A 115,343-nucleotide genomic window follows, 5' to 3' on the forward strand; every position below is an offset into this window, starting at 1 on the left:
AAAGCCAATCAAACTACTTTTATTGGAGAGTTTGATCCTGGCTCAGGACGAACGCTGGCGGCGTGCCTAATACATGCAAGTCGAGCGCGTGAAGCAAGCAGATCTCCTTCGGGAGTGACGCTTGTGGAACGAGCGGCGGACGGGTGAGTAACACGTGGGTAACCTGCCTGTAAGACTGGGATAACCCCGGGAAACCGGGGCTAATACCGGATAACATTTCGGATCGCATGATCCGAAAGTGAAAGATGGCTTCTTGCTATCACTTACAGATGGACCCGCGGCGCATTAGCTAGTTGGTAAGGTAGTGGCTTACCAAGGCAACGATGCGTAGCCGACCTGAGAGGGTGATCGGCCACACTGGGACTGAGACACGGCCCAGACTCCTACGGGAGGCAGCAGTAGGGAATCTTCCGCAATGGACGAAAGTCTGACGGAGCAACGCCGCGTGAGTGAGGAAGGTCTTCGGATCGTAAAGCTCTGTTGTGAGGGAAGAACAAGTGCCGTGCGAATAGAGCGGCACCTTGACGGTACCTCACCAGAAAGCCACGGCTAACTACGTGCCAGCAGCCGCGGTAATACGTAGGTGGCAAGCGTTGTCCGGAATTATTGGGCGTAAAGCGCGCGCAGGCGGTTCCTTAAGTCTGATGTGAAATCTTGCGGCTCAACCGCAAGCGGTCATTGGAAACTGGGGAACTTGAGGACAGAAGAGGAGAGTGGAATTCCACGTGTAGCGGTGAAATGCGTAGATATGTGGAGGAACACCAGTGGCGAAGGCGACTCTCTGGTCTGTTACTGACGCTGAGGCGCGAAAGCGTGGGGAGCGAACAGGATTAGATACCCTGGTAGTCCACGCCGTAAACGATGAGTGCTAGGTGTTAGGGGGTCCAACCCTTAGTGCTGCAGTTAACGCAATAAGCACTCCGCCTGGGGAGTACGGCCGCAAGGCTGAAACTCAAAGGAATTGACGGGGGCCCGCACAAGCGGTGGAGCATGTGGTTTAATTCGAAGCAACGCGAAGAACCTTACCAGGTCTTGACATCTTTGGACCACCCTAGAGATAGGGTTTTCCCTTCGGGGACCAAATGACAGGTGGTGCATGGTTGTCGTCAGCTCGTGTCGTGAGATGTTGGGTTAAGTCCCGCAACGAGCGCAACCCTTGACCTTAGTTGCCAGCATTCAGTTGGGCACTCTAAGGTGACTGCCGGTGACAAACCGGAGGAAGGTGGGGATGACGTCAAATCATCATGCCCCTTATGACCTGGGCTACACACGTGCTACAATGGATGGTACAAAGGGAAGCGAGACCGCGAGGTTGAGCCAATCCCATAAAGCCATTCTCAGTTCGGACTGCAGGCTGCAACTCGCCTGCATGAAGCCGGAATCGCTAGTAATCGCGGATCAGCATGCCGCGGTGAATACGTTCCCGGGCCTTGTACACACCGCCCGTCACACCACGAGAGTTGGCAACACCCGAAGTCGGTGGAGTAACCTTTTTGGAGCTAGCCGCCGAAGGTGGGGCCAATGATTGGGGTGAAGTCGTAACAAGGTAGCCGTATCGGAAGGTGCGGCTGGATCACCTCCTTTCTAAGGAATTTTTAAGGAGGCGTCAGCGCTATTTTGTTTAGTTTTGAAGGTTTTCGAACCTTCATTATATATATCTAGATGAAGTTTTTTTAAATTAGAGACTTCTGACTAGATATGCACCTTGAAAACTGGATAAGAAGATAAAGCAAGAGCATCGAAACGAAACAAAGCATCTTTATTGCATAGAAGTTAAGTGAAGAAGAGCGCACGGTGGATGCCTTGGCACTAGGAGCCGAAGAAGGACGGGACTAACACCGATATGCCTCGGTCAGCTGTAAGTAAGCGACGACCCGGGGATGTCCGAATGGGGAAACCCGCCATCCGTAATGGGATGGCATCGATCACTGAATTCATAGGTGATTCGAAGGCAACTCGGGGAACTGAAACATCTCAGTACCCGAAGGAAGAGAAAGCAAACGCGATTTCCTGAGTAGCGGCGAGCGAAACGGAATTAGCCCAAACCAAGGGGCATGTCCCCTTGGGGTTGTAGGACACTCCACATGGAGTTACCAAGAGAGAGCGTAGATGAATCGACCTGGAATGGTCAGCCGAAGAAGGTAAGAGCCCTGTAGTTGAAACGCCCTCTCCTCCGGAGTGGATCCTGAGTACGGCGGAACACGAGAAATTCCGTCGGAATCTGGGAGGACCATCTCCCAAGGCTAAATACTCCCTAGTGACCGATAGTGAACCAGTACCGTGAGGGAAAGGTGAAAAGAACCCCGGAAGGGGAGTGAAAGAGAACTTGAAACCGTGTGCTTACAAGTAGTCGGAGCCCATTAACGGGTGACGGCGTGCCTTTTGTAGAATGAACCGGCGAGTTACGATCTTCGGCAAGGTTAAAGGGATGACCTGGAGCCGCAGCGAAAGCGAGTCTGAATAGGGCGAATGAGTCGAGGGTCGCAGACCCGAAACTGTGTGATCTACCCATGTCCAGGGTGAAGGTCAGGTAACACTGACTGGAGGCCCGAACCCACGTATGTTGAAAAATGCGGGGATGAGGTGTGGGTAGGGGTGAAATGCCAATCGAACACAGAGATAGCTGGTTCTCTCCGAAATAGCTTTAGGGCTAGCCTCAACGTGAGAGTCTTGGAGGTAGAGCACTGATTGGACGAGGGGCCCCTATCGGGTTACCGAATTCAGTCAAACTCCGAATGCCAATGACTTATCGTTGGGAGTCAGACGGTGGGTGATAAGGTTCATCGTCGAAAGGGAAACAGCCCAGACCGCCAGCTAAGGTCCCAAAGTATGTGTTAAGTGGAAAAGGATGTGGCGTTGCTTAGACAACCAGGATGTTGGCTTAGAAGCAGCCATCATTTAAAGAGTGCGTAATAGCTCACTGGTCGAGTGACGCTGCGCCGAAAATGTACCGGGGCTAAACACATCACCGAAGCTGCGGATAATCCGCATGGATTATGGTAGGAGAGCGTTCTAAGGGCTTTGAAGCCTGACCGTGAGGACAGGTGGAGCGCTTAGAAGTGAGAATGCCGGTATGAGTAGCGAAAAAGAAGTGAGAATCTTCTTCACCGTATGCCTAAGGTTTCCTGAGGAAGGCTCGTCCGCTCAGGGTTAGTCGGGACCTAAGCCGAGGCCGAAAGGCGTAGGCGATGGCCAACAGGTTGATATTCCTGTACCACCTCCCATCCGTTCGAGCAACGGGGGGACGCAGGAGGATAAGGAAAGCGCGTCATTGGATGAACGCGCCCAAGCAGCGAGTGTGATGGATAGGTAAATCCGTCCATCTTTAACATGAGCTGTGATGGGGAGGGAAATATAGTACCGAAGTTCCTGATTTCACACTGCCAAGAAAAACCTCTAGCGAGGATGGAGGTGCCCGTACCGCAAACCGACACAGGTAGGCGAGGAGAGTATCCTAAGGTGATCGGGAGAACTCTCGTTAAGGAACTCGGCAAAATGACCCCGTAACTTCGGGAGAAGGGGTGCTCACCCAGACCACGTGTCTGGGGAGCCGCAGTGAAGAGGCCCAAGCGACTGTTTATCAAAAACACAGGTCTCTGCGAAGCCGTAAGGCGAAGTATAGGGGCTGACACCTGCCCGGTGCTGGAAGGTTAAGGGGATGCGTTAGCCGCAAGGCGAAGCGTTGAACCGAAGCCCCAGTAAACGGCGGCCGTAACTATAACGGTCCTAAGGTAGCGAAATTCCTTGTCGGGTAAGTTCCGACCCGCACGAAAGGTGCAACGACTTGGGCACTGTCTCAACGAGAGACCCGGTGAAATTATACTATGCGTGAAGATGCGCATTACCCGCGACAGGACGGAAAGACCCCGTGGAGCTTTACTGTAGCCTGATATTGAATGTTGGTACAGCTTGTACAGGATAGGTAGGAGCCTTGGAAGCCGGAGCGCTAGCTTCGGTGGAGGCATTGGTGGGATACTACCCTGGCTGTACGGACATTCTAACCCAGAGCCGTAATCCGGCTCGGAGACAGTGTCAGGTGGGCAGTTTGACTGGGGCGGTCGCCTCCCAAAAGGTAACGGAGGCGCCCAAAGGTTCCCTCAGAATGGTTGGAAATCATTCGAAGAGTGTAAAGGCAGAAGGGAGCTTGACTGCGAGACCTACAAGTCGAGCAGGGACGAAAGTCGGGCTTAGTGATCCGGTGGTTCCGCATGGAAGGGCCATCGCTCAACGGATAAAAGCTACCCCGGGGATAACAGGCTTATCTCCCCCAAGAGTCCACATCGACGGGGAGGTTTGGCACCTCGATGTCGGCTCATCGCATCCTGGGGCTGTAGTCGGTCCCAAGGGTTGGGCTGTTCGCCCATTAAAGCGGTACGCGAGCTGGGTTCAGAACGTCGTGAGACAGTTCGGTCCCTATCCGTCGTGGGCGCAGGAAATTTGAGAGGAGCTGTCCTTAGTACGAGAGGACCGGGATGGACACACCGCTGGTGTACCAGTTGTTCCACCAGGAGCATCGCTGGGTAGCTACGTGTGGTCGGGATAAGTGCTGAAAGCATCTAAGCATGAAGCCCCCCTCGAGATGAGATTTCCCATTGCTTCGAGCAAGTAAGATCCCTCAGAGACGATGAGGTTGATAGGTCCGAGGTGGACGTGTGGTGACACATGGAGCTGACGGATACTAATCGATCGAGGACTTAACTTCAATATTTGTGGTAATGACGCTTTGATTCGTGCTTGCGCTTTGATTCTTATCTAGTTTTGAAGGTGTATAAAACAACTTCATACTTGTCCGGTCGCTATAGCAGAGAGGTCACACCTGTTCCCATGCCGAACACAGCCGTTAAGCTCTCTAGCGCCGATGGTAGTTGGGGTTCTTCCCCTGTGAGAGTAGGACGCTGCCGGGCAAACAATCATTTTCTCTACTACTGATTGCAAGATTAAAATATAGTTTTTCGTATATTTTAATTTTTTTATAACTAGTCAATACTAAGATGTGTTGATGAACATTCCAGCGTAGCTCAGTGGTAGAGCAATCGGCTGTTAACCGATCGGTCGCAGGTTCGAATCCTGCCGCTGGAGCCATTCGCTTCCTTAGCTCAGTCGGTAGAGCGCATCCATGGTAAGGATGAGGTCACCGGTTCAAGTCCGGTAGGAAGCTCTGTTGAATAAGTTGTCAATTATACATAATTGGCCCGTTGGTCAAGTGGTTAAGACACCGCCCTTTCACGGCGGTAACACGGGTTCGAATCCCGTACGGGTCATCCAATTAAATATTTGCCGGCCTAGCTCAACTGGTAGAGCAACTGACTTGTAATCAGTAGGTTGGGGGTTCAAGTCCTCTGGCCGGCACCATTTTCAAATGGAGGGATAGCGAAGTTGGCCAAACGCGGCGGACTGTAAATCCGCTCCCATCGGGTTCGTAGGTTCGAGTCCTACTCCCTCCACCATATTGGGCCATAGCCAAGCGGTAAGGCAACGGTTTTTGGTACCGTCATGCGCTGGTTCGAATCCAGCTGGCCCAGCCATCTTCATAAATAAATTAAATTACATAAAAAAACATGTGGGGCCTTAGCTCAGCTGGGAGAGCGCCTGCTTTGCACGCAGGAGGTCAGCGGTTCGATCCCGCTAGGCTCCACCATATAATATGTTTACAAAGTTAGAGTTGTTTTCCGATTAGGAAAGCAGCTTTTTTATTTGTATATTGTTATATCTACTTTGAACATACTACCATCAGTTAGGAGAAAGCCAATAAACGTAGATAACAACCATCTAATCTATAAGATCTTGCGATAAATCAGTCATGAGTTGACTCATAGTATGACTTTAAGGTTTTTCTCCTGCATATTTATTCAATTTCATGTCCAGTTGAACCAAAGGGTGTATGCGGTTACAATTATTCTGGAATGAAGGGGGTTTTCAGCTTGAATAAAAAGATAAGTATATTGGGTGCTCCAATTACGATCGCTCAACCGAATGGTGGAGTTGATTTAGGTCCAGATGCGATCCGACATACTGGGCTAGTGAAACGTCTGGAGTCTTTAAACTTAACAATTAGAGATTATGGAAACATTCCTGTCCCAAACAATGGTACAGATAAAATTAATCCAGAAACAAATTTAAAAAACCTTGAAAAAGTGGCGCTAGGAAATGAAATGATTGCCGAAAAAGTCAAAGAAGTAAGCGAAAGCGGAGATTTCCCATTGATTTTAGGTGGCGATCACAGTATTGCTATTGGGTCTATAGCAGGTCTCCATGATCAATTTAAAGACTTAGGTGTTATTTGGTATGACGCACATGCAGATTTAAATAGCGGGGACACTTCCCCTTCAGGAAATATTCATGGAATGTCTTTAGGTGTAAACATCGGTTTTGGAAATGAAAGGTTAACTAGTATTCGTGGAAAACAACCGAAGTTGAAACCAGAAAACATTGTCATAATGGGAGCTCGCTCGATAGATGATGGTGAAAAAGAACTGATCGGGGAACGAGGTATAAAAGTTTTCACAGTTCATGATATTCAACAAAAAGGCATTGAAAAAGTTATGGTCGAAGCGATCAATTATTTGAAAGATCGTGTAGATGGAATACATTTGAGTTTGGATGTAGATGGCATTGACCCTGCACATACTCCTGGTACAGGGACACCAGTTGAAGGTGGACCTAGTTACCGTGAAACGCATTATGCAATGAGTCTTCTTCACGATTCAAACCTTTTAACCTCGGCTGATGTGGTGGAAGTTAACCCGTTACTCGATGAAGGTAATAAAACAGCTGAAGTTGCTCGTGATATGATCGCGGCATTTTTGGGTGAAAAATATAAATAAACATTTACGAAAAATCAAACTGTTATTCAACAGTTTGATTTTTTTATATTTACAAAAAATATTTAAAATTGAATTTAATTATTTGGAAAAAACAGTTATAATACATTGGTAATTATTTTTCTAAAAAAATTAGTTTTAATTTGAAACTTTTTCTGTGGTCTATTCGTATTTATTGTTAGACCGCGTTTCAGGCGGGGGATATTCATGGATTTTTGGCTGAGTCAACAAATCAAGCAAATTAAAAAAGGGAATAATGAAGCATTCGGTGAATTGATTGATTTGTATCAGCAAAAAATCTATCAGCACTGTTACCGCATGTTGGGGAACCATCACGATGCACAAGAGATAGCACAAGAAACCTTTTTTAAAGCATATAAAAACATTCATACTTTCAAAAAGCAGAAGAAATTTTCACCTTGGCTGTACCGTATCGCTACGAACTTAGCCATTGATTACATGCGCAAAAAGAAACCAATCAGTATCTTAGATAATGAAATTAAAGGTTCTGAACAATTGACGATGCTCGACCAAATAGAATCGAATGAGCCTTCTCCTGACCAAGCATTTGAGAAGAAAGCAACGAATGAGGAGTTACAATATCATTTGCTTCAGTTACCTGAAAAATACCGAGCTGTGATTGTTTTGCGTTACATACAAGAACTATCCCTACAAGAGATTGCAGACATTCTTGACCTACCGCTAGGGACTGTGAAAACACAAATACACAGAGGTAGAGATGTCTTGAAAAAAATTCTCCATGAATCAGTAAGGAGCTGAAACCATGGCATGTACGAATGAACAACATTCACGTATTCATCGATATTTTGATAGAGAAATGACTCACAGCGAAGAAATTGAACTTAAGCACCATTTGATGGAATGTGAAGAATGCCAGAGAGACTTCCAAGAACTGAAAAAAGTACATGATGATTTATCAGCAATGGAATCCATCGAGGCTCCTGATGATCTGAAGAGCAATATCATGCAGCAACTACCTGAACAAACTAAAGTGAAACGCTATTCTAAATCATTAAAAGAGCACCCATTCATAACGGCAGCGGCGGTATTTCTCCTAATGATGTTCGCTACCTGTATTGTTCAGTATCAGGCGGATCAGCAAATCTCTTTATCCAAGCATGAAAATGTGAAGATAGAGGGTGACACAGTGATCGTCCCAGAAGGTGAAGTGATTGAGGGAGATTTTGTCGTGAAAAATGCTAATGTCGTTCTTAAAGGAAGGGTTAATGGTAACTTGACTTTAGTAAATAGCACGCTTATTGATGAAGAAAGTCATCATTTTGAAGGCACTTTCAGTTCAGTCAACCATCATGTCACAGGCGATGTTATCGAAGTGAATGAGTTCTTTGGATGGGTCAACCATAGGGTTCAATCCAATGTGAAAGATTTAATTACATTAGTTACCCCTTAACAGTACTTGGTGATCAAGTACTGTTTTTTAAATGAAATTACCAGCGAAAATCCTTATTGTTATAAGAAAATATGCTATAATTGAAATATCGTGTGTCACGAACGGGTAGTAATAATAGTATACGTTATTGAATTTTTTGCATGGAGGAAGTGTGGGCATGTCCTGGGAAGAACTGGATTTATTGAATTTACTACGGAACATGGTCGATATTGCGATCGTATGGTTCGTTATATATAAACTTTTTACATTAATACAAGGTACAAAAGCCGTTCAATTACTGAAGGGTATTTTTGTTGTGCTTGGTATATGGTTTTTTAGTTCTATCTTAGGATTATCAACAGTCCAGTGGTTGGTATATCAAGCGATTAACTGGGGTTTTCTAGCAGTTATCATTCTATTCCAACCAGAGCTTAGAAGAGCTCTCGAACAATTAGGACGAGGTAGTTTCTTCGGTAGAAGTTCTACTTCAGAGGAGAAAGATATAAGCGAGACAATTGAAGCAATTTTAAGATCTTGTAATTACATGGGAAAGAGAAGGATTGGAGCTTTGATTTCAATCGAACGCGAAACTGGTATGGGGGATTACATAGAGACAGGAGTACCTGTCAATGGTCGCCTAACCAGTGAATTACTCACCAATATTTTCATCCCGAATGCTCCTTTACATGATGGTGCGGTAGTGATTCGAGGAAACGAGATCGTAGCAGCTGCATGTTATTTGCCTCTAAGTGAAAGTCCTTTCATCTCAAAAGAATTAGGAACCCGTCACCGCGCTGCAATGGGGGTCAGTGAAGTCACAGACGCTCTAACCATCATAGTATCTGAAGAAACGGGAAGTATTTCTTGTACGAAAAATGGGGAGCTTCATAGGAAGTTAGATGAGGATGCTTTAAGAAACATCTTACAAAAAGAACTGAACCCTAACCTAGACTCGGCTTCATCTAAGTCATGGAACTGGAGGGGGAAGCGAGATGGATAAGTGGATTAAAAGCCCTTGGTTTACGAGAGTCGTTTCGTTATTTTTAGCATTGTTGTTGTACATGACTGTTTATTTGGATGAGGCTAATACTCAACGATCGGCAGATACATTCTTACCCTCTGGGTCTGAGGATTCGGAAATTGTTGAAAATGTGCCACTTCAGGTGCTTTTGGACGGTGAGGAATATGTTGTACGAGGAGTCCCTGATACTGTAAACGTTACCTTAGAGGGTCCGCGAAGTGTAATTACTCAGGCTAAAAGGCAACAGAACTTTGATATACAAATCGACCTGAATGATTTGGGTCCTGGAACTCATGAAGTAGAAGTACAGCATTCTGGCGTACCGAACCAATTATCTATATTCATCGATCCTCGCACAATAGAAGTTACTCTTGAGGAACGCGAAACTATGACCTTACCTGTTGAACTGGATTATGTAGGTCGTAATGGTGTGGATGATTCTGAAGTTTTCGCCTCAGAGCCTATAATAACTCCATCTGAAGTGGAGGTAACAGGTCCTAAGTCAATCATCGAGAGGGTGGCGATGGTTAAGGCTATTGTCGGGTTTGCTGACTTAGCTCAAGATGGACTAGCACAAAACATCCCGGTGAAAGTATATGATACAGAAGGAAATGAATTGAATGTATTTGTGGAGCCATCAAATGTCAACGTTGAGGCAGACGTTTCGATCAGTGATAAAAGGTACCCAATAACATTTGAAAAAACTGGCCAATTGAGCGAAGATCTAGTTCTTCAGTCAATAAACGTCAACCCAGTTTCTGCGACTCTATTTGGTACAGATGAGCGCATAGATGAGATTACTAGATTAGAACCAATAAACGTTGATTTATCAGAGATAACAGAGACCACGACTAGGGAAGTGGAATTACCTCTCCCTTCAGGAACAACTAAAATAGAGCCTGAAAAAGTCGAAGTTGAAGTGGTTGTTGAAGAAGCTATAGAAGAAGTATATGAACAGGTTGAAATTGACATTGAAAATTTAGAAGATAGAGAGATTACTTTTATCGACCCAAATGAACCAGAAGTTGATTTAACAGTAATTGGCACTGAAGATGTGTTAGAGAATCTCGACATAAACGACATAAAAGTATGGATCAATGTCGAAGATTTTGTTGAAGGTGAAGGTTATGCAGACATCGAAGTAGAAGGACCTGAAGACATCAGAGTGAGAACAAGTGAAGAACGAGTAAGAATCAGGATCGAATAAAACGGGGAACACGATAAAGGTAATGTGAAGGAGAGAAACGTCATGGGAAAATATTTCGGGACAGACGGCGTCCGAGGGGTTGCCAATACTGAATTAACACCAGAACTAGCATTTAAGTTAGGAAGATACGGAGCTTACGCTTTAACAAAAAATTCTACTGAAAAATCAAAATTGATGGTAGGAAGAGATACGAGAGTTTCTGGCGAAATGTTAGAAGGGGCTTTGATTGCAGGTGTTATGTCTGTAGGAGTGGAAGTGATGCGTTTAGGTGTCATCTCCACACCAGGAGTTGCTTACTTGACTAAAGTTTCCGGAGCTGAAGGAGGCGTCATGATTTCAGCTTCCCATAACCCTGTAGAGGACAACGGAATCAAGTTCTTCGGATCAGATGGTTTTAAACTTTCAGAAGCTCAAGAAAATGAAATTGAAGGTCTACTAGATGCTGAACTTGATGAGCTTCCTCGTCCGGTAGGAGCTGAAGTTGGACGGATTGAAGATTATTTCGAAGGCGGACAAAAATACCTTCAACACCTGAAGCAGACAGTAGATCACGATTTTGATGGAGTGAAAATCGTACTCGACTGTGCCCATGGTGCGACTTCATCCCTTGCTTCTCATCTATTTGCGGATTTAGAAGCGGATACGTTAGCAATTGGTGCATCTCCAGATGGGTACAATATTAACGATGGATACGGTTCAACTAACCCTGAGAAACTTCGTGAAACGGTGATCGAACAAAAGGCAGATATTGGTCTAGCTTTTGATGGTGATGGAGATCGCCTAATCGCGGTGGATGAGAAAGGCAATGTCATCGATGGCGATAAAATCATGTATATTTGTGCTAAATATTTTAAAGAACAAGGTCGCTTGAAACAGGATACACTTGTGACGACCGTTATGAGTAATATAGGACTATATAGAGCGCTTGATGAATTAGAGATTGCTAACCTTAAAACATCTGTCGGAGATAAATATGTGATGGAAGAAATGCGAAAGCACGATTACAACCTTGGGGGCGAACAGTCCGGCCATATCATTTTCTTAGAACATAACACTACAGGAGACGGTATGCTTTCAGCTCTCCAACTTGTGAATGTTATGCAGGATAAAGAAAAGTCATTATCTGAGTTAGCTGGAGAAATGACGAAATTCCCGCAAGTATTGAAAAATGTCCGTGTAACGAATAAGCAAGAGGTACAGATGAGTCAGGTTGTTAACGATGAGATTGATCGTGTAGAAAACGAGCTAGGCGATAAAGGTCGCGTACTTGTACGCCCTTCAGGTACGGAACCAGTTGTTCGTATCATGGTGGAAGCACCAACTAAAGATGAATGTGAAAAATATGTAGAACAAGTGGTAAAAGTAGTAGAACAATCATATGGTTTAGAACAATAGATGACTCAAGAGCATAGAGGATATGTCTCTATGCTCTTTTTTTCATACTTTTTGAATGTTCAACTTTGTTAAAGGATTAAAGTATGTGAAACTAAGGCTTTCACCTTTAAGACTTGGCGAGAAGCCAAGTTTTTCTCAAAAAGGATTGACCAAATAAATAAAAGTAATTAAAATATGCATTAGCTTGTTTATGCAAGCCTTGATTTGGGAATGGAAAGGAGCATAGTGGTTAAATAGTTTTATAAGCGCCTGAACTATTTCAATGGACGGAAAAATTGAAGTAGTTGACGAGGAGGAGGTTCATCGATTCATCGGCGGATGCCTCCCGGTTGAGATCACAACTGTTAAGTTGTCAGTGAAAACGTAGAGGCGACTCTATGCACAACCACTGATGACATGATCATCCAAAATAAATTATTAGCGAGAAAGGGGCAAATGTCTTGCCCCGAGCAACACGTTTGCCTCTTTCGACGTAGGAGGTAACACATAATATGTGCGGAATTGTAGGTTATATTGGAAATCAAGATTCAAAAGAAATTTTATTGAACGGCCTTGAAAAGCTTGAGTACCGTGGTTACGACTCAGCTGGGATTGCTGTTCGTTCATCTAATGATGTGAATGTTTTCAAGGTAAAAGGTCGTATTGCGACACTTCGTGAAGCGGTTGACAATAGTGTGGAGACTACAACTGGTATCGGTCACACTCGTTGGGCGACACACGGGGAGCCGAGCGCAACGAATGCTCACCCTCACCAAAGTACAAGCGAACGATTCACATTGGTTCACAACGGCGTAATCGAAAATTACCTAGAATTGAAAAAAGAATACCTAGGTGATATTCAATTCGCAAGTGAAACTGATACAGAAATCATTGTTCAGTTAATCGAGCATTTTGCTAAAGAGACTGGTGACACGCTTGAAGCTTTCCGCAAAACGGTAAGCAAGCTGCACGGTTCTTATGCATTAGCTGTTATGGACAATGAAAATCCAGACGTTTTATATGTAGCAAAAAATAAAAGTCCATTACTTGTCGGCCTTGGCGACGAATACAATGTCGTAGCAAGTGATTCAATGGCTATGCTTCAAGTAACAGATCAGTTTGTCGAGTTGATGGATGAAGAAATCGTTATCGTTAAGAAAGACAATGTGACGATTCAACAACTAGACGGGACGGTAATGTCTCGTGAACCATTCACAGCAGAACTTGATGCAAGTGACATCGAAAAAGGAACTTATCCTCATTTCATGTTAAAAGAAATCGACGAGCAACCATTCGTTATGCGTCGTATCATCCAAGAATACCAAGATGATCAAGATAACATTAAACTAGATGAAGATGTACGCCAAGCAGTAGCTGATTGTGACCGCATCTATATCATAGCAGCAGGTACCAGCTACCACGCAGGATTAATCGGAAAAGAATTTTTAGAGAAAATCGCGCAAGTACCAACAGAAGTACACATTGCGAGTGAATTCTCATACAATATGCCACTACTGTCTGAAAAGCCACTATTCGTGTTCATTTCACAAAGTGGTGAAACAGCAGATTTACGTTCTGTACTAGTAGAAGTGAATAAGTTAGGACACAAAGCACTTACGATCACAAATGTGCAAGGTTCTACCCTTTCTCGCGAATCGCATTACACACTACTACTACACGCAGGACCAGAAATCGCTGTAGCATCTACAAAAGCATATACAGCTCAAATGGCTGTCTTAGCAATCTTAGCGGTCGACACAGCACAAGCAAAAGGTCTGACATTAGACTTCGATCCGATGAAAGAGCTAGGAATAGTAGCGAATGCCATTGAAGCTCTATGTGACCAAAATGAAAAGCTAGAACAAGTAGCAAAAGATTATCTATCAACGACACGTAATTGCTTCTTTATCGGACGTGGATTAGATTACCACGTTGGGTTAGAAGGTGCGTTGAAATTGAAAGAAATCTCTTATATTCAAGCTGAAGGCTTTGCTGGAGGAGAACTCAAGCACGGTACGATTGCATTGATAGAAGAAGGTACTCCAGTAATTGCACTAGCGACACAAGAGCATGTGAACAGCTCGATTCGAAGCAACGTATCAGAAGTTGTTACTCGCGGAGCTAATGCGTGTATCATCAGTCTTGAAGGATTAGAGCGTGAAGGAGACGAAATCATCCTTCCAAGCGTTCATACGTTACTAGCACCGTTAGTATCAGTTGTACCAATGCAATTAATCTCTTATTACGCTGCACTTCACCGCGATTGCGACGTTGATAAGCCGAGGAATCTGGCAAAATCAGTTACGGTTGAGTAATAGGATTAGGTCATAAAACAATTGTGGCTTAATAATTAAGTTGTATACTTAACAATTAAGTTATATACTATACAATTAAATTATATACCAAGTGGCACTAAATTACCTCCCACCTTATGTATAGAGCTTATAGTATTAAAAATGCACACTAATTTTAGTAACGGGTTCCGTTGTGAGGTGCAAAACGTTAAATCGCAATTAAAATCACAGTGCAATTAAGAATAGAATTCGCACTAAATTCACAATTAATAATTTCAAAAAAGGGACTTAGAATTTTTCTAAGTCCCTTTAACATCGGTTTCCCATCTTCAACTAACACCTATATTTAGCTTAAGATTGTATAAAAAATTAAACAACAAAAGGAATTAAAAGAGCTAAGTCTAGTCAAATTTTAGCGGATCTTCTATCCCCATTATGTAAGTTTTCTATAAATTAAGGGTATAGAAAAACATACAATGATTAGTATAATTGGAATTAAACCTAACCAAACAAAATCATTATCGCCCACTTACTTTTATTCTATCCTGCTCTGTAATCGCTCAACTAATGGGGTAAATGTTTTGATCAATTTGACTTGCATTTTGATTATTTATAACCATTAAGTACATTTTGTCAGCTTTAAACTTAAAGCTTTTAATTTCTTTTATTAACTCCTTTATAAAAGGTTTAGAAGAATGGTCATAGACCTCAAAGTAATCAAAAGTATCAACTGCAAATAATAATGAAATTCCGCTATAATCCTTTAAGCTCTTTTTTTTAATATTTTTAAGAACATCTTTTAAATAATCGTTTCCTCTGGCATTTAAATTTTTGTAATCACCAAAACGAATATCCCCATAACCTCGTGAATTTAATCTCTTAGCGTCTTGGTATTCCCATTTCCCATCTATGTATGAAGTCAATTCAATGAAACTCTCAGTATCATCTTTTTGAACAATTGAAGCGTCATAGCCTTGGTTGCCCAAAATAATTTTACACTTGGCATAGTTATCAACAAATCTTGATTGACTAAACAAATACAATGGATAAAACTCTTCAATGAATTTTTTAACCTTTCCAGTTTTGAGCCTCGCTATGCTGATATACTTTTCATTGTTATTTATTATTTGTTTCTTTTTTTCAAAGTACAACTTCATTTCTTGTGGTGTTCTATACTCTTCAAGATCAGTAAATAAATCATCTAGATTATTCACCTTATCCCCCCTACAAATTCCAGAATGGAACATTAATTGAGCTAGTCTCAGTTGAACGGTCTCCTTTAGAGGTGTTACAGCTATCACATAATAATTGCATATTTGAAGCGTCGTTTGTACCATTAACATTTAAAGGAATGATATGGTCAATATGAATTTGGTTCTGACTTCTTATCAAATTAGAAAGGTCACAACGACAAATTACACAAGTTCCTTTATCTCTATAAAAAACAGCTTGCTTTAACCATACTGGGAAGTTTTGTCGTCTTAGCTTTTTCTTTTGAGTTAAACATTCTGGATATTTCCTCATTATGTAGTTCATTTCTTTTTCAATAAGCTCAGAAAGTTTAAAATGAAAATCATGGAGAAAGTTTCTGTCTTGGAAAATAAACTGAAAAGCTGAGTGAACGATTAAATCATTTATCTTTGTACTATTATCACTCGCATAATCTATCCATTTTTCAATAACTTCAGTACATCCACAGTCAAAATGTCCATGTTGGTCACTACACTTATCAAAGTCTGGCTCTGGTAGGTCTGAAGATAAATTAACCTCATTAAGTGTTCTTACAATAAACTCATATACTTGTCTTATATCATCACCATTTTTACTCATGGTATCAATCTCTTCATATATATCTTGAAAAAAAGACAAGTAATGATGAATAGCTGTTACTTTAGTTGGCTTAATTACACTATCAATAATCTCTTCTTTAAAACAGTCAATAGCTTCCCAGCCATAATCCCAAAAGTTCGTTACTGCAAATCCAGCTAGACCAACTCCAGAGCTAAGAGCTAAATGTTGTTCTTTTGGAGCCATTGCACTACTTCCTTCCTTAAATTACTCTTCCTCTTTGTTTAAATCATTTTCTTGATTACTATACGGGAAGTTAAAATTGTTAGATTTTATAATTAAAGCGAGCTTTGCCAACTCTGGTTTTCTTTCATCTGATATTAAGTGACCTTGTTTATTTGTAATATGCTGCAACAGTCTTATGAAAGTAAGAGAGTACATTGTAATTGCAAGGTTCAACAACTTCTCCTCAAGTAGTGGATCAGTTCTTGACATGTCCAAAATAAAAGCACCAGTGTTAGGAAGCTCTTTGATAGGTTTTCTATAAATTACTAATGAAGAAATGTCTGAGTGCTCGTACTTGCTCCCCTCTCTATAAAACATCATGTAATGAGCAAATAAAAGCTCGTCAGTTAAAGCCATTTCTTTTATATTCAAAAGTCTTCTATCAACAACTTCTCTATGTTTACCTTTTATTTTCTTTTTAGTTGTAAAGCCCTCGCTCTTAAGAAGGTTCTCATATTCCTTTATTTTTTTATCTAACTCTTGAGGTGTTTCTTTTAACCAGTCATTTTTTAAAGCCTTCTTAATATCATAAAGGAATGAAAGCTCAGCTTTAGTTGGCTGTATCTTATAATTTCGATATCTTTCTCCATTATGGTCATTACATAGATAATCAATTAACATTGTATTGTTTAGCATCGATCTTACTAAAACATAAGCTTCCTCAGCGTGACTATTTTCAATAAGTAGTAAAGCGCTTTCCAATAAATTCGATTGTTTAGCGTAAAGTGTAACCACTTCACGAAAATACTCATAGCCTTCCATAATTATATATGGTTTATCTTTATGAAGAAATTTTGTAGTAATCTCTTCTATTAAATAATTAGCGTATTGGATTTTTTCTTCTTTATTCATTTTGTCACCTCTATACCATATTATAACAGTTATTCTTTTTAATAAAATGAAATTAAAAGGAGAGAACTAAAGATTACAACCTACTCCGTTATTTATGTCAACCCATGTGATTTATAGTGTGATTTTAATAGTGAAAACCTTGTATAACACCAAAATAAAACAAGTGAATTCTAACTGAGAATTCACTTGTGAAATAATATATGTTTAACCTGTGCACACCTCTGAACGAAACCTATTGCTAATTTTATCCTCGATTTTTATTTGTTAAGATCATTCTTTATCAAAGCTCGCTCTTCATCTGTTAAGTTATACAAATTAAAAACAATATCATCTATTTGTTTTTTAAGTTTATTATACTCTGTACTTTCTTTATTGCAGTACATTATTTTCCCAACTAATGTTATTAACTCAGAATCATTAGAATTTGCTAGTGGAGCCTTTCTTAGATAAATTGGTTTTATTTCATAGTCAAGATATCGTTTTGAGAATAACCAATTGAATAAGCTTGAATTTAAAATACCTAAAAGTCCATAAATGTTAAACCCTTCCTTGGCTATTATATTGCTTAGCCTATTTAAATTGTATTTTTTCTCAGTATCAATAGTTGCAATAATCCTATCATTTAATGAAAGGTTTCTTGTTCTCACTATTAGAATCTTTGGCTCGTAAAAAAACTTTTCTGATGGAAGAGCTCTACCTAATTTTCCTTGAGATTTCACAAATTCTTTATCATACATTATATATCCATCAGTTCTTACTTCGCCGTATTTTGAGATTCCACTGCCTGGTACCATAGGATGATACCTATTATCAACCTTACTTACATCAGTGAGCTCATTCTTAATATACCCAGTATTAATACCAACACCAAAATCAAAGCCATGTTCGATTGGAGGGAATTCATTAAATAATCTATGAACCAAGTTGTGTCCTTTTTCATTAAGTAAACAATCAAAAGCATAATTCTCATTATGGAAAAATCTTCTTTGATCGATATAGTAAGAATCTTTATTTATACTAGTACTTTTTGTTTTATTCATTGGAATAACTTTAACTTGTTTTAGAGCCTTTTCTTTAGGATTATTATTAATTAGATATATAACAGTGTCCACTGTAGCTTCTTTAAATATGTTAGGACCTAATGGAGCAATTAGTTCTAGAGTAGAATTATATAAAATATACTCTCTAGTTTTCTTAAAAGATTGCTGTAGCAAAAATGAAGAATTAGTTATTAGACAATTATAACCATTAGGAGCTAAAAGTTGAACCGAGCGCTCTACAAAGTATTTATATAAATCAAAATTACCATCAACATTAAAATAATTAGTTTTATAATAATCTTTTAATGATTTAGTTAAATCAGCCTTTCTGTAAACATATGGTGGATTACCAATTATAATATCAAACCCAATAAACTTTCCTTTATTATCAAGAACTTCTGGGAATTCGAATCTCCATTCAAATGATTCTTCATACATCTTATTACTTTTAATATCATCAATTTTTTTCTTATGGCTATTAATTTGATTCTTTAAGCTTTTTATGTTTTTGTTTCTCTCTATCTTTTCTTTCCTTGATAATTCGAATAAAGAGGTTTGGTTTTCAATTAAAAATAGCTTTTTTTCAAGGTCCGATAATTTTAATTGATCAGGAAAAGTAACATTACTCTCAAAATTGTTTTTGATTTCAGATATAAGGATCTCTAAGCTCCTCTTTTCTTCTTTGTTTGTTGCGTTACGATAATCATCTACAGCTTTTAGATATTCTGATACATTTAGTTTGCTTTTTTTTGTTATTTTTCCCAAAGGCGCATCTAAGGGATATCTACTAACTAACGAATTCCCCCATTTAATATTGATATCTATATTAGGCAATGTTTCTAGCTCAGTTGAATTACCATTATCTTTATAATAGGCATTCTTCAACAATTCAATCCATAACCTAAGTCTACAGATGTTTACGGAGTTTGGGTTAATATCAACCCCAAAAAGGCAATTTTCTATAATGGATTTCTTTTCTCTAAATATCGTCTCTTGGATTCTTTGACTTTCTCTATTAGTAGGGTGGTATTCAAATAATATTCCATCTTCATTAGTTATTATTAATTCATCGTTAATTACTTCAAGGTGATAATCACGAAGCGTTCTACCACTTTTGTCAATAAGAATCTTAAGATCACTCTTTATAGCAATTAATTCATTCAAGGCAGAAACTAAAAAGTGACCTGACCCTACTGCAGGATCACATATTTTAATACTATTTATAATGTCATTAGCTTCTTTTTTATCAGTAATTTTATTAAATAATTCATTAAAGTTGTTACAATTCCAATCTTTAGTTTCGTTAAATTTTTGAACAACTTTTCTTCTAATAGTCTCCCTAGAAATAAACATAGTTATATAACCAGGGGTAAAAAATGAACCATCTTTATATCCATTTATTTTTTCAAAGATTAACCCTAGAACTGAAGCATTAATTATTGTTTTACTCTGTTCTTGTATTTTTTCATTACCTTCAGAACTAAAATCGTAGGCATTTAAGAATTCAAATAAATATTGTAATGTATCAAGTTCGCCTGTTCTTTTTTTTCCTTTATGATCGAGTAATATAGTTTGCTGATAGATAGGAAGCGTTTGATCACGTAATTGACTAATGGTAAAACATGAGTGTTCAAGCTCTGTAGGTTCAAATAAAGAACTATTTAAGTATGGTACTGTCTTAAACTTTTTGGTAACTTCATCATTTCTTTTGTGGGTACCTTTAGCTAATACGTTAAAAAATAAGTTATTCAGCTCATCAAAGTTCCTAACCTTTTTTGAGTTTAGGAATAAATAGCTTTGATCGCCTTTATGGAAATTTACTAATTGTCCTTCAAGTAATTTCATAAAAAGCACCCTATTTATCCAATTTAAAACGAGTTCAAGAGAAACGTTAAACAACCTATCTTCATTAGTTTTGCCGAATCTATGCGGCTTTTCAAGCCTAGAAAGTTTATCTAGGCTTTCGATTTGCATTATGGTATTTTCCATAAGGGAGCCATTGTTTCTTTTTTGGGTGGGCATTCTTTGTATTATCTTTTTTCCGTTATCAGCTTTTTCAGATAGACCAATTATGTATAATAATTCGGTATAAAATTTCTTGTTTAAATTATTGCTATCATTTGAAAACGGTAACTTGAGTAAATGTGTCGGTGAGAATAGTTTATAAAGCGTAATTAGTTTTTTCTCATTGTTTTCATTGTTAACTAGTTTTAAACCATCTGTGATATTGACGTAAGTGAACTCTAGATTATCAATTACAGATTTTATTGCTGGTTTGGCTATATTTTGATAAAAGAATTGAGTAGTGCTACCGCTTAATCTCTGATTTTCAAAGTCCATGAACTGGTTTATTAATTCTTTGTTATTAGCAAATGCATTCTCAAAAATGTTTGCATCAAATATGAACCATTCATTAAGATTGGTAGCGATAATTTGTTTGATTTCATAATTACGATTTACTACTCTTTCTCTCAAATAATAAAGCAAAAGCTCATGCATTGCTTTAACATTAATATTGTCTTTACTTAACATTTCTGCATTATTTGATGGGTTTTTAACTTCTAAGATTACACCTACTGTATGACTAGTATCTTTTCCGTTATAAATTACTAAATCACTTCTGCCTTTAGTATTTATGAAGTATTGATTTTTATAATATGTGTCTTTTAAAAACTGTGTTATTAAATTCTTATGGTACTCTTCTGTTTCCCCGACACTAACACTTTCTAATAAGGTTCTAAAATTTCTTTTAAAGCTATCAAATTCATCACGACCTGGTTTCTCTTTTAAAAAAGCTTTGTTCAACGATTGCCTAGGTGTATAAATATTGTTTTCCATTGTGTGCCCTTCCCCCAATTACATTTTTTAATTTAAAAACTTATATAAAATTTTAACATTATCTCGGCTCAATAGAGAATCCACCGCCACAAAAGTTATTAGTTGTCTTATCAATTATCCCGCTTAAACCTCACTAACTCTTTTGCCTAGTTAGTTCTTAAGACTAATATTTAATTGACTAGTCTACACTTCCATTTTTCACTTCATTGGCCTGTCATTATCGTAAAAAACTATGGACATATCCTTGATTTAAAATATGTTTTATATTCGCATCATAATTAAAGTCGATTATTTCTGAAGGCAATAATATTCTAGGGGTTTCATGATTCAGCCATAGGTGATCTGAATAGTTCCATATATATTCTGTAAACGGTGATATGACTAATGGAACTATATAATCGATTTCACTCGGAACCTCATAATTAGTTCCAACTTTTGATTTTGAAAGCCAAGTAGCTTTAACATCAACCTGTTTTAATGCTTTTAGCATCTTCATTTTACGATGATCTAACGATTTCTTATCACCAATAGTTCCATACATTAAAGACATTTTATTGGATTTACATTCACATATAAATAATACATTTTTATATATAAAACTCACATCAATTTCTTTTTTTGATCCATCTTTTTGTTTAAGTTCTTTTTGAGATACCCAAATATTAAAACTATTTTCACTAATTTTATTTCTAACATATTCCTCAAACAGATGTCCCTTTTTAGTTTCATCTGCTCCAATAATATCAGTTATAGATAACAATATTGGTAAAAGAGCGGAGTAATCAACTATGTAATTAGAGCCTTTCATTTGATTAGGAATTAGTAAAGGTCTTGGACTCATCGTCTTAAGATTTATTTGACTTAAGTTACTTCTATTTAAAGTTAGTTCTTTCAGGACACTTTTAATCTCATTTCGACTTATATCATTTTGTGCAGGAATGAATTTTTTAAAGTTTTCATTCTTGGACATAACTAAAAGCTCATCTGTATAATTGTCAATTGAAGATATATATTTATACGATCTTTTAATCATTTCTAATGTGTAATGAACTTTCAATGAATCTTCTTCTTGAATGATACATTTGAAAATTGCTTCTGATACAACTAAATAACAAATATAAACAAACGATTTAAGTGTAAAATTATATGTATTTTCGAATTCATTTTCTAAAAACTCATGTGAGGTATAATAATATAAGAAATCAAATGGTAACCAAATGAAATTTGGGATAGGACTTTGAGTAAGACTATCTTCTATTTCAAGAGGTAAGCCAAACAGAACGTGAGACGGAAATATTTTGGTGGAAATTCTTTGTGTATTATATTTCGGTAAGAAGGATACTGTTTCTGATGTAGCTTTGAAATTCGATAGAGCAGAACCTGTTCTTGATACAAGGTCATCTATAGTTCCGCCTCTTTCATCGTAAATTTTCATAAGCTTTTCTGTTTCTTCATCATTCCCTACCCATAAATAATCAGACTGAACATGTAGTGTTCCCCCTTTATTTAACCTTCTTTCACATACAGTTGTATACCAGTATTCAAATGCTAAAGCTTCTAATGAATATATTTCATTAAGTTCATTTATTCCAAATTCACCTAAGAAAATACCATATAAGTTTTTTGGGAGGAAGTCACCTATGTTAGCCTGCCTGATTGCTTCTAAATAATTTCCAGATGCTACCTTACTTATATCGATAGGCTTTTTTGCTGTACCATATACAAGTTCTGAATTTGTATATGATTTGCCATACTTAAAAAAAGCTGTTTCTAATATATTTCTATAAAGCCAAACTGTTACACTTGATTCATTTCTGAACGATGCTATAGGTCCAATTCTTCTATATAAATGAAGCCAATAGTAAGTGCTTTTTTCCGATATTACTGATTTCATTTTATCCTCAAGAAGTGTTTGGAGCTCGTGAATAATCTCTAAAGCATCATCCGAATTAGCGAATGGACTTTTTTCAAAATACTTAAATGTTATGAATTTAACAGTTTTTCTACTTAATTTCAGTCTTTCTTTTCGGTTGAAACGTCTTCTCAAATACATGAATAATATATTGTGATAATCAATATGAAAGTTATTGTCATTCAAAAATATTTCCTCCCTCCTAATAAAAACGAGAAACCAACCATTCGTATTTAAATAATTTTTAGGGAATGTCTGTTCACAAAAAAGAAGCAAACAACTTAATGTAAGTTTAAATATAATTTCCAGAAAATACAATACCATGACTTAAATGTTTATAACTATGGAATAATATAAATCACCTTAACTGATACTATATATAGTGTGTTTATGGAAAAAGTAGCACAATATATTGCGCTAATATTCAGAATTTTGTTATAATTAATAATAAGATCTTGTTGAAAGTAGGTGATTTATTTGTCAAAAAGAAAGATGGGTTGGTCAGAAAAGAAAATTGAACGTTATATAAGTGAAGGTAGAGGTCAGGGTGAATTAAAAGATTATAAACCGTGGCTAACAACACAAAGCTTTTCCACTAAAGGAAATAGCCCTCGATTGCATGGTTGGAAGACAGACAGGATGCATGAATACTTTTCAGACTTAGAAAAGTTTTATTTTTTCATCCTAGAATGGTCAGAAAAGGTAATAGATATAAGAGAACAATATCCAATCCTAGATAGAGCAATGACTGCTGATATTGCAGCAGAGTTAGGAGCAAAGCATCCATGTGATCATAGTACGGATTGTTTTATACCATTTACTACTGATTTTATGATAACTGTTGTTTCTAGAGGTAAGAAAACCTTTTTGGCTAGACAAGTAAAACCTAGTTCACAACTTGAAGACCCTAGGGTAATTGAGAAGTTTGAGATTGAGGCGGAGTATTGGTATCAGAAAGGTATAAATTGGGCAATTGTTACTGAAAAAGATATTTCAACCCCTTTAGCTAAGAACATTATGAATGTGCATAAATATTTTCATTTAGAAAACCAGGAGCACGAAGAGGATGCACAAAGACTTGTAAAATATTTAGTTGAAAAGAAAAACACTAATGGGTATTGGAATTTAATAGATTTAGCGGATCAATTTGATGAATTGAACAATTCTTCAATGGGAACATCACTTAATTACATACGACACTTGATCGCAACAAAGAAAATATCTATTGACATGTATAAGAACTTCGTTCCTAGAAACGTCCTGTTGGAGGAAGTTGAAATACCTGATCAAGTTTTATATAAGGGTGAAATAAATAATGGATTTATTAGTTAATGAAATTATAAGGGATAAAACAAATGAGATAAACTATAGAGTTCTTTGGATAGATAGCAATAATACTATTGGTTATGTAATTGATATAGATGCAAAAAATGCTCTACCTAGAAAGATTATAGTGGCTGAAATAATTCAAGGTATAATAACGGGTGATAATAGTAAGATTAGAGAAGATGAACATGCTAAAAAGCACATTTATAGAAACCCTTCTCAGAAAGATATAGAGAAGAAGGACAAAGCTTGGGAGGTTATTTCAGACATTATCTCTTTGGAACCAGACATATATTCAAGGAATAAAAGAGGTAAATATATAGATAGGGTTATTCAAAAACACGGAACAACCAAGGTAACTGTCTATAAATATTTAAGGAAATATTGGCAAAGGGGCAAAACCAAGGAGTGTTTACTACCTGACTATGACAATGTAGGTAGAAATACGCCTAAAGAGAATAGAAAAGGTGGTCGTCCTAATTCCAAAGGTTACAGAACCCGTAATATTGATGAACAAACCCAAGAGATATTCAAGAGAGCGTATAAAAAGTATTATTTGAACCACAAAAAGAATAGTTTATCGTACGCATATAAAATGATGATTAGAGAGTTTTATGCAATAGATATATATTTTAAAGATGGTCGTGAACATGTCATTTTAAACGACGAAGAAGAGCTGCCATCAATAAATCAGTTTCGTTATTGGTACCGTAATTTGATCTCACCAGATGAAGGTATTAAAAAGCGTGAAGGGTTCAAAGCATTTGAAAGAGATTCAAGAGCTTTGTTGGGATCTTCTACTTACGAAGTGTTTGGTCCTGGGTCTAAGTACCAAATAGATGCAACACCCTGTAATGTTTACCTAGTTTCTAGATACAATCAGGAATGGATTATTGGTCGGCCAGTTTTATATTTAGTAATAGATGTTTATAGTCGAATGATAGTAGGCATGTACGTTGGATTAGAGGGGCCATCCTGGATTGGTATGATGATGGCATTATATAATACAGCTTCAAATAAACAAGAATTTTGCGGAAAGTATGGAATCACTATAACCAAAGAGGACTGGCCCTCTCAAGGGTTACCAGAAACAATTGTGGGCGATAGAGGAGAGTTAGAAGGTCTAAATATAAATCAAGCAATTAATGGATTAAACATTAGTATTGAACTAAATCCAGCATATAGACCAGATTGGAAAGGGATTGTAGAAAAGCTACTTGATAAATCTCAATCGAATTTAAAGCCATTTTTACCGGGGTATGTTGATACGACTTATAGGGAAAGAGGCATGAGAGATTATAGAGTTGACGCAGCATTAACCATTGAAAAATACACAGAAATCATTATTCATTTTATTCTGCATCACAACAAGAATTTATATATGGCTAATTATACTAGAGATAATGAGATGATTCGTGATGAAGTTAAGCCTACACCACTAAATGTTTGGAGTTGGGGAATAAAGAATCGAACCGGTAAGTTAAAAGAAGTAGATGAAGATATATTAAAATTTTATTTGTTACCAACTCATACAGCTTCTGTGACAGCAAAAGGTATAAAATTTAAAAAGCTGTTATATAATTGTGCTTCAGCATTAAAACACTCTTGGTTTTCAAAGGCAAGACAAGATGGGACCTGGAAAGTTAAAATCTCTTATGATCCAAGAAACTTAGATCAAATTTTTATTCATAAAGATGACCCCAAATATCCATTTGAAGTTTGTAGCTTATTGGAGCATCAAGAAAGTTATAAAAGTAGAACATATGAAGAGATCCTTCAGCTTTTTGATAATGAAAAAGTCAATTACTCAAATTCAAAATTTGATATTTTACAAAACGAGGTAAATTTTATGGAGACTATAGAATCCATTGTACGAGAAGCAGAACAAAAGAAGAACGAATCAGAAAAGTATGCGCCTGTAAAATCGAATTCAGAAAAAACAAAAGGGATTCGAAGAAATAGAAAAATGGACAAATTGATGACTAGACAAGATGAATATTTTAAATTAAGTCAAGAAAATGAATTAAGTTCTGAACCTCCAAAACAGAATGAAAGTAAAAGCAATGTTGTTAAGTTGAATAATAAGCAACCTTCAGTAAAAGATCTGTATATGAAAAAAAGGATGAAACGAAAAAATGAGGAATAACGAAGATAATTTTATAAGGTTTAATAATGGGAAAATGGGGATAAAAGCTACGTATTTAAAACAGAACTTAACTGAATATCAAGGAAACCCCTTTATTGAGGCCCTCCCCCCTATTCTGTCTATTGAAGAAGCTTATGAGTTATTAAGTTATTATCCCCCTTATGATAATGAAGAGCGGAATTTACCCGTTCATCAGAGACTTCATGCGATCTTGCGCTTAAAAAGAGTATTTGAACCGCTTGAAAGAACTTTAGAATTGGAAAAGACATTCTCCAAGATAATTAGGCATAGTTATATTAATCGAAATCCTTTAGAAAAAGAACACATTGAAATTCTTAGTGAACTCTATAGTAAATTATCAACCGGATCCCAAGACTTAACATTGAATAGAGACCTCCGTCCAGCTTCGTTAAGTTTTTCTATTATTGGTTATCCCGGAGTTGGGAAATCTTCTTCAATTGAAATGATATTGGCGCTTTACCCACAGGTTATTGTTCATCGTGAGGGCCTTAATGTTATTCAAATAGTATGGATAAAATTAAACTGTCCTCATGATGGATCATTAAAAACCTTATGTATGTCATTCTTTCAGAAGATTGATGAATTAATTGGCTCTGATTATTTATATAAGTTTGGTCACAAGAGAAACTCTATTAGTTCAATGATAATACATATGGGTCATTTAGCGAAGCTGCACGGGATAAGTGTTATCGTAATAGATGAAATTCAGCATTTACTCACCTCTAAAGGTGACGTTCCTGAGCAAATGATGAATTTCTTTGTGACTATAGTTAATGAAATAGGTATATCAGTTGTTATAGTTGGAACAATGAAAGCTAAAGGGCTCTTACAGAAGGACTTTCGACAGGCTAGACGTTCAGCTGATGTTGGTAACATTGTATGGCAGCAAATGAATAGGGACGAAAACTGGGACGTCTTTATGATGAGTCTTTGGGAATATCAGTGGACTAAAAATGTTACACCTCTTACCGAGGATTTTTCCAAAATTCTATATGAAGAAAGCCAAGGAATAAAAGATATAGCTATTAAAATCTATATGATTGCCCAAACTAACGCAATAGTTACAGGCTTAGAAACAATTACCGAACCATTAATTAGAAGCATTATTAATAATGAATTAAGTATAGTTAAACCAATGATTGATGCTTTAAAAAAAGGTGACATAAATCGACTGTTGCTGTATGATGATTTAAATCCATTTGATGTTGAAAATTATATCAATGAACAAATTGAGTATGAAAACATCAAAGAAAAAATGAGAAGTAAAGCTATTGATGAACAAAAGAAAGTCCAAAACGAGAATCGTTCAATATCTGCTAAAGTAATAATGTCGCTTGTGAATTTGGGAATTGAGCCAGAAATTGCAGAACAAACAACTGAGTCAATAATTAAAAAGAAGAAAAACTATAAGGAAACTGAATTAATGCAGGTGGTTTTATCACAGGTTGAGAAAAAGAAAGAAGAAACACGAGAACCAACTAATAAAGATAAAAAGGGACTTGAATGCCGGTTGAAATCGGTTATAGAAAATGGGAGGAACCAGAAGCAAACTGCCTATGAATCATTGTTAGAAAAAGGGTATATAGCTTCTCCGAGTGAAGACTTTTTGTGAGGAGCTGAAACATTGTTAAGTCAATTTCCTACCATTTATGATGATGAGCTACTTTATAGTATATTGACTAGGTATCATATCATGAGTGGTAATACAGAAGTTAAAACTACACTTAAAGAATTGGTTGGAAAAAAGAAGGTCAAAGTATCTCCAGATTTGCCAACGGATTTGTCGTATTTATGGCAAGTCACATGTCATTTTAATATTTGGAAGAATACAAAACAGTTAGTGAAAAAGCATACATTCTTTAACTATTATCATGCTTTTAACAAATCTAAAGGTAAGAAAGTGATTAATTATCTAACGAACACAAAAGAATATCAAAATATCCATACGTCTTTTGGTCAAGTAGCCAATAGCATTAAAGATCATAAGAATTTGCAGTTATGTCCAGATTGTTTAAAGGAAGATTTAGAACAAAAAGGTGAGGCTTTTTGGAGATTAAGCTTTCAACTACCCAGCGTTAAAATTTGTTTAAAACATAGTAAGTCATTGTACTCAAGTTCAGTATTATTTAGGAATAAGGATTTTGAATTTTCTCAACTTCCTTCTCTTAATGATATCTATTATCTTGATGTTAAAGAATATAGTGGCACTGAGAAGATCCATTTGAAATATCTTGCAGAAGAGAGCCTCAAACTACTCAGTGGTAAGTATTCATTTGAAATTGGGACTATAGCTTTGATATACAAGAAATTATTATTCCTTCATGGGTATATAAGTCCTAAAGGGTTTGTTTATCAAGAGAAATTAGCTAAAGATTTTATTGATTTTTATGGTGAAGAATTCTTAGAACAATTACAGTCTAAAATAGAGCCTTATAAACAAACATGTTGGTTAAAAACTATTACACGGAAACATCGGAAAGCTTTTCATCCGCTTAGACACATGCTCCTTATAAACTTTTTTGGTGAAACTGTAAATTCAGTTTATAAAATGAATGAATTAAATTCAACACCATTTGGTCTCCCACCGTATCCTTGTTTAAATCCCGCATCAAACCATTATAAAGAATATAAAATAAATAATGTTTATGTTACACGCTGTTCCAAAACGGGGAATCCGATTGGCACATTTTCTTGCAATTGCGGTTTTGAATATTGTAGAAAAGGTCCAGATCAAGAGAAAGAAGATAAATTTAGAATAGGTCGAGTAAAGAAATATGGGGATGTGTGGATTAACGAAGTAAGAAGAAAAATATACAAAGATAGAATAAGCTATCGCCAATGTGCAAGGGATTTTAATGTAGATACGAACACTGTAATTAAATACGCATCTGAAAAAATAAGGTGTTCAAAAAACAATGATTTGAGCCAAATTAGAGATCTTAGTATTACGAAAAAGAGTGAATGGTTACAACTCATAAGTAAGCATCCTCTGAAAACTAAAACTGAATTAAGGAAGCTCAATCCTGCTTTGTATATATGGTTATATCGACATGAAAAGAATTGGTTCTTTAAGAACTCTACAACAGTGAAGAAAAGTCGCAAAAGTGTCGTTCGTGTCGAATGGGGACATAGAGACGAAGTTATGTCTAAAGAAGTGCCAACAATCATAACTCAACTTAAAAAAGATACCCCTCCCATTAGAATAACCAAGAGAAGAATTGGAATTGCTTTGGGAAATTTATCGTTAATAGAAAAGAAATTAGATTATTTACCGAGTCTTAAGAGAAAGATTGAAGAAAATAGTGAAAATATTAGAGATTTTCATTATAGAAAAATTACATGGGCAATTGATGAAATGATTAAGAGTGGCGAACCACTTAGGGTTTGGAAGGTTAGGAGGGTTGCAGGTATTAAAAATATGGATGAAGAATTACGCCACTATATATTCAATGAAATAAAAGAATTAATATAATTAAAAGGGGTAATTACACTATGATTACTTATTTCCCAGAACCTTATCCTGATGAGCTTTGGTATAGTGTTTTAGCAAGGTATAAAAAGCATATGGGAATAACAAAGAAAGTCCATCTTAATTCAGATCTTAAGAATATCAGTTCAGCTACAAATCGTTTGTTACCCCACAGGTTAGAATTAAACACATCAAAGTTATTACATTTCGACTTTATAGACAAGGAACAAATTATACTTAACCACACACTTTATAATATTTGCTCCTTCCTTGAAGAGGATGGAAATAAAAAGAGACTCAAGGAATTTTTGCTTGGAGAAAATAAAAAAATTCCGAGAGATTTTAATACATTAGGGAACAAGCTTCAATTTTGTGAATCATGTAAGAATGAAGATATTTATAAGTATGGTGAGGCATATTGGCATTGTACCCACCAACTGCCAGGCGTTGTTACGTGCTATAAGCATAGGAAGATACTGATCAAATCCAGTGTGAATACTTATGAAAAACATAATGACTTAATTGATATAAACGATGCTGAAATAGAAAATCCTATACCAAATCTTAATTCCAGACACATTGAGTTGTTACACAGAATAACAATTGAATTGATTAAGATGAACAGTTCTACATATCATATTGATTTTAATGACTATCAAGAAAAAATGTACTCTCTTTTCTATTCAAATGGTTATACTGACATGAACGGATATTATACATTTAAAGCTTTTAATGAAGATTTTTCCCGTATCTATTCTAATGAACTCATTCAATATTTAGAAAATAATATAAATGAGTCTAACTCCCCTTTATTTTCTGATTCTGAAAGAATGTTAAAAGCAAGAGAGCCTATATGTTTTGTCATGATATATTTATTTTTCGAGGAAAAGTTAGAAAGTATAGTCGATACTAAATTTACTTCCCCACTAGGTTCTAAGCCGTTTAAATGTAAGAGCCCATTTTGTAATGAGAAATGTTATAACTATGAATTCAATTATTTTAAATATGGCATTAGACTCAAAACCTTTTGTAGTTGTGGTTTTGTTATAGAGGAAACTTTTAAAAATAATAAAATTAGTAAGTTTGTAAACAGATATGGACTACATTATGGGGAATGTATGAAATATTTATTATTTGAGGAAAACCGTCCAGTTGATGAAATAAGTAAAATAATAGATGCACATCCATTAGAGGTTGAAAAGTTTCTAATGAGAGAATTAGTAGGTTTGTTTAGCCATGAGGAAACACTTTACTATGAGAGAAAGTGGGAAGAATTAATAGAACAATACCCCGGAGCCCCTAAAGCTGAACTTAAGCATCATGATTTCAAGCTATATGCTTATAAGTACAAGCATTCTAATTTAAGAAAATTTGATTGGTATAGGGACTTAGAAACAAATAGTATTGATATTGATTGGGATGAGCGAGATCGGTTGGTATTTGATTATGTGAAGAATGAATTTGACCCTGCTATAATTAATTTAGTTAAAGACGATTTATTCCTAACTTGTTACGATCTATATATAGAACTTGACTATTTAAAATTAACAGGTGACTTCTTCAAGGGAAGAAGTGATAAAAAGATGGATGAAGCAATGGACAGGATGGACAAAAATATGGATATTTATAAAGGGTGAAGTTAGGCTTTTAAATGCTAGTCTGCTGTCTGCTATTAAAGATTGTTTACTTCTTTTGATTAACCTTTGAATAATGGTTTAAGTAAGTTTAATTAGGAATGTATTAAAATCAATATTTTAGCACTTGTTAAAGTATATGACTTAATTATTCATTAACAGGTTTTGTGTGGAGTGACTAAGGAGTCGTATAATTTACAAAAAGGTTATATAATCAAAGACATAAAAATATTGTGGTAAAATATAGAAATAAACGGTGTGATTAATTGTCACCGTTTTTTTTTTTCGGAAAATTCACCTTTGGTATTATATTTGGATAGCTACTTGTATAAAAAATGGTATATATGGAAATTTATTGTTCGTAATTCCACCTTAACCTAGTAGAGTCTATGGTATAATGAAAAAGAACGCTTGTTCTTAATTTAGAATAAACATACAGGAGGGATTAAACTGAACTTTACTAGAGAAGACATAGACAATATTGAATCTGATGTCATCAACAAGTTCTTCAAACAAACCTTACCTAAACAAGGGTACTCCATTCGAGAACCACAACTTACATATGCTCAAAAAATATTACATACATTAAAAAAACAAGAAAATAAGTCACTTGTTATAGAGGCTGGTGTTGGAACAGGTAAATCCTTTGGCTATTTAGTTCCTCTACTTCACTTGCAAAATGAAGCACAACGCAGATTTAAATTTTCAATCGTTCTTTCCACTGCCACTATTTCCTTGCAGGAACAATTGATTAAAGACATCTATCAAGTAAGTAAGTTAATGAACTACCCTGTCCATCCAGTTCTCGCTAAAGGTCGATCTCATTTCCTTTGTTTAGATAGATTACATACTCATTACAATAATAATCCACCTAGTTGGGTGAAAGACTTAGAAGGTCTTAATGGGGATCGTTCAGAACTAGTTGAAAGCTTTCCTGAACTAGATGAAAAATGGGAAAAAGTAAATGTAAAAAAATGCAAACATAGAAATTGTGCATTCTATGAAATGTGTGATTTTATTCATTTAAGGAATAACATCGCACAAGGAAATTCTGTTATCGTTACTAATCACGACCAATTAATTGCAAATGAAAAATTAAAAATGCAAGATCGAAGGCCATTGTTCCCAGTTGATACTGAGATAATTGTAATTGATGAAGCACATAATTTAGAGGAAAAAGCGCGTTCTTCTTTAACAGAAAGTTGGAAAAAAAGTAAATTAATCTATCTCTTAAAGGTATTGGATCGTTTTCTGAGGCGTTCTCCTAGGTACAATGAAACTCGAAAGCAAAAAGATAAAATAGAAACCGAACTTAATAAGTTCTTTCAAGAATTACTAAATCAATGTGTTTCTCAACAAAGCTCTCATTTAAAAGCTGGTTTAGAAACCAATCGATATGAAATAAATCCCGAAGCAATAACCAATTTAATAGCCCTTAAAAAAGAGTTAAACGACTACAATATCTCTGCTCAATTATTAGATACTACAAGTGAGGAACTTGAAGCTAGTACTACCGCAATAGAAGAATTCTTAACTTTTATAGAGATATTAAAGCAAAATGAACATCATATTATTTGGATTGAACAAGTAGGTAAATTAAACTCACACAACATAACAATTAACTCTGTTCCGAAGAATGTAAATGAAGAAATTGCGAATTATTTCTTTGAAGAGGATAAACCCAATACTATACTTACTTCTGCCACTATGTCCACAGAAGGGAATGACAACTACGATAGATATGATTACTTAGTTAATTCAACTGGATTAGATTTTCTAAAGTACAGTCAACTTGAACTTGCAAATCCACTTAAATCTCCTTTTGATTATGATGCGCATTCCTTAATCTATATACCAGATCATCTACCGAAACCTATACACCAAAATTATGAGACCTTTAGGGAAAAAGCCATCCAGGAAATTTTATTACTAATTCAATTAACTGAGGGAAGGACGATGATTCTTTTCACTTCCAAAGAAGATATGAACTTTGTCTATAAAAAATTAGTAGATGAACAATTACCTTGGACCATTTTTGTTCAGCAAGATGGCAGTTCACAGAATAAAACGAAGACTGCTTTCCAAGAAGATGAGCATTCCATCTTATTATCTTCCGGAATATATTGGGAAGGGATAGACATTCCAGGTCAATCCTTAAGTAACTTAATTGTATTTAAACTTCCCTTTCCTGTTCCAGATCCTATTTTAAATTATAAAATGTCTTTGTTCGATTCAGACGGGTTTGATAAAGTTATGGTTCCAGAAATGATAACCAAACTTAGACAAGGTGTGGGTCGGCTTATACGTAAGGAATCGGATAAAGGAATTATTGCCATCCTAGATAGCCGATTGAGCAAACAGGCAAATAATCAGTATCGTGTTCCTGTACTTAACTCTTTACCTATTCGAAACGTAACAGAAGATTTTGAAGAAGTTCAAATATTTACGAAGAGACTTTTTCAAACTCAATTCATTAAATAAGTGACTCCTTTTTATATAAAGTCGCTGTTAAAGTTTAATGTTGTTACAAATATTTCTTATAAAATTAGTTTAGAACTTAATTATTACAATTAAAAATAAATGAAAAGCAAATTTAAATTCTAGTATACAACTTAATTGTATTTGAAATTACAAGAAGTCAACAAATAGAGCGTTTTTGAGTATATAACTTAATTGTTATGCAACAACAATCATTGTAGAGTGACAAGCGGGTCGTATAATCAAAGAGACAAATAGAAATAAACCGGTGGCATTAATTTGTCACCGTTTATTTTTTCGAAAAAATCAGTATTGTAATTAATACTTATAATTTAATACTTTTTGGTACTCCGTTAATGAATTAAATATTTTCTCCAATTCCTCTTTTCTTTCTTTGTGTAATTTTTCTTTGTTAACATAATCAATTCTGTAATATATACCCTGATCTACAAAGTAAATAGTAGAATAATTTTCTGTCTCTGTGTAGTATCCCTTCGTTTTATTATCAATATTTTTGTTTTTACTTAAATCGTAATCTTTATGAGGGAAGTTCCCGAAAATCATTTCTATACGTTCATTTGGATCACTTCTATTGTCTAATCTTAAATCACTTTCTATTTTTCCTTCTCTTTTAAAATAATTAATCCCACTAGTTTTAAACGCATCATGCCTTTCGTTAAATGGAAAATATTCAGGAACTTTGGCTGTGAATGGAAGAGCATCTAACGTTAACTTTGTTGTAGGTACAATGTGTTTTACATCCCCATATTTCACAAGGTAATCCATGTTTATCTTGTTTTTAGTTTCAGCAGTAGATTGTCAATTTGTGATTGCAAAAGCAATGAATAAGAATAATGCCACAATAATTAGTTTTCTCATTTAATCGTCCTCCTATAATATTTTTGGTTTGTATTATTTTGTTCAACTTTTTATTTTATATAAAAAGGGTATTTTAATTTCTTGTTGGACATGTAAATATATAGGTTAATACTAAGGTACCAATCGAAATAAAAGGTAAATATTTTTTCGCTTTTTTGACCTCCTATATTTCACAAAATAAATGGGAGCGAACTCCTCATTGAAGCTTGCTCCCATTAGTTATAAAAAATTCTCTTTTCATTCACTTCTAGCTAGTTTATTTTTGGTTTTGCGAATTTCAATAAAGTTGTAAACCGAGTAAGATATTATTAAAATTACCCCGATTATGAATGCAATAAGAAAACCTGCCATCCCTTGCATCCCAACCCAGCCAATCGTAAAGGTGAGGAAAATTAGCATATAACAACAACCAGCCACTATAATTGCAATGGGCACATTAAAAGGAAATATTCTTTTCCACCCTAAAGCCAAAAATGAAGAAATCAAAAGTATTATAATTGCTATGATGGTATGAAGTGATCCCCAACGGAACCCCGGACGAGACTGTGTTGCTTCACCATAAGTAGTGTCTGCTGTGCTATATAGGTCGTATAGTGTGAATGCTAATGTAACTACGCCTAAGAATAAAAGAATTGAGAATATTGTCCAGTTAATTTTTTTGAAATTTTCTTGATTTTTCATTTTGTATTACTCCCTTCAAAGAGTGAATCACTAACTTGTTTCCTATGTAACTTTCTAATTGTTTAAAAGATTAATTTAACTTATTTTACCATATTTTTTGATTTCTAACTTAATGATACGGAAAATGGAACTAATTATTCCGCCTTATAAAAATGAAGTATGATAATATTTAATTTAGAATGTGCATCGCTTGTTCAGATTGGTAGAGAAGTTTTAAATGGAAAGAGGTAAATGAAAATGAAATGTGCTTGGCCAGGAAATAATCATCTTATGGAAATGTATCATGATAATGAATGGTGTGTTCCTTCTACTGACGACAATTATATATTTGAAATGTTGACATTGGAAGGTGCACAGGCAGGGTTATCATGGAGTATTGTGTTGTCTAAGCGAGAAGCTTATCAAACAGCTTTTCGTAATTTTAATATTAGTTATTGCAAGAAATTAACGGATGAAGATTTACAGAATGTAAAAGAGCAACATAATGTCATTAAACATTTTGCGAAGCTTCAATCCGTTAGAAGTAATGCACAAGCAGTAACTGAAGTCCAAAAAGAATTTGAAAGCTTTTCTTCATTTTTATGGAGTTATGTTGACTACAAGCCAATTATTAATCATTGGACTTCTGATAAGCAAATTCCTACTCAAACATCACTATCTGAACAGCTTAGTAAGGATTTGAAAAAAAGAGGATTTAAATTTGTTGGCCCCGTAACAATGTACTCCTTTATGCAAGCGATCGGCATGGTGGATGATCACATAATAAGCTGTCTTCTCACTCGTCAAATACAAGAAGCGAGAATTAAGATTAATTTTAAAAGGTAGTTATGTTATTGGAGGAGGAACTGTAATGAACTCTGTTTCAAAGAAAAGATTGAAAGCATATTTGATTGATGTAGCTGTTTCAAGTGCTTTGACTGCTGGTGTTGAGTATTTATTACGAAAAAAAGTGAAAAATGAATCTCTTCACAATCTAGTAACTCCGACCGTAGTCATGTGGACGCTTGAGTATGTACAATTGCGTGGATGTGGACAAACGATTGGTTACAAAAAAAAGGGTTTGGTACTTGAGGGTGAGGAAGAATCCAAGTTAACTTCTAGTCAAATCATTAAGCGAATGGGTTATAGGGATACATTAAGCACTTTGAATTATTTAAAAAGCCCTAAAAAGTTCGAAGGCAATGATGGATCATCATTTCCCCATGATCGCTTTTCAAGTACTGTAGTGAAGGAGATATAATGTTGAAAGAAAGATGGTGATTTTCATGCTTTAAATCGGGGCTATTCAATTGCAGTTGTTACTTCTGATGCCGACAATCGCCATCGACACCACTTAAATCTATTCACAATTAATCAAAAGGGAGAGGTAGAAAGACTTCTGCAAATAGGAGCTTCAATGGTTGATTGGGATTATGAAGATGATGCAGATTAAGTAGTCCTAGCTGACCCTGATGGAAATAAATTCTGTGTTGTTTCAACACAAACTGGCTAAATTTCTGATGTTCAAATTTAAGAGATGCATTAAAGTCATTGGAATATACTTTCACCATTATCATCAAGAATATCAACTTCATTTGAGTAGCCAAAATTCTTTAATAATCCATGGTTCTTTTTAAAGATATGTTCAACCATTTCTCTCATTTCAGTTGCTTTTTCAACATTTTTCGAGTTTGATCTAACTAGTGTAGTTGGTATTGTAATTCCTTTAGAAGCACTGTATTCCAAATCCTTCTCTGATTCTAAAAACACCTCATAATTTTGTAATTCATTACTTATTTCTCTCAATATTTGATTAAGTTCTTTTGATTCTTTCTGCTTAATATTATCAACTGGGGTTTCAGCTTGTTCGGGATCTACTATCTCTTGAGAATTAAGAGCAATAGTAAAAGTAATGACAAAAAAGGTAATCAACAGCAAGCCTAATAGAATTTTTTTCATATACATACCTCCTAGTTGAATGGTATGTCCATTACCTGCACGTTATAATATTTCGTGGATGGGATTTTGTTATAATAGGAAAAAATGGGAAAGGAGGATGCAGGATGGATAATGAACAGCCCATTCCCGATTTCTCTCCTCATCCTTTCGCAGAATGGTTTATTATCATTGTGTTAGTTGTACCGTTAATCGCTCTATTGATTTGGATGATTAAAGAACCTGAAGAAGGCTACTTATTTGGTAAACGCTGGATGTTTAGAAGTGAACCGGAGCTTTCAGAAGATGGAGTGTTTTTCACCCGATTGAGTTCTATTATAGCGTTGGCTATAATCCTATTGATATTGTTGGTATTTATTTTTCGTTAAGTAATTTCTCTCGTAATCCTAGATAACTATAACTCCAAACGCAATTGCCCTAATTCATTTACGAATTAGGGCGCAACTATTATAAGCTGATTCTATCTATTTACTCAGCCGTAAAGTTATCTTCAACTTCCCAACCGTAATTTTCAACAACACTTTTAATAGTGTAGGCTGTATCTGTATCCTCTGTCTTGTAGGGGATTGTGACGGACTTTTCATCATTTTTGAATGTATAAGATAACACACGATAATCGTCTTCTTTGACTACCCTAGAAACTTCTTCTACCTCAGTCCAAGCTATACTCGTTTCAGATACAGTCCAGAAGGAATTACTATGAGCTCCATTTTCATCTAAATAGTAATAATGATAAATAGATAAAACGAACATTAAGAAGCCAAATAACAAAAAAGCAAAGTGAAGGGCAGTTAGTTTATATTTTTTTCCTTTCTTTTCAGCATGTCTCTTCGTTAATAAAAATGAGAAGAGAACAAGTGCAATCCAAACCATCCCTACTCCAAAACTAAAGTAAGTGGAGGTAAGGCGTACAAATGATAAATGATCATATGAAAAGAAAAGCATATCTTGTATAAACATAACTGCAGGGAAAGGAATAAAGATCGAGGAGACTAACAAAATGAGTCCCGTCGAAACGATATAAGGCATAAGCCTGTCAGAATCCATCTTATGTATGTTAAACATATCTGATAACCCCTTTTAAACATGAGTTTTAATAGTAATCTACAGTACGAATTTTCAATGGAAATAGTTTCAATTCAAGCACTAATAATCAAATTGTAAAGAGTTATGGGGAAGGGTAGTTTTGGATAATTAGAGTTTTAGTTGGATTTAAAAATGAAATTGTGTAAGAATACGAATAATCAGAGTGGGCACCGTAAATTCAAAGCTTTATTAGATATATCACGTACATTCCACGGTAGGATAAATTTCATATTATTCTAATCAAGAGGGGCGATAGTTTATGAAAGCTGTTAAAGTGACAGGATATGGTGGGGTAGATAAGTTAGAAATCGTTCAACAGGCTATTCCAGAACCTAAAGACAATGAAGTGCTGGTTAAAGTAAAGGCTTGTTCCATAAATAATACTGAAATTTGGATGAGGGAAGGTGCATACGGCACTGGTTCAAAGTCTGGATGGCGACCAGAAGGAGTACAATTTCCTCGAACCCCCGGTTCTGATATTACAGGTAGAATAGTAAAGGTAGGAAAATCAGTAGAGGAGTCTATGCTTGAAAAAAATGTTGTCCTCTTCCCGTTTACATCAAGTGGAGAGAAAGGATTAGAACATATTTCAGAAGATATGTCTTTTATCGGTTCAGAGTATGATGGAGGATACGCGGAATATGTGGTGTGGCCTGCTCACCTTTGTTTTGATATGCCCCTTTCCGATTACATTGAAAGTGCTGTCTTTAGTGTTAGCGGCTTGACAGCATGGCATATGGTAGAACAAATTCAAGTTCAACCTGAAGAGACGATTGTGGTAACAGGTGCAAATGGTGGTGTAGGGTCGTTAAATATACAAATTGCCTCTAAAGTATTTGGAGCTACGGTCATAGCGATTGTCGGCGACTTAAGTTTGGAAGAAAAATTAAAGGAACTGGGAGCAACACATGTATTGTCATATAAATCGGATAATCTTGCTGAAGAAATAATAGCGGTGAATAACGGTCCGATTGACTCGGTATTAGATGTTGTAGGAGATGCTTTATTTTCAACATCTCTACAAGTACTGAAGAAAGGCGGGAAATTCTGTACATCTGGATCTGCTGGTGGTCAGAAGACAGAACTTGATTTTAGAACGTTGTACTTGAAACACATCACTCTTTATGGCTCTGTGTTGGGCACGATGGAAGAATTTAAACGTTTGCTCCAATCTATTTCTGAAGGTAAAATCAAACCAGTAATTGATTGCACTTTTCCTTTAGAAAAAGCGAGGGAAGCTCAAGTTTATTTTAAAAAAGCAGGAAAGTTAGGGAAGGTTGTCTTGCTTCCTGAAGAATGAATATGACTTAAATCATTTCCTATTTTATACGAACCTTAAATGTTCTTTCTTCATCGGTAGACTTTTCTTTCGATGATAATTGATCTTCCTTTAAAATATCTCTGATCTCAGTTAATACTTCACGGTTAGGGTGGGGAGTCTCTTGTAATGGTACACTCTCACTACCCCTTAAATAATTAAATAGCTTTATAAAAAGATAGATAGAAAATGTAATTACAAAGAAATCCACTGCCGTTTGAAAAAATGAACCGTACCTAATAATGACCCCATCAATATTTAATACGAGAAATTTGATGCTTGTCCCACCAACCAACACCCCAAATATGGGCATAATAATGTCATTGACTAATGAATCGACAATTTTGCTGAAAGCTGTTCCAATTACAACAGCAATAGCCACTTCAAACACATTTCCTCGCAATGCAAATTTTTTAAATTCATTCCACATAGAATCAACCCTTGTTTATCGCTATTACTGAATCTTATTCAAAGGAAGTGGTACATATTAAAATCTTCGAAATAAAATTGCCAGTCGAACAATAATGAAATGGTTAATGCTTTAATGGAAAAGATAAGAAAATAAGCGACTCTTTTGAGTCGCTTATTTTCTTATTGATACGTATCACACTTTTTTCCTCACTCATTAATCTAAGAACCTGGGAACAAGAAAAGGGGCTAAACCGTTACTCCGCCAGAATATTAAAGTAGGGTAATTTCACGACTCTCACACTTTTCTCCACGACAGGTTTAGAGGTTCATTTTAATTAACCAGCCATGTTTCGGCATTCCTGCGCACATTCGCGACAAATTTGTGCGCATTCTTTACAATGTTCATCTTGCATATTTTCACATTCAGTTGCACATTGTTCACAAATCTGGGCGCACAGACTACAAAGATTCGCCGAAAAAGAACTATTACGAGACATATAGTGTGAAGCCTGGCCACAGATTTCAGCACAATCTCTTAATGTTTGAATACATTTGACTCTAGCCTGTACATCCGGTTCTTGAAGACAAGCAGTAAAACATTCTTCACAAGCTCTTAAACATTTCAGACAAGCCTCAATACAGCTATCCATAGTAGTAGGTGATGTTGATAATACTCCCATTGTAAAATCCTCCTTTTATTTGAATCTGCGATTATCTTTCCCGAAACTCTTCAATATATGAGCTGACTAATTGATTAAATATCACACTTTCTTCATATTTTTTGGGTATAACCAAGATAGAAGGGGGTTAGAAAGTTGAAGAAAAAAATTATAGGTTCAGTGATAATTTTATTGCTTTTAGTTTTGGGATACAGTAGTTATGAATGGATTTATAATAATGGGGCTGACGGTGAACCAGAATTAGTCAATGGAGAAGAGAGCATTGAAGAATTATATAATGATGATTTTAGTGATAAAAATATAACAGAGTATGACCTAACGGCTGAAGAAGTTGAATGGTCACTAGAAAAGGGTGAAAGTGTTAATGCTTGGACTTTTAACGGTACAGTACCTGGTGAACCCCTTCGAGTAACGGAAGGAGATGTCTTAAAGGTCAACTTAAAAAATAACTTAGATGTTCCGGTCACGATTCATTGGCACGGTGTTATCTTACCTAATGTAATGGATGGTGTACCTGACTTAACTCAAGAGGCTGTTCAACCAGGTGAGACGTTTACTTATCAATTTGAAGCAAAGGACCCTGGGACATATTGGTATCACTCACATGAACATAGTTCTCTACAAGTGGACAAGGGATTATATGGTTCATTAGTAGTTGAAGAACGGGATCAAAAGAACGATTATAACAATGAACAAATACTAATTTTAGATGAATGGGCAACCGATGGAGATCGAGAAAGCTTAACTAACATGCCTGGAACGATGATGGGGGCTATGAGTGGGGATGGAGAAGCCGATACAAAAGAAATGTACGATACTTACACAGTTAACGGAAAATCAGGAAATAGTATAGAACCTATAATCATAGGGGAAAGTGAAAAAACACGTATTAGAATTATTAATGCTGGTTATCAAGTACAAAAATTAAATTTCCCAAAGGGTTCAGTAAAAGTCATTGCTTATGATGCGGCGGATACAATAGACAGCAACAATGAAGCGAATATTATAGAAGTTGCACCTGGGGAAAGAGTTGATTTAGAAGTAAGAAACAACCAATCTGAACCTTGGTTGATATCAAATCTTACTTCAATAAATAAAGGTGTGAATGCCAATATACCGGTAATTACAGATAAAGATGTTGATTACGCAAACCTTGAACCTAATCAAGCTGACGAAGGTAAGGTTATCGATGGGGCGACTATTGGCAACCAGGATCTTATATTTGAAGATACTCCTGACGAAGTTGATGTTAGTTATGAAATGGATTTAAGTATGGGAATGCAGATGGGAGAGGGTATGACATTTCAAATCAATGATAATGAGTACCCTAATACCCCACCTATTAAAGTAGAAGATGGGGACATAGTTAAAGTTGAAATTAAAAATAATGGTCGTTTAAATCACCCTATGCATTTACACGGTCATCGATTTCAAGTTGTTTCAAAAAACGGAAGGAAGTTTGAAGAACCAATGGTTAAGGACTTAATTCACGTTAAACCTGGAGAAACTTTTGAAATTTACTTTAAAGCTGATAATAAAGGTGAATGGCTATTCCATTGTCACGATAATAATCATGCAGATCTTGGCATGATGACCATCGTAGATTATAAAGGGGTATTCTCACCATATGCTAAATAACTCTAACTAGGAGGGAAATTCAATGATGAATGGTGGTATGGGAGGCAACTTATTTGGAAATTTTATATTTAGCTTCATTATGATTATTATCGTTGTCTTAGTCGTAGCAGTTTTAGTTTGGATGTTTAGAAAACCAAATAACCAAAATAATAATAGTTTAAGTTCACATCACCCTGAAGATTCATTAGAAATATTAAAGTCGCGCCTAGCCAAAGGCGAAATTTCTGAAGAAGAATACGAACGGTTAAAAAATAAACTAAGAAGTTAAAATGAGGCTGACCTCAAATGTTAAGCCCTTTTGACTTAGGTAAAAATTATTAGTAAGACTGAAGTGATTATGTGTTTTAACTTTAAATATAAGAATGAATCAATAAAAAAACTCCTCTTCCTTATCAGAAGGTTAAGAGGAGTTTGTTTCTTATGAGTAGCAATTAACTAGATGACCATTTTTTACTTTTACTTGTGAATGGTCTGTTTCAACTGCCTTTTTTGGCTTCAACAATTCTTTTTGATAGCGGTGTCTATTCGCTTCTTCTCGAAGTGAGCTGTGACGGTCTTGCACCATCGATTGTAAAACAAGTTCGTTTTGAAACATGAGTAGTTCCTCCTTTTTTAGAATTTTCATTTTATTTCGGAATCCGTTATATTTTTGGCACCTTTGCTATTGTAACCGATTTGTATGTAATGTAAACAGTATTTTGCTCATCTCATACTTGGGTCGGAGTTCTGTGTGTCACAATTTGGTAAATTTTTTCTGATGGGGCGATCCTTTTCATTAAAAGTAAATGATTTTTGAAACTGCTTCACTTTTCTTTATGTACTTTGAATTCCCCTCATGACTGTGAAAAGTTTATAAAACAAAAAAACACCTATAGGGCTTTAATTAGCCCGATAGGTGTTTTCGTGTCTACTATTATTCTACATCGAAACGGTCGTTGTCCATGACTTTCACCCATGCTTTGATGAAGTCGTTGACGAATTTCTCATCGTTGTCGTCTTGTGCATATACTTCTGACATTGCACGAAGGACAGAGTGTGAACCAAAGATCAGGTCCACGCGTGTTGCTGTGCGCTTTACTTCGCCTGTCTGGCGGTCGCGTGCTTCATATACGCCGCCTTCAAGTGGTGTCCACTCAACATTCATGTCGAGCAGGTTGACGAAAAAGTCGTTCGTCAACTGGCCGGCACGATCAGTAAATACACCGTGTGGCGCGCCTTTGTAGTTCGCACCAAGTACACGCATACCACCGACAAGAACGGTCATTTCGTGTGCAGTCAAGCCAAGCAATTGTGCTTTATCCACCATCATTTCTTCCGGACTTACCGCAAATTCTTTTTGCTGATAGTTACGGAATGCGTCTGCTTTTGGCTCAAGCACTTCGAAGTTTTCTTCGTCTGTTTGTTCTTGCGTTGCATCGCCGCGTCCTTGTGTGAACGGTACATGAGCAGCATATCCAGCGTCTTTTGCAGCTTTTTCAATCGCTGCGCTACCGCCAAGAACGATTAAGTCAGCCATACTGACGTCCTTGTGGAAGTCGTTTTTCACGCCTTCAAGCGCAGATAAAACTTTGTTCAGCTCTTCTGGTTCGTTTACTTCCCAGTCTTTCTGTGGAGATAGGCGTATGCGGCCGCCATTTGCACCACCGCGCATGTCAGATCCGCGGAATGTGTAGGCAGATGCCCATGCCACTTTGACTAGCTCACTGACTGAAAGGTCGGTATCTAAAATTTTCGCTTTAAGATCTTCAATTTCTTGATCTGTTAATTCGTAATTCACTTTTGGAACAGGGTCTTGCCAGATGAAGTCTTCTTCAGGTACGTCTGGTCCTAAGTAGCGATCTTTAGGTCCCATGTCTCGGTGGAGAAGCTTAAACCATGCACGAGCGAACGCATCTTTAAATTCATCTGGGTTCTCGTGGAAACGACGAGCAATTTTTGCGAAATCAGGATCTTCACGAATCCCCATGTCCGCTGTTGTCATCATTGTTTTTACTTTCTTAGAAGAATCTCCCGCATCTGGTGCAAGGTGATCTTCATCAGGGTCCACTGGTTCCCACTGATATGCGCCAGCAGGGCTCTTCGTCAGCTTCCATTCATAGCCGAGTAGCATATCGAAGTAGGTCATATCCCATTTCGTTGGTGTTGGCGTCCAGGCACCTTCAATTCCGCTTGTAATCGTGTAAGGGCCATTTCCTGTTTCATAAGAGCTCTTCCAACCTAAGCCTTGTGCTTCGATCGGAGCGGCTTCAGGTTCATCCTCAACAAGTGAAGCGTCACCAGCTCCGTGAGATTTACCAAATGTGTGCCCGCCTGCAGTAAGCGCAACGGTTTCTTCATCGGTCATTCCCATACGACGGAAAGTATCGCGAATATCATGTGCACTTCCAAGTGGATCAGGTTCACCATCTGGACCTTCTGGATTTACATAAATTAAGCCCATTTGAACAGCAGCAAGAGGATTTTCAAGTTCTCTTTCGCCTTTGTAACGCTTGTTTCCTAACCATTCGGTTTCAGGACCCCAGTTGACATCTTCTTCTGGGTGCCAGATGTCTTCACGTCCAGCACCGAAGCCGATCGTTTTTCCACCCATGGATTCGATTGCAACATTACCCGCTAGAACGAGTAAGTCTGCCCATGAGATTTTGTTTCCGTATTTCTGTTTGATTGGCCATAGCAGACGACGAGCTTTGTCTAAGTTTCCGTTATCTGGCCAGCTGTTGAGTGGAGCGAAACGTTGAGAACCGCTTCCGCCACCTCCGCGGCCATCTTGGATACGATAAGTACCCGCAGCGTGCCAGGACATACGGATGAAAAACGGCCCGTAATGGCCATAGTCCGCAGGCCACCAATCCTGGCTGTCGGTCATCAGTTCATGCAAATCTTTCTTTAAAGCGTCAAAATCTAATTTCTGAAACTCTTCTTTATAATCAAAGTCTTCCCCCAGAGGGTTTGTTTTTGTATCATGTTGATGTAGAATGTCCAAGTTTAGTAGACTTGGCCACCAGTCACGGTTAGTGGTGCCTCTAGAAGAAGGCCCAGGCATTTCTTGATGGGTCACTGGACATTTGTCCATGTTCTGTTGATCTGTCATATCAATCATTTTCCCCTTTCCGTTTTTAAAGTCTAAGTATCAAATGAGTGTGTCTCTAATAAAAATATAATTATCTCAGAGACAATATTCATTCTTACTTTATAATTATAATAAATAATACCTCAAACTAAAAGAAATATGCTGTAGCCTTTTGTTTCATATTTAAATATAATAGCTATGCAGTTTACTCCTAAGCATGAAAGGCCTAATTTCCGTGTTGATATAATCTTCTCCATTTTAGAACACTTACTAGACTTCAATATTAACACAATATTCAAATAACTTCAGAAGATATAAAAGAGACGACCAATAATGTGGCCGTCCTTAATTGAAGGTGGTTATTATAGTTTCTTCACAATCAATACCTTCAAATAATTACTCTGCTTATATTGCTTATTGGTCTTGAAGTCCTGGGGCAGAGAATACTCTTCAAGTATTTGATATTTTTCCCCTGATTCTTTGAAGCCTTTATCTACAAGCTTTTTGAATTGGTTCATGTCAAAGGAAGCGGTGTTTGTAGATGCCACGATGACACCATTCTTTTCTGTAATATCTAACGTATCTTTGATTAAACCTGGATAATCCTTTGCGGTGGAAAAGGTCCTTTTCTTTGAACGAGCAAAACTCGGCGGATCCAAAACGACCATATCAAATTTCTTCTCTTTTCGTTTAGCATATTTGAAATAGTCGAACACATCCATCACATAAATATCCTGTTGTTCAAAGTCGATTCCATTAATACTGAACTGTTCGATCGTTTTACTTTTACTTCGCTTCGCCAAGTCGACGCTCGTTGTTTTCGATGCTCTTCCAAGAGCAGCCGCAACAGAAAACGCACCAGTATAGGAGAAGGTGTTCAATACATGTTTTCCTCGTGCATATTTATCACGAATGACACGTCTTACATCACGTTGGTCCAGGAATATTCCCGTCATGGCGCCGTCGTTTAAATAAACCGCAAAATTCATGCCGTTTTCTTTAACGATCAGTGGGAACTCTCCACGTGTACCTTGGACAAAATCGTCATCATCAATATATTTACCCTTTGTATCGAAGCGCTTCTTTTCATAAATGGCTTTATAATCAATGACTTCTTCTAAAGCACTGATCACCTGCTGTTTATATGAATAGATCCCCTCGCTATACCAATTGATCACATAATATCCGTCGAAGTATTCAATCGTCAGTCCACCAATACCGTCACCTTCTCCATTAAAAATCCGGAAAGTGTTGGTGTACTTGTCATTGAAGAAGGGTTGCCTTTTATTGATGGCGGTTAGAATTCTATTTTTAAAGAAGCTTGTATCAATTTTCTCCGATTCGTTGTAAGTCAACACCCATCCAAGTCCTTTATTTTGCTCACCGTAATACCCTTTTGCTACGAACTGATGGTTTGCATCGACTAGATGAATGATTTCTCCTTCTTCTGAAAGCACCTCAGGGTTCAAGATTGCTTCTTTTCGTATCAAAGGAAATTTATTTTGATATTGTCGTATGAACTTTGTGTTTAGTATTAATTCAACCATGTAATGATTCATCTCCATTTCTAACCCATTATCGCATAAGAATGGTGAAAATAAAAAACATCATTAATTAAGAGTGCATCTAATCTTTATCAAATATTGTGTTTTGTGATATTAGGGGTTATAGCTATGTTAAGATAAATATAAAATTTTTAGAGAAGTTCATCTACAATCAATTATAGTGAAAGTGGATTGGGGGTTTACCGGTGGATAGAAATGAAGAACTGTATCTTATTAAATCCATTGCTGAGATGCTAAATAGAGAGACCAGTATGAAATCTATGCTTCAGCAAGTTTTGAATCAAGTACTAGAACTCACGAACTTACATACGGGGTGGATATTTTTATTCGATGAACAAGCAGGTTTTGAGTTAGCTGCTTTTTCTAATCTACCACCAGCGCTTGATTACCAAGATAGAAAATATATGTGTGACGGCAAGTGTCGTTGTATTAACCGTTACCAAAGTGGAATGTTGAAAAAGGCGACTAACATCATTAATTGTGAGCGTATTGAAAAGGCCATCAACGAAAAAAGGGGAGAGACTGAAGGGATTACGCACCATGCCTCAATACCGATTCAATCAGGAGATACGATTTACGGGTTACTTAATGTAGCCTCTCCATATAAAGAGAATTTTAATGAAGATGAACTGTATATTCTTGAATTGATCGCTCTTCAAATTGGCACAGCGTGTGAACGGATTCGTCTATCTGAACACGAACAGTCTATGCATATCCTCGAAGAGAGAAATCGCCTAGCAAGAGACTTACATGATTCTGTAAATCAACATTTATTTTCAATTATGTATACAGCTAAAGGCACCACCAAGGCGACGGAGAATGAAGAAGTTTTAAGCTCGCTTGAAGAGATTTATCAATCTTCTAAAGAATCACTTGCTGAAATGAAGGACCTGATCTGGCAATTGAGAACAGATAATATTGAAGAGGGATTGAGTAATCGTTTCGAAAACTATGCCAAACGATTAAGAATTCCTATTACTTGTGAAATTAGAGTACAAGATCTACCTAGCAATGTAGAAACTACCTTTTGGAAAATAGGTCAAGAAGCGTTGAATAATATTTCTAAGCATTCAGATGCGACAGAGACTAATGTGATAATAGACCAGAGCGATCGGAATTCATATACATTAGAAGTGATTGATAACGGTCGTGGATTTGACTTGAATGAAGTTTCAGGCCAGGGGATGGGTTTGACAAGTATGCAGGAGAGAGCCAAATTAGTAGGTGGAGAATGTCGAATTACAAGCATTAATAAAAAAGGAACAACCGTAAGTGTGGAAATCCCGATGAAAGAAGGTAAGGCTAATGAGTGAACCAGTTAAACTAATGATAGTGGATGATCATCATGTAGTCCGTCAAGGTCTGGCTTTTTACTTTACGAAAGATAAGCAATTTGAAGTGGTGGCTGAGGGCAGTAATGGATTAGAGGCACTTTCATTTTTAGAAAAAGGTCTAGAAGTTGATGTGATTTTACTTGATTTATCTATGCCTGAAATGGATGGAGTGGAAGCAACAAAGGAAATTAAGCATAGATATCCTCATCAAAAGATTCTCATTCTAACGAGTTTTGGAGATCAAGATAATGTAATTTCTGCTGTGAGGGCCGGAGCAGATGGCTATTGCTTGAAAGACACTGAGCCCGAAGAATTAATATCAGCGATTCAAAAAGTTTTCAAAGGTGATAAGAATATTGACCCCAAAGTGGCAAACCACTTATTTCAACATGTAAATAATGAAGAGTCTGAGGATTCAAAAGCAATACAGGAGCTTACGAAGCGTGAAAGAGAAGTGTTGGTTGAAATAGCTAAAGGTAAAAACAATAAAGAGATTGCGGAATCCTTATTTGTAACCGAAAAGACGATAAAAACACATATTTCAAATCTGTTCTCTAAGCTTCCTGTCAGCGATCGGACACAGGCTGCACTTTTTGCGGTCAAAAATAAGATAGCTAACGACTAGATAAGAAAGCATCTGAAAAATTCAGGTGCTTTTTATTTATTCACCTTTCTAAGACCCTGGTATGAAAAAAGATGATAAATACTACTTAGCACTTTTCAAACCACCCTCCGATGTTAGCCAGCCGAGAATCTTTTAGACTCAGTATTAGTTACAAAAAATATAGGAGGGTAAATATGAGTGTACTAGTAATCAGCGGTTCCGGAAGAGATCAATCCGTTTCCAGTGTGGTTGGAAATTGGATCAGCTCGGAGTTTGGTTTTAAGCATTTCAATCTTTCAAAAAACAAATTACCGGTATTTGATGGAAGTGAACTCACGACCGAATCACAGAATGTCCAATTGATGCTTACAGAGATGAAAAAGGCTGAAGCAATCATCATGATTGCTCCAGAATATCATGGGGCAATCAGTGGAGCTTTAAAAAATGCATTAGATTACACGAACAATGATATTTTTGAGGAGAAGCCAGTCTTGTTGCTCGCAGTTGCAGGTGGAGGAAAAGGAGGCATAAATGCCCTGAATAATCTAAGAACGATTCTACGTGCACTTTATGCAGATGTTAGCCCTAGACAATTCGTGGTAGATTCGGATGCATTGGATGAGCCAAAATTGAGTGAAAATCTATTTGATTGTATCAATGGGTTCCTGCTGAAAAAATCCATTTTTGATCGTCGGGAAGTCAGTGACTATACTTTAAGCGGAGGAGAATTGTGAAGATGGAAATTAAATCAGTTGTATTACAAACAGGAAAATTAGAAGAGATGAGAGAGTTCTACTGTGAGGTATTAGGCTTTCCAATGACCTTGGATGGCGAGGACCGCTTCAGTATATCAATAGGGGATAGTGTACTTGAATACACCTCAAGCGAAGCCCAAGAAAACCCTTTTTATCACTTTGCTTTTAATATTCCACCCAATAAATTTGAAGAGGCAAAATCATGGATCAAGGAGAGAGTAACGTTAAATAAGGAAGAAGGTAAAGACGAAGTGTATTTTGATCATCTAAACGCAAATGCATTATACTTCGAAGATCCCGCAGGAAACATTGTGGAATTAATTGCAAGACAGAAGGTATCAATGCCCAGCATCAGGCCGTTTTCCATTGAGAGTATCATAAATATAAGTGAGATAAGCTTAGTGGTCGATGACGCATTATCAGTTGGGAAAGAAATGCAGGCAATAGGAGTAAAGAGAAGAATCGATAAAGAAGTTGAATCAGGTGTTCTGAATTTCATGGGTGAGCCAGATAACGATTCGTTTGTTCTCTTACTAGAGGAAGGGAGAAAGTGGTTTTTTTCTGATAAAATCTCGATTGCTTACCCTGTTGAGATCACTTTAGATGGAAATAGAAAAATTTCTCTTAACTCAAGTGGAGAGGTTAAAGTAAGTCCTTCAATTGAAGAACTCTAACCACCATGGATAATCGTATTGCCCGTCAGAGATTTGAAAAAAATTACCCATAAACGCCAAATGAACAATGCCATAGTGGCCCAGCGTTGATTCCTTAATAGCATAAGTTGAAAATATGAAGAAATTGATTTTTTCTATTTCAAAATCAAGTTGCTCATGAGCTTGTTCCATCTCTTCCTCATTGAAATTCGTATAATTGATATAGTCTTGTTTCGTTGGGTTTGTGGCGATCGATACAATAATAAAAACGACTAGAAGCGCACCGATAATATACCGTTTTTTAACCTTTAACATATAATCATCACTTCTTTTTCTTAAAATAGTTGTGAAACTAGTTAGGTTTTAACTATTGTATTCTTAAGTACCTCTTTAAATCATTAATAGCTTGCGTGTGCATTCCTTCGTGAAAAATGGTTCTGCTTAAGACCTGTTCGATTGTGAACATCCCCATTTCGGTTGGTGGAAATTCTTCTTCCAATCGATCACCATAAAGTTCTTTGATTTTGGATGTTTGATTCTTCAATAAGTGCTTCAGTTCTTCGAAGGAAGGTGTCTCATCATCGAAGTCGGAGGGAGAATTGCCAAAGCCGAACCAATGGTTGAAAGAGTCAGGATACAAGTCGTCTTTTGTCAGGACCTTAATCCACATGTATTGATCCATGTATATATGACCTAAGTTCCATCTGATATTATTGTTAAACACTTTTGGAATGAGTTCTGCTTCTTCTTCACTGACATTTTCTACATTCGATAAAAGTTCTTCCCGATAAGTTTCAAGTTGATTAAATAACACTTCTTGACGTTGGTTCATGTGAAGCCCCCCCTTATTTCCTATACGAGTATTTCGACATAAAAGAAATATCTCCTTTTCTCAAACCTTGAAAAAAACCATGGGAATCGATATAGACTCCCATGGTGCATGTATTTTATTCTTCTTTATCGTGTTTGAACTTCATTTCTTCTCCACTTTCATATGCTACTTCTAACTCAATTTTTTCAACGTTATCTTCATTGATTTCGAGCTCTTTAAATAATGCTTGTTTCATTTCCTCAATCGAATGTTGACGGGTAAGATCCAGGTTATTAAGTAGGGATTCGATTTCTTCCTTCGCCTGAGAACCTTCAACTTCTTCGTTTCCTCGTTCAATTTCGGCTTCTTCGTTAACTTCATACTCGTATTCCCAACTATCTTGAGAGTTGAAATCAATGCTTAAACCGAACTCGGAGATAGCACCTGGGTCGGTGTTTTGGGAACCTTTATGGTCGAATTCAATGATTTCTCCGGAGTTCAACTGGGTTTCCAGTTCAAATTCTTTTGCCTCTCCCGAAGATAGGTTGATAGCACTAAGCACCTCATCCTTCATGTCCACTAGGGGGCGGTCGGTTGTGATTGAGATCTTGGATAGCAATTCTTCGATTTCACTGGTCGCTTTTTGACCACTTACAGAATCTCCATTATCTCGTTCGATTTTAGTCTCTTCTACGTTATCACGTCTGTAATCATAGTCCCATTCGTTGTCATCAGAAAGTTCAACTTCTAAATCAAACTCGCGGACATCAGCAGTCCCTGCGTTCGATTCAGATTTTTCGTCATCTTTACTTGAAGTGTCTTCTTCTGACTCATTGCTTGTCTCACCATTTGATTCCTCTTGTTGATTCTCTTCGCCTGAAGTATCTTCTGAGTTGTTATCGGTTGGTTCCTCCGTCGTCCCGCACGCAACTAAAAATAAGAAAGTTACAAACAAAATAGATAACTTATTCATGCTGATCACCCTTCTTTGAAATTGTTGTTACTTGTATGTTACCCCGACTTGATTAATAACATCTGCCAGGAAGATTAAAATTTCATGAGGAGAAATTATGTGATAAAAAAAGAGATGCTGGTTCGCATCTCTTTAAGGGTTTAATACTCGGTGTAAAAATTGTTGGGTTCGTTTTTCTTTAGGTGATTCGAGAACATCGGTAGGAGGACCTTGTTCAACAATGTAACCTCCGTCCATGAAAATAACGTGATCAGATACTTGTTTTGCGAACTGGACTTCGTGTGTAACAATAGCAATCGTCCACCCTTCAAGGGCCAAGTCTTTGATAACACTTAGAACATCACCTACAAGTTCGGGGTCAAGGGCAGAGGTGGGTTCGTCGAAAAGGAGCAGCTGAGGCTCAATAGCAAGAGCTCTAGCAATCCCTACTCGTTGCTGTTGGCCTCCTGAAAGCTGGTGAGGGAATAAATCCATTTTATCCTCTAGACCTACTTTCTTAAGTAACCTTTTCGCAAGTTCTTCTACTTCTTGTTTGTTCCTTTTTTGAACGACGATTGGTCCTTCGGTTACGTTCTGTAGCGCCGTTTTATGTGGGAAAAGGTTGTACGTTTGAAAGACCATACCTGCCTTGCGACGTAATGTCAGCCAATCACTCTTAGAAACCTTCTTGTTGAAGTCTATTGAAAGTCCATCATCAAATCGGTACTGCCCCTTGGTCGGTTCTTCTAGTGCATTCAAACAACGGAGAAGCGTGGTTTTACCAGAACCTGAAGGCCCCATAATCGTGACGACTTTGCCTTTTTCTATTTCCAAATCAATGTCTTTAATAACCTCTAAATCACCGAATGACTTGGCTAATCCTTTGATAGATAACAATATGGGCACCTCCTATTTTGCGACATATCTGTTCAATCTCCGTTCGAGCATTTCTTGACCGATCGAGAGGATAAAACATATAACCCAGTAAATGACTGCGGCTTGCACGTATAAGAGCATGAAATCAAAAGTCCTCGCAGCAATTTCCTGTGCCTGACGAAACAGCTCAGTGACAAGTATCAAGGATGCCAATGATGTATCTTTTACTAAACTGATAAATGTATTTGAAAGGGGTGGTACTGATACCCGGCTCGCTTGCGGTAAGATGATTCGCTTCAAGGTAGTTCCATGTGACATCCCGACTGTATAACCAGCCTCCCATTGTCCTTTAGGAATGGAAGAAATCGACGCACGGATGATTTCCGATGCATAAGCTCCTACATTTAAAGAAAATGCGATGACAGCACTCGGAAATGGATCTATCGTCAGCCCAATGCTTCCCAAACCATAGAATACAATGAATAATTGAACAAGAAGGGGAGTACCCCTAATCGCTGAAACATACATCACTGCTGGTGCTCTAAGAATTCTTGATTTTGATAATCTTAGCAAAGCTGTTATAAGTGCAATTGTAATTCCGACTATAAACGAGATAAGGGTCAGTGGAATCGTATATTGAATCGCACCTTCAATCATTGGCCATAATGACTGCTTCACTAGTTCCCAACCATCAGTCCTCTCAGTGATTGAAAGAAGTAAATTATTGAGTAGAAACATCTTCGCCAAACCATTCTTCAGAGATTTCAGCTAGTGTTCCATCTTCTCTCATTTCAGCTAATGCTTCATTAAATGCTTCAACTAGTTTTTCATTTCCTTTGTTAAAAGCGAAGGCTGACTGTGAAACATCTTCTTCTTCAGCAGCAATTTTAATCGTCGGATCATTTGTTTCATTCATGTATTCAAGTACCGCAAGTTTATCGTTAACTGTTACGTCTACTCTGCCTTGTTTAATTAGTTCGATCGATTGGGCAAGTCCTTCTACTCCGATTAATTCTGCCCCGTTCTCTTCAGCAATCGAACCAAAATTACTTGTAAGTGATTGTGCAGACTGCTTGCCTTCTAAGTCTTCAAATGAAGTGATATCCTCATTATCTTCTGGCACGACCACAACTGCCCCTGAATAAGTATATGGTTCAGAAAAGTCGTATTTTTCTTTACGGTCGTCAACATTGATTCCTACTTGATTGGCAATAACATCAAAACGTTCAGCGTTCAAGCCTGCGAACATTGAATCCCATTGCGTTTCGTGGAATTCAACTTCTATTCCCATGCGGTCAGCCACTTCTCTCATGACTTCTACGTCATACCCAGTTAGTTCATCTTCTTCATTGTGGAACGTGAAAGGAGCATAAGTACCCTCTGTTCCAACAGAAATCACGCCTTCATCCATAATTTCGTCATATAGGTTCGAGCTTGTTTCTTCATCGGAATCGTTTCCGCTATTATTTGAATCGGATTCCCCTTCATCCGTGCCACATGCAGCTAAGATTAAGAGCAATCCTGTAATGATCCATAATAAGTTTAATTTTTTCATGTTGAAAACCCCCAGTATTTTTATCGGAATTCTTGGTTCCAAAAGAGATTATATATTAGGTTTTACTATTTGTAAACCAATTAAACTCTTTACTCTGAGGGATTTATATTAATGCTTAGTAAGCTTCTATCAATAAACCCGAATGAATTACTATGGATTAGAAATTGCTAGCGAGTAATCTGAAGTTTCTTTTCTAGATAAAAAGCGATGAATACACCACTGATTGCCATCAAAGCCCATATCCAGGCATGTAGGCTGAATGAAGCTATACCACTGAAATAAGCTCCAACGTTGGCACCGAATGAAATGCATGCACCATAACCCATCAGAAAACCCCCTGCTAGGGAGGTAATCATCAACTTAGGAGGAATTTTACTGAAGCGGATTAAACCGGCTAATGACATGGTGATCAAAGCCCCACTGATTACGCCGAAATTCAACACACTTAAATTATTGAGAAATACGGACTGGTTAAGTGTTTTTACCGGTGCCTCTTCGCCCCAGTAAGACCAAGAGGAAGGATTAAGCCCAATATGCTGAGCAATTTTGGAGCCCCATGTAGTGAAAGCTGCTGTTAGTTTCCACGGACTGCCCTGGACGACCAAAACAGCTGCGTTCAAGCTCGCTATAAGTACTGCACCGACCCAAATAGGCCATGTTCCGAATAAAAATTTGGTCCAACCGGCTCCTTTGGGCATGGGCGGAAGAGCAGGAGGACGAGTTCTCCTTTTATAGATATAAGAACCGACACCGATCAATGTAAAGATTATTAACTGTAATAAAAGTGCGCCTTGAAATCCAAGGGGCGTGTCTTTTGCCAAAGAGATTTGGGGTCCGTTCGGTAAGGAAGTGTTCCAGAACGAGAAATGTACTGCGCCTACTGTGGCACCGATTAAGAAACCTGAAGCAGTGAAAAGTAAGGCAGTTCTGCCACCTTTAGCTGTGTTCATTCTCCCGGGTGCTAGTCCGCTACCGAATTCCATCCCAAATCCAAAGATGAAAGCGCCGATGACAACTCCGGTTGTGACAGGTGAAATTGCTCCATCAGGTAGGTTTCCGGATAAACCTATATTGAATTGAAAAATTAACGTGAATAAAATTGTGACGACAACGAATTTAATCATATGCCCTCGAAGCATTTCGGTAATATGATCTTCCACTAAGTGACGATATACTGTCGCAAAACCGTATCGCGCATGAAATAATGTGAAACCGATAAAGAAACCTATAATAAACAGGAGTACGAATTGCCATCCTGAGTATATATAAGCTTGGTAGGCGATAATAATAGAAATGATAAAGAATATGGCAGTAATGATGTTTTGTGGTTTTCTATAACGTTTTTCGTTTTCAGACATTAGGGTACTCCTCTTATTTAATAATTATCCGAACTCTTTTTGATGTGCTCGCTTTTTTTCTAAATACGCTTCATCATTACGGACGATTTTCCACTTTTCTTCGAATATTTGTGCGGCTTCAGCTTTTTCTTCATCTATATCCCGGTCATTTATTTGACCATTTTCGTCATACTTTTGACCGCCTTTGTAGTTTGCGTATCGTCTCGCGCGTGTATAACCCATTTGCAAAAACTTTCGTGCCATATCCATACCAACAAAGTCGTCTTCTTGTTTATATTGCTCAAAAAGCTCGTGAATTTTTTCGGAGGATTCCTTGGCTTTTTCTGGTGTTTTAAAGCGCCAATGGGGAAGTATTTCACTTTTGTAAGGTTCGACTAATAAAACTCCTTGCTCTCCTCGACCGACTTGATACTGATCAGGATGTTTGCGGAAATCAATATTGTCAAAATCTTTATCGTAGTTGAATGCCATAGATTTCACTCCTTCTTTTTTACATTCCCGAATTTAGACGATTATTAACTATGCGACTTTAACAGGAACAGTGTAAAATGAGACGAAAGAGGGGAGAAGGATTGATATGAAAGAAGTAATTCAAATTATGGAACGGCCAAATACTTTGCGATCGCTTGAAATTGAACTTAAAGAGATGGGAATTAAAAATGGAATGACAGTACTTGTTCATTCGTCATTATCGAAACTTGGGTGGGTCAGTGGGGGTTCACAGGCTGTCATTCAAGCACTCATGAATGTACTGACTGAAGAAGGAACACTTGTGATGCCTAGCCAGAGCGCAGACCTTTCCGATCCTTCTGAATGGGAAAATCCACCCGTGCCTGAGTCATGGTGGCCTATTATTCGTGAAGAGATGCCAGCTTTTGATGCTGAGAAAACACCTACGCGTCAAATGGGTACGATTGCGGAAGCATTCCGTACATATCCTGATGTCAAAAGGAGCAGTCATCCCACGTGTTCCTTCGCTGCATGGGGGAAAAATCGAGATGAAATTATTGGACAGCACGAATTAGCATATGGTCTAGGGGAAGGTTCTCCTTTGAAGAAATTAAATGACTTAGATGCACATGTTCTTTTTCTAGGGACGAGTTATGAAACGAACACTTCTTTTCATCTTGGGGAATACCGTGCTCCAGGAGCTAAGATCGAGAAAGAAGGCTCGCCGATAATTGAAAATGGCAAACGCGCTTGGAAAGTGTATGAAGAGATTGAAATGAAGGAAGACCTTTTTGAAGAGGTAGGCAAGGCATTTGAAAAAGACCATCCAGTGAAACAGGGTAAAATGGGATTGGCTGATTCTAAGTTGTTTAAGGTGAGAGATGCCGTTGATTTTTCTGAGAAGTGGTTTACGAAACATCGTCAAGAAAATTAGCGGGTGGGGTTGGTAATGATTCACTGACATAATCACATTCATTTTTTTCATACTAAGAGTGATATGACAGAAAAGGATGTGTAAAAATGCAAAATAGAAATATTCAGTGGTTACCTGTGATTGCTTCTATCGGTGTCGGAGCTGCGACCTACAGCATGATGACTGGTAAAGGCGGTCAATTGCAAAACATGATGCCCGGCATGATGGGTATGTCTGGTCAAGGAATGCAAGGGTCACAGTCATCTCAGCAACAACCAAATCAATAATGAACTTAAAAAGCACATGTATCCGTTTGAGATACATGTGCTTAATATTATCTGATTAATAATACATCTCGCTCTGACTGATGCAGAACGTGATGGGAAACGGAACCTAAGAACCAACGCTCTAACGCGTTTGTACCAGTCGCTCCACAATAAATCAAATCAACACCTAGTTCATCGGGTAATTTTTTCGCAATCATATGCTTAGGCACTCCTAGGCGAACAGTGGTTTCAAAATTCAGTCCAGCTGGAATCGTAAGTTCCTCTAATAATTCTCCCAACCTTGCTCTAGCCTTTGATTCAGCTTCTGAAACAGCGTTTTTGTATCCACCGACGATAAGCAAATCCATTTGATCACTATCTATTATAGTAGCGATGGTCAACTTAGCACCAAGTCCATTCGCCATAATCACCGCTTTTTGAACCGCATTTTTCGCTGGTTCTGATCCGTCGAATGCGACAAGGATATGCTGGTAAGGTTGATATTGTTCCATTTCAAAACTCCTTTTGTGAAAATCGTTTGTTAAGAAAATTATATCCAACGGTTGAATAATAAACAAGTTGGGCGTGTCGGCTTTATGGGCAATTTTTATAACCTAAAAAGTTTTGGTGAAGTGCGCTGGACTAAATCTTAAATGACTAAAACTACATAAACCGCTGATAGCTTTTTGAAAAAATCACTTGTGACACAAACATACTAATCATTAACCAAGTTACTACAAAGCCTCCAACGACAAATCCTGTCAGTCCTAGCCAAGTGAACGTACTCCAACCAACTACAGCACTCATTATTACTACACCTGGTGCCATCGCAACCAATAAAGCCCTACTTACTGCTCGTTTAATCTGGAATGTTGGCCATGATACTAAATCTAAAAAACCATGAGAACCAACCTTAAACCAAAAATCTCTCAAAATACTTCCGAGTGCTCCAATCAAGATGACCCAAAGTAACAACTTGAACCAAAAAGGTAAGAACCATAATCCAACACACCCAATAACTACTAACTGCAAGTAGACGAGGGTTCTTTGGCTATCTCTTAACAAGCTTTTGATATATAACTCTTTCCACCCATTCTCTGGACTAACTCTTCGGTAAACTCGACCGGATTTCCTGAAAAGTAAAGGGCGTTTTCTAGAAAAACTAAAACGGGATTTTGATAAATATTCAGGCCCACCGATCAGTGCTGATTGGCCGAGCACCATTTGACCCAACTGAGATTGGTGGGTAGTTTCTAGTTCAACCTCTTTTTCAAATCTGAACGGTCGATTGACTGCTAACTTGATATAAATAAAAGAAAAAATTGATGCAGTGCCTATAGCAAAGAACATTGCTCCAACTTGCCCGAGACTAGATATAGTGAAGAATAGGAACAACGCTACTGGTGCTGCAACCCAAACAATTACAAATCGATAAATCCATTTGTGCAGACGCAGGGAAAGGTCGCGTTTAATGATTTGAAAAGGTATATTCATCAACAACAGTAGAAAGAAAAGAAAGGCGATTTCTACTAGATGCCAGCCCATATAGTTTAGAAAAATAGGTAGAAACCCAATGAAAAATATAATCATTCGAAAGAAGCTGACTTTGATCATATGGAGAAGACCTGCCAATTTCAACTCATTAATCCAGCTCCCTTTTTGCCATAGAAACAACATATCTGCGGCTTTGATGTGCGTAAACCAAAACCCGCTTGTCACAAATAAAATAAGTGGGAGTACGATGGTTTGTTCATTAAAAAAGTAACCCCACGCGAATGTTCCCTGCCATAATGTTATGTAGCGATAAATAGCGATAGCCAGTATAGGAATTAAGAAATAGAGCCATACCGTCCAATCAACACTGACCTTGAAAAGTTGGAGCTTTTCTTTCCGGTGAACTTTCAGTCGATGTTTGAATAGGTGTTTGCCGTTATGTAAATTAATCATGATCGTTATCCTCTAATAATTGCTCAAAACAATCAAAAAGGGCGGCATCAGGAAGGTTCAACATTTCTTGCAATTCTTTCATGTCCCCGTTAGCTATCATTTCACCATAGGCAATTAGCAAAAAACGATCGCAGATGCGCTCAGCCGTATCTAGTACATGAGTGGACATCAGAACGCTAGCTCCATTTTCCCGCTCTGCTTCTAATAATTTTAGGAAATCCCGAATAGCTCTAGGATCTAGGCCAACGAAGGGTTCATCGATGATATAAAGCGAAGGACGAACGAGAAAAGCTAAAATGATCATCAATTTTTGCTGCATTCCTTTAGAAAAGGTACGAGGGAGGTGATGCTTCACTTCCCCCAATCGAAATATTTTCAATAATTCACCCACACGTTTTTCCATCTCTGAATCAGTCATTCCGCAAACGGAAGCAGTAAATTGAAAGTGTTCCCACATGGTCAAATCATCATAAAAAACTGGTTGTTCAGGAATGTATGCATAACGGCGTTCATCTTGATCAAATTCTATCGTTCCATTAATATATTCCAGTGTCCCTATCAGGCCTTTGATGGTCGTACTTTTCCCTGCCCCATTCGGTCCCAGAAGCCCCACTAACTCTCCGGGTTTGATCTCGAATTTTATATCTTTGATTACTATTTCATTTGTTTTATAGCCAGCTTCGTTAATATGTACTTTTAACACACTCATGGTATTTGCTCCTTTTAGGGTTTCAATATATTTTTCGCTAAAATCGCAAGCATTCCCTTTAAATTACTACAATGAATTGAGAATTTTATGGGAAGTCGTGCATATAGTTTGAGGGAGTCTGAAGAGAGGTGGGAGAGCTATGGAAAAGTCGAGAGTCTTGACGGTTTTTGGAACCGCTAGTTTACGAGTGGCACCAGATATAGCAGAAATACAAGTAGGTGTGGTGACAGAAGACACCAGTTTAGAACAAGCGTTACAAGAAAATAGTTCTAAAATGAATCAGGTGATTAATTCATTGCTCCAACTGGGCATTCCAGAAGAAGATATCCGAACGACAACTTTTCGTATTCAGCCCATGTATGATTACGTCGATGGTCAACAAGTGTTCAGAGGGTATCAAGTAACGAACATGGTAAGTGTGAGAATATCTGATATTACTCAAGTAGGTCTAATAGTAGATACAGCTGTCAGGAATGGAGCGAACCAAATTTCTGATTTGAATTTCATGCTTTCGAACCCAAATGAAATCTACCGTGCAGCACTATCAGAGGCGCTTCTTGATGCAACAGCGAATGCGATGACACTCACCAATACCATGCAAGTGAACATGGACCCAATTCCAATCCGGGTAGATGAGCTCCCACAATCAGTCAGTCCCGAGCCGAGGATGTATTCAATGGCAGAAGTCACAAGTGGTACTCCAATACAGCCAGGCGAAATCGTAGTCGAAGCAAATATCGAAGCGAAGTTTCAATATGGTAGTGATTACTAAGAGGGGAAACATATTTGGTTCCCTCGAGTTAAAAAAATCGTTTATTTTAGTTCTTCCCAATCAAGCTCATAGCTCTCAACGATTTCTGGAAGGCTATGGTTACTGACCACTTCGTAATAGTTCGAACTATTAGGGAGATAAATTTCCACCACAATGGAAACATCCCTAATGATTTCTTTCTTTCAATTCAATCTTGTCGAGTATTTCTTGGTAATGGAAATCATCCAATATATCATATTCCTCACCTTGTATCGCTATATCATCGTTCACTGTGTCGAAATTAATCCAAAACAATTGATTTGAGTAATAAAAACGAATTTCGTAATTTCCGCTATAGACTCTGTCGTTATTCTTTCGCAATTCCATATTTGAAAAAGATTCTACGAGTGAACGAGCATCATCCCCATCAATAGTTGCTTCTTTTTCCTCACCGGTAGGCGGCAGTCCCTCACCCCTATATATAATCACTGCCCTAGAAATGTCCTCGGTTTCAAATGAAAGTGTTTCATCAAAAGTCTTGAATTGCAATTCCATCGTCACCAAATAAAATATCAATATAACAACAGAAAGAAGCGGGACAAGCCTACCAATTGTTTTGGTTCGAGCGTTTTTGATATTCCAACCTATAACCCAATTAATCCCAGATACCACCAAAATGATTATCATGAACAATGTGAATGAAATCTGTGGGCCTGCTTCGAAATACATAAATATCGCATAGAAACTGGTTAAAAAAATGGTGGAAAAAATAGGTCCAGCCCACCATTTGGTGAAGTATCCTGTAAATATTCCTAAGACTAACGCACTCATCGGTAACGTTAAATGAAAGATTTCTAAGCCCACTTGACCCCCTCCTATTTCAAATGGTTAGTTGCCGTTGTATGGATTCCTTTAATCTAGTAATATTTTTTCAATTCGATCAAGTCATCAATTACTATATCAGCTTGGGAGAGTTCATTTTCACGTGCAAAATCGAAATTACATCCTACCGCGACTAATCCGTTAACTTTTGCAGCCTTTATATCAGAGAGACGGTCACCAACTACCGCACCTTTCTTAATATCGTGTTTATCGATGATCGTGCCAACCAAATCAGCTTTATCCAAGGTGTCGATTTGTTGTATGCTGAATGTTTCAGTGACCCAGTGATCTAAGCCATAATAATCTACAATCGCTTTTAAATATTCCTTCAGCCCGTTACTTGCTATGTAAATAGAGAAATCTTTTTCCTTTAAATAATCGAAGACTTCTTCTACATTCGGGTACAGATCGCCTTCACCATTTCTTATATTCTCAACTAATCTTTCTAAGAAATAATCATTGGTGATTTCTCTTTCTTCATACGAATGACTGGGCATTAAAGTTTCCCAAACTTGGGGTAAAGGTACGCCCATAATATCTCGGTACTGATCTATAGGGGTGTCAGCATCCCATTTACCCAATGATCGTAGATGGTCAAAAGCATCATTAAGTGATAATTCTAGGATTTTGTCTGTTTGAAAAAGTGTTCCGTCCATATCGAATATTAGTGCATTAGACAATGTTTTCTCTCCCTTGATTGAAAAAAATTCTATTTAGTTACATCTATATGATTAACTTGCTTATATTTATCAAATAATTTTTGAGACCACCTTAGCTCATAGGATTCTCCGATTTTTACAAGATTCCATGCTGAGGGGTGTAACTCCATTTTTTCCCTTTCATCTGACTGGAATTCAACTTCTAACAAGAAACGGTTATCTTTTTCGATTTTTTCAACGACTTCAGTTGTGGCAATTCCTTTTGAAGAATAATTATTGTATAGAAAATAACCACCAAAAAGAATTAAAGTGGTCAATAAGACACTTACTAAAATCACATAAACTTTCCTCATATGTTCTCTCCTTCTGAATGACCAGCTGTATACCATTTTGGTATGTCTAACTGAAAATCATCCCATTCATTAAGGGTCCTTTCGGTATATCTTCTAAATGTTTCTTTTTGATCAATCGCGACGTTGTGTGCCCAGACTTCTGCAGAAACGATGTGGATGGCTGCATATAGGCGATGTAACTTCCAGAAATCCGCGGGGACAGAACCGTCATGATAACCATCGAATATCCCGCGTGCAAAGGACACGCTGATCGGTAGAGTGAAATATTCAGTTTTATAGAGTTCGTGATAAGGGTCAGCTAACTTGATTTTTTGCATATCAATGATTCCCTCGAAGCGATTGTTATTAAATATCACATTTGATGGGTGGAAATCATAATGCTGGATTCGCTGTGGTCTGTCTTTCATAAGGTATAGTTGATCATAAATGAAATCTAGTACTTTCAAATGTCTTGGGGAGTTCTTGAATATACTCTCGAAGTCTGGCGCTAGTCTGTAAACTCGCTTGTTCCACTTGGATTCCCAAGACGCCACAGGTTGATCCACTGGACTCGCGTGAAGCTTTTGAAGACCTCTTCCAGTATCTAAGCCAGCCTGGTATTGTTCTTGCCCTGACATCACAGGTAAAACTTCTTCAGCATTCTTTCCTTGAAGGTAATCTAGAATCATATAGGGTTTTGATTGGTACATGCCTAATTCGTGTACATTTGGAATAGAGGCTCCGTTGTTAACAGCTTTTTGAATCAACAAAGCTTGTTCTTCTAATTGTTCTGATGAAACGTCACCGAATATCCTTAAAAGATATCGATCGTCGATTACCCATTTTTCATCATGAGAAAAGCCTTTGTTGATTTTGTGGGCAGTTTTGTATTCATTTAAAAAAGAAATACTATCAAATGTCATCGGTTCACCCTTTCCTTATTACTTCTTGATATTTTCTAAGTCAATTCCTGCTCCGAGGAGCTTTTTTTCTGCATCGGCTTCAATTAAATCTTTGAGGTTTCTTAATGTAGGTTCGAAATTCACGTGCTTCTCCATCATGAAACTCATTTCATACTCGATTTCTTTCCACGTAGAAATGTCTGCTTCGTTGTGTTGTATTTGAGCCTCTAACTTATCTAATGCATTCGCTACCTTCGCTTCGTATGTATCTTTGTGTTCGAACTCGAACCATAAATCGTATAATTCCTGGCCCAATTCGTTATCAAGAGTACTTTTAATATTTTTAATCGCTTGGGTCTCATTCTGTTGTTTTATTTTTTTCAAAGCATCGTCTGACATTGTGTCGAATGTGGGAAGGTCACCAGCTTCTGCTTCTACTAAGTCATGAATAATTATCATTTTTAATAGCTTTTCAATCACAACTCTTTGGGACAATAATGGTTCAACCATTATGGCCATCAATGACACTCTCCACGTATGTTCGGCAACACTTTCCTGCCTGCCGTTCGATAACCAGCTATGCCTTAATTCGAATTTTAAACGTTCTGCAAGACTAACAATCTTTAAGATTTTATGTAATTCGGTTTGCATTTATATACACCCCTTAATCAATTGTGAACTTTATTTTACCATATTTTAACTCGATAGCATGGTTGGGTTTTATCATGTAAAATAATCAGTAGCTTGACTGAAAAGGAGTTTATCTATCATGGATCCATATAAAGAGGGACGTTGGAAAGAACAATTCGAGAAGTTTGAAAAGAGCTTCGAGTTATTAGAAAAATATCAGGACATATCAATAGATAGTGAAATCGAAAGAACTGGAATGATTCATTTTTTTGAAATGTCGATGGAGCATGCATACAGCACACTTTTTGACTATTTGGATGCCAAAGGAAATCCCGTCGAATCGAAAAGACATGCATTGAAGGAAATCAAGGAATATCCTTTCATCCAAAATCACCGGACATGGATGAAAATCTATAACCGCAGGAATTTAGCGTACTACCTATTTACGGAAAAAGTGGCGCGTCAACTCACCCAAGATATTCAAACAACTTATTATCCTGAATTAAAATACTTCTATCAACAACTTTCTTTAGAAAAATAAGCGGCAATCTTGGGGGAATACATCTTGAAAAATTGGAAGCATGCTTGGCTTTTACTTGGCTCTGTCGGTATCTCCAGCATAGGTAACTTCATCTACCTTGTTTCGATTAATATATTGGTCTATCAAATGACTGGTTCAGCGGCAGCAGTAGCAGGGTTATGGTTGGTCGGCCCACTGACCAATATGGTGATGAAATTTTGGACCGGTAGTTTTATAGACTTTCGTTCGAAGCGGAAGATTATGATCACTACATATCTGGCGAGGGCAGCTTTGATTTTATGTATTCCTTTCGCAACGAGTGTGGCTTTTATTTATGCCTTTCTTGTATTGTTAGCAATTGCAAATTCATTTTTTATGCCTTCGTCCACTACATATATTACTCAGATGATTCCTAAGGAAGACCGGAAGCGGTTCAATTCGATTCAATCAGTTATGACCTCTGGAGCATTCATCCTTGGTCCATCAATTGGTGGAGGTCTGATTCTTTTGACTAACATTGATTGGACGCTATGGATGAACAGTAGTTTTTTCATCGTTTCCGCAATATTGCTGGCGTTTATACCTGAAAAGGAAATCATTGACCGGTCGTCGATTCCGAAGTTGACGTTCAAACAAGTATGGAGTGATTTTCATGTAGTGGTGGAGTTCATGAAATCTCAAAAATTTGTGGCCTTCTTTTATTTGGCGTTCATTGCAACGATGTGGTTCACTTTCGCCATGGACGCACAGGAAGTTGTTTTTGCCCAAAGTGTGGTCGGACTTTCAGAATTCGACTATAGTTTATTGATCAGTATTACAGGCATCGGTTCGGTTGTTGCGGCAATTCTCTTGTCTATATTTTCGAAAAAGGTGTCGCTTCGTTTTATGGTTGGCGTAGGAGTGGTGATGACGACTGTCGGTTATTTGTTGTATGCATTTGCCTGGTCATTCTCGTCGATTGCATTCGGCTTCATCATTTTAGGTTTTTTCCTTGTGTTTTTTAATGCAGGGATCGCGACATTCTATCAAAATAATATCCCCACCGATACGATGGGGAGGGTGACAAGCATTTTTCAGTTGATTCAAAGCGTGGGGCAAGTCATTTTCGTTCTTGGAGTCGGTGTGTTGGCTGACTTGATTGCACTTCGGATGACGATTGTTGCGATGGCAGTAGGTATGCTGGTCGTTGCCCTTATGATGGCGATCATGGTTTTCCAGCCGAAACGACAATCATATTTTCAAGAAAACTAGCGAACAAACGCGTCCATATTCGCAAATCCGAGCGTCGTATTGACTTCTCCGTAGATACGCTCAATACTGACATCGGTACCGTTCAACCATTTTTCAAAATCAAAAACAACTGGCTCTTTATCCCCGCCAAGTGTGAACCAAGCCACCTTTTCTTTCGGGAAATAAGCAGTGGTGTGAATCGTACCAGACCAACTTTTGTATTTATCGGAAAATAAATCGAGGCTGGAGTCATTGAAATAGTTGAATGCTTGTTTCGCCTCGGACCACTCGTCTAGGTGATCTTCAATTACAGTTTGACGCTTTTGAGAGTCTATTAAATGGTTGCGATTTTCATCGGTCAGCACTTCGAAATGGTTGGTAGATACATTGGATTCACGTACTTTAACTCCTCGAGGGCTAGCTTCCACGACATACGTAACCTCGCTAGAATCGATCATGACGTAGCTGAATGCATTGCGGTGAGGAATTTCTTTTAATAAAGCAACTGCCTCATCGACATTGGCACACGTCTCCAAAATCATCCGCCCGATCATATAACAGACGAACCCATCATGTGTCTTCTTACGGTGGGTGAAATTATAGCCCATCACCAATCCTTCTTCATTCATTCCATCCATACGGCCAGTAATCCGAGAGGACGGACCGACCACAGCGTATCCGCCATCTGTCGGTTGAAAAAAGGTGTAGCGTCCATCGTAGGTTTGCGGATGAAAATCATAATTCCTGACCATATAATCCGTACCCGTCATAATTGAACATCCACTACGTTCGGGTTCGACACGGTATCCTCCGAAATTCCTCAGAACATCCTCCATCGGCATTTCAAGCCCAGCTTGTAAACCTTCGAACTCGTCCCAGATTTGAGGGGCGAATGTCATGAACGCTTTTTTCGCTTCATCAATATCAATCACGAATCGCGCACGTTTTTTCTTCCACTGTCTGTTGCGATTATGTATTGTTAAAGAGTCCTTTAGCTGTTTCCCTTGTTCGTAGCCGAAATCATAATGATTTCCTCTGAATTGAATCACTTCACTATATATTTCTTTCATTGGTATCATCCTCAATTTTTTTTCTGAACACCGAGATTGTAAGTGATGGAAGGAGTGATGTCAAAATAGTTGTTTCGAGATATGTTGTAAAATATTAGTAAATAGAATAGGATGATGATAGATAATTCGGGAGGGGTTGCATGTATACGACACGCATGATCGAAACGTCGCGAGGAGTATTTGAAGTCTTCGTGAAAGGAGAAGGGGAGCCATTGTGTGCGACTCACCTATATTCACAGTTTAATGAAAAAGGTAATTACTTCGCTGATACTTTTACAGAAGAATTCAAGGTTTATTTAGTGAATTTACGAGGCGCAGGGAATTCAAGTCCGGTAATAGAAGACGATGAAATGAGTATGGAAAGCGCTGTTAAAGATATGGAGTCTATTCGAGAAACGTTAGGGATCGACCGTTGGGCATTTGCGGGACACTCCACAGGCGGTATGCTCGGACTAGTCTATGCATTGCAAGCGGGAGAATCACTGACCAAACTCTTTTGTAGTGGAGCTAGTGCTGACATGAATTATGCCAAACACCCTGACAGTATCTATTGTGCTGAGAATCCTAATAACGAAAGAATGAGAGGGATTCTAGCGTTATTCCGTTCAGAAGACACAACGCGAGAAGAAAGAATAGCTGCTGGAAGAGAATGGGGAGCCATGTCTTTATATCGACCGGAAAAAGCTGATGAGTATTATGCTAAACCGAGTAGCGGGGCAGTCATATCTGAAAGGGTAGATTATTTCAGCTACGTAGATGGGCCAGAGTATGACGTGGTTGAAGACTTGAAAAACATTTCGACACCTACATTGGTAGCTTCGGGCCGACATGATGCACAGTGCCCTCTGGATTGTTCTATTCAAATCGCAGATGGAATTCCTGAGGCGAAGCTCGAAATTTTCGAGGAAAGCAACCACAATGCTTTCGTAGAAGAGAAGGATAAGTTTAAACGGGTGGTTAGTCAATTCAAAGAGATGTAAGGAGGAGAACTGTTGGAAAAAATCGCTATCATATCAGATATCCATGGAAATAAAACAGCACTTGATGCAGTATTAGGAGACATTGAAAAAAGGTCGGTGGATCGAATTTTTTGTCTTGGGGATTTAATAGGGAAAGGTCCACAAGGTTCAGCTTGTATTGCAACCGTTAAAGAGAAGTGCGACAAAGTCATTCGTGGGAACTGGGATGTTTTTATTCAAGAAGAAACAGATAATGAGTTCTTACAATGGTATAAAGATCGATTGACTGAAGATGATTACAATTTTTTAAAGAATCTACCTTTTAACATTGATATCGAATTAAATGAACAATTAATCAGATGTGTGCATGCATCACCACGAAGTGAATTTGAACGAATTCTTCCGTGGCACCCACTAGAAGATCGTTTAACAATGTTTGAAAATAGTGATGCGACTGGAACGAGTTCGTCATCACGTAAACCTGATATTGTCTTATACGGGGATATTCACACAAGTTTTTTACATACATATTCGAACGGTATCCTCTGTAACGTGGGAAGTGTCGGCAACTCACTTGATCTAAATAAGGCCTCTTATGTCATTATTGATGGAAGTCACGGAACTAATGGAATCGAATTTGTAAGAGTAGATTATGACCGAGAAGCGGAAGTCGGCATTGCGAGAGATCTTGGTATGCCAGGACTGGAACCATATCGTGGTGAGATCATGTTCGCAAAGTACCGTCATGCATAGAATCGTTGCAAGGGAGTTCGGAAAGATGATAGAAACTAAAGAAGAAATTAAACAGCTAATCCAAGAAGATCACTGGATGATGGGAATATTGAAACAAGTAAAAGAGTTGAATTTACCCGATTGGTGGGTTTGTGCAGGCTTTGTACGCTCAAAAGTTTGGGATGAGCTTCATGGAAATACCGTGAGAACTCCATTAAATGATATTGATGTCATTTACTTTGATGAAAAGGATACTTCAGAAATAACGGAAAAATATTGGGAGAATGAACTAGAGGTTAAAGATCCCTCAATACCTTGGTCAGTGAAAAACCAAGCAAGAATGCATAGAGTCAACGATCTAGCCCCATACACTTCTTCAGAAGATGGCATCTCAAAATTTCCTGAGGCTGCAACAGCTCTTGGAATTAAGCTTGATCCGATGAATCAATTAATACTATCAGCGCCTCACGGGATTAAAGATGTGGTCAATTTGGAAGTGAAGCCGACTCCACTTTTCGCTGAAAACCTTAGACTTTCCGAGATATATGAAAGCAGAATAGAAAAGAAAAATTGGAGAACAACTTGGAATAAACTACGAATCTACTACGTAGACTAGGAGGTCGTTATGAAAGATTGTCCATTTTGCCATCCTGAAGCTTGGGAGAATCAACAGATTATTGCAGAAAATGAATACTGCCGGTTTATACAAATTCCCCAAGAAATATTGGTCGGTTCTGGTTTAATTATCCCTAAGGACCACCGCGAAACCGTGTTTGATTTAACAAAAGAAGAATGGGACGCCACATATTCCCTCATGCACGAAGTTAAGGTGATCCTAGACGAAAAGTATAACCCGGATGGCTATAACTTAGGGTGGAACTGTGAACTTATTGGAGGTCAAAGCATCCTCCACGCGCACCTACATATCATCCCAAGATATTCAGATGAGCCTTTCGTGGGGAGAGGTATTCGATATTGGTTGAAGGGTGAAGAGAATCGTAGAATATAAGGAGTTTTTAGTCAAAAAGATTTCTTTAAATACCCAATTATTATAAGCACTAGCTGCATTTGTTTTAGGTTGGGAAACGTGACTTTGTTGGGAGAGAATACTTTGGAAATAATTATCGACTATCAATGGGAGATTTTTATCGTAGCTGAAATACTATCTTTAGTAGCTTTACTTTTATTTGGATTCTTAAGGTATTTTTTAAACCAGAAAAAGCTGAGCTTGATCTTCATTTTTGTTTTTCTGGGATTATTAGCGCTAGAGGCATTGTTAGGATTTTTGATTTACCGAGTAACAGGAGAAATGTCCACGTTCCAAATTGTTATTATAATTTTTGTCGTCTACGCTTGTACTTTTGGAGTCTATGACTTTATCAAGCTAGATCGTTGGATGAGAAAAAAATTCAGTCAGTGGCGTGGGGTTGATCTTTTAACAGACAAAGATTATCGGGCCATGGAGCAAAATAAAGACCCTAAATATATCGCGAGAAAATACCGTTATAGCAGCATGATTCATTTAATAATATTTGTGGCAGTTCAATTGATTTTCTGGATTTATGGAACAAGTGGGTTGCTCGAAATGAAGGAATATTTAACTGATTTTTCTTGGATTGAAGAAGGAAGATTTGAAAATTCCCCTTACCCAAATGAGACGATCTATCAAATCGGAATGATATGGGGCATCGTGTTTGTGGCAGACTTTTTGTATTCGTGGTCTTACACGATATTCCCATCTAGTGAAAAGTGAATTTAAAGGTGCTCTATCGGTTTTTTTTGAAACATAACTTTATCCGGTGCGTCTAATTCTTTAAAGGTGGTACAGACAATGAGGAGATTAGTTTTAATACTATCTATATTTTTTATGTTGGCATTTGGATTATTTGCATGCGGAACAGATAATAGTGGTCAATCTAACAGCAACGAAAGACCAAATGATACCGAAGATACTAAGCAAGAGGGTGATTTTGAGGTATCTATAAATGTTGAAAATGAAAACGAAAACCCCGAAGTTCATGCCACGATCACTTATATAGGAGAAAAAGAGCAAAAGAATATTTACCACGGAGGAAGTATATTTTTCTTTAATATTTATCAGGTAAATGGTGATTTCGAACATATTGGAGGAATGAACGAGCCATTACTGACCACAACACTTAAGAAAGATGAAGTTCATAAAGTGGAATTTGACCATCCTAGCTTAGATGAGTTAGAAACTGGGGAGTATGAATTTGAAGCAATTGCTGATTTTTCGTTGGATAAGGATAACTATATAGATAACAAAAGAGAAATAACTGTTTCAAAGATCGTAAATATTAAATAAGTGATTAATGCAATGGAGCGTTCTGAAACTTCAGGGAACAGCATTCGAATTTCAGGGAGCCACCCACAAACTTCAGGGTACCGAATTCAACAAGACTTTTTGCAGTTCAAGCGCCCCTGTGTGCTAATCTTTATGAATTATCTAATGACAAAGAGAGCCGATGTGCTCTCTTTTTTTATTGGAGTATATTTGACCTGCATAAAAATCTTGATTCTTGTTAGCGTTATGCTATTATGGTTATATACTAAACTATATAACCATATAAATGAAAGTGATAAAAGGTGGTGATTCCACGTTGAAGAAGGAATTTGATGAAGGGAAGCCCATATTCCAGCAAGTTCGTGAACAGATAGAAGATCAAATTGTAAATGATCAGCTTCAAGAAGGGGATCAGGCACCATCCACGACTCAGCTCGTCAACTTTTACAAAATCAATCATGTAACCGTGGCAAAAGGTGTGAATCAGCTTGTCGATGAAGGCATTTTGTACAAAAAACGAGGTGTAGGTATGTTCGTGGAAGAAGGGGCTAAGGAAAAACTGGTTCAGAAGCGGAAGAGTGCTTTCATGGATACTTATGTCGTTCGATTAGTTCGAGAGGCAGATAAACTGGGGATTTCTGAAAATGAGGTTTTCGATATGATCAAGAAAGTGAAAGGGAGTGGTTCAGATGACAGTTAAGATAGAAGCTCAACATATTTCATTAAATTATAAAGGATTTAAGGCCTTAAAGGATATATCATTTAGCATTGAAGGCGGGAAAATTATTGGACTTATTGGTAGGAATGGCGCAGGGAAGACGTCGTTATTATCTATAATCTCCGCATTTCAGTATACTCCGGAAGGTTCTCTTCGTGTAAATGGAGAAGAAGTTTTTGAAAATGCAAAGGTTATGCGAGATATTGCCTTTCTTTATGATGCTGATTACTCGGATCAGACGGAGAATGTGAAGGATATGCTTGATACCGTCAAAAAGTATCGCCCTTATTACGATGAAGAGTATGCGATGCACCTCGTGAAAAGATTTAAATTGCCACTCGATAAGGCAGCGAATAAACTTTCGAAAGGAATGCAGTCAGCATTGAATGTCACGATGGGACTGGCTAGCCGTGCGCCTATTACAATTTTCGATGAAGTTTATTTAGGGATGGACGCTCCAACTAGAAATATTTTTTATAAGGAATTACTTGAAGACCAAGAGAAACATCCTCGAACCTTTATTTTATCTACTCATTTGGTTTCTGAGATGGATTATCTTTTTGATGAAATCGTAATGATCCATGACGGGAAGCTTTTATTGCACGAAAATTATGGGTCGTTAGTTGAAAAGGGAGTTTCGGTTACAGGTCACCACAAGAAAGTGGATGAATTCGTGGAAAATAAAGAGATTCTCAATGAAGAGAAGCTTGGAACGACGAAATCGGTGACCATTTTTGGTGAATTAAGTGAAGAGGAACTAGAATTTGCAAGAAAAGACGGCTTGGAAATTGGTCCAGTTTCTCTTCAAGACTTGTTTATTCATCTTACAGGAGGTGAGGAATAATGATGTGGAAAAAAGTGACGGGTGATATGTTATTTGAGCAGATGAAATGGGTAGTAATTTATGTTTTTTTCATCATATTTTTTCACATAGCATTACTGATTTTAGCTGTGAACTATGATTTCGAACAAGGTGATTTCCTTACTTTCTCATATGGATCCGCGCCAATTGTTATGTTGATTGTTGGATTAATGAGTGCTTATACATTTTTGCCGATTTTAGTTAACCATGGAGTCACTAGAAAGGATTACTTTATAGGGGGAGCGATATCAGGAGCAGGTGTTTCTATTATTTTAGCGTTGGTTGCTACAGTAATTTCGCTCGCCGGATATGGAGTTTGGGGATTGCTGAACATACAATATGAAATGGATTCCCTGGTAAACAAAATGGGCGGAAACTGGTTGTCTGCCATCATCTTTTATAGTGTATCAATATTGATCGTCTATTACATTGGCTGGTTGATCGGTGTGGGATACTATCGTTACGGGTGGAAGAAAGGCTTCTTCTTTATAGGAGTGGCAATCGTGTTGATGATGGTGACGGATTTCCTATGGGAAGGAGATATTTATAAAGGCTTTGCAGATTGGTTGCCATTTGCCGGAAGTGAATTTTCTTTACCGATTTCTTTACTAGGATCCGCTGTTTTGATTACAATTCTTTTAGTTGTCATTAGAAGAATAACGAAATATGTATCTATTAAGTTGTAAAGGATGGTATTTGGCCAAAGTATTGCGCCATTATTGGCTCAAATAAGCCTGATTTAATGAAGAAAAGCAGCCACATCGGCTGCTTTTTGTATGAGTGTTTATAATAGCGAAATGATAAAACCAATTACTACGATTAAACCGATAACCATTAAAATTGTACGGATCAAGTTACTCACCGTCCTTTTCGATTGTTGCTTATCAATTCCCCCAGGAAGAGAACTTTTAAACATTTTTCGAGAAGGACGTGCCTATTTGACTATCATGACCGGGCAATTTACTCGCTTAGCGACCTTGTGGCTGACGCTACCTAGCACCATGCTTTGTAAATTGTTTCGGCCACGACTACCTAGTACTACACAGTCGAACATATGCCCATTAGCATACTCGACAATGGTGGGTCCTGGTTCACCTTGCAAGATCACTACCTCATAAGGGATTTTCTTTTCTTCTAATAAACCTTCGATATCTTTAAGTCGCTCGCGACGTTTTTTCGCGATCATGTCCTTGTCTCCAGTATGAAGCACATCTGCTTTGGACTTGGACGGGCTAATAGAATACACAACCTCAATAACACTTTCTGGATTGTCTCTTTCTAATAATCCTATGGCATGTTCTGTTGCACGGAAAGAGTGCTCAGAACCATCTGCTGCTACGAGTACACGTTTATACATAAAATCCCCTCTTCTAATTGACCTTTTCAGTCATTGTATGATTTTTCAGACAAATAGTAAAGATTATTCATTCCTAAAAAAAAGTGGCTATCATCCGGAATAGCCACTTTTAGATTATCTAATGGGAGGAAGCTTTGCTAAGCCCCCCGATTTTGTTTTTAAGTTGTTTGCTCTCATTATTCATACCTTTATAGGCTACTTCGATACCTTGTTGCTCGAATTTTGCTTCTATTTTATCGAGTGCATTAATCGCAGAGTCGTCCCAAAGGTGAGCCTGAGAAAGATCTAGTACCACTCGATCAATCTCTTGGTTGTAATCGAATCTTTTCGGTAATTCCGAAACTGAAGCGAAGAACAATTGCCCATGGATCGCATAAATCTTTTCAGTTTGAGCATCGTTCATTTTTTCTTCAATTGATACTTTCGAAATTTTAGCTGCGAAGAAGATCGCGCTTAGTAAAACCCCTGCTAATACACCTTTAGATAAATCGTGTGTGATGACAACTGTACCAACAGTAACTACCATTACAGTGGCGTCCGATTTTGGTACGCGGTGAATGTTAGTGAGAGAGCTCCAATCGAACGTACCGATCGAAACCATGATCATAACCCCTGCTAAGGCTGCCATCGGAATCTGAACGACGACATTACCTAATGCAATAATCAAGAACATCAGGAAGACTCCGGCAACAAGAGAGGATAGACGTCCTGTCCCACCTGATTTCACGTTGATGACCGACTGTCCGATCATCGCACAACCAGCCATACCACCAAAGAAACCTGTAACGACGTTAGCGTAACCTTGTCCGCGACATTCTTTGTTCTTATCACTTTCTGTATCTGTCATATCATCAACAATCGACGCTGTTAATAAAGTCTCCAATTGTCCAACAATCGTTAATGCCAACGCATAAGGGAAGATAATTGCTAGAGTTTCAAATGTTAAAGGAATTTGTGGCAACATGAACATTGGTAATGTTTGAGTCAATGAGCCTAAATCCCCTACAGTTTTCACGCCAAAGTTGGCAAAGATTGCAATAGCTGTTACCACTACGATTGCAACTAGGGTTGAAGGAACTGCTTTAGTAATCTTCGGTAAAATATAAATGATTGCTAGAGTAAGTGCGACTAACGCATACATGATCCATGTTTCACCAACAAAATGTTGTAGTTGGGAAGTGAAAATCAGAATCGCAAGAGCATTTACGAAGCCAATCATGACTGAGCGCGGCACGAACTTCATCACTTTTGATAATTTGAAGACACCAAATAAAATCTGTAGAATCCCTGTTAAAATAGTTGCTGCTAATAAATATTCCAAACCATAATCTGCAACTAATGTAATCATCAGAAGTGCCATGGCACCAGTAGCTGCAGAAATCATTCCTGGTCGACCGCCAACGAAGGCAATCACCACGGCGATACAAAAGGAGGCATACAGGCCGACCATTGGGTCTACACCTGCAATGATGGAAAAAGCAATTGCTTCAGGAATCAAAGCTAACGCTACCACCATGCCTGCTAATATATCTCCTCTTACGTTTCCAAACCATTCTCGTTTAATTGTTTCTAAATTCAATTCTCCACCTCTTCTTTAGTATTTGTTCTCCGTGCAAGCAAACAGAATAATCTTAGCACAGGAATGGTTTTTTTGGAAATCGTCATGTAAGCGTATGTCATCGGGTGTATGCTTCAAATTCCTTCAATTTATTACGATTTTCGACCAAACTTTAAAATATAAAAAACCTCCAACAAATTTGTTGGAGGTTTTCGTCTTAATATCTAGGAATCTAATAAGGTGCAACTGACATTGACAGTTAAGGTTTGGCCACCGCCTCTGTATACTCCCTGAAGTGGGCTTACATCGTCGTAATCACGGCCTGTGCCGATTCTGACGTGATTTTCTAATGCTTCTACATTGTTTGTCGGATCAAGTCCACACCATCCGATTCCAGGTACAATCACTTCTACCCACGCGTGAGTGGCTGAATCTCCTACTAGTGCTGAATCTTCACCTACATAAAGATACCCACTGACATACCGGCATGGGACCAAGTTCGCTCGCAAAATCCCTAGCATGACGTGAGCAAAATCTTGACACACTCCTGCTTGATTATTGATGGAATCCTTTGCTTGGGTTTTCACGTCTGACGCCTCAGTATCATATACGTAGTTTTCATGGATATATTTCATGACATCTAAAGAATATTGGATCGGGTTTGTATTTTCCCCAATAATTTGATTGATTGCTTCCACCTGTTCTTTATTGATGAACGTATAATTCGTCTGATTCAAATAAGCTAAATAATGTTGGTGGAACAATTCAGAATGATAAATATTCCTCATTTCTGGGGAATACTCCATCCGGTGAATGAATGGGCTTTTTTGAATACTGACTATTGAAGTCGTTTTCACTTCAAGATTTTCATGGATTTCGGGGATAAAGAATTTTTCAACTGTATTACCCCATAGATCCACGTGCTCTCTTGTGACCGCAGTAGGATTGATTTCTGTTCGGTAAGACAGTAACCGTTGGCATTCATCTGTTCTTGGTTTCAATCGAATATGATTCAGGCTTTGGTCGACTGGAGTATCATAATGAAATTTATTGATGTGTTCAATCTGGTATTTCATAGAGGCCTTCCTCTCTCAAGTTTGCTTCTGATAAGCCCCATTTACTTTCGGGTCTACTAAATAATATGTTCTAGAAAAAATATCGCCTATCTGATTACAATGTTGTTTGAAATTATTTAAAAAATCAATCATTTCATCCATCGATGAGCCTTGGATTCTTAGTTCTTCTAAATCAGCTTTAACTTCATCTAAAATTCTGAACAGAGATTCAGAGTAAAGGGAAACCTGTCCGCCTTCCATTTCAGATATCGCCTGCTGCACATGTTCAATACAGTAAACGATTGATCTTGGGAATGTATGGTCTGAAATAAGGAACGTCAAAACGTCTTCACCTTTGATCGATGGTGGATATTTTTTTAAAAATGCTTGGTGACCATTGACGAAATGCAATGTTCTTAAGCTGTGATAATAAAATGTCTCATCTTGATCTATTGCATCTTCTTTTAATTTTTCACACATCATGGTTAGGATGCGTGAAGTTTTTTCTGCACGTTCAAGACATTTTCCTATTTGTAAAAATGTATAACTATCCCCTCGTAATAAGGAAGATTCAATAATTCCCTGTGTAGTGAATGAGGACTGGATCAACTGTTTCAACAAATTGTCCACGTCTTTTAGTGTCCAGTCAGTCGAGTCGACATCTTTACTGTTCCAATAGCAGTCATTCAAATGTTCCCAAAGCTCTGTAGGGATGATTTCTCGAGTAGACTTGGCATTGTCTCTTGCAATTCTTAAGATCTGTTGTAACGAATTCATATTGTTCTGATCGAAAGTCAAGTATTGAACTATTGATGAAGGTTCTAATTTCTCATTATTGAGTACGTAATCTTCGTAAGATGAACAGATATCGATGATCTCTTCCCAATCCTTATAGGCAAGTGCTTTTGTATCATCTGCTTCTAACATATCAATTAATCTTGTGGATAAAATCCTTGAATTATTTTCAGCGCGTTCAATATTTTTAGCCATCCAATACAGTGAATCTGCCACACGACTTAACATATATGACTCATCCTTTCTGCAGTACTTTAAGAATGTTTAACTTTGTTAAAGGGTTAAAGTATATGAAAAACTAGTGCTTTCGCTATTAGGACTTGGCGAGAAGCCAAGTTTTTCCCAGTACTCTGAATCTATTGGTTGCGTAACACCCATGTATCTTTACCGCCTCCACCCTGTGAGGAATTTACGACGAGCGATCCTTCTTTCAATGCGACTCGCGAAAGTCCTCCAGGTAACACATTGATTTCTTTTCCACCCATAACGAACACTCTTAAGTCGATATGGCAAGGATAAAATCGATTGTTTTGGAATGCAGGCATTCGTGAAAGCTGGATGGTCGGTTGAGCGATATATTGATGTGGTTCTTCAATAATTTTTTTACGAAAGAGTTCAATTTCTTCCGCCGAAGCGTGTGGTCCGATCAACATATCATAACCGCCAGAAGCCCCGACATTTTTCACAACTAACTCTTCTATATGGTCGAGAACATATTCTTTTGACTCCGGATTACTTAGTAGGTAAGTATCCACATTTTTCAAAATTGGTTCTTCTTTTAAATAATAACGGATAATATCTGGAACATAGGCATAAGTCGCCTTATCATCCGCTACACCATTACCGATTCCATTCAAAATAGCTACATTCTTCTTGCGATAAGCTTCCATTAATCCTGGGACACCTAACATGGAGTCAGGTTTAAAAGCATCGGGGTCAAGATAATCATCGTCAATTCGGCGATAGATGATATCCACACGTTGTAAACCATGAATCGTTTTCATATAAACAATGTCATCTTTTACTAATAAGTCGCGACCTTCCACCAATTCGATCCCCATCTGTTGAGCTAAGAAGACATGGTCATAGTAAGCTGAATTGTACTGGCCAGGTGTTAACAGGACAGCAATTGATTGTTTAGGGTCACTGCAATTCTCAGGTGAATGACTTTTGAGTGATTCATGCATAAGAGACATTTGGTGCTCAAGAGTAGTGATTTTATGGTGGTTGAAGAATTCTGGGAACACACGTCTCATTACAAAACGGTTCTGATAGACATAAGACATACCTGAAGGGTTACGCAGATTATCTTCAAGCACGCGGTATTCACCATTTTCATCTTTGATCAAGTCGATACCAGCTAAGAAAATATGATTTTTATTAGGAATATCTAAGTCAGATGCTTGGGCTTTATAGTAGTAGGGATTGTTTTCAATTAATTCTCGTGGAATGATCTCATCCGCCAGTATTTTCTGTTCAGTGTATATATCTTCTAAAAATAAATTCAATGCCTGAACGCGTTGGGTCATACCTTGCTTGATGTGATCCCATTGGTCTGATGTAATGATGACTGGAAGGAAATCAAACGGCATTGTTCGTTCCGTTCCTGAATTTCCACTGTAAACTGTGAAAGTAATTCCTTGTCTTAAAAAGTTGAGTTGAGCAGTCTCGCTTTTCTCATGAAGCTCCTGAGGAGTGAATTCTTGTAGGATATTATAGAATTGTTCATAATGAGGTTTAGGGTCTCCGTTATTATTTAACATTTCATCAAAGAAGTTCTGCACTTTATATCTAGTAATCACAGTTTGAGCCCCTCTCGTTAGAATTGAAAGATACAACTATTATACCATATTATTTTCAAAAAATTTCGAAAAAGGAGTTTACAAAATGTTTTGGTATGCAACGATTGGAATAATTGTATGCGTCATAGCACTTGTTATTACCCTTTCGCTTGGAGGAAAAAGTGACGAAGGTTATTATAAATCAACAAAAAGAAATGTGACAAACTTGTCGTTGATTTATATAGTTACGATTATTGGAGCGTTTATCGCATTGGGATTGTTTATTTATCTGTTATGATGAATGAAAAGTTAATTGTGGAATGACACAGCTAAGAAAGGCAGGCACCAATGTTCAAAACTAATAAGTGGATTAGAATCATATTAGCTCTCTCTGTTGGAGTAAGTATAGCGTTTATTGCATTTTACTTTGATCAAGAGGCAAAAAATGAAGAAGAAATTCAGAACTTGGAACATGCGATATTGATGAACGAGATGAACTCTTTTACTGAAGGATGGCGTAACCTTAACCAGTACCTTGAAGCAGCTGTGGAAGAGTCTAATTTACCTGAGGATGAAGCACAGGCAGAGGTGGTATGGGAACTAGGCAAACCTTTAGAATCTGTGGTTCGCAACACAACGGACGTGGCACTTGAGAATGAGCGTTCTAAGTTGATTCTTCAGCTGAACGATCAATATCAAAAAATGTATGACTTAGTTTTCGAAAAAATTCCAGCAATGAATGAAGAACAGATAGGAAACTTCCATGAGTCTTCCGAAGAGAGTTATACGAACCTCGTGCGATCTAGTGAGTGGAATGTTCGGTATCCTGAGGGACGCATAATGATGGATTTATCTACAGAAGATTTGGAAAGTGTTTCAAACGAAATCGATTTATTAATCATAGAGTTACAAGAAATCGAATAAAGATTTGATAGATAACTAGTCTCAGTTTCGATGAGGCTAGTTTTTTTATGTAATACCTTTGACATCAGAGAGAATAATTTGTAATATTCTGAATAAGTAGGTAAATAGGAGGGGTTAAAATTAAACAAATAAATCATATAAATCGAAATCAATCCACACCTATTGCCGAGATTATTGGAAGACAAGATGAAATAGCCTTATATAAAGAATGGGTTGAACAAAATGATATTCAAAAAAGATGGCTACATTTATATGGTCCAGGGGGTGTAGGAAAGAGTTATCTCCTAGACGTATTTGAACAAATCAGTATCTCTGACGGAGATCTATTTTTAAGGTTTGATAGTAAAGATTTTTTGCAATCGACTGAATCCCTTTGTGAACACTTCTGTCTTATGATGACGCAACAATCTCAACTTAGTCCCCCTCACCTCATGCATTTACATGAATTAATTGGATACCTCAACGACCTTTCTGCTGACCATAAAATTGTTTTAGCCATTGATACATTCGAAGAATTAGATCAAACCGAGAGATGGTTTCGTGATATTTTTCTAAAATATTTGCATATAGACATTCTGGTACTAACAGCAGGTAGAAGCTCTTTAAAGGATGAATGGGTGGAAAGCTGGCGATGGAGTGAGCAGATACTTCAAAGGGGAATCCCTTTTCTCACTGAATCAGAGACTGAGCACTTCCTTCAGAAACGCGGAATCAACAATCCAAGTACCATCCAAGATATCTGGAATTTTTCCAATGGACATCCACTCACACTGACACTAAGTGCGTTGACATTTCAAGACCGAACTTATCCACCATCGAATTTATTCCAAGACGAAGGTTTCCATAAGATCGTTAAAAGGTTGACCGATAGATGGTTGAGAGAAATTCGTGAGCCTGATTTATTCCGTATAGTTGAGGTAGCTGCAATATTTACACGGTTCAACCAAGAGGCGATTGAATACGTGGTTGGGGAGCAACTTGATTATAGATTATTTCAGATGTTGACGAACTTGTCCTTCATCCGTTGGCATAAAGATGGCTGGTTCATACATGATTTAGTGAGAGGTGCTATCTTAGCTGACCTTAAAGAGAGAGATCGAATTAAGTTTGAGAGACTTAATAGGAAAGTCGCTAGTTATTATTATAAAAGGCTCATTTCTACCAGGGACTTGAAAGATATCGCTGCTTTCTTTTATCACAGTGGTGACGAATTCATACAATCAGTATTCTTTGAAGGGGAAGAAAACCCAGGAAAAAATATGTATCTAGAGCCGTTAAACGAACATAACTTAGTGGATTTAAAAGATTTTTTTGAACACAAAAAGAAACAAATAACCGTCAGTGAAGCAGAATATTATAATCGTTTCTCGGATAAGATGTACCGATTTTATGCTTCTGCTGAACATAATCAGCGGGAGTTAGAGAAGGTAGATATTGATTACATCAAAAGAATGGGGTTCGAATCGACCAAATTGTTGAGGGATCAACAGGGGTCTATAATCGGAATGTCAGTGATTGTACCGATTCATGAAGACTCTTTAAAGAAACTCTCTGAAGAGCCTGTTTCTAGAATGTATTTCAAACGATTGCCTAGAGAAGAATATGATTATTTTAATCAACCACCCAATGAACGAGCAGGTTATTATATTCGTTTACTGGATTATAAAGATCCTTCTGACAAAAATGTACGGAGTTATTTGATGTATAGCTTGTTTCCTCTGTTATTGACTGGAGGAAAAATAGTCGTATCCACACCTTTGAGTTTTCTGCAGCAAGTTCTAGAAAATTTTGGGTTTAAAGTTGTTCCAAATAGTGAGCACGAAGACTTTGGTGAAGAATACCCTGCACCAACATATATACTCGATTTAACAGGTAAAAAGCTACAAGGCTACCTGAATAATTTTATTCAAGATGCGAGTAAGAACAACCAAATGAAATATCTTAGTGAAATTTATGGATTGACTGAACGAGAACTAGATATTGTCCGTTTGATTTTGGAGGATTGTAGTAATCGTGAAATTGCTGAGCGATTGTTCGTTGCAGAAGTAACTGTAAAGAAGCATATCACTAGAATATTAAGAAAGACGGAATCTGCTAATCGTACGCAGTTGATCCGGAAGCTGATTAAATTGATGTAGGGTAAGCGTATTGATCGCTTACCCTAATTTTCGTTTATTAAGATGAAGATTGAGTGTCTTTATTGAGCTTATCGTATTGAATAATCGTATATTTTCCAATTAACGGCAAAGGCTTTTCTTTTTCATTGGCAGCATTAATGATGCCCATAATGGCTAACACAAGCGAAAGAAGTGAAGTCAATGGTAATATCAATAACCAACCAAGAATGGGAATGATCGAGCCAATCGTATAAAGTACAACAGCGAAGATAAATAAAATGAGTCCCTGATTAGCGTGATACATAGCGAACCGAGAATCTTTTGCTGCTAACAACGGTACAATGACAAAAATACCTAAGTATGCGATGATCGCCATTGCTTTGTTGTCTTTTCGATCTTGCTCTACATCGTGTGTCAAAACCTCTTCTGTAGACATGATTGAACCCTCCTCTAGATTGTAAATTAACTATAATCATAGCATGTAGAGGGGGAAATTTAATGTATACCTGGGTATACTTTTTTTAGAAAAGTTGCCCTTATAAATGGTCAACTAATGGTAATTGTCTTCATTTTTATTTTTGCGCGATCCGTCCAAGGCTTTAATGAAGTATGCCGTTGGTAAAAGCAGTCCGCAAGCAGCTTCGAGTAAAGCGAAAAATCTAGCTGATCCAACAGGAACAAGATCTCCGTAACCAACGGATAAAATCGTTTCTCCACTGAAATACATTGCATTCCAGAAAGTCACATTAACGGGATTGCCAGAGGTATTGTTAAGTACAACATGGTTGAGGGATAAAGCATAATAGAGTAGGCCGAAGCTTATTGTGATGCCTAATAGTACAACAAACAATTTGAAAAATAAAACTGAACTAAAGTAGCTGTATTTGTAAGACTTATTAGTGAAAAAATAATAAAGATTCACTACAAAGAAAATAACAGCTAATACGATTAAAAAAGTCGACATCAAACCCCTCCTTGCTAATCTATTCTCCCGAAATCATCTTCCGTAAACATGCTAGGGAGGGGGAGGGAGGTTATTTTAGCTCTTCAATTTCATGCACATTTTTAAAAGGATCTACGAAAGCTGCGTATATATTTGTTTCAGTTTCATTCGGTTCCTCGTGTAAGAACCTTACCCCTTTAGCCTTCAGAGTCTGGAAAGTTTCATTTACTGATGAAACTTCAAAGACAATGACAGATCTCGATTCATTCGAATAATCACCAATTTCACGTTCTTTATCACCTAGAAATGCAATTAATTCAACACCACCGACATCGAAAATGATTGAGTGATCATTTTCATCAGTTACTTCAAACCCTAATATTCCATTGTAAAAAGATCTGGCCTCATTTATATTTGTAATGAATATCATTAATCTTCCGAATTTCATTTATTTCTCTCCTTGTTGAATAGTAAATCTTATCTTAACTTATATGGTTAAGATTTGAAATCTTTTTAAGCATATTGGATGAGCTGTATTGAGTCATGATATAATATTTATATAGCTGTCTTTCTGGAAAAAAGAGGTGACTTCCATCCTTTTCAAAGTTAAATTCGATACATTTTATTCGATTATGATCGTGTTAACGGTTGCAGTATGTGTCATTCCACCCTTCCTTGAACCGAACATTCTAGGAGCGCTTATTTTGTACACACTTGCCTTTCTTATGTTGTGGATTATGTGGTTCGGTGTGAAATACGAACTGAGAGGGGAGCTATTGATTCTGCGTTTCGGACCTTTTTGGAAAAAGATAGATGTGAATACATTTCAACAAATCACTTATTCGAGAAGTGTCATAGCTTCTGCTGCCATGGCAATCAAGCGTCTTGAAATCCTCTATGACAATTTTCAAATGGTACATATTTCGCCGAAAAATGAAGAGCTCTTTGTTCAGAAAATGATGGAGATTAATCCCAAAATAGAAGTGAAAAATAAAAGGAAAAATGATAAAGGAGATGATTGAAATGGCTGAAGGAACATTCGCTACAGTAATCAATTGCATGGACGGAAGGGTACAGGTTCCGGTTAATGATTGGATGAGAGAGAAATATAAAGTGGATTTTGTAGACACTTTGACTGAAGCGGGGCCTAATAAATTTTTATTAGAAGGTTCTGTGGATCAACTGGCTAGCATTCAAGCCAAAATCGGTATTTCTGTAGAAAAGCATGGCTCAAATGTTGTAGCGGTTGCTGGTCATCATGATTGCGCAGGTAACCCGATTGATGCTGAGGAAAAGAAACTTCAGATCAAAGAGTCCGTGGAATTGATCCAATCATGGGGGTATAACGTTGAAGTTGTCGGATTATACGTCAACGATCGATGGGAAGTTGAACAAGTAGTATAACAGTAGAAATCCTAGCTAAAGGGTAATAGACGCCCAAAAGCTAGGATTTTTTTTATCTTATAAGAAATTTAATTAAATTACTGTGCACTTTCCTCTTCTTGTACTCGTTTTAAGAAGAACCACTCGCCGGCTACAATCAGTATAATAGCAATTACTGATATCCCGACCACTAACAAGTCTGATTGTATCTTCACCCATACAAATGCTGCTAAAATAATGGCATCTAATAAAAGGGCCGTAAGAACAATGAAAGGATTTGCTCCCACTTTTTCCCGTAAGTGTTTGAAGACGCCCCAATGAATGATCATGTCCATTGTTAAATACAGAATGGCTCCCATTGAAGCAATACGGCTCAAGTCGAAGAAGATCGTGAGAGCCATAGCTATTACAATGGTATAAACCAATGTGTGCTTCTGAATCGAACCAGGCATACCAAAATGGCTGTGTGGAATGAGTCGCATATCAGTCAACATAGCAAGCATTCTTGAAACTGCGAACACACTTGCAATGATTCCTGTAATCGTTGCTATTATCGCTAAAATTACTGTAAGCCATACCCCAATATCACCAAAGGCTGGACGTGCGGCTTCAGCAAGTGAATAATCACGAGCTTCGATGATTTCCGTTAGAGTTAAATTAGACGAAACACCCCAAGCCAAGAGTAAATAAACGACTAAGCTGATTAATATAGATATTACTATAGCCCGGCCAACATTTTTCTTCGGCTTTTTGATCTCAGAGCCGCTGTTAGTTATCGTTGTGAAACCTTTAAAAGATAGAATAGTTAATGCGATTGCTGCAATAAAACTTGCTATCGTCGTTTCTGGCGCGTTATTTCCTGCCTCTGCTGGTTCTAAAGAGAAACCGGCAACGTATAAACCAGCAAGAGCAAAAACAGTTATTCCAATGATTTTAATTAACGAAGCAATTGATGTAAATGACTGGATGAAAGTATTACCAGAGATATTCACCAAAAATGCAAAGATTATGAGTGCTACACCAAGAACAGGTACCCAAAAGCTGGAGGTTGATACATCAAACAATTGTAGCGTGTATGTCCCGAAAGTACGTGCGACCAAGCTTTGGTTAATAACCATGGATATTGCCATCATCATTGCTGCGGCTGCTGTCACGGTCCCTTTACCATAGGCTTTTACAAGGAACATTCCTATACCGCCGGCGGAAGGATACTCATTGCTCATTTTTACATAAGAATAAGCACTGAACCCTGTGACAACCCCGCCTAAAATGAATATTAAGGGGAACCAGACGCCTCCTAATTCAGCGACCTGACCTAGTAGTGCGAAGATACCCGCACTGATCATGACACCTGTCCCTAACCCGACTGCTCCAGTTAATGTAATGCTGTCCTTATTATATTCAGTCATTATAATCAACTCCATTCTCTGAAATTATCATCTCTAACCTTTACTGGATTCATTAACTTGAGGGAATGTAATTACGAAAGATGTTCCTTTTCCTAACTCTGAAGAAACATCAATCTCTCCATACTGTAACTCAGTTAGTTGCTTAGAAATGGCTAAACCCAATCCTGAACCTCCATGTTCCCTCGACCTGGATTTCTCTACACGATAAAATCGATCAAATAGATGAGGAAGGTTGTTTTCAGAAATCCCCGGGCCTGTATCCTCAATGGTGTGTACCAAGGAATCACTATCATTATCTATAGTGAAATTTATTTCACCGCCCTTGTCCATGTATTGAATGGCATTTTGTAATATATTCAAGAAAATTTGCTCTAAACGGATTGGATCTGCAACAATCTTAGGAACTTTTTTTGGAAAATTTGTGTGAATGTGAACTTGTTTCTCTTCAGCCTGTAGACTCACCTTTTCAATGGCTTTTTCAGCAATTTCAATACTGTCTACAAATGAGAGTTCTAGAGCATACTTATTTTCATCCATTTGGGCAAGTTCTATTAAATCACGAACTAAAAAATTCATCCGGTTCGCTTCTTGGTGAATGATGTTCAAGTAAGAGCGGCGTTGTTCTTCGGTTTCAAACAGACCACTTAAAAGTGCTTGGCTGTAGCCAAGCGTGTAAGAAATAGGAGTACGTAATTCGTGTGAAACATTGGATAAGAATTCATTTCGAGTCATTCGGTAGTGCCTAATCTCTTTTGCTAGCTCGTTAATGGAGTCTGACAGTGTACCGATTTCGTCATTTGAACGGACTGGTAAGGTTACATCTAGCTTTCCTTTTGCCATTTTCTTCGCAGCCTCGTCCATTCTTCTAAGTGGTTTTGTAAAGTTTCTTGCAATAACCCAAGTGAGCCCAATGGTTAAAATAATAGCGATTATTCCGGATAATATAAGTGCATTCCGCATGTCTCGGGTCGATTCTTTCATCAAATCAAGTGGGGAAAATACATAAACGGTGGCCACTGAGTTCCCATCGCCAACCTTTCTACTAGAAAAATAAAAAGATTGATCATCAGGAGTTGTATATGTGCCCTCTGAAGTTAAGTCCTGACTAACATATTCTTCGAAATTATTTACCCCTGAGTTGACCACTATTTGTCCTGACGAACCTATGATGACAATTTCTCTCGAATATTCTTCTGAAAGGGACTCTCCAATTTCCAGCCAACTTTCTTCTTCCATCATGTTCAAATGGTAAGCTTGTTGAGTGGCCAATTCATGAGTTTCCTCACGAAGGTGCTTATCTTTTGTAGTCTGAAATATTTCATGTATGACAATACCTAGAGGAATTAATATGGTTAAGAAAAGGAGGAGGATGATGAGACCGATTTTGTTGAAAACCGTATTCATGAATTTTCATCCTCCTCATAATTAAATGAGTATCCAATCCCCCACACTGTTTTGATTGGCTGGTAGGATAATTTAGCTTTACTTAGTTTCACACGCAAATTTTTAACGTGTGTATCAACTGTCCTTGGATCGTAAAAATCGTTTTCGCCCCAGAGATTATCCATTATATTATCTCGTGTATATACACGGCCTGGTGAGGTTGCAAGCATGTACAATATATCAAATTCTTTTGGAGTCAAAGTTAAGCTTGTTCCTTTAACTTCAACTTTCCGGAAAGGTTTTGAGATGCTTAAGTCTTTAATTTGGACATGTTCTTTATCATTGTGAATTTGAGAATGGTTTCTGCGTAATAGCGCATTGACTCGAGCTACTAATTCTTCTGGAGCAAAAGGCTTCATCAAGTAATCGTCAGCGCCCATGTTTAAGCCTTTTACTCGATCTGATACCTCTGTTTTTGCTGTCAGCATAAGGATGGACGACTCAATATTTTCATTTTTAATATATGTACACAATTCAAACCCATCTTTTTCAGGCATCATTAAGTCTAAGGTTATAACGTCAAAAGATTGTTCTCCCAGTAAAAGGATTGCTTCATCAACTGAAGCGGCTTCTTCGATATGATACCCCTCATTGGATAAATATAATCCAACTAGATGTCTCATCGTCGACTCATCATCTACAACCAAAATTCGATTTTGCATTAGATTTCCCTCCTTTCGAACCATTATAACTTCTTTTTCCAATAAATATGTACTCCGACCATTATGCAAGTGATCGGAGTTGGTGAGGTGTTTTAAATTATGCAGCCATTTCACGGCATGCTTTTGCACATGAGTAACAAGCTTCAGCACACTTCTGACAATGGTCATGGTCGTGTTTCTGGCACTCGTCTCCACATGCTTGGCAAATCTCTGCACATAATTCGCAAATCTGTTTCGCAAACGGGCTGTTTCTTTGCATAGCTTGTGCAGCATAAGTACAAGCCTCTGCACATTCGCGATCTAAACGGATACATTCTGCCATATGTTTTACATCATCTTCCTGTAAACATTGATCAAAACAAAAATTACATGCGTCCGCACACTTCAAACATTCGTCGATACATTCTTGAAAAGTCATAGAAAAAAACCCCTTTCTTAGTGTTAAAAACAGCTTTCCCATACTTTTTGAAGAAAGTGTGAAGAGAATCAAATGAATGCATAGAAATTTTAAATAAAGCCATTCTAAATGATGTACCAAATACTAAGGAGTGAATTAGATGGGAATTTTGTCTGGAAACCCGAAAAATGAACCGCTTCACTACGGTGAAATTTTCGGAATCTGGTCTTATTTACAAGTAGCAAAAGGTGATATTGCCGGCTTTCAAACTTTAAGCAATCACACTGGCGACAAAGATCTACACAAATTACTTGATGAACTAACAGAGGGAATAAAGCAAGAGGTAAAAGATTTAGAAGAAATATTGAAACTGAATGGCATCGCAATTCCTCCATCTCCACCTGAACGTTCTTACGCTAACTTGGAAGATATTCCAGTGGGAGCAAGGGTGAGTGACCCAGAAATCATGGCTACCATTTCCGGAAAAATCGCTCAAGGACTTGTATCTTGTAGCGGAATCATCGGTCAATCGATTCGTGAAGATATAGGCATGCTTTTTGGTCAGTATCACATGAACAAAGCCCAGGCAGGTGCAAAGGCTTTACGGTTAAGTAAGACGAAGGGGTGGCTCGTACCACCACCAATGCACACGAAAGTTCCTGTGCATCAGAATATCTAAGCTGTCCATTGTGGCAGCTTTTTCTAAAAATAAAAGGAGGTGAACTTCTTGGACATGTTAAAAAATTTAGGTATAAAATTCATTGCGAGTTTAGCGCTTTTATTTTTAATACTAGGTGTAGGTTTCGATGTGGCATTCGGTAATGTATTTGCTACCACAGTAGCAGTCGTATTGGTTTCGTATTTTATAGGTGATCGATTGATATTGCCCAGAACTAATAATACGGTAGCGACTGCCTCAGATTTTGTTTTATCCTTCGCAGTAGTATATTTCATGTTATGGATGTTGCCAACTGTAGGCAATCTTTTTACGGCTTCATTGGTGAGTGCTGTCGGGGTGATTGCGTTCGAATTCTTCTTCCATCAGATGATCGATGGAACAGAAGAGGAAGACGGAATCGGTATCCCGGATTACCGTACGCAAACTCAGGAATTTGCTGAAGAAACAAATCCATTAGATGGTAATTCTATGGATGAGGACGATTTAAGATAATTTAAAAGGGACATGGATTAAAATCCATGTCCCTTTTGTTATTGTTCGCTTTTAGGATTAAATAGTTGGTTATGCCACTTTTCTAAGACTTCCGCTATTAATTTTTGTAGAGACGGTTTCTCATTTTTAAATAGTAACCTGAAATAAAACGCTCTTAAGAAATTAATGACATCGCTTCTCTTCCTAAAAAAGCTCAGACCGAATCCTTCTCTTTCTAAGTGAAACTTTAACTCATTGGAAATTTCCGATACCCAGTGTTCTATATCTTCTTGTGAAGTGCCTTTCTCCATGAGAGCTTCAGTTACAAAAATCAACCTCTCCTCTTCGTCATCTACGTAAGGTACCATCGATGAGCTTTCTTTAAATAAGCATAGCTTGATTACCTCAAGGCTTTCATGAGATAACTCAGTATTAAAGTAAGGATGTTTGATGGCTTCTGCTAATAAATCCGCTCCGTGGGCCACACTATGTGCCCAGCCCTTACCTTGAACGTAACCACGAATATCTTTTTCTAGCCTTAAGTAATTGATACTTGAATCGATTGCTCGTTCTACAAGGTCATCAGATAATAGTTGTTTCTCTCTATCTTTTTCTAAGATTAAAGCAATCGTTAAAGCAGAAAATGATCGAGCGAATACTGAATCGCCTTCTGCTGTTCCAATATCGACAAACAATTTGTTCAAGCATTTCTGAAGGATATATTCCAATTGTTTATGTGTTAATCTCTCTTCGATAATTAATTTTCCAAATGTACTAAAAATAAGCTCGTCCCGTAGTTCGGGGTCGACGGATCCTATATTAGCTAACATCTTCTCAATCAGAGTTTCATTATCGATAATATGGGTAGGTTGGTCGGATAGAATTTTTTTCAGTTCTGATTTTAAGTTCATGCTCTCGCCACTTTCATTATTATTAAAATTCATAGCTAGTGTCAGTAAATTTTATTAGTAGATTACCTATTGGTTTCCCTAGCAATTTTAGCATAAATTCTTATATATATTTTAACCTCTTCTTATAAAGGACAATCAGACGAATGCACTTTCTTGTTGGTTTTTTGACAAACTTTCTATATTGCAAAATTCGCTAACTTATACTAAAATTAAAGATTGATTTGACTAGTAAATTTAATTAATTGAACAATATATAAGAGGTGGTTGAACATGGGCAACAAAGAGTATCGAGTGTTATTGTACTACCAATATGTAACCATTGATAATCCAGAAGAATTTGCGAATGAACATCTTGCTTTCTGTAAGGAATTGGGGTTACGTGGACGTATTTTAGTAGCAAATGAAGGAATGAATGGGACTGTTTCAGGTACTGTGGAGCAGACCGAAGAATATATGAAAACGTTACGTGAAGACGAGCGTTTCGCTGATATGGAGTTCAAAATTGATGAATCAGATGGTCATGCGTTCAAGAAAATGCATGTACGTCCTCGCCCAGAGCTCGTTACACTAAGACTTGAAGATGATATTAATCCAAATGAACTGACAGGTAACTATTTAGAGCCTAAGGAATTTTACGAGAGAATGCAAGATGAAAATACGATCGTGATTGATGCTCGTAACGATTATGAATATGACCTTGGACATTTCCGTGGTGCGATTCGTCCAGACATTCATACCTTCCGAGAGCTTCCAGACTGGATTCGTGAAAATAAAGAGAAGCTCGAAGGTAAAAGAATCTTGACTTACTGCACAGGAGGAATCCGTTGTGAGAAATTCTCCGGCTGGTTAGTTAAAGAAGGTTTCGAAGATGTGAACCAACTTCATGGCGGAATTGTCAGTTATGGAAAAGATCCAGAGGTGAAAGGACAACTGTGGGACGGCCAATGTTACGTGTTTGACGAGCGTATCAGTGTTCCGATCAATCAGGAAGAGCATGTAGTAGTAGGAAAAGAATATTTCACTGGTGAGCCGTGTGAACGTTACGTAAACTGTGCGAACCCTGATTGTAATAAGCAGATCCTTTGCTCTGAAGAAAATGAACACTTTTTCATGCGTGGTTGCACTCATGAATGCCGTACGGCAGAACGTAACCTATATATCCAGGAACATGATTTAAGTGAAGAAGAAGTCCAAGAACGGTTGGATAAAATCGAAGAGTATTATAATGAGACAGTAAAATAAGATTGATGGAAACATGCAAGGCACAGGAGGCCTTGCATGTTTTTTATTATCAGTCTATATCGATTTCTCAGTGTTAGATATCAGGTTATATTATCTAATAACCATAATCAGAAGGGATTCTTTCATTGCATACGAGATGTGAATTGGAAAAAATTACAGGTTGAGTTATCATAGTAGGGGGTTTAAATTGATTTGTTTATGAAGATAAGGAAATAAGAGGTACGATAAAAAACAATAGAAGAACTAAGTTTGTTGGGGAGAGATCTATATGGAATTAAAAGAGTTGACGAAGTTGCTGACGGTCAGCAGAACCGTCGGTGATACAAATGTAGAGGTTAAAGGTGTTGAAATGGACACTAGGAAAATAATGGGAGGAGAAGTGTTCGTCTGTGTCACGCCTAGGAGGGGTTTGTTAAAAGATCGGCACGATTTCGCTCAGGAAGCAGTGGGAAAAGGTGCAGTGGCGTTAGTAGTAGAAAGGGATGTAGATGTTGATGTGCCTAAAATATTCGTTAAAGATACTCGGTTAGCTTTAGCTGTTATGGCGACACATTTTAATGATCACCCTTCAGAAAGCATTGGGTTGATTGGTGTGACTGGAACCAATGGAAAAACGACTACCTCATATATCATAGATCACATTTTAGAATCAGCAGGATATAAAAATGGTTTGATGGGAAATAACATTATGAAAATTGATGGACAATGGAAGGAGACTGCCATCAACACACAAGAGCCGCCTGATCTACAAAGGAACTTGAGGCAAATGCGAGATCTAAAACATGATTCTTGTGTAATGGAAGTGACCTCTCAAGGTTTGGATATGAAAAGGATTACAGGTTGTGATTTTAAGACTGCTGTCTTCACGAATTTAACTCAAGACCACTTGGATTATCACGGTACAATTGAAGACTACAAGAGAGCAAAAGCTCTTCTATTTTCTGGGATGGGCAATTCATTTAATGCAACTAAGCGAAAGCATGTTGTTCTGAATATAGATGATGAGGCCTATGAATACTTAGAACAGATGGTGTCTTGTGAAGTGATTACATATGGCATTGAAAATGAATGTGATGTAAGGGCCAAAGATATTGAGATTACTCCAAATGGGATGGAATTTTTATTGTCGACTTTCAAAGGTGATTATAAAGTAAGTAGTCCCTTGATTGGAAGGTTCAATATTTACAATTCGCTGGCTGCTATTGCTACATGCATAGCAGAGGGAGTTTCTTTAGAGAAAATTACAGAATGCCTATCAACAACTCCAAATATTGCAGGTCGAATGGAGGTTGTCAGTGATAATCAGGATTATACTGCGGTTGTCGATTTCGCCCACACTCCAGACGCGCTAGAGAATGTGCTATCTTCTATAAGAGAGTTGTCGAAGGGGAACATTTTGACCGTCTTTGGTTGTGGTGGAGACCGTGATAGCACCAAACGTCCTATAATGGGGGAAGTGGCGAGTAATTATAGTGATCATGTAATTGTTACTTCTGATAACCCTCGTACAGAAAATCGGGATAGAATTATTGAAGATATTCAAAGTGGAATCGATCAACAGACAAGTGTCAACATAGTCCCTGATCGACAAGAAGCGATTGCTCTTGCCTTGAGGCTCGCTCAAGCCGAAGATGTAGTAGTCATTGCAGGAAAAGGGCAAGAGAGCTATCAGTTGATTAACAATGAGAAGCTCCCTTTTGATGATAAAGAGACCGCTAGAAAACTTATGGAGACTGTCTCGAGATAAAGAAGCACTACACAGTACAGAGGTTTACAGTATTCGGTCAGGATCTTTATACATGGTAAAGAATGATAAGTCACAGAACCTTCAAATTCAGTAGTGATGATCTAACCTAGTTTTTTACATGCTCAAATGACTTTTCGGTATCATTTATATGAAGGTTGAACAGTGGAAGAATAGTTCCACTGTTTTTCTTAATTACATAAAAATAATCCCCACTGCGATTAAATAGGTAATAATCGCCGCTAAAGAAGGAAGAACATACGTAAATGAATTTCGGGCATGGTCACGTTTAATGATAATCATTACAAGGGCCGTCAATATGAAGCCAGCGATTGCGACGTAAACGAGGTCTGAACTTGTGCCACCCCAAATATTACCATCAAAATAAAAAATGTCTCCTATGGCAATCACCAGGATGTTAAACACATTACTTCCTAGAATCGCTCCAATCGCAAGGTTCACATTTCCTAGCTTCAATGCTGTAAACACCCCTAGTGCATCTGGAATGGAAGTCGCAAAAGCGACCAGTATACTTCCTACTGCAGAAGCACTTATGGCAGTGTTTTGAGAAATTGCATCGCCGGAGATCGAAAGTGCGCTTCCGAAAACCAAAATAACAATTCCATACAAAATGAAGTATTTAATAGAATGTCGAACAGAAGGATTTTCTGAGAAGTGTTGCTCATCCTCATCTTCAGGCGTTTTGTGTACTTTGGAAATGAACCACATGCCGAATGTATAAATCAAGGCTATGGCGATACTGGTCAGACCAATTATGGAAAAAGATAGCGAAAGATTGAGTGCTAAACTGACAGCTGAGACTCCACAAAGTAATAATCCGATCACACCAGTGTAGATATGACTATGAGAAACATTCAAAAATAATCGTTTGTTCCGGAAGTAGATATCTAATAGAAATAGCATAAAAATGTTGAACAACACACTTCCAAAGCCGTTTCCTACGGCAATGTCTGCGTTTCCGATCAAGCTCGCAGAAATGGTCGTCGTTAATTCTGGCAAAGAAGTCGCAGTTGCCAGAAGAATTGTTCCAGCCAGTACGCCACCAATGTTGGTTAATCGGCTAATAGTATCGGCATGTTTGGATAACTGAACGGCCGCAAGTGCCGAAACTATTCCAGAAACCACAAAAATACTTATATAGATCCAGGTCATAAAAAAGTGCTCCTTCGGTTGGCTGCTTTTCGAGGATTTATGTAAAATTCCCGTCTTATACCGAAGACATACCCTTTTACTTTTGTTCTAACACTTTATAAAATTTGTAAAAAACGTAGCTTGAGTTTTTCTTAAATAGCTCCTAAATAATATCTACGTTTAGCTTTGGGTGGGAAGCGGGTAAAACTAGTATTAGAAACACAATTAATCAATGCAACACAAGGAGGATCTATAGATGTCTAAGAGTATACTGATGGTAGTAACAACTGCAAGTGAATTAAAAGGCGGACATGAAACAGGACTATGGTTATCAGAGTTTGGTGAAGCATATGCTAAATTTAAAGAATTCGGATACAGTATTACAGTGGTAAGCCCTAATGGTGGGGATGTACCGATCGATCCAAACAGTTTAGGTGACGATGTACCTCAAGAAATATTAGATACGAAACAATACTTGAAAGGGACCCAACCTATTGATGATATCGGCGACGGTTCCGAATTTGATGCCGTATTCTTACCAGGAGGTCATGGAACAGTAATCGACTTCCCAGAAAATAGAAAGCTTCAAAATTTACTGCGTGACATGTATGAAGCGAATAAAGTGGTAGCTTCCGTTTGTCACGGGCCGGCTGGTTTAGTTGGCGTCACATTATCAGATGGAAAACCTTTAGTAAAAGGTAAAACGGTAACAGCATTTACGGATGCTGAAGAAAGTGAAATGGGACTAGATGAAACAGTACCATTTTTATTAGAGTCTAAGTTATTAGAACTTGGAGCTAACTTTAAAGCTGATGGAAACTGGAGTGACCATGTCGAAGCAGATGGTCATCTAGTGACTGGACAGAACCCACAGTCTACTGAAAGCGTAGCGAAAGAAGTAGTTCGTCAGTTGAATAACTAAATGTAGGAGAAAGACAGGCTCGCGAACGGATTGATCCGTTCGTGAGCTTTTTTTGTTCCGTGGCTTAAATCAGTAAATCGCAGTTTGCATATCCAGTTATAGTAGGATAATAATTGTGCTAATATATAATTGAACAACAAAATTGTACAAAGGTGATACAAAATGAATGGATTACTATTAAAGATTATGCGTTTTGGTGCGATTTTCTTTATGATTCCACCATTATTCTCTTTCAACGAGACAGGGAGAACGGGGGCGGATCAGGCGGTACTAGTCTATATTTTATTAATAGCTTTAGGTCTAATCCTTATTGGATCGATAGGATTTTATCAAAAAATCAATGAGAGCATAAGTTCTATTGAAAATATATCATTCCTAGTCTTTTGGTTTTGCACACCGTTTTTGATGGTTAGTCAGTTCATCTCGCTTATTTATCTAGTGGGTGTAACAGAACCATCACCTGAACTCCTGACCAGGAATGTTGAATTTATGCCAGTTGGCGCTCTATCATTAGGTTTTCCTATTGGATTAATTTTAATGGGCATCGTGATCTTTCGAAAGGGAATAATTTCGGGTCTGTTCTTATCAATTTCTGCTTCTATCATGATGGCCGGATTATTAATAGTCCCTTGGGTTCATCACGTGGGTATCATTTGTGTTGCAGCGATTCTTTTCTTCCTATCAAAATATTTTTCAAATAATTTTCAAAAATAGGTTTACGTTTTCTAAAAGGGGTATCTTTTGTATTAGTTATACAAAATTATACAGACGGTTTTCGCTGCGGATGCTTTTGCTGATTCTCTACGTTTCTAGCAGGACGCTTGCGCTTTTTTTATACTTTAAGAATGTTTAACTTTGTTAAAGGATTAAAAGTATGTGAAAAACAAAGGCTTTCGCCATTAGGGGTTGACGATAAGCCAAGTTTTTCTAACAAAAAAACCTGGCCGTTAAGCCAGGTTTGAAAAGTGACGGTAACTTAGAATCCAGGTCCCATCAATGATTCTAATTCTTGCACGTCGATCACTTCTGAATTCTCAGGATCGATTGTGAATTCAATGTCACCATTATAGTTTTGGTATGTTGTGTCTACTGCCATTTGGATATCCCCTGCAGTACCCTCTTTATCATCAAATGAGAAGTCCATGTTAACGATTTGGTTTTCGATGTAATCGCCATCCATTTTGTTGCGTACTTCGAGAGTGTTGATTGTTACATATTCCATCATCTCATCAATATCGCTCTTCATCTGTTCGATGTCTTCTTCAGTAACTTCCTCTCCAAGTTCGTCACCTAATTCATTCATCATTCTTTCCATCAGGTTTTTCAAATCTTCTTCATCGAAAGTGACAACATAGTAATCGTCTTCTTTGGAGAAGTCTTCTTCATCTTTTTCATCAAAATAATCATTTACTACTTCGATTGCTTGATTTTGAATGTCTTCATAATTTATTTGCTCTTCCTCATAACCTTCTAACTCATTCATATCGATTTTAATTAATTTACCTTTTAAATCTTCTGGAATCATTCCTAACATCATAGAGAAGTTTTCAATCAGACTATCAGTTTCTACATACATGGTTTGGTTCTTCATGTCTTGTAAAAAAGGGATAGAAACATCAAATGACATTGGAGCCATCTGACCGTTCATGTTTAAAACCGTCTCCTGCATTTCACGTTCACCGTCATATTTCGTGTCAGCGCTAATTTCGAAATTGTTGATCATGTCGATATATGGTGCCATAAACGGATCCATATTTTCAACATCGACATTCAGATCTACGACTGAAGTTGCTTCGTAAGTGTCAGCTTCAATTAGTTGATCGAAACCATCTGCCACAGTTTCTTTGTCACTTTTGGACTCAGAACATGCTGCCAAGAATAATGCACCAATCAACAAAACAGCAATTAATAATTTTTTCATTGTGTACCCCCTAAAATTTTTCACTTACAATATCTTACCATACTCAGAGTGTCAAATGTAGATAAATTTTCAAATCGAAAGAAATGTCACAATTGGACATGTACACGAGTCTATTTTTCTATAAGTAGAGACAATAGCTTGCTCGTAATAGAATCTCGCCTCATAGGATGAAGAGAAGCAAGAAAGGAGGTGAGATAATGGGATATCCAAACGTACCAGATATTAATTCGGAGATCACTCTGACACGACAAGACGCTATCAATATTATGCTAGCATCAATCGGTTTAGAAGAATTAAGTTTAGCCCACTTGGTGAATGGTGAGGCTGAAAAACTTCAACGTGCTTTAGGAACATTGCAAATCCCGGGAACTGAAGGTGATGACCCAGAAGATTATTTTCCAGAGTTAGTTGGAAATTCTATCGACAACTTGATAGCTGTCAATCGTAACATCAACCAGACATTGAAAATTGCTGCTCATAAAGAGTTCCTTCTATTATTAAAACTAGAAGACCTTCTTAACTTTGAGTTGGATGAGGACGGTAACGGTAATGGTCCAGACCCAATTACTGAGTGTATTTGTTCAATTACTGGCCAGAACGTTGGTGGTCCGGTTCAAGCGACAGTAACGATCAATGGTGGTGATCCTGAGGTAGAAGTTAATACCACTTATAACGTAGAGATATGTGGAGAAGATTGTGATCCTAGCGTGAATGAGTTGAGTTTCAACTTTGTTGGTTTAACTCCGGTAGTCAACTTCAACCAAGGTAGAGCGACAAACGTAGAGTGCGATCCTGCAGCAGGTACTGCAACTGTGACGGGCACAATCCGTCGAGCTAATGTGGTCTATTTCTTCACATTAGAAATCACAGATGGTGGAGATGTAATGGATTTAACTATTTTACCACTTTCACCTGAAGCAGAATTCGAGAGTTTTGTAGTTAACTTTACTGCTGGGGAAGGTGATGATCCTTTCGTAGAAATCGAAGACTGTGCAAATAACACAAATGGCGAAGTATAATGTCTGAAAAGCTGGCTTCACCGCCAGCTTTTTTTCTTAATCATACTCTAGGAGGTGTAAATATGAGTATGCCAAGTATTCCGCCAGAACCCTATCGTCCAAATCGGAAAGAAGTAATAGTTGATCTATTAGAGTCAATCGCTCTAGAAGAGATTTCTCTATCTCATTTAATGAAAGCGGAGGCGGAAAAAATTCAAGCTTTCGTAGGGGAGTGTAAAGATTTTCCGACGGATCCATCCAGTGAGGAGATCATTCAGTTCAATCGTAATATGAATCAATTTCTAGAAACGATTGTGATGAAAGAATGGATTCTTTTGAGGAAGCTACAGAACGTTTTATATTTCCATGAAACAACTTGTGATAAAAAACATCATCACCATCATCACCACCATAAGCATCATAAGAGAAAGTGTAATTGCTGCTGTTCAGAATGCTTGACCAGTCAATTAAAAAATGAAAAATGTCATTGTCATCGGTCTTGAAAAACCGGTGACTTTTTGTACTTTAAGAATGTTTAACTTTGTTAAAGGGTTAAAGTATGTGAAAAACTTGGCTTTTCGCCATTAGGACTTGGCGAAAAGCCAAGTTTTTCTCATTGATGTTAGTTGCAGAACAAGTTATATTCGAGTTATAGGGGGAACAAGAAAACCCAAAGGAGGATATTGATGATGGAAAAGATTCGTATCCGCACGTTTTTGATGTTCCAAGGACAAGCAGAAGAAGCGATGAAGCTTTACACGACATTGTTTCCGAATTCTGAGATACTTGAAATGTCTAAGTATGAAGAAGGACAAGGTGGGAGAGTTGGCGATGTATTGCAAGCCACGTTCACTTTGAATGGTGTGGAATACATGTGCATTGATAGTCCGACCGATCACGATTTCACATTCACTCCATCGATGTCTCTATATGTAGATTTTGATTCGGAAGAAGAGTTAGATAGAGTTTATGAACGATTATCAGAAGGTGGAAAGTTGTTGATGCCTCTTGATAAACAACCTTTCAGTAAAAAATTCGGATGGGTTGAAGATCGATTCGGGGTATCTTGGCAATTGAACTTGAAATAATTTTGATGAAGGTAGCAGCTGATTTTATATCAGCTGCTTTTTTCGTTTTTAAATACTTCGAAGGAAAGTATTGACCAGTCTGGTCGAATAGTTATATAATAAAATCGACCAAAGTGGTCTAACGATAGAGATGAATCATAATTTACAAGAAAAGGGGGAGAAGAAAATCCCAAAACCTTTTAAGAATTTAGATCAGGAAAAACAACAAAGAATATTGGATGCTGCTCTTAAAGAATTCGCTGAACAAGGGTATGAACAAGCATCTACAAATCGAATGGTTAAAGACGCTGGCATCGGTAAAGGGATGTTATTTTACTATTTCAAAAATAAAAAAGAGCTTTTTCATTACTTGGTGGATTATAGTCTCGATATAACCATCCACCATTATCTAGAACAAATAGACACTGAGGAAAAAGATTTTATTGAAAGACTGAAACAAACATCGGCCATTAAGATGAAAACATTTTTGGAGAATCCAAATGTTTTCAATTTCATGGGTACGATTTTGTTGTCAAAGCCCGATGAGTTACCGAAAAATTATCATGAGAAATTCGAGGAGTTGCAGCGAATCGGCTTCGAAAAGATATACGGAGACATAGACAAATCTTTATTCCGTGAGGACATTGATGTCGACAAGGCATTCCAACTGATTCAGTGGTCGATGGATGGTTATCAAAATGAAAAGAAGACACAATTACAAGGCCAGAAAATGTCTGAAATTGATTTCGAATATTATATAGAAGAATTCAACGAATACCTCGATCTTATGAAGAGAACATTTTATAAATAGTTAGAAAGTGGGGATGAAAATGACCATTTTAACAACTGAACAGTTAACGAAGAAATTTGGATCGTTCAAAGCGTTAGATGGAGTGGATATGCGTGTGGAGGAAGGTGAGATATATGGCTTCATTGGTCCTAACGGTGCCGGTAAATCCACGACGATTCGTGTGTTGTTAGGTATTATTCAAGCGACTTCCGGTAGGGCCACGATTTTTGGAAAAGATGCGTGGAAAGATGCTGTTGAGATTCATAAACGTGTATCGTACGTCCCTGGTGATGTCAATCTTTGGCCTAACCTTACGGGTGGTGAAGTGATTGATATTTTCATGAAAATTCGTGGAAATGGAGACCGAAAAAAGCGTGAGGAACTGATTGAACGTTTCCAATTGGATCCTTCGAAAAAATGTCGTGCGTACTCCAAGGGAAACCGTCAAAAGGTTGCACTTGTCTCAGCATTTGCTTCTGAAGCGGATCTGTTCATTATGGATGAGCCGACTTCCGGTCTGGATCCGTTGATGGAACGTGTTTTTCAAGAGTATGTAATGGATGTGAAAAGGCAAGGCAAAAGCGTGTTACTCTCAAGCCATATTTTATCCGAGGTTGAGAGATTATGTGACTCTGTAGGCATCATCCGTGAGGGAAAAATCATTGAATCCGGTTCTCTATCTGACTTGAGACATCTGACCCGTACTCATTTATTAGTTCAAACAAGAGATCCTCTAACTTTAGAAGGGGTTTCAGGTGTGCATAACATGGAGAGAAAAGGTGATGCACTAGCTTTCCAAGTTGATACTGAGGAAATGGGTACGGTCATGAAGCATGTCAGTGAACACCATGTCACGAAATTAGAGAGTGCCCCACCAACACTTGAAGATTTATTCATGCGACATTATGAAAAAGAGGAGGCAGGAGGTGCAACCTCATGAATCAACAATTATTCTTGAATACTTTTAAGTTATCTAAATTGATCATTCGTCGGGATCGTGTAAGGTTGGCTGTCTGGATTCTAGCGATCTCACTTGCATCAATAGGCACCGCCTCGGCTTTTGATGGAATCTATAGTTCGCAAGAAGAGCGTCAACAAGTAGCTGCAACAATGGATAACCCGGCGGTTACTGCTTTGGTAGGTAAAGGGTATGGGCTTGATAATTATACGACAGCTGTGATGTTTTCCCATGAAATGCTCATGATGACCGCCTTAATTATCGGTGTGATGGCTATATTGCTTGTGGCTCGATATACCCGTGGGGATGAAGAAGAGGGGCGTACAGAGATGGTCCGTGCGCTTCCAACTGGTCGTCTTGCTGGCTTAACCTCAGTAGTTCTAGTGATGGTTGGAGTATATATATTATTAGCCGTAATAACAGGGGTGGGATTGAGCGTCCTCCCGGTCGAAAGTTTTACGACTTCAGGTTCGTTCACGTATGGGGCAGCTTTAGGGGCTAGCGGGCTCATTTTTAGCTCAATTGCTCTGTTGTTTGCTCAACTATCATCGACCGCACGAGGGACTATAGGTTTATCATTCATTGTACTGGGCGCGAGTTATTTCATCCGTGCAATCGGAGATGTAAGTCATGAACCTTTATCTTGGTTGTCCCCATTTGGCTGGGTCCAAGAGGCGAGAATTTTTGTTGATAACAATTGGTGGGTCCTCGGGATGACATTTGCCATAGCGGTCATTTTGTCACTTCTAGCTTTTTATTTACATGTAATCAGAGATGTTGGAGCAGGTTTTTTGCCAGACCGACCTGGGAAAATTCACGCTAAGAAGCGGATATTGAACACGTTCGGATTCGGTTTGCACATGCAGCGAGTGGGTTTGATCGCTTGGGGAATCGGCCTGTTCATATATGGTGCAACTTACGGTTCGGTGTTTGGCGAAATTGAAACATATGTCGAACAGATTGAAGTGATGGAACAATTTTTGCAACCGACTGACGGAACGGCACTGAGCGCTCAATTCTTAGGAATGCTGATGGTTATTGTATCGATTTTTTGCACAGTACCTGTATTAATGGCAATGTTCAAACTAAAAGGTGAAGAAAAGAAAAATCGCCTTGAATCCATGTTGAGTACAAAGCTATCACGACAAAAATTGTTTATTAGTTACGCAGGGATTGCTTGGTTAGTTAGTATAATCATGATGACTCTTGCTGCAGTAGGAATGGGAGCTGCAGGTGTTCAAACAAGCAACGGGGAACTTCCGTTTTCAGATTTTCTCATTGCGGGGCTTAACCACTTACCAGCAATGTGGGTGGTATTAGGTCTTGGAATTCTGTTGTATGGCCTTTTGCCAGGTGGCACAACGATTGCATGGGCTTATTTAGGATATTCATTCTTCGTCGTTTATTTGGGAGGAATGATGAACTTTCCCGACTGGGTCGAGAAAGGGTCTGTATTCAGTTATATCAGTAATTATCCGCTAGAAGAGATTGACTGGTTGGCATTAGTCGTTCTAACGGTTATTGCACTGATATTAACTATCATCGGATCAATTTCGTTTAGAAAAAGAGATCTACAAGGTTAATACAAAGCGCTGGCTGAATTTAGCCAGCGCACTTTTTTTGACGAGATGAATTATTGGAAAAACTAACGACTTCGACATTAAATATTGAGTATAAGACAATGCTTTTTTAAAATTTGTTATGTTACTCTTAAAGTGGAAATATTTGAAAAGGGGGGGAAGTTACATGGGTAAGAAAAAGCGTAAACGAAAGCCTGATGATTTTCATCCGTGGTATGATTTCATATTCGATATTCTGCTATTTGGACCGAGGTTGATCAGTTATATTATTAAAAGTATCTTTTAAAAAGAGATTAGAAATATAGTATTGGGCAACCACTACATAAAAAGCTGACTTCCTCTCATTAAGGAAGTCAGCTTGTTTTTTTACTTATTGATTAATTGCGTCTGCCGCTTGAACAAGTCCAGCACCGTATTGATGACTAGCACCTAATTCAACAGCGGTATCTTTCAATAATTGACGAAGTTCGTCGTTCGTCAAGTTAGATTTTGCTTCCCAGACAAGTGCCGCAACACCTGCTACATGTGGAGAGGCCATAGACGTACCGTTGAATGAAGAGTACGTATCTCCAGGTGTAGTGCTTAAGATATCTACACCAGGTGCAGAGATTTCAACTGCTGGTCCAGTGCTTGAGAATGTTGCGCGGTTATTGTTTTCATCAACCGCTGCTACTGCCATTACTGAATCGTATTTGGCAGGGTAACCTACTGTGTCATTGTTACCACCACGGTTGCCATCATTTCCTGCAGCCGCTACTACTAGAAGACCTTCATTGTTAGCTAGATTCGAGAATTCTTCTAATACTGAGGAACTCTGAGAACCGCCTAGGCTCATGTTGATGACATCCATATCATTTTGTACAGCCCACTCAATACCTTCAGCGATTCCAGCGTAAGAACCACTGCCGTCATTATCTAAAACTTTCACAGCATAAAGATTTGTAGAAGGTGCAACACCTAGTACCCCTAAATCATTATCCACTGCTGCAACCGTACCAGCAACATGTGTTCCGTGACCGTTACCATCGTTGTAAGGATCACTGTTTTCCGCGTCGTCAAATACAGAATATCCGCCTTGAACGTTTGCGGTCAGATCCTCATGTGAACGATCGATACCAGTATCTAAGACTGCTACGTCTACTCCACTTCCAGTAAAGCCGGAATTTTGTGCTTGAGTCCCTTGAACCTGATCGATACCGTAAGGAACTGTCTCTCCTACTGCTTGTGCTTCAGCGTTTTCATCAACGTGTTTAATTTGTGGGTGATTACTTAAACCATTCGCTTGGTTTTCAGTCAGTTCCACATGTACAACTTCTAATAAGTCATATTCATGCAAAACATCTTCATCATCAACTCCAAAAGCCTTTAGTAGACCTTTATGTGCTTGTCCATCAAACATGACGAGGTACTCGTCCTTGTCTGGAGGGCCTTCAGCAAAAACAGCACCCTGGAATGGGATCGCCATCAACCCTAAGATTAATAAAATGGATAATAATTTCTTCATAAAACACTCTCCTTAAAAATATTTAAGCTGATTCGAAAAGCATACGACCGGACCGAGTTTATTCAAAAGGAGGTAATAAAAGCGAGCGCCAATTATGTATAACTTTGCGAATCAACTTATTTGTGAGAATGATTTGAATTATAAGATAATTCCAAAAATAAAGAAATAGTCTTTTTTTACCACCAAATTGGAAGAAAAAAATGGTGCTGTTGAAAGGAAATACCGTAGACCTAAATAAGAGGAATATTGTGGAATTATAGACTGACAAATGAAAGAAGATTCAAACAAAATGAAAGCAAAAAAATGGGTAATTGGTTTTTATGAAAATTCGTTCAGTATCTTTACAAAAGCTTTCTTGAATTTTTCACGGTCTTCGTTGGTAAAAGCTTTCGGTCCTTTCGTGCGTTTACCGCTTTTTCGCTCCATTGCACTTAAATACCGCTGTTGGAGCATGGTGTCTATGTTGTGTGTGGTGTACTGAAACCCTTTATGATGCATGACTTTACACCCTTTGGACAAGGCGAGGCTAGCGAGGCCATAGTCTTGCGTTACGATTACATCGTTCTCTTCGGCAAGTTGCATGATTTTATAATCTGCTGCTTCGGCCCCACGGTCGACATAGATTGTCTCTACGTGATCTTCCATATCTTTCAGTGAAAAATGGTCGTAGCTCCGTACAATTTTCACAGCGAATCCGCGTCTCCCAGACTCTTCTACGATAATTGGTACAACTGGACATGCGTCTGCATCGACTAATATGTTCATAAACTCATCCCTTTCGTATAAAAAAACTTCAGAGTCATGATCATGTCTGAAGTTTAGTGATGTTGTTAATATTTTGATATGCTTTTTTCAATATGTTCGTGTAGGTTTTCAGTCTTGATGTGAACGTTAATGGTTAACTTTTGCAACCCCTCGTGTTCAAAGCTCGCTTCGTAATTTCCTGCATCATTTTCTTCAGCAGCGATCCATTCATGTAAATTCTCATCGTCTTGTGAAGTGATTTCATACGTCACTTCAGCAGCTTCTAATGTTTTATCTTCATTCGTTATTTTGCTAGTCAGAATTAGCTCATCTTCCACCCAGTGTGAATTTAATTCCACTTGTACAGTCGAAGAATGATGATTTGCATGTTCATCTTCCTCTTCGTGATGCGATGTTTCAGCATCTCCTACCTTGACCTCGTGTTTAGGCATGACGTGTTGATCTCTAGCTGTTACATGGTACTGGATATGATAGACACCATCTTCTTCAAATTCGTAGTCGACTGTATATTCACCTTCGCCAGAGTTTTCAGCTGCTAACATCTGGCTTTCTTCTTTGGAGCCTTGTTCCCAAACTTCAAACTCGACCTCTTCAGCATCATTAACTAATTCATCATTATGACTCACTGAAGCGGATAAGGTCTGGGTACCTAAATCAAGTTCATCTTCTGTTAAAATCTCTACCTCCACAGGGACTAGTGACAGATCTTTTGAATCTCCTGACGTTTCCTCAGCTTCATCACTTTGTCCGCAAGCGGCTAATAACATTAAAGTCGATAATACGATAAATATTATTTTTTTCATAGTTATTTACCTCCGCAATGTCTTTCTAACTCTACTTTATCATGATTATTAGCATAAATGTGTGAAAGTATTATGTCGTCTTTATCGTTACCGCCACCAAAAGTTTTCATAACTGTACAAGCCCTTTTTTTCAGTAATCCAAAGCGATATTATCCGATATAATTATGTGAAATTGAATGAACCATTTGCGGTGGCACAATTTAAAGAGCGTAATTCATATCGGTTGGGGGAGGGTGGCTCGACCATAAATTTGCAAGCTATCGTGATTACAGTTCCTGAGCATGTTGAGATTAACTATTCTGGTGAAGAAAGAATAATAAAGGAAATCAATTAAAAAAATCCTGATATTCACGCTGAAGTGAGTATCAGGATTTTTTATTTATTTCTTCAAATAATCAATCGTTGCAGCTGCCATCACTTTGGCGCCATTAGCGAGTGATCTTTCGTCTATATCCCATTTCGGATGGTGATATGGATAAATGAATCCTTTCTCTTCGTTCGCAGTTCCGGTGAAGAAATAGGTTCCCGGAATTTTTTCAAGGAAGTAAGAGAAGTCTTCTGCACCCATATTAGGTTCCATCTCCAAAATGTTTTCTTCCGGAAGGACATCTTTTGCAGATTGAATCAGTTGCTCAGTTGCTTCAGGGTCGTTAAGTGTTGCTGGATAACCCCAGTGATACACAACTTCAGACTCTGCGCCAAACCCTTCACATGTGTGTTTTGTAATAGATTGGAGCCAATCGTGGATCTCCTGTCTAGCATCTTTATCAAAAGTACGTACAGTACCTTCGATCTTCAAGTCTTCTGGTATAACATTCGTCTTTTCCCCAGAGTGGATCGAGCCAATTGTAACAACACCTGACTTCAGAGGATCAACCTTCCGACTCATAATTTGTTGAATGCTTGAGACAAGTTGAGCTCCGATACCAATCACGTCTACACAATCGTGTGGGAAAGCTGCGTGTCCGCCGAAACCTTTGATGGTAATCTCAAAGTCATCTGAAGCGCCGAGAATGTACTGATGGCTATAATATATATGATCTACGGGGAGGTAGTTTTCCATATGTGTGGCAAAGATGATATCAACCCCCTCAAGGGCACCATCTTCTACCATTGATTTAGCACCACCTGGGTCTTTTTCCTCGGAATTTTGGTGGATGAAAACGATATTACCTTCGAGTTCATCCTTCACTTCTACAAATGCTTTGGACATACCAAGTGCGACAGCGGTGTGGGCGTCGTGACCACACGCGTGCATCACACCTTCATTTTTCGATTTATAAGGTACATCGTTTTGTTCGACAATCGGTAAGGCATCGAAGTCGGCACGAATGGCGACGGTTTTACCTGGTTTGCCACCTTTTAAAGTAGCGACAATGCCATAGCCATTTCCGACGTTTTCACGGACTTCTAATCCCAATTTACGCTGATAATCAGCGACGATTTGTGCAGTTCTTTTCTCTTCGAAAGATAATTCCGGATACATGTGGAAATCACGACGGAGTTCCACCATTTCTTCATAAAGGTCATCTATTTTTTTTAATACCTGCTGTTTCAATTAAATCCTCCTGAATTACGCTAATCTCTTTTTCGTTCTCTTTTCTATAATTCCTAGTATTGTATCTGCGAAAATTGCTAATAGAGCAGCTGGTATTGCGCCGGCGTAGATTTTAATTTCAGATTGTAGACTGATTCCTGACACAATCTCACGCCCTAGTCCATCAGCCCCGATATATGGTGCGATACATGCAACACCAACAGCTATAACAGATGCAACTCTTAGCCCTGCCATTAAAAATGGGACGGACAGAGGCAATTGGACTTTCCTTAGAACTTGTAAGCTTGTCATACCAAGCCCAGTTCCTGCATCGAGAATGTTCTGATCAACTTCACGAATACCGACATACGTATTACGAACAATCGGTAATAGTGAGTAGAAGAACAATCCGATTACAGCCGTTTGAAACCCAAGCCCGAAGTAAAGCATCAATATTGCTAACATGGCTAAACTTGGGACGATTTGAATGATATTCACTACAGACAGAATAACAGGTGCCGATTTTTCAAATTTAGCAGCAAGAACCCCGAGTGGGACTCCTACTACTAAAGCCATCGATATACCGTAGATGACCATAAGGATGTGGTCAATCGTATATTGAATCATCGTCTCCTGATTTTCAATCATGTATTGAATGATTTCATTAAAAAATTCCATAAATGATCCCCCGATTACTCAAGAAATCCATTTTCTTCTAAATATCCGATGGCAACCTCTTCAGGGCTTTTACCTTCAATATCAACTTCATAAATTAAACCTGTCATCGTTTCTTCGTCGATTGTACCGACAAATGATTCAAGTACTTCATTGATTTCTTCGTTTTCAGATACCAAATCTTCACGAGAAACTAATGATGCACTGTAAGGAGGGAAGAAGTCACCGTCATCTTCCAAAATACGCATATCAAGTTCTAGGATTTGAGGGTCTACTGTATAAGCAGTGATTACGTCCAGCTCACCATTTTCAACACCTTCATACATTAGAGAAACTTCCATACCTTTTACATCTTTAAACTCATAACCATATGCTTCTTGGAACGCACGGTATCCATCATTTTCACGTTCAACCCATGAAGTGTCTGTACCAATTACTAATTCATCTGCATGTTCTTCTAAGTCAGAAATTGTTTCAATACCGTTTTCTTCTGCAAAGCTATCTTTAACAGCGATTCCGTATTTGTTTTGGAAGCCTAAAGTGTCGTACCACTTAATGCCGAATTTTTCTCCGAATAATTCTTGCGCTTGTGCAATTGTTTCATCTGGATCTGTCGTGAATTCAACTTTATCTTCGTCGAAGTGGTTGTTATAAACTTCACCTGAATATAATGTTGCGATATCAAATTCACCTTGATCTAAAGCTTGGATGATTTGTGGGCTAGCTTGAATATCTTCAGTAATGTTAACAGTATGGTCTGTTTCCTCTTCAACAACTGCTTTCACCATTTGTGCTAAGATTTTAGGGTCCGTGTAAGTTTGGGCACCAATTTCTAATTCCATGCCGCCTTCGTTATTTGTGTTATCATCTCCGCCGCATGCAGTAGCAAATACTGCCAAAACGACAAGTGTTGAAATCAATAAAAATTTTCTCATTATGTTTAAACGCTCCTTTATTTAAGTAGATAATCTTTTCTCTATTTTTCCAAAAAGTAAATCAATACTTACAGCTAAAATAATCGCTACGAGTGTACCAGTGAATATCATTTCCTTATCGTTAAAGCCAATTCCAGCAAGGATTAAACCGCCTAAACCACCTGCTCCGATCACTGCTGCTAATGTAGTCCAACTGATGATATAAACTGTCGTGGTCCTTATGCCAGACATGATATAAGGCATCGCTAAAGGAAGCTCAATCTTGAATAGCCTTTTAACTGGACTGAATCCCATTCCTTTCGCTGACTCGATGACACCTGGGTCGACGGATGCAATTCCCGCATAGGTGTTTCTAAGTAACGGAAGTAATGAATAAAGGAATAAAGCGATGACTGCCGGCTTCATCCCTATTCCGAAAAGAGGAATCATCAAGGCCAACAAGGCGATCGTTGGAATGGTTTGGAATATGTTTGCGATATTGAAAATAGTTCCTTTAATGAAATCCTGCTTTATTCGAGTCATGAATACGGCTAATGGGACCGTCAATAGAATGCCGAAAATAATAGCAAGGAAAGATATCGTAAGGTGCTGATAGGAATATTCCAGAATCGACTCATATCTCTCAGTCAAAAATTCTATATAATCTGTTAAAATCTCCATTTACACAACCCCTTGCTTCTTTTGGTAGAACTGTAAGAAGGTGTTGTTGATAGCGCGATCATTAAGGACTCCTACTACTTCTTCTTGATCGTTCACTACCGCGACTACTGGTTGTTCAGAACTGATCAACGTCAGCGCACTTGTTTGATCATCAGAAATGTGTACTACGCTAACTTTTGAAATGGAAACATCTTTAACAGATGATTCTTTGGATTGAATAAGGTTTTGTAAACTAATCATTCCTACATATTTACCGTCTTGTTCTACGGGTGCATGTAGTAATTGATTTTCTAACATATAAGTAGATGCTTTCTCTGTAGAAGTTTCTATGTCAATTGCTTTAATTGAACGATCAACCATTTCTTTTAATGGTGGAAGCTTTTCAGCCTTCTGTAATCGTTCAGCACCAATGAATTCTTTTACGAAATCATTTTCGGGATTAGAAAGGATCTCATCTGGCGAACCTTTTTGTACGATTGAACCATCTTTCATAAGGATGATTTGATCAGCTATCTTTATCGCTTCATCCATATCGTGAGTTACGAAAATAATTGTTTTATTAATTTCTTTTTGTAACCTAAGTAATTCATCTTGAAGTTGTTCACGACTGATTGGGTCTAGTGCACTGAATGGTTCATCCATGAGAATGATATTCGGCTCGGCAGCCAATGCGCGAATAACCCCGATCCTTTGTTGCTGCCCCCCACTTAACTCTGAAGGATAACGCTTCTTGTATGTTTCTGGTTCTAAGTTGACCAATTCTAATAATTCGTGGACCTTTTCATCGATACGTTTTTTATCCCATTTAACTAACCTCGGGACAGTTGCGACATTGTCGTAAATATTCATATGTGGAAAAAGTCCAATGCTTTGAATAACATAACCCATTTCTCTTCTTAAGTGGATTGGATTAATTTGAGTGATGTCTTTACCATCCACCATGATTGATCCATCTGAATGATCCACTAAACGGTTTAATAGTTTCATGGTTGTAGTCTTACCACAGCCACTAGGACCAATCAGGACATTGATTTTACCTTCATCAAAAGTCAGGTTGATGTCTTTCAATGCTTGAAACCCATCTTCATAGATTTTGTTGACTTTCTTTAACTCGATCAAAGTTACTCTCCTTTCTCTCTCTGAGATTATTTAGCAATGTAACACCTTTTTAACTGTATCAATGAATCTTATAAAACTAAAACACTATATAAACTTAAAAGTTTATGAAATTTACGTAAATTAACGATTAGGTTTCACTTAAATCGTTTTTATATAAAATAACTCGAAAATACTCGCTTTTCTTGTCTAAGGTTACATTTTTTCCTGTGGTTGGTTTGTGGTAGATTAGTAGTATAACTTGAATCGTGTGGTGAAAAAGTGAATGGACCAAAAACAGAAAATAGATCAATTAAAACATAATGTTCATAATCAAATTGCAGATAATATGAAGTCATACGGGTTTCCCTCGACTATTGGATTGGTCATGGGAATCATCTACTATGAACGTAGGCCAATGACTTTAGAAGAACTGTCAGAGCGTACAGGAATGAGCAAGACGCGAATGAGCCAAGCTGTACGTCAATTGACCGAATTAAATCTAGCTCAAAAAGTATACATGCAGAAATCTAGGAAAGATTTGTACACAGTAGAAGAAGACGAGTATTTAACCTTCATTAAGCTTTTCACCCATAATTGGCGATCGGTTGTCACCAAAAACCAAATGAGCAAAAGAAAAGTACGGGAAGAATTGGAAAAGCTTTATGAAGAGGGGATGACCCCGGAGTTGAAAGAGCAAGCTGACCTCTTGTATACGGAGGCAGAAGGGTTTTTAGAATTTGCCGATTGGCTCTCTCGCTTAGTAGATTTTATGGAATCAGAAGAAATTTTCAAATATGTTCCTAGAAATAAAGAAGACCAGGAATAAGTGAGTAGCTCGATGAAAATCGAAGCTACTCTTTTTTTATGAAATCTACTTCGATCTTTTCTCTCTTTTCTGCCTTCACGCTTTTCATGACGATATCATGTATATATTCAAGTGATTTTTGTGTAACCTCTTCTACTGAATAATTTTGACGTTGATTGAGATAGGTCACCAACATGCCCTTCCATACAAGTAATGTCGTATCCGTAAGAAATTCGATATCCTCTTGATCCAGTAACCCCTCATCAACAGCACTTTGTAAATATAATGAACTTCTTTTAGCTAACTGATGCTGTAGCACAATGGATTGAATAGGTCTCGGAAGATCGACTAGGTCTTGCTTATAGGTCTTGTAGTAATGATCAAGTAAATCCTCAGGAATAACGCCTAGATTATTAACAAAGATGGCCGAATAGATTTCTGGTTTTAGAAAGGTTTCTCTGCAAAAACATTCCCAACTGTAAAGCCATTTTTCAACGGTGTTGTTTCCCTTCTCCATATATTGAGGGAGTTCGTCTGTATAATCTTTTGTAAACCGCATCGCTGCAAAGAAAACCAGGTGTGATAGCTCTTTGAAATAGTTGTATACGGTCGAACTGGTATATCCTGCGTGATCAGCGACTTTCCTTATCGTAACGTTATTGATTCCTTCTTCCTCAATCACTTTCACTGTTGCATCGATGAAGTAACGCCACATACGCTCTCTTTGGATATCTTTTCTACGAGAACTCAATCGCAATCAGTCCTCCTTATTAAAATAGTAAGCTTTCTAAATCCCTTGGATACTTGGTAATGCTATGGCACCCGTCTTTTGTAACAATTACTGTATCTGAGTGGCGGAAACCACCAACTCCAGGGACGTAAATGCCTGGTTCAATCGTGTAGACCATGCCCTCTTGTAATACGAGGTCATTATCAAAACGTAAGTAGGGTTCTTCATGTTCGGTTAACCCGAGTCCATGCCCAATTCGGTGCTGAACGAATTTTCCATAACCAGCATCTTCAAAAACTTTATAGGAAGCAATGTCCACTTCACTCGCTTTAACTCCTGGTTTTACTGCGTCAAATCCAGCTTGTTGTGCATCGATAGCTAATTGAAGACAATTTCTTTGCTCATTGGTAGGTTCGCCAAGCAAAAATGTCCGTTCGTTTTCAGCCCGGTAGCCATTGATCCAAACTTGTCGACTATGAACGACGACATCGTTCTGATCGTATTTTCTCGTGCTGGAATAAAGGTGCGGCATAGCGCTTCGCTCAATCCCTGAACAGGTCCAGTTTTCGTAACCGATGATATGGTTCGGGTATTCTTTTGAGGCTTCCTCTAGTAGAGCACGATCACCATGAGAGTCGAATTCCAGTTCACTCATACCTGGCTCTAGATGATTGAATGAAGCTTTCAAGGCAACATCTGATAAATGCCCTGCCTGTTCCAACCAATAGATTTCTTCTTCATCTTTGATTGCACGTAAATCGATCAAATCTTGTGTGACATCTTTTATATGGAAACTTTTCGACTCAAACATCTTTGCAAAAGATGCTGGAACTAGTTCCATTTCCAGTCCAATTGTGGTTTGTTTAGGTAAGTCACTGAGTATCCTATTTAATGGTTGAATATATGTCGTGTCGAATTCGCGGTGAGGATACGTTTCATAATAAATGTAGAATTCGTCCACGTGTGCGTTCAGTTTTGCATGTTCCTCCTCTAAAGCAGGGAGGATGTACTGCGTTTTATCCTGATAAACCAGTAGTAAAATAGGACGTGAATAAGAGATGGCGCGAAAGCCACTGATGTAGTACTCGTTGTCGGGATCCCATAAGATGGTGGCGTCGATTTCTTTTTCTCTCATCTTATTGCGTAACGCGTTGACCCTTTTTTCAATAGATGATGACTGGATGGTTTGCATTAATAAACTCCTTTTGATAAAAGTTTTCTGACAATATGAACATGTTCATATAATGAACATGATAACAAAGGGAGGGAAAAGTGCAAGTGCATTCCATAAAAAAACCTACCCTTCAATAAAAGGGTAGGTCCATGTATATCAATGAGGGGGTGCCTCATGACATCAATTATTCACTTAATAATTTCTCTTCTAAATCATCTAACATCAAGTTTGCTGCGCGTACACCACCAGCAGTATTCCAAATAGTATCACTTACTTCATAAGCATTGCCTTCTTGTACAGCAGATAAGTTGTTCCAAAGTGGATCATTCGTCCACTCATCCTGAACAGACTGACCATCTTCACCTTCAGGCTTGTAAGTGAAATAGAAGATGACGTCTCCATCCATGTCTTCGATTTGTTCTTTCGTAGCACCCATTGCTGCGAAGTCATCGACATCTTGATTTTCTGGGCGAGCTAATCCAACTTCATCCAAAATGATTCCACTGAAAGAATCTTTGTGGTAGATACGTACATCAGATGGCATGAAACGTACCATTGATACTTTAGTATCTAACATATCCTGTTCTTGTAATTCTTGAGATAGGGAAGCCACACGATCCTCATAATCTTCAAGCACTTGTGCGCCTTCTTCTTCCATATTGACTGCTTCAGCAATCAACTCGAAGTTTACTTTCCAGTCACCACGTAAGGTCTCTTCAAATATCGTAGGGGCGATTGAATTCAATTTATCGTATTGCTCTTCTTGACGCATCTTGTTACCAATGATCAAGTCTGGATCAAGAGCTGCGATAGCTTCTAAGTTAATATCGCTTTCCAAACCTACTACTTCAACGTCTTCCATGTCTTTCGAAATATGGTCGTACCAAGGGTCACCTGTCCATGATTGGACGGCTCCAACCGGTGTAATTCCTAATTCCAATAAAGCTTCTGTTCCATGGTTAGTTAAGATAACAATATTCTCTGGTTTCTCTTCAATGGTTGTTTCTCCCATTGCATGCTCAACTGTGTAACTTTCAAATTCCTCTTCGGAAGCTTCTTCGCTTTCTTCTTGCTGATCTTCCGCGTTCTCTTCTGTTGCGTTTTCCTGATTATCACCACCACATGCTGCTAGAACCAACACGAGTGATGTTAAAAGTAAGAATGCTAATAATTTACGTATCATTTCTCATTTCCTCCTATGTAAATTTTTTATTTGAGAATGATTTTCAATACCAACACAAATGATAATTGTTCTCATTGAGAAAGTCAATTGCTTTTTGGAAAATATTTTTTAGTATGCATGTTTTTAAAGATGTGGGCTAATGTAAAGCCACACTTTATATAGAGAGAAAACACTTCCAAAACGGTTAATAGCATTACATTTACAAAAGGTGCCCATTTCATGATTCGTTGACAATGATTCTCAATTACATTAGACTAAAATTGATTCAAATGCTGAAGTGGAAGGTATCTGACTATGCTA

General features: G+C 37.9%; 112 protein-coding genes, 7 tRNA genes, 3 rRNA genes and 1 pseudogene (1 of these 123 running past the window's edge). 66 read left to right on the top strand and 57 right to left on the bottom strand.

From position 1 onward, the window contains the following. The first annotated feature begins 19 nt into the window (after positions 1–19). The 17 genes from CEY16_RS06280 (at position 20) to glmS (ending at position 14,149) form a co-directional block, all read left to right on the top strand. A 16S ribosomal RNA gene (locus CEY16_RS06280) occupies positions 20–1,584 on the top strand. A 187-nt stretch (positions 1,585–1,771) separates the two neighbouring features. Next, positions 1,772–4,702, top strand: a 23S ribosomal RNA gene (locus tag CEY16_RS06285). An 86-nt stretch (positions 4,703–4,788) separates the two neighbouring features. Then, a 5S ribosomal RNA gene (gene rrf / locus CEY16_RS06290) occupies positions 4,789–4,904 on the top strand. Together the 16S, 23S and 5S rRNA genes with 7 tRNA genes alongside form the textbook arrangement of a ribosomal RNA operon. A 103-nt stretch (positions 4,905–5,007) precedes the next feature. After that, a tRNA-Asn gene (locus tag CEY16_RS06295) sits at positions 5,008–5,082 on the top strand. Between the two features lie 3 nt (positions 5,083–5,085). Beyond that, positions 5,086–5,158 (top strand) — tRNA-Thr (locus tag CEY16_RS06300). Between the two features lie 31 nt (positions 5,159–5,189). Continuing rightward, a tRNA-Glu gene (locus CEY16_RS06305) sits at positions 5,190–5,261 on the top strand. 15 nt (positions 5,262–5,276) lie between these two features. Beyond that, positions 5,277–5,352 (top strand) — tRNA-Thr (locus CEY16_RS06310). Between the two features lie 9 nt (positions 5,353–5,361). Further along, positions 5,362–5,447, top strand: a tRNA-Tyr gene (locus CEY16_RS06315). Between the two features lie 3 nt (positions 5,448–5,450). Beyond that, positions 5,451–5,525, top strand: a tRNA-Gln gene (locus tag CEY16_RS06320). Positions 5,526–5,562: 37 nt separating this feature from the next. Continuing rightward, positions 5,563–5,638 (top strand) — tRNA-Ala (locus CEY16_RS06325). 283 nt (positions 5,639–5,921) lie between these two features. Continuing rightward, positions 5,922–6,824, top strand: coding sequence for an arginase (rocF, locus tag CEY16_RS06330; protein WP_101331161.1), 903 nt, complete (start codon positions 5,922–5,924; stop codon positions 6,822–6,824). Positions 6,825–7,028: 204 nt separating this feature from the next. Beyond that, the gene (gene sigW, locus CEY16_RS06335) at positions 7,029–7,601 is read left to right on the top strand and encodes an RNA polymerase sigma factor SigW (RefSeq protein WP_101331162.1); all 573 of its coding nucleotides are present in this window, start codon (positions 7,029–7,031) and stop codon (positions 7,599–7,601) included. A 4-nt stretch (positions 7,602–7,605) separates the two neighbouring features. Further along, complete coding sequence (locus tag CEY16_RS06340) at positions 7,606–8,253, top strand: anti-sigma factor family protein (protein WP_101331163.1); 648 nt, start codon at positions 7,606–7,608, stop codon at positions 8,251–8,253. Positions 8,254–8,410: 157 nt separating this feature from the next. Then, positions 8,411–9,232 (top strand): diadenylate cyclase CdaA, encoded by an 822-nt coding sequence (gene cdaA / locus CEY16_RS06345; RefSeq protein WP_101331164.1) that lies wholly within the window; start codon positions 8,411–8,413, stop codon positions 9,230–9,232. Then, positions 9,225–10,460, top strand: a complete 1,236-nt coding sequence (locus CEY16_RS06350; RefSeq protein ID WP_101331165.1) for a CdaR family protein — start codon at positions 9,225–9,227, stop codon at positions 10,458–10,460. The genes cdaA and CEY16_RS06350 overlap by 8 nt, the downstream gene beginning before the upstream one ends. A 42-nt stretch (positions 10,461–10,502) precedes the next feature. Then, the gene (gene glmM, locus CEY16_RS06355) at positions 10,503–11,855 is read left to right on the top strand and encodes a phosphoglucosamine mutase (protein WP_101331166.1); all 1,353 of its coding nucleotides are present in this window, start codon (positions 10,503–10,505) and stop codon (positions 11,853–11,855) included. A gap of 491 nt (positions 11,856–12,346) precedes the next feature. Then, positions 12,347–14,149, top strand: coding sequence for a glutamine--fructose-6-phosphate transaminase (isomerizing) (glmS, locus tag CEY16_RS06360; RefSeq protein ID WP_101331167.1), 1,803 nt, complete (start codon positions 12,347–12,349; stop codon positions 14,147–14,149). 539 nt (positions 14,150–14,688) lie between these two features. Here glmS and CEY16_RS06365 read toward each other — a convergent pair. From CEY16_RS06365 to CEY16_RS06385, 5 genes are all read right to left on the bottom strand, one after another. After that, positions 14,689–15,342, bottom strand: a complete 654-nt coding sequence (locus CEY16_RS06365) for a hypothetical protein (RefSeq protein ID WP_238378781.1) — start codon at positions 15,340–15,342, stop codon at positions 14,689–14,691. A 10-nt stretch (positions 15,343–15,352) separates the two neighbouring features. Continuing rightward, entirely contained in the window at positions 15,353–16,162 is an 810-nt protein-coding gene (locus CEY16_RS06370) for an HNH endonuclease (RefSeq protein ID WP_101331169.1), read from the bottom strand. 21 nt (positions 16,163–16,183) lie between these two features. Next, the gene (locus CEY16_RS06375) at positions 16,184–17,053 is read right to left on the bottom strand and encodes a DUF5677 domain-containing protein (protein ID WP_202908609.1); all 870 of its coding nucleotides are present in this window, start codon (positions 17,051–17,053) and stop codon (positions 16,184–16,186) included. 257 nt (positions 17,054–17,310) lie between these two features. Next, on the bottom strand, positions 17,311–20,931 hold the full coding sequence (locus tag CEY16_RS06380; RefSeq protein WP_101331170.1) for a type IIG restriction enzyme/methyltransferase: 3,621 nt from the start codon (positions 20,929–20,931) through the stop codon (positions 17,311–17,313). A 217-nt stretch (positions 20,932–21,148) separates the two neighbouring features. After that, on the bottom strand, positions 21,149–23,029 hold the full coding sequence (locus tag CEY16_RS06385) for a hypothetical protein (protein ID WP_101331171.1): 1,881 nt from the start codon (positions 23,027–23,029) through the stop codon (positions 21,149–21,151). A gap of 282 nt (positions 23,030–23,311) precedes the next feature. On the opposite strand from CEY16_RS06385, the gene CEY16_RS06390 reads away from it, so the two are divergent. From CEY16_RS06390 to CEY16_RS06415, 6 genes are all read left to right on the top strand, one after another. Continuing rightward, a complete protein-coding gene (locus tag CEY16_RS06390; RefSeq protein WP_238378782.1) occupies positions 23,312–24,175 on the top strand; it encodes a TnsA endonuclease N-terminal domain-containing protein in 864 nt (287 codons plus the stop codon). Next, positions 24,159–26,315, top strand: coding sequence for a Mu transposase C-terminal domain-containing protein (locus CEY16_RS06395; protein WP_238378783.1), 2,157 nt, complete (start codon positions 24,159–24,161; stop codon positions 26,313–26,315). Before CEY16_RS06390 ends, CEY16_RS06395 begins: the two co-directional genes overlap by 17 nt. Continuing rightward, positions 26,305–27,948, top strand: a complete 1,644-nt coding sequence (locus tag CEY16_RS06400; RefSeq protein WP_238378784.1) for an ATP-binding protein — start codon at positions 26,305–26,307, stop codon at positions 27,946–27,948. The genes CEY16_RS06395 and CEY16_RS06400 overlap by 11 nt, the downstream gene beginning before the upstream one ends. 12 nt (positions 27,949–27,960) lie before the next feature. Beyond that, complete coding sequence (locus CEY16_RS06405) at positions 27,961–29,808, top strand: TnsD family Tn7-like transposition protein (RefSeq protein WP_101331174.1); 1,848 nt, start codon at positions 27,961–27,963, stop codon at positions 29,806–29,808. A gap of 20 nt (positions 29,809–29,828) precedes the next feature. Beyond that, positions 29,829–31,442: a TnsD family Tn7-like transposition protein gene (locus CEY16_RS06410; RefSeq protein ID WP_101331175.1), complete on the top strand. Its 1,614-nt coding sequence runs from the start codon at positions 29,829–29,831 to the stop codon at positions 31,440–31,442. A gap of 744 nt (positions 31,443–32,186) precedes the next feature. Next, the gene (locus CEY16_RS06415; RefSeq protein ID WP_143484595.1) at positions 32,187–33,920 is read left to right on the top strand and encodes a helicase C-terminal domain-containing protein; all 1,734 of its coding nucleotides are present in this window, start codon (positions 32,187–32,189) and stop codon (positions 33,918–33,920) included. Between the two features lie 315 nt (positions 33,921–34,235). Here CEY16_RS06415 and CEY16_RS06420 read toward each other — a convergent pair whose 3' ends face one another. Together CEY16_RS06420 and CEY16_RS06425 are read right to left on the bottom strand one after the other, a co-directional pair. After that, positions 34,236–34,691, bottom strand: a complete 456-nt coding sequence (locus CEY16_RS06420; protein WP_143484596.1) for a hypothetical protein — start codon at positions 34,689–34,691, stop codon at positions 34,236–34,238. A gap of 342 nt (positions 34,692–35,033) precedes the next feature. Continuing rightward, entirely contained in the window at positions 35,034–35,477 is a 444-nt protein-coding gene (locus CEY16_RS06425; protein WP_101331178.1) for an RND transporter, read from the bottom strand. A 231-nt stretch (positions 35,478–35,708) separates the two neighbouring features. On the opposite strand from CEY16_RS06425, the gene CEY16_RS06430 reads away from it, so the two are divergent. Both CEY16_RS06430 and CEY16_RS06435 read left to right on the top strand, forming a co-directional pair. After that, positions 35,709–36,302, top strand: coding sequence for a DNA-3-methyladenine glycosylase I (locus CEY16_RS06430; protein ID WP_202908610.1), 594 nt, complete (start codon positions 35,709–35,711; stop codon positions 36,300–36,302). 25 nt (positions 36,303–36,327) lie between these two features. Then, the gene (locus CEY16_RS06435; RefSeq protein WP_101331180.1) at positions 36,328–36,717 is read left to right on the top strand and encodes an RDD family protein; all 390 of its coding nucleotides are present in this window, start codon (positions 36,328–36,330) and stop codon (positions 36,715–36,717) included. A 287-nt stretch (positions 36,718–37,004) separates the two neighbouring features. Here CEY16_RS06435 and CEY16_RS06440 read toward each other — a convergent pair whose 3' ends face one another. Continuing rightward, positions 37,005–37,415: a hypothetical protein gene (locus CEY16_RS06440; protein ID WP_101331181.1), complete on the bottom strand. Its 411-nt coding sequence runs from the start codon at positions 37,413–37,415 to the stop codon at positions 37,005–37,007. 104 nt (positions 37,416–37,519) lie between these two features. On the opposite strand from CEY16_RS06440, the gene CEY16_RS06445 reads away from it, so the two are divergent. Then, entirely contained in the window at positions 37,520–37,780 is a 261-nt protein-coding gene (locus CEY16_RS06445; RefSeq protein ID WP_101331182.1) for a DUF6199 family natural product biosynthesis protein, read from the top strand. A 100-nt stretch (positions 37,781–37,880) separates the two neighbouring features. Here CEY16_RS06445 and CEY16_RS06450 read toward each other — a convergent pair whose 3' ends face one another. Then, a complete protein-coding gene (locus tag CEY16_RS06450; protein ID WP_238378785.1) occupies positions 37,881–38,477 on the bottom strand; it encodes a hypothetical protein in 597 nt (198 codons plus the stop codon). A 280-nt stretch (positions 38,478–38,757) separates the two neighbouring features. On the opposite strand from CEY16_RS06450, the gene CEY16_RS06455 reads away from it, so the two are divergent. Beyond that, the gene (locus tag CEY16_RS06455; protein ID WP_101331183.1) at positions 38,758–39,798 is read left to right on the top strand and encodes a zinc-binding dehydrogenase; all 1,041 of its coding nucleotides are present in this window, start codon (positions 38,758–38,760) and stop codon (positions 39,796–39,798) included. 19 nt (positions 39,799–39,817) lie between these two features. On the opposite strand, the gene mscL is transcribed toward CEY16_RS06455, so the two are convergent. Further along, entirely contained in the window at positions 39,818–40,246 is a 429-nt protein-coding gene (gene mscL, locus CEY16_RS06460) for a large conductance mechanosensitive channel protein MscL (protein ID WP_101331184.1), read from the bottom strand. 316 nt (positions 40,247–40,562) lie between these two features. Further along, entirely contained in the window at positions 40,563–40,907 is a 345-nt protein-coding gene (locus CEY16_RS06465) for a four-helix bundle copper-binding protein (RefSeq protein WP_101331185.1), read from the bottom strand. A gap of 135 nt (positions 40,908–41,042) precedes the next feature. On the opposite strand from CEY16_RS06465, the gene CEY16_RS06470 reads away from it, so the two are divergent. Together CEY16_RS06470 and CEY16_RS06475 are read left to right on the top strand one after the other, a co-directional pair. Beyond that, positions 41,043–42,545 carry a multicopper oxidase family protein gene (locus tag CEY16_RS06470; RefSeq protein ID WP_101331186.1) on the top strand — a complete coding sequence of 501 codons (1,503 nt, stop codon included), beginning with the start codon at positions 41,043–41,045 and terminating at the stop codon, positions 42,543–42,545. Positions 42,546–42,567: 22 nt separating this feature from the next. Beyond that, positions 42,568–42,813, top strand: a complete 246-nt coding sequence (locus tag CEY16_RS06475) for an SHOCT domain-containing protein (protein WP_101331187.1) — start codon at positions 42,568–42,570, stop codon at positions 42,811–42,813. Positions 42,814–42,963: 150 nt separating this feature from the next. On the opposite strand, the gene CEY16_RS15180 is transcribed toward CEY16_RS06475, so the two are convergent. The 3 genes from CEY16_RS15180 to CEY16_RS06485 all read right to left on the bottom strand — a co-directional run bounded on the left by CEY16_RS15180 (position 42,964) and on the right by CEY16_RS06485 (position 47,162). Then, entirely contained in the window at positions 42,964–43,140 is a 177-nt protein-coding gene (locus tag CEY16_RS15180) for a hypothetical protein (protein ID WP_162297878.1), read from the bottom strand. Between the two features lie 318 nt (positions 43,141–43,458). Continuing rightward, positions 43,459–45,636, bottom strand: coding sequence for a catalase/peroxidase HPI (gene katG / locus CEY16_RS06480; RefSeq protein ID WP_101331188.1), 2,178 nt, complete (start codon positions 45,634–45,636; stop codon positions 43,459–43,461). 341 nt (positions 45,637–45,977) lie between these two features. Beyond that, a complete protein-coding gene (locus tag CEY16_RS06485) occupies positions 45,978–47,162 on the bottom strand; it encodes a class I SAM-dependent rRNA methyltransferase (RefSeq protein WP_101331189.1) in 1,185 nt (394 codons plus the stop codon). A gap of 203 nt (positions 47,163–47,365) precedes the next feature. On the opposite strand from CEY16_RS06485, the gene CEY16_RS06490 reads away from it, so the two are divergent. The 4 genes from CEY16_RS06490 (at position 47,366) to CEY16_RS06505 (ending at position 50,547) form a co-directional block, all read left to right on the top strand. Then, positions 47,366–48,493 carry a GAF domain-containing sensor histidine kinase gene (locus CEY16_RS06490; RefSeq protein ID WP_101331190.1) on the top strand — a complete coding sequence of 376 codons (1,128 nt, stop codon included), beginning with the start codon at positions 47,366–47,368 and terminating at the stop codon, positions 48,491–48,493. Further along, positions 48,486–49,139 (top strand): response regulator, encoded by a 654-nt coding sequence (locus CEY16_RS06495; protein ID WP_101331191.1) that lies wholly within the window; start codon positions 48,486–48,488, stop codon positions 49,137–49,139. Before CEY16_RS06490 ends, CEY16_RS06495 begins: the two co-directional genes overlap by 8 nt. Positions 49,140–49,312: 173 nt before the next feature. Then, positions 49,313–49,852, top strand: coding sequence for an NADPH-dependent FMN reductase (locus CEY16_RS06500; RefSeq protein ID WP_162297879.1), 540 nt, complete (start codon positions 49,313–49,315; stop codon positions 49,850–49,852). A 2-nt stretch (positions 49,853–49,854) separates the two neighbouring features. After that, a complete protein-coding gene (locus tag CEY16_RS06505) occupies positions 49,855–50,547 on the top strand; it encodes a VOC family protein (RefSeq protein ID WP_101331193.1) in 693 nt (230 codons plus the stop codon). Here the strand turns inward: CEY16_RS06505 and CEY16_RS06510 are convergent. The 8 genes from CEY16_RS06510 to CEY16_RS06545 all read right to left on the bottom strand — a co-directional run bounded on the left by CEY16_RS06510 (position 50,530) and on the right by CEY16_RS06545 (position 56,549). Beyond that, a complete protein-coding gene (locus CEY16_RS06510) occupies positions 50,530–50,841 on the bottom strand; it encodes a hypothetical protein (protein ID WP_101331194.1) in 312 nt (103 codons plus the stop codon). The two genes, CEY16_RS06505 and CEY16_RS06510, sit on opposite strands and share 18 nt — an antisense overlap. 52 nt (positions 50,842–50,893) lie before the next feature. Beyond that, the gene (locus CEY16_RS06515) at positions 50,894–51,358 is read right to left on the bottom strand and encodes a DinB family protein (RefSeq protein ID WP_101331195.1); all 465 of its coding nucleotides are present in this window, start codon (positions 51,356–51,358) and stop codon (positions 50,894–50,896) included. Positions 51,359–51,473: 115 nt separating this feature from the next. Further along, positions 51,474–52,310: a YusW family protein gene (locus tag CEY16_RS06520; RefSeq protein WP_101331196.1), complete on the bottom strand. Its 837-nt coding sequence runs from the start codon at positions 52,308–52,310 to the stop codon at positions 51,474–51,476. Between the two features lie 132 nt (positions 52,311–52,442). Continuing rightward, complete coding sequence (locus CEY16_RS06525) at positions 52,443–53,186, bottom strand: amino acid ABC transporter ATP-binding protein (RefSeq protein WP_101331197.1); 744 nt, start codon at positions 53,184–53,186, stop codon at positions 52,443–52,445. 12 nt (positions 53,187–53,198) lie between these two features. Next, positions 53,199–53,903: an amino acid ABC transporter permease gene (locus CEY16_RS06530; protein ID WP_101331198.1), complete on the bottom strand. Its 705-nt coding sequence runs from the start codon at positions 53,901–53,903 to the stop codon at positions 53,199–53,201. Further along, entirely contained in the window at positions 53,887–54,720 is an 834-nt protein-coding gene (locus CEY16_RS06535; protein WP_101331199.1) for an amino acid ABC transporter substrate-binding protein, read from the bottom strand. Before CEY16_RS06535 ends, CEY16_RS06530 begins: the two co-directional genes overlap by 17 nt. 167 nt (positions 54,721–54,887) lie before the next feature. Continuing rightward, positions 54,888–56,078 carry a YeeE/YedE family protein gene (locus CEY16_RS06540; RefSeq protein ID WP_101331200.1) on the bottom strand — a complete coding sequence of 397 codons (1,191 nt, stop codon included), beginning with the start codon at positions 56,076–56,078 and terminating at the stop codon, positions 54,888–54,890. A 24-nt stretch (positions 56,079–56,102) separates the two neighbouring features. Next, the gene (locus CEY16_RS06545; protein ID WP_101331201.1) at positions 56,103–56,549 is read right to left on the bottom strand and encodes a DUF4385 domain-containing protein; all 447 of its coding nucleotides are present in this window, start codon (positions 56,547–56,549) and stop codon (positions 56,103–56,105) included. A gap of 100 nt (positions 56,550–56,649) precedes the next feature. Here CEY16_RS06545 and CEY16_RS06550 point away from each other — a divergent pair, with 100 nt between their 5' ends. Next, the gene (locus CEY16_RS06550; RefSeq protein WP_274379935.1) at positions 56,650–57,462 is read left to right on the top strand and encodes an AAC(3) family N-acetyltransferase; all 813 of its coding nucleotides are present in this window, start codon (positions 56,650–56,652) and stop codon (positions 57,460–57,462) included. Positions 57,463–57,548: 86 nt separating this feature from the next. Next, entirely contained in the window at positions 57,549–57,728 is a 180-nt protein-coding gene (locus CEY16_RS06555; protein WP_101331203.1) for a hypothetical protein, read from the top strand. A 47-nt stretch (positions 57,729–57,775) separates the two neighbouring features. Here CEY16_RS06555 and CEY16_RS06560 read toward each other — a convergent pair whose 3' ends face one another. The 3 genes from CEY16_RS06560 to CEY16_RS06570 form a co-directional block, all read right to left on the bottom strand. Further along, the gene (locus tag CEY16_RS06560; RefSeq protein ID WP_101331204.1) at positions 57,776–58,219 is read right to left on the bottom strand and encodes a universal stress protein; all 444 of its coding nucleotides are present in this window, start codon (positions 58,217–58,219) and stop codon (positions 57,776–57,778) included. 151 nt (positions 58,220–58,370) lie between these two features. Next, positions 58,371–59,654 carry an ABC transporter permease gene (locus tag CEY16_RS06565; protein WP_101331205.1) on the bottom strand — a complete coding sequence of 428 codons (1,284 nt, stop codon included), beginning with the start codon at positions 59,652–59,654 and terminating at the stop codon, positions 58,371–58,373. Continuing rightward, the gene (locus CEY16_RS06570; protein ID WP_101331206.1) at positions 59,647–60,363 is read right to left on the bottom strand and encodes an ABC transporter ATP-binding protein; all 717 of its coding nucleotides are present in this window, start codon (positions 60,361–60,363) and stop codon (positions 59,647–59,649) included. The genes CEY16_RS06565 and CEY16_RS06570 overlap by 8 nt, the downstream gene beginning before the upstream one ends. Positions 60,364–60,502: 139 nt before the next feature. On the opposite strand from CEY16_RS06570, the gene CEY16_RS06575 reads away from it, so the two are divergent. Next, positions 60,503–61,135 carry an SIMPL domain-containing protein gene (locus tag CEY16_RS06575; RefSeq protein ID WP_101331207.1) on the top strand — a complete coding sequence of 211 codons (633 nt, stop codon included), beginning with the start codon at positions 60,503–60,505 and terminating at the stop codon, positions 61,133–61,135. A 165-nt stretch (positions 61,136–61,300) separates the two neighbouring features. On the opposite strand, the gene CEY16_RS06580 is transcribed toward CEY16_RS06575, so the two are convergent. The 5 genes and pseudogenes from CEY16_RS06580 to CEY16_RS06600 form a co-directional block, all read right to left on the bottom strand. Continuing rightward, positions 61,301–61,978 (bottom strand): hypothetical protein, encoded by a 678-nt coding sequence (locus CEY16_RS06580; RefSeq protein WP_101331208.1) that lies wholly within the window; start codon positions 61,976–61,978, stop codon positions 61,301–61,303. Between the two features lie 53 nt (positions 61,979–62,031). Then, positions 62,032–62,700 (bottom strand): annotated as a pseudogene (locus CEY16_RS06585) (HAD hydrolase-like protein); the annotation flags it as partial. 5 nt (positions 62,701–62,705) lie between these two features. Next, positions 62,706–63,008, bottom strand: coding sequence for a hypothetical protein (locus tag CEY16_RS06590; RefSeq protein WP_101331209.1), 303 nt, complete (start codon positions 63,006–63,008; stop codon positions 62,706–62,708). Further along, on the bottom strand, positions 63,005–63,910 hold the full coding sequence (locus CEY16_RS06595) for an aminoglycoside phosphotransferase family protein (RefSeq protein ID WP_101331210.1): 906 nt from the start codon (positions 63,908–63,910) through the stop codon (positions 63,005–63,007). The genes CEY16_RS06590 and CEY16_RS06595 overlap by 4 nt, the downstream gene beginning before the upstream one ends. A gap of 18 nt (positions 63,911–63,928) precedes the next feature. After that, positions 63,929–64,540 carry an HD domain-containing protein gene (locus tag CEY16_RS06600; RefSeq protein WP_101331211.1) on the bottom strand — a complete coding sequence of 204 codons (612 nt, stop codon included), beginning with the start codon at positions 64,538–64,540 and terminating at the stop codon, positions 63,929–63,931. 118 nt (positions 64,541–64,658) lie between these two features. Here CEY16_RS06600 and CEY16_RS06605 point away from each other — a divergent pair, with 118 nt between their 5' ends. Beyond that, positions 64,659–65,060 carry a nucleotidyltransferase substrate binding protein gene (locus CEY16_RS06605; RefSeq protein ID WP_101331212.1) on the top strand — a complete coding sequence of 134 codons (402 nt, stop codon included), beginning with the start codon at positions 64,659–64,661 and terminating at the stop codon, positions 65,058–65,060. A gap of 24 nt (positions 65,061–65,084) precedes the next feature. Next, positions 65,085–66,290: an MFS transporter gene (locus CEY16_RS06610; protein ID WP_238378786.1), complete on the top strand. Its 1,206-nt coding sequence runs from the start codon at positions 65,085–65,087 to the stop codon at positions 66,288–66,290. On the opposite strand, the gene CEY16_RS06615 is transcribed toward CEY16_RS06610, so the two are convergent. Further along, positions 66,287–67,339 carry a C45 family autoproteolytic acyltransferase/hydrolase gene (locus CEY16_RS06615; protein ID WP_101331213.1) on the bottom strand — a complete coding sequence of 351 codons (1,053 nt, stop codon included), beginning with the start codon at positions 67,337–67,339 and terminating at the stop codon, positions 66,287–66,289. The two genes, CEY16_RS06610 and CEY16_RS06615, sit on opposite strands and share 4 nt — an antisense overlap. A 140-nt stretch (positions 67,340–67,479) precedes the next feature. Between CEY16_RS06615 and CEY16_RS06620 the strand changes: the two genes are divergently transcribed. The 9 genes from CEY16_RS06620 (at position 67,480) to CEY16_RS06660 (ending at position 73,601) form a co-directional block, all read left to right on the top strand. Then, positions 67,480–68,319 carry an alpha/beta fold hydrolase gene (locus tag CEY16_RS06620; protein WP_101331214.1) on the top strand — a complete coding sequence of 280 codons (840 nt, stop codon included), beginning with the start codon at positions 67,480–67,482 and terminating at the stop codon, positions 68,317–68,319. A gap of 12 nt (positions 68,320–68,331) precedes the next feature. Continuing rightward, positions 68,332–69,051: a metallophosphoesterase family protein gene (locus CEY16_RS06625; protein ID WP_101331215.1), complete on the top strand. Its 720-nt coding sequence runs from the start codon at positions 68,332–68,334 to the stop codon at positions 69,049–69,051. 25 nt (positions 69,052–69,076) lie between these two features. After that, complete coding sequence (locus tag CEY16_RS06630; RefSeq protein WP_101331216.1) at positions 69,077–69,646, top strand: nucleotidyltransferase family protein; 570 nt, start codon at positions 69,077–69,079, stop codon at positions 69,644–69,646. A 9-nt stretch (positions 69,647–69,655) separates the two neighbouring features. Further along, positions 69,656–70,039, top strand: a complete 384-nt coding sequence (locus tag CEY16_RS06635; protein ID WP_101331217.1) for an HIT family protein — start codon at positions 69,656–69,658, stop codon at positions 70,037–70,039. 102 nt (positions 70,040–70,141) lie between these two features. Continuing rightward, complete coding sequence (locus tag CEY16_RS06640; RefSeq protein ID WP_101331218.1) at positions 70,142–70,783, top strand: hypothetical protein; 642 nt, start codon at positions 70,142–70,144, stop codon at positions 70,781–70,783. Between the two features lie 78 nt (positions 70,784–70,861). After that, positions 70,862–71,356, top strand: coding sequence for a hypothetical protein (locus tag CEY16_RS06645; protein WP_101331219.1), 495 nt, complete (start codon positions 70,862–70,864; stop codon positions 71,354–71,356). 295 nt (positions 71,357–71,651) lie between these two features. Then, complete coding sequence (locus tag CEY16_RS06650; RefSeq protein ID WP_238378787.1) at positions 71,652–72,035, top strand: GntR family transcriptional regulator; 384 nt, start codon at positions 71,652–71,654, stop codon at positions 72,033–72,035. Continuing rightward, positions 72,025–72,897: an ATP-binding cassette domain-containing protein gene (locus CEY16_RS06655; protein WP_101331221.1), complete on the top strand. Its 873-nt coding sequence runs from the start codon at positions 72,025–72,027 to the stop codon at positions 72,895–72,897. Before CEY16_RS06650 ends, CEY16_RS06655 begins: the two co-directional genes overlap by 11 nt. Then, positions 72,897–73,601 carry a hypothetical protein gene (locus CEY16_RS06660; protein WP_101331222.1) on the top strand — a complete coding sequence of 235 codons (705 nt, stop codon included), beginning with the start codon at positions 72,897–72,899 and terminating at the stop codon, positions 73,599–73,601. Before CEY16_RS06655 ends, CEY16_RS06660 begins: the two co-directional genes overlap by 1 nt. A 248-nt stretch (positions 73,602–73,849) precedes the next feature. Here the strand turns inward: CEY16_RS06660 and CEY16_RS06665 are convergent, their stop codons facing one another. The 5 genes from CEY16_RS06665 to CEY16_RS06680 all read right to left on the bottom strand — a co-directional run bounded on the left by CEY16_RS06665 (position 73,850) and on the right by CEY16_RS06680 (position 79,482). Next, positions 73,850–74,272, bottom strand: coding sequence for a universal stress protein (locus CEY16_RS06665; protein WP_101331223.1), 423 nt, complete (start codon positions 74,270–74,272; stop codon positions 73,850–73,852). 118 nt (positions 74,273–74,390) lie between these two features. Beyond that, positions 74,391–75,851, bottom strand: a complete 1,461-nt coding sequence (locus CEY16_RS06670) for a SulP family inorganic anion transporter (RefSeq protein WP_101331224.1) — start codon at positions 75,849–75,851, stop codon at positions 74,391–74,393. A 203-nt stretch (positions 75,852–76,054) separates the two neighbouring features. Next, a complete protein-coding gene (locus CEY16_RS15405; RefSeq protein ID WP_238378788.1) occupies positions 76,055–76,906 on the bottom strand; it encodes a transglutaminase family protein in 852 nt (283 codons plus the stop codon). A gap of 15 nt (positions 76,907–76,921) precedes the next feature. Beyond that, entirely contained in the window at positions 76,922–77,908 is a 987-nt protein-coding gene (locus CEY16_RS15410) for an alpha-E domain-containing protein (RefSeq protein ID WP_238378789.1), read from the bottom strand. A 128-nt stretch (positions 77,909–78,036) separates the two neighbouring features. Then, positions 78,037–79,482 carry a circularly permuted type 2 ATP-grasp protein gene (locus tag CEY16_RS06680; RefSeq protein ID WP_238378790.1) on the bottom strand — a complete coding sequence of 482 codons (1,446 nt, stop codon included), beginning with the start codon at positions 79,480–79,482 and terminating at the stop codon, positions 78,037–78,039. 85 nt (positions 79,483–79,567) lie between these two features. Here CEY16_RS06680 and CEY16_RS06685 point away from each other — a divergent pair, with 85 nt between their 5' ends. From CEY16_RS06685 to CEY16_RS06695, 3 genes are all read left to right on the top strand, one after another. Beyond that, positions 79,568–79,759, top strand: coding sequence for a hypothetical protein (locus tag CEY16_RS06685; protein WP_101331225.1), 192 nt, complete (start codon positions 79,568–79,570; stop codon positions 79,757–79,759). 50 nt (positions 79,760–79,809) lie between these two features. After that, positions 79,810–80,385, top strand: a complete 576-nt coding sequence (locus tag CEY16_RS06690) for a hypothetical protein (protein WP_101331226.1) — start codon at positions 79,810–79,812, stop codon at positions 80,383–80,385. A gap of 392 nt (positions 80,386–80,777) precedes the next feature. Continuing rightward, a complete protein-coding gene (locus tag CEY16_RS06695) occupies positions 80,778–82,523 on the top strand; it encodes a helix-turn-helix domain-containing protein (RefSeq protein ID WP_143484598.1) in 1,746 nt (581 codons plus the stop codon). A 37-nt stretch (positions 82,524–82,560) separates the two neighbouring features. On the opposite strand, the gene CEY16_RS06700 is transcribed toward CEY16_RS06695, so the two are convergent. From CEY16_RS06700 to CEY16_RS06710, 3 genes are all read right to left on the bottom strand, one after another. Beyond that, positions 82,561–82,938 carry a magnetosome magnetite crystal formation protein family gene (locus tag CEY16_RS06700; protein WP_101331228.1) on the bottom strand — a complete coding sequence of 126 codons (378 nt, stop codon included), beginning with the start codon at positions 82,936–82,938 and terminating at the stop codon, positions 82,561–82,563. Positions 82,939–83,052: 114 nt separating this feature from the next. Continuing rightward, on the bottom strand, positions 83,053–83,466 hold the full coding sequence (locus tag CEY16_RS06705; RefSeq protein ID WP_101331229.1) for an ion channel: 414 nt from the start codon (positions 83,464–83,466) through the stop codon (positions 83,053–83,055). 70 nt (positions 83,467–83,536) lie between these two features. After that, complete coding sequence (locus tag CEY16_RS06710; protein WP_101331230.1) at positions 83,537–83,893, bottom strand: VOC family protein; 357 nt, start codon at positions 83,891–83,893, stop codon at positions 83,537–83,539. A gap of 256 nt (positions 83,894–84,149) precedes the next feature. Here CEY16_RS06710 and CEY16_RS06715 point away from each other — a divergent pair, with 256 nt between their 5' ends. Together CEY16_RS06715 and CEY16_RS06720 are read left to right on the top strand one after the other, a co-directional pair. After that, entirely contained in the window at positions 84,150–84,467 is a 318-nt protein-coding gene (locus CEY16_RS06715; protein ID WP_162297880.1) for a PH domain-containing protein, read from the top strand. A gap of 1 nt (position 84,468) precedes the next feature. After that, positions 84,469–84,849 carry a carbonic anhydrase gene (locus CEY16_RS06720; RefSeq protein ID WP_101331232.1) on the top strand — a complete coding sequence of 127 codons (381 nt, stop codon included), beginning with the start codon at positions 84,469–84,471 and terminating at the stop codon, positions 84,847–84,849. Positions 84,850–84,926: 77 nt separating this feature from the next. Here the strand turns inward: CEY16_RS06720 and CEY16_RS06725 are convergent, their stop codons facing one another. From CEY16_RS06725 to CEY16_RS06740, 4 genes are all read right to left on the bottom strand, one after another. Further along, positions 84,927–86,237: an APC family permease gene (locus CEY16_RS06725; RefSeq protein WP_101331233.1), complete on the bottom strand. Its 1,311-nt coding sequence runs from the start codon at positions 86,235–86,237 to the stop codon at positions 84,927–84,929. Between the two features lie 33 nt (positions 86,238–86,270). Next, positions 86,271–87,641: a sensor histidine kinase gene (locus tag CEY16_RS06730; RefSeq protein ID WP_101331234.1), complete on the bottom strand. Its 1,371-nt coding sequence runs from the start codon at positions 87,639–87,641 to the stop codon at positions 86,271–86,273. Then, positions 87,638–88,342, bottom strand: a complete 705-nt coding sequence (locus tag CEY16_RS06735; RefSeq protein WP_101331235.1) for a response regulator transcription factor — start codon at positions 88,340–88,342, stop codon at positions 87,638–87,640. The genes CEY16_RS06730 and CEY16_RS06735 overlap by 4 nt, the downstream gene beginning before the upstream one ends. Positions 88,343–88,439: 97 nt before the next feature. After that, positions 88,440–88,760, bottom strand: coding sequence for a four-helix bundle copper-binding protein (locus CEY16_RS06740; protein ID WP_202908611.1), 321 nt, complete (start codon positions 88,758–88,760; stop codon positions 88,440–88,442). 139 nt (positions 88,761–88,899) lie between these two features. On the opposite strand from CEY16_RS06740, the gene CEY16_RS06745 reads away from it, so the two are divergent. After that, positions 88,900–89,418 carry a DUF3231 family protein gene (locus tag CEY16_RS06745; RefSeq protein WP_101331237.1) on the top strand — a complete coding sequence of 173 codons (519 nt, stop codon included), beginning with the start codon at positions 88,900–88,902 and terminating at the stop codon, positions 89,416–89,418. A 54-nt stretch (positions 89,419–89,472) separates the two neighbouring features. After that, positions 89,473–89,910, top strand: coding sequence for a DUF2512 family protein (locus tag CEY16_RS06750; protein ID WP_238378817.1), 438 nt, complete (start codon positions 89,473–89,475; stop codon positions 89,908–89,910). Positions 89,911–89,948: 38 nt separating this feature from the next. On the opposite strand, the gene CEY16_RS06755 is transcribed toward CEY16_RS06750, so the two are convergent. Next, entirely contained in the window at positions 89,949–90,800 is an 852-nt protein-coding gene (locus tag CEY16_RS06755) for a DUF2785 domain-containing protein (RefSeq protein WP_162297881.1), read from the bottom strand. Between the two features lie 270 nt (positions 90,801–91,070). On the opposite strand from CEY16_RS06755, the gene trhO reads away from it, so the two are divergent. Next, positions 91,071–92,042, top strand: coding sequence for an oxygen-dependent tRNA uridine(34) hydroxylase TrhO (gene trhO, locus CEY16_RS06760; RefSeq protein WP_101331240.1), 972 nt, complete (start codon positions 91,071–91,073; stop codon positions 92,040–92,042). A 268-nt stretch (positions 92,043–92,310) separates the two neighbouring features. After that, positions 92,311–93,789, top strand: coding sequence for a UDP-N-acetylmuramoyl-L-alanyl-D-glutamate--2,6-diaminopimelate ligase (locus tag CEY16_RS06765; protein ID WP_101331241.1), 1,479 nt, complete (start codon positions 92,311–92,313; stop codon positions 93,787–93,789). Positions 93,790–93,981: 192 nt separating this feature from the next. Here CEY16_RS06765 and CEY16_RS06770 read toward each other — a convergent pair whose 3' ends face one another. Continuing rightward, entirely contained in the window at positions 93,982–94,959 is a 978-nt protein-coding gene (locus CEY16_RS06770; RefSeq protein WP_101331242.1) for a sodium:calcium antiporter, read from the bottom strand. A gap of 235 nt (positions 94,960–95,194) precedes the next feature. Here CEY16_RS06770 and CEY16_RS06775 point away from each other — a divergent pair, with 235 nt between their 5' ends. Together CEY16_RS06775 and CEY16_RS06780 are read left to right on the top strand one after the other, a co-directional pair. Beyond that, on the top strand, positions 95,195–95,860 hold the full coding sequence (locus tag CEY16_RS06775) for a type 1 glutamine amidotransferase domain-containing protein (RefSeq protein ID WP_101331243.1): 666 nt from the start codon (positions 95,195–95,197) through the stop codon (positions 95,858–95,860). A 162-nt stretch (positions 95,861–96,022) separates the two neighbouring features. Next, the gene (locus tag CEY16_RS06780; protein ID WP_101331244.1) at positions 96,023–96,574 is read left to right on the top strand and encodes a hypothetical protein; all 552 of its coding nucleotides are present in this window, start codon (positions 96,023–96,025) and stop codon (positions 96,572–96,574) included. 262 nt (positions 96,575–96,836) lie between these two features. Here the strand turns inward: CEY16_RS06780 and CEY16_RS06785 are convergent, their stop codons facing one another. Continuing rightward, a complete protein-coding gene (locus CEY16_RS06785) occupies positions 96,837–97,781 on the bottom strand; it encodes a hypothetical protein (protein WP_101331245.1) in 945 nt (314 codons plus the stop codon). 197 nt (positions 97,782–97,978) lie between these two features. Between CEY16_RS06785 and CEY16_RS15320 the strand changes: the two genes are divergently transcribed. From CEY16_RS15320 to CEY16_RS06815, 6 genes are all read left to right on the top strand, one after another. After that, entirely contained in the window at positions 97,979–98,800 is an 822-nt protein-coding gene (locus tag CEY16_RS15320; RefSeq protein ID WP_202908612.1) for an alpha-helical endospore appendage domain-containing protein, read from the top strand. Positions 98,801–98,862: 62 nt separating this feature from the next. Further along, positions 98,863–99,282 (top strand): alpha-helical endospore appendage domain-containing protein, encoded by a 420-nt coding sequence (locus tag CEY16_RS06795; RefSeq protein WP_202908613.1) that lies wholly within the window; start codon positions 98,863–98,865, stop codon positions 99,280–99,282. Between the two features lie 186 nt (positions 99,283–99,468). After that, positions 99,469–99,867, top strand: coding sequence for a VOC family protein (locus CEY16_RS06800; RefSeq protein ID WP_420795525.1), 399 nt, complete (start codon positions 99,469–99,471; stop codon positions 99,865–99,867). Between the two features lie 130 nt (positions 99,868–99,997). Continuing rightward, entirely contained in the window at positions 99,998–100,657 is a 660-nt protein-coding gene (locus CEY16_RS06805; RefSeq protein WP_101331247.1) for a TetR/AcrR family transcriptional regulator, read from the top strand. 19 nt (positions 100,658–100,676) lie between these two features. Beyond that, the gene (locus CEY16_RS06810; protein ID WP_101331248.1) at positions 100,677–101,576 is read left to right on the top strand and encodes an ABC transporter ATP-binding protein; all 900 of its coding nucleotides are present in this window, start codon (positions 100,677–100,679) and stop codon (positions 101,574–101,576) included. After that, positions 101,573–103,177 carry an ABC transporter permease gene (locus CEY16_RS06815; protein WP_101331249.1) on the top strand — a complete coding sequence of 535 codons (1,605 nt, stop codon included), beginning with the start codon at positions 101,573–101,575 and terminating at the stop codon, positions 103,175–103,177. The genes CEY16_RS06810 and CEY16_RS06815 overlap by 4 nt, the downstream gene beginning before the upstream one ends. 367 nt (positions 103,178–103,544) lie before the next feature. On the opposite strand, the gene CEY16_RS06820 is transcribed toward CEY16_RS06815, so the two are convergent. The 8 genes from CEY16_RS06820 to CEY16_RS06855 form a co-directional block, all read right to left on the bottom strand. Then, a complete protein-coding gene (locus CEY16_RS06820; RefSeq protein WP_101331250.1) occupies positions 103,545–104,678 on the bottom strand; it encodes a S8 family peptidase in 1,134 nt (377 codons plus the stop codon). Positions 104,679–104,996: 318 nt separating this feature from the next. Further along, entirely contained in the window at positions 104,997–105,443 is a 447-nt protein-coding gene (locus CEY16_RS06825; RefSeq protein ID WP_101331251.1) for a YaiI/YqxD family protein, read from the bottom strand. Between the two features lie 65 nt (positions 105,444–105,508). Further along, positions 105,509–106,246 (bottom strand): FixH family protein, encoded by a 738-nt coding sequence (locus CEY16_RS06830; protein WP_101331252.1) that lies wholly within the window; start codon positions 106,244–106,246, stop codon positions 105,509–105,511. Positions 106,247–106,625: 379 nt separating this feature from the next. Beyond that, the gene (locus CEY16_RS06835; protein WP_101331253.1) at positions 106,626–107,804 is read right to left on the bottom strand and encodes a M20 metallopeptidase family protein; all 1,179 of its coding nucleotides are present in this window, start codon (positions 107,802–107,804) and stop codon (positions 106,626–106,628) included. A gap of 15 nt (positions 107,805–107,819) precedes the next feature. Beyond that, positions 107,820–108,461, bottom strand: coding sequence for an ABC transporter permease (locus tag CEY16_RS06840; RefSeq protein WP_101331254.1), 642 nt, complete (start codon positions 108,459–108,461; stop codon positions 107,820–107,822). A 14-nt stretch (positions 108,462–108,475) separates the two neighbouring features. After that, on the bottom strand, positions 108,476–109,393 hold the full coding sequence (locus CEY16_RS06845; protein ID WP_101331255.1) for an ABC transporter substrate-binding protein: 918 nt from the start codon (positions 109,391–109,393) through the stop codon (positions 108,476–108,478). Positions 109,394–109,414: 21 nt separating this feature from the next. Then, positions 109,415–110,053: an ABC transporter permease gene (locus CEY16_RS06850; protein ID WP_101331256.1), complete on the bottom strand. Its 639-nt coding sequence runs from the start codon at positions 110,051–110,053 to the stop codon at positions 109,415–109,417. Further along, positions 110,054–111,172 (bottom strand): betaine/proline/choline family ABC transporter ATP-binding protein, encoded by a 1,119-nt coding sequence (locus CEY16_RS06855; RefSeq protein ID WP_101331257.1) that lies wholly within the window; start codon positions 111,170–111,172, stop codon positions 110,054–110,056. Positions 111,173–111,434: 262 nt separating this feature from the next. Between CEY16_RS06855 and CEY16_RS06860 the strand changes: the two genes are divergently transcribed. After that, positions 111,435–111,977, top strand: coding sequence for a GbsR/MarR family transcriptional regulator (locus CEY16_RS06860; RefSeq protein ID WP_101331258.1), 543 nt, complete (start codon positions 111,435–111,437; stop codon positions 111,975–111,977). A 25-nt stretch (positions 111,978–112,002) separates the two neighbouring features. Here the strand turns inward: CEY16_RS06860 and CEY16_RS06865 are convergent, their stop codons facing one another. From CEY16_RS06865 to CEY16_RS06875, 3 genes are all read right to left on the bottom strand, one after another. Further along, the gene (locus CEY16_RS06865; protein WP_101331762.1) at positions 112,003–112,707 is read right to left on the bottom strand and encodes a TetR/AcrR family transcriptional regulator; all 705 of its coding nucleotides are present in this window, start codon (positions 112,705–112,707) and stop codon (positions 112,003–112,005) included. A gap of 19 nt (positions 112,708–112,726) precedes the next feature. Next, positions 112,727–113,878 (bottom strand): M24 family metallopeptidase, encoded by a 1,152-nt coding sequence (locus CEY16_RS06870; protein ID WP_101331259.1) that lies wholly within the window; start codon positions 113,876–113,878, stop codon positions 112,727–112,729. 166 nt (positions 113,879–114,044) lie between these two features. Continuing rightward, positions 114,045–115,043 carry an ABC transporter substrate-binding protein gene (locus CEY16_RS06875; protein ID WP_101331260.1) on the bottom strand — a complete coding sequence of 333 codons (999 nt, stop codon included), beginning with the start codon at positions 115,041–115,043 and terminating at the stop codon, positions 114,045–114,047. 294 nt (positions 115,044–115,337) lie between these two features. Between CEY16_RS06875 and CEY16_RS06880 the strand changes: the two genes are divergently transcribed. Beyond that, positions 115,338–115,343: the 5' portion of a FecCD family ABC transporter permease gene (locus tag CEY16_RS06880; RefSeq protein ID WP_101331261.1), read on the top strand. 993 nt of this gene lie beyond the right edge of the window; the window shows 6 of its 999 coding nt (coding positions 1–6); its start codon is at positions 115,338–115,340; its stop codon lies off the right edge, out of view.

Source organism: Halalkalibacillus sediminis (assembly GCF_002844535.1).
Lineage (GTDB): Bacteria > Bacillota > Bacilli > Bacillales > Alkalibacillaceae > Halalkalibacillus_A > Halalkalibacillus_A sediminis.

Coding starts and splice junctions, on each gene's coding strand:
- CEY16_RS06615 (WP_101331213.1), bottom strand. CDS start 67,339: ATGAAAGAAATATATAGTGAAGTGATTCAATTCAGAGGAAATCATTAT.
- CEY16_RS06560 (WP_101331204.1), bottom strand. CDS start 58,219: ATGGAACAATATCAACCTTACCAGCATATCCTTGTCGCATTCGACGGA.
- CEY16_RS06665 (WP_101331223.1), bottom strand. CDS start 74,272: ATGTATAAACGTGTACTCGTAGCAGCAGATGGTTCTGAGCACTCTTTC.
- CEY16_RS06465 (WP_101331185.1), bottom strand. CDS start 40,907: ATGGGAGTATTATCAACATCACCTACTACTATGGATAGCTGTATTGAG.
- CEY16_RS06810 (WP_101331248.1), top strand. CDS start 100,677: ATGACCATTTTAACAACTGAACAGTTAACGAAGAAATTTGGATCGTTC.
- CEY16_RS06660 (WP_101331222.1), top strand. CDS start 72,897: ATGATGTGGAAAAAAGTGACGGGTGATATGTTATTTGAGCAGATGAAA.
- CEY16_RS06455 (WP_101331183.1), top strand. CDS start 38,758: ATGAAAGCTGTTAAAGTGACAGGATATGGTGGGGTAGATAAGTTAGAA.
- CEY16_RS06510 (WP_101331194.1), bottom strand. CDS start 50,841: ATGTTAAAGGTTAAAAAACGGTATATTATCGGTGCGCTTCTAGTCGTT.
- CEY16_RS06745 (WP_101331237.1), top strand. CDS start 88,900: ATGGGAATTTTGTCTGGAAACCCGAAAAATGAACCGCTTCACTACGGT.
- CEY16_RS06395 (WP_238378783.1), top strand. CDS start 24,159: ATGGATTTATTAGTTAATGAAATTATAAGGGATAAAACAAATGAGATA.
- CEY16_RS06765 (WP_101331241.1), top strand. CDS start 92,311: ATGGAATTAAAAGAGTTGACGAAGTTGCTGACGGTCAGCAGAACCGTC.
- CEY16_RS06645 (WP_101331219.1), top strand. CDS start 70,862: ATGAGGAGATTAGTTTTAATACTATCTATATTTTTTATGTTGGCATTT.
- CEY16_RS06800 (WP_420795525.1), top strand. CDS start 99,469: ATGGAAAAGATTCGTATCCGCACGTTTTTGATGTTCCAAGGACAAGCA.
- CEY16_RS06870 (WP_101331259.1), bottom strand. CDS start 113,878: ATGCAAACCATCCAGTCATCATCTATTGAAAAAAGGGTCAACGCGTTA.
- CEY16_RS06825 (WP_101331251.1), bottom strand. CDS start 105,443: ATGAACATATTAGTCGATGCAGACGCATGTCCAGTTGTACCAATTATC.
- CEY16_RS06540 (WP_101331200.1), bottom strand. CDS start 56,078: ATGTCTGAAAACGAAAAACGTTATAGAAAACCACAAAACATCATTACT.
- CEY16_RS06435 (WP_101331180.1), top strand. CDS start 36,328: ATGAACTCTGTTTCAAAGAAAAGATTGAAAGCATATTTGATTGATGTA.
- CEY16_RS06795 (WP_202908613.1), top strand. CDS start 98,863: ATGAGTATGCCAAGTATTCCGCCAGAACCCTATCGTCCAAATCGGAAA.
- CEY16_RS06705 (WP_101331229.1), bottom strand. CDS start 83,466: ATGTCGACTTTTTTAATCGTATTAGCTGTTATTTTCTTTGTAGTGAAT.
- CEY16_RS06845 (WP_101331255.1), bottom strand. CDS start 109,393: ATGAGAAAATTTTTATTGATTTCAACACTTGTCGTTTTGGCAGTATTT.
- katG (WP_101331188.1), bottom strand. CDS start 45,636: ATGACAGATCAACAGAACATGGACAAATGTCCAGTGACCCATCAAGAA.
- CEY16_RS06620 (WP_101331214.1), top strand. CDS start 67,480: ATGTATACGACACGCATGATCGAAACGTCGCGAGGAGTATTTGAAGTC.
- CEY16_RS06630 (WP_101331216.1), top strand. CDS start 69,077: ATGATAGAAACTAAAGAAGAAATTAAACAGCTAATCCAAGAAGATCAC.
- CEY16_RS06710 (WP_101331230.1), bottom strand. CDS start 83,893: ATGAAATTCGGAAGATTAATGATATTCATTACAAATATAAATGAGGCC.
- CEY16_RS06815 (WP_101331249.1), top strand. CDS start 101,573: ATGAATCAACAATTATTCTTGAATACTTTTAAGTTATCTAAATTGATC.
- CEY16_RS06775 (WP_101331243.1), top strand. CDS start 95,195: ATGTCTAAGAGTATACTGATGGTAGTAACAACTGCAAGTGAATTAAAA.
- CEY16_RS06425 (WP_101331178.1), bottom strand. CDS start 35,477: ATGAAAAATCAAGAAAATTTCAAAAAAATTAACTGGACAATATTCTCA.
- CEY16_RS06565 (WP_101331205.1), bottom strand. CDS start 59,654: ATGATTAATTTACATAACGGCAAACACCTATTCAAACATCGACTGAAA.
- CEY16_RS15180 (WP_162297878.1), bottom strand. CDS start 43,140: ATGTTTCAAAACGAACTTGTTTTACAATCGATGGTGCAAGACCGTCAC.
- CEY16_RS06635 (WP_101331217.1), top strand. CDS start 69,656: ATGAAAGATTGTCCATTTTGCCATCCTGAAGCTTGGGAGAATCAACAG.
- CEY16_RS06475 (WP_101331187.1), top strand. CDS start 42,568: ATGATGAATGGTGGTATGGGAGGCAACTTATTTGGAAATTTTATATTT.
- CEY16_RS06780 (WP_101331244.1), top strand. CDS start 96,023: ATGAATGGATTACTATTAAAGATTATGCGTTTTGGTGCGATTTTCTTT.
- CEY16_RS06605 (WP_101331212.1), top strand. CDS start 64,659: ATGGATCCATATAAAGAGGGACGTTGGAAAGAACAATTCGAGAAGTTT.
- CEY16_RS06440 (WP_101331181.1), bottom strand. CDS start 37,415: ATGAAAAAAATTCTATTAGGCTTGCTGTTGATTACCTTTTTTGTCATT.
- CEY16_RS06850 (WP_101331256.1), bottom strand. CDS start 110,053: ATGGAGATTTTAACAGATTATATAGAATTTTTGACTGAGAGATATGAG.
- CEY16_RS06735 (WP_101331235.1), bottom strand. CDS start 88,342: ATGCAAAATCGAATTTTGGTTGTAGATGATGAGTCGACGATGAGACAT.
- CEY16_RS06740 (WP_202908611.1), bottom strand. CDS start 88,760: ATGACTTTTCAAGAATGTATCGACGAATGTTTGAAGTGTGCGGACGCA.
- CEY16_RS06785 (WP_101331245.1), bottom strand. CDS start 97,781: ATGAAAAAATTATTAATTGCTGTTTTGTTGATTGGTGCATTATTCTTG.
- CEY16_RS06750 (WP_238378817.1), top strand. CDS start 89,473: ATGTTAAAAAATTTAGGTATAAAATTCATTGCGAGTTTAGCGCTTTTA.
- CEY16_RS06380 (WP_101331170.1), bottom strand. CDS start 20,931: ATGGAAAACAATATTTATACACCTAGGCAATCGTTGAACAAAGCTTTT.
- CEY16_RS06875 (WP_101331260.1), bottom strand. CDS start 115,043: ATGATACGTAAATTATTAGCATTCTTACTTTTAACATCACTCGTGTTG.
- CEY16_RS06600 (WP_101331211.1), bottom strand. CDS start 64,540: ATGCAAACCGAATTACATAAAATCTTAAAGATTGTTAGTCTTGCAGAA.
- CEY16_RS06535 (WP_101331199.1), bottom strand. CDS start 54,720: ATGAAAAAATTAAACTTATTATGGATCATTACAGGATTGCTCTTAATC.
- CEY16_RS06700 (WP_101331228.1), bottom strand. CDS start 82,938: ATGTCTACAGAAGAGGTTTTGACACACGATGTAGAGCAAGATCGAAAA.
- glmM (WP_101331166.1), top strand. CDS start 10,503: ATGGGAAAATATTTCGGGACAGACGGCGTCCGAGGGGTTGCCAATACT.
- CEY16_RS06655 (WP_101331221.1), top strand. CDS start 72,025: ATGACAGTTAAGATAGAAGCTCAACATATTTCATTAAATTATAAAGGA.
- CEY16_RS06545 (WP_101331201.1), bottom strand. CDS start 56,549: ATGGCATTCAACTACGATAAAGATTTTGACAATATTGATTTCCGCAAA.
- CEY16_RS06530 (WP_101331198.1), bottom strand. CDS start 53,903: ATGTTTCTACTCAATAATTTACTTCTTTCAATCACTGAGAGGACTGAT.
- CEY16_RS06500 (WP_162297879.1), top strand. CDS start 49,313: ATGAGTGTACTAGTAATCAGCGGTTCCGGAAGAGATCAATCCGTTTCC.
- CEY16_RS15320 (WP_202908612.1), top strand. CDS start 97,979: ATGGGATATCCAAACGTACCAGATATTAATTCGGAGATCACTCTGACA.
- CEY16_RS06400 (WP_238378784.1), top strand. CDS start 26,305: ATGAGGAATAACGAAGATAATTTTATAAGGTTTAATAATGGGAAAATG.
- CEY16_RS06685 (WP_101331225.1), top strand. CDS start 79,568: ATGTTTTGGTATGCAACGATTGGAATAATTGTATGCGTCATAGCACTT.
- CEY16_RS06590 (WP_101331209.1), bottom strand. CDS start 63,008: ATGAGGAAAGTTTATGTGATTTTAGTAAGTGTCTTATTGACCACTTTA.
- CEY16_RS06570 (WP_101331206.1), bottom strand. CDS start 60,363: ATGAGTGTGTTAAAAGTACATATTAACGAAGCTGGCTATAAAACAAAT.
- CEY16_RS06695 (WP_143484598.1), top strand. CDS start 80,778: ATGATGACGCAACAATCTCAACTTAGTCCCCCTCACCTCATGCATTTA.
- CEY16_RS06720 (WP_101331232.1), top strand. CDS start 84,469: ATGGCTGAAGGAACATTCGCTACAGTAATCAATTGCATGGACGGAAGG.
- CEY16_RS06505 (WP_101331193.1), top strand. CDS start 49,855: ATGGAAATTAAATCAGTTGTATTACAAACAGGAAAATTAGAAGAGATG.
- CEY16_RS06690 (WP_101331226.1), top strand. CDS start 79,810: ATGTTCAAAACTAATAAGTGGATTAGAATCATATTAGCTCTCTCTGTT.
- CEY16_RS06840 (WP_101331254.1), bottom strand. CDS start 108,461: ATGGAATTTTTTAATGAAATCATTCAATACATGATTGAAAATCAGGAG.
- trhO (WP_101331240.1), top strand. CDS start 91,071: ATGGGCAACAAAGAGTATCGAGTGTTATTGTACTACCAATATGTAACC.
- CEY16_RS06725 (WP_101331233.1), bottom strand. CDS start 86,237: ATGACTGAATATAATAAGGACAGCATTACATTAACTGGAGCAGTCGGG.
- sigW (WP_101331162.1), top strand. CDS start 7,029: ATGGATTTTTGGCTGAGTCAACAAATCAAGCAAATTAAAAAAGGGAAT.
- CEY16_RS06495 (WP_101331191.1), top strand. CDS start 48,486: ATGAGTGAACCAGTTAAACTAATGATAGTGGATGATCATCATGTAGTC.
- CEY16_RS06340 (WP_101331163.1), top strand. CDS start 7,606: ATGGCATGTACGAATGAACAACATTCACGTATTCATCGATATTTTGAT.
- glmS (WP_101331167.1), top strand. CDS start 12,347: ATGTGCGGAATTGTAGGTTATATTGGAAATCAAGATTCAAAAGAAATT.
- mscL (WP_101331184.1), bottom strand. CDS start 40,246: ATGTGGAATGAATTTAAAAAATTTGCATTGCGAGGAAATGTGTTTGAA.
- CEY16_RS06575 (WP_101331207.1), top strand. CDS start 60,503: ATGGAAAAGTCGAGAGTCTTGACGGTTTTTGGAACCGCTAGTTTACGA.
- CEY16_RS15405 (WP_238378788.1), bottom strand. CDS start 76,906: ATGAAATACCAGATTGAACACATCAATAAATTTCATTATGATACTCCA.
- CEY16_RS06445 (WP_101331182.1), top strand. CDS start 37,520: ATGGATAATGAACAGCCCATTCCCGATTTCTCTCCTCATCCTTTCGCA.
- CEY16_RS06820 (WP_101331250.1), bottom strand. CDS start 104,678: ATGAAGAAATTATTATCCATTTTATTAATCTTAGGGTTGATGGCGATC.
- CEY16_RS06520 (WP_101331196.1), bottom strand. CDS start 52,310: ATGAATAAGTTATCTATTTTGTTTGTAACTTTCTTATTTTTAGTTGCG.
- CEY16_RS06450 (WP_238378785.1), bottom strand. CDS start 38,477: ATGTTTAACATACATAAGATGGATTCTGACAGGCTTATGCCTTATATC.
- CEY16_RS06830 (WP_101331252.1), bottom strand. CDS start 106,246: ATGAAAAAAATAATATTTATCGTATTATCGACTTTAATGTTATTAGCC.
- CEY16_RS06555 (WP_101331203.1), top strand. CDS start 57,549: ATGCAAAATAGAAATATTCAGTGGTTACCTGTGATTGCTTCTATCGGT.
- CEY16_RS06370 (WP_101331169.1), bottom strand. CDS start 16,162: ATGGCTCCAAAAGAACAACATTTAGCTCTTAGCTCTGGAGTTGGTCTA.
- CEY16_RS06805 (WP_101331247.1), top strand. CDS start 99,998: ATGAATCATAATTTACAAGAAAAGGGGGAGAAGAAAATCCCAAAACCT.
- CEY16_RS06755 (WP_162297881.1), bottom strand. CDS start 90,800: ATGAACTTAAAATCAGAACTGAAAAAAATTCTATCCGACCAACCTACC.
- CEY16_RS06515 (WP_101331195.1), bottom strand. CDS start 51,358: ATGAACCAACGTCAAGAAGTGTTATTTAATCAACTTGAAACTTATCGG.
- CEY16_RS06350 (WP_101331165.1), top strand. CDS start 9,225: ATGGATAAGTGGATTAAAAGCCCTTGGTTTACGAGAGTCGTTTCGTTA.
- CEY16_RS06485 (WP_101331189.1), bottom strand. CDS start 47,162: ATGGTTGAATTAATACTAAACACAAAGTTCATACGACAATATCAAAAT.
- cdaA (WP_101331164.1), top strand. CDS start 8,411: ATGTCCTGGGAAGAACTGGATTTATTGAATTTACTACGGAACATGGTC.
- CEY16_RS06375 (WP_202908609.1), bottom strand. CDS start 17,053: ATGAATAAAGAAGAAAAAATCCAATACGCTAATTATTTAATAGAAGAG.
- CEY16_RS06730 (WP_101331234.1), bottom strand. CDS start 87,641: ATGAATACGGTTTTCAACAAAATCGGTCTCATCATCCTCCTCCTTTTC.
- CEY16_RS06860 (WP_101331258.1), top strand. CDS start 111,435: ATGGACCAAAAACAGAAAATAGATCAATTAAAACATAATGTTCATAAT.
- CEY16_RS06430 (WP_202908610.1), top strand. CDS start 35,709: ATGAAAATGAAATGTGCTTGGCCAGGAAATAATCATCTTATGGAAATG.
- CEY16_RS06410 (WP_101331175.1), top strand. CDS start 29,829: ATGATTACTTATTTCCCAGAACCTTATCCTGATGAGCTTTGGTATAGT.
- CEY16_RS15410 (WP_238378789.1), bottom strand. CDS start 77,908: ATGTTAAGTCGTGTGGCAGATTCACTGTATTGGATGGCTAAAAATATT.
- CEY16_RS06595 (WP_101331210.1), bottom strand. CDS start 63,910: ATGACATTTGATAGTATTTCTTTTTTAAATGAATACAAAACTGCCCAC.
- CEY16_RS06770 (WP_101331242.1), bottom strand. CDS start 94,959: ATGACCTGGATCTATATAAGTATTTTTGTGGTTTCTGGAATAGTTTCG.